The sequence below is a fragment of the Thermosynechococcus sp. PKX95 genome (genome assembly GCF_031583295.1).
GTDB lineage: Bacteria > Cyanobacteriota > Cyanobacteriia > Thermosynechococcales > Thermosynechococcaceae > Thermosynechococcus.
In genome coordinates, this window is the sequence record NZ_CP134171.1 from 806492 (window position 1) to 919878 (window position 113387).

At 51.6% G+C, this 113387-nt stretch carries 122 protein-coding genes, 2 tRNA genes, 1 pseudogene and 1 riboswitch (2 of these 126 running past the window's edge); of the genes and pseudogenes, 62 read left to right on the forward strand and 63 right to left on the reverse strand.

From position 1 onward, the window contains the following. Positions 1–143: the beginning of a DUF4359 domain-containing protein gene (locus RHH81_RS03675; protein ID WP_302676776.1), read on the reverse strand. 241 nt of this gene lie to the left of the window's left edge; 143 of the gene's 384 nt are visible here — the first part of the coding sequence; its start codon is at positions 141–143; its stop codon lies beyond the left edge, outside the window. A 46-nt stretch (positions 144–189) separates the two neighbouring features. Here RHH81_RS03675 and RHH81_RS03680 point away from each other — a divergent pair. From RHH81_RS03680 to RHH81_RS03720, 9 genes are all read left to right on the forward strand, one after another. After that, positions 190–262, forward strand: a tRNA-His gene (locus tag RHH81_RS03680). 14 nt (positions 263–276) lie between these two features. Continuing rightward, positions 277–1899 (forward strand): ABC transporter substrate-binding protein, encoded by a 1623-nt coding sequence (locus tag RHH81_RS03685; protein ID WP_399378905.1) that lies wholly within the window; start codon positions 277–279, stop codon positions 1897–1899. Then, complete coding sequence (locus tag RHH81_RS03690) at positions 1896–2690, forward strand: TlyA family RNA methyltransferase (RefSeq protein ID WP_310743404.1); 795 nt, start codon at positions 1896–1898, stop codon at positions 2688–2690. Before RHH81_RS03685 ends, RHH81_RS03690 begins: the two co-directional genes overlap by 4 nt. Positions 2691–2758: 68 nt before the next feature. Next, positions 2759–3460, forward strand: coding sequence for an amino acid ABC transporter permease (locus RHH81_RS03695; protein WP_310743405.1), 702 nt, complete (start codon positions 2759–2761; stop codon positions 3458–3460). Positions 3461–3555: 95 nt separating this feature from the next. Continuing rightward, positions 3556–4149, forward strand: a complete 594-nt coding sequence (locus RHH81_RS03700) for a peroxiredoxin (RefSeq protein WP_149820771.1) — start codon at positions 3556–3558, stop codon at positions 4147–4149. A 131-nt stretch (positions 4150–4280) separates the two neighbouring features. Beyond that, positions 4281–5579, forward strand: coding sequence for a hypothetical protein (locus RHH81_RS03705; protein ID WP_206201120.1), 1299 nt, complete (start codon positions 4281–4283; stop codon positions 5577–5579). Between the two features lie 3 nt (positions 5580–5582). Next, positions 5583–6707 carry a hypothetical protein gene (locus RHH81_RS03710; RefSeq protein WP_310743406.1) on the forward strand — a complete coding sequence of 375 codons (1125 nt, stop codon included), beginning with the start codon at positions 5583–5585 and terminating at the stop codon, positions 6705–6707. A gap of 80 nt (positions 6708–6787) precedes the next feature. Continuing rightward, on the forward strand, positions 6788–7258 hold the full coding sequence (bcp, locus tag RHH81_RS03715) for a thioredoxin-dependent thiol peroxidase (protein WP_206201122.1): 471 nt from the start codon (positions 6788–6790) through the stop codon (positions 7256–7258). Beyond that, positions 7255–7710: an NUDIX domain-containing protein gene (locus tag RHH81_RS03720; RefSeq protein ID WP_206201123.1), complete on the forward strand. Its 456-nt coding sequence runs from the start codon at positions 7255–7257 to the stop codon at positions 7708–7710. The genes bcp and RHH81_RS03720 overlap by 4 nt, the downstream gene beginning before the upstream one ends. Before the next feature lie 162 nt (positions 7711–7872). On the opposite strand, the gene RHH81_RS03725 is transcribed toward RHH81_RS03720, so the two are convergent. From RHH81_RS03725 to RHH81_RS03775, 11 genes are all read right to left on the reverse strand, one after another. Beyond that, positions 7873–8643, reverse strand: coding sequence for a precorrin-2 C(20)-methyltransferase (locus tag RHH81_RS03725; RefSeq protein WP_206201601.1), 771 nt, complete (start codon positions 8641–8643; stop codon positions 7873–7875). Next, complete coding sequence (gene feoB / locus RHH81_RS03730) at positions 8634–10424, reverse strand: ferrous iron transport protein B (RefSeq protein WP_206201124.1); 1791 nt, start codon at positions 10422–10424, stop codon at positions 8634–8636. Before feoB ends, RHH81_RS03725 begins: the two co-directional genes overlap by 10 nt. Further along, positions 10421–13300 (reverse strand): GAF domain-containing protein, encoded by a 2880-nt coding sequence (locus tag RHH81_RS03735; protein WP_206201125.1) that lies wholly within the window; start codon positions 13298–13300, stop codon positions 10421–10423. Before RHH81_RS03735 ends, feoB begins: the two co-directional genes overlap by 4 nt. Positions 13301–13330: 30 nt before the next feature. Further along, positions 13331–13711 carry a DUF1818 family protein gene (locus tag RHH81_RS03740; protein ID WP_206201126.1) on the reverse strand — a complete coding sequence of 127 codons (381 nt, stop codon included), beginning with the start codon at positions 13709–13711 and terminating at the stop codon, positions 13331–13333. Positions 13712–13722: 11 nt separating this feature from the next. Next, the gene (locus RHH81_RS03745; protein ID WP_206201127.1) at positions 13723–14526 is read right to left on the reverse strand and encodes an MlaE family lipid ABC transporter permease subunit; all 804 of its coding nucleotides are present in this window, start codon (positions 14524–14526) and stop codon (positions 13723–13725) included. A gap of 9 nt (positions 14527–14535) precedes the next feature. Beyond that, on the reverse strand, positions 14536–15087 hold the full coding sequence (locus tag RHH81_RS03750; RefSeq protein WP_206201128.1) for a DUF3172 domain-containing protein: 552 nt from the start codon (positions 15085–15087) through the stop codon (positions 14536–14538). Positions 15088–15126: 39 nt separating this feature from the next. Then, a complete protein-coding gene (locus RHH81_RS03755; RefSeq protein WP_149820749.1) occupies positions 15127–15399 on the reverse strand; it encodes an RNA-binding protein in 273 nt (90 codons plus the stop codon). Positions 15400–15913: 514 nt separating this feature from the next. Next, a complete protein-coding gene (locus tag RHH81_RS03760; protein ID WP_206201129.1) occupies positions 15914–16111 on the reverse strand; it encodes a hypothetical protein in 198 nt (65 codons plus the stop codon). Beyond that, positions 16111–16386, reverse strand: coding sequence for a helix-turn-helix domain-containing protein (locus RHH81_RS03765; RefSeq protein WP_206201130.1), 276 nt, complete (start codon positions 16384–16386; stop codon positions 16111–16113). The genes RHH81_RS03760 and RHH81_RS03765 overlap by 1 nt, the downstream gene beginning before the upstream one ends. Positions 16387–16612: 226 nt before the next feature. Continuing rightward, positions 16613–17986 carry a D-alanyl-D-alanine carboxypeptidase/D-alanyl-D-alanine-endopeptidase gene (gene dacB / locus RHH81_RS03770; protein WP_310743408.1) on the reverse strand — a complete coding sequence of 458 codons (1374 nt, stop codon included), beginning with the start codon at positions 17984–17986 and terminating at the stop codon, positions 16613–16615. Beyond that, on the reverse strand, positions 17952–18407 hold the full coding sequence (locus RHH81_RS03775; protein ID WP_399378985.1) for a GNAT family N-acetyltransferase: 456 nt from the start codon (positions 18405–18407) through the stop codon (positions 17952–17954). The genes dacB and RHH81_RS03775 overlap by 35 nt, the downstream gene beginning before the upstream one ends. 299 nt (positions 18408–18706) lie before the next feature. On the opposite strand from RHH81_RS03775, the gene RHH81_RS03780 reads away from it, so the two are divergent. From RHH81_RS03780 to RHH81_RS03790, 3 genes are read left to right on the forward strand one after another with little or no spacing between them, the layout of a single operon-like run. Continuing rightward, on the forward strand, positions 18707–20434 hold the full coding sequence (locus RHH81_RS03780) for a succinate dehydrogenase/fumarate reductase flavoprotein subunit (protein WP_310743542.1): 1728 nt from the start codon (positions 18707–18709) through the stop codon (positions 20432–20434). Positions 20435–20438: 4 nt separating this feature from the next. After that, positions 20439–21488 (forward strand): TrkA family potassium uptake protein, encoded by a 1050-nt coding sequence (locus RHH81_RS03785; RefSeq protein ID WP_302676762.1) that lies wholly within the window; start codon positions 20439–20441, stop codon positions 21486–21488. Continuing rightward, a complete protein-coding gene (locus RHH81_RS03790) occupies positions 21485–22252 on the forward strand; it encodes an NAD-binding protein (RefSeq protein WP_310743410.1) in 768 nt (255 codons plus the stop codon). Before RHH81_RS03785 ends, RHH81_RS03790 begins: the two co-directional genes overlap by 4 nt. Here RHH81_RS03790 and RHH81_RS03795 read toward each other — a convergent pair. The 5 genes from RHH81_RS03795 to psbH form a co-directional block, all read right to left on the reverse strand. Continuing rightward, entirely contained in the window at positions 22249–23067 is an 819-nt protein-coding gene (locus RHH81_RS03795) for a carbohydrate ABC transporter permease (RefSeq protein ID WP_310743411.1), read from the reverse strand. The genes RHH81_RS03790 and RHH81_RS03795 overlap by 4 nt on opposite strands. Before the next feature lie 120 nt (positions 23068–23187). Continuing rightward, positions 23188–24405: an ABC transporter permease gene (locus tag RHH81_RS03800; RefSeq protein WP_206201135.1), complete on the reverse strand. Its 1218-nt coding sequence runs from the start codon at positions 24403–24405 to the stop codon at positions 23188–23190. A 73-nt stretch (positions 24406–24478) separates the two neighbouring features. Then, a complete protein-coding gene (gene pth, locus RHH81_RS03805; RefSeq protein WP_310453356.1) occupies positions 24479–25096 on the reverse strand; it encodes an aminoacyl-tRNA hydrolase in 618 nt (205 codons plus the stop codon). A gap of 5 nt (positions 25097–25101) precedes the next feature. Next, entirely contained in the window at positions 25102–25335 is a 234-nt protein-coding gene (locus RHH81_RS03810) for a TatA/E family twin arginine-targeting protein translocase (RefSeq protein WP_206201137.1), read from the reverse strand. A 3-nt stretch (positions 25336–25338) separates the two neighbouring features. Continuing rightward, on the reverse strand, positions 25339–25539 hold the full coding sequence (gene psbH / locus RHH81_RS03815; RefSeq protein WP_149820192.1) for a photosystem II reaction center phosphoprotein PsbH: 201 nt from the start codon (positions 25537–25539) through the stop codon (positions 25339–25341). A gap of 86 nt (positions 25540–25625) precedes the next feature. On the opposite strand from psbH, the gene psbN reads away from it, so the two are divergent. After that, a complete protein-coding gene (gene psbN, locus RHH81_RS03820; RefSeq protein WP_206201138.1) occupies positions 25626–25757 on the forward strand; it encodes a photosystem II reaction center protein PsbN in 132 nt (43 codons plus the stop codon). Between the two features lie 2 nt (positions 25758–25759). On the opposite strand, the gene RHH81_RS03825 is transcribed toward psbN, so the two are convergent. Next, a complete protein-coding gene (locus RHH81_RS03825; RefSeq protein ID WP_310743412.1) occupies positions 25760–26338 on the reverse strand; it encodes a photosystem I assembly protein Ycf4 in 579 nt (192 codons plus the stop codon). A gap of 227 nt (positions 26339–26565) precedes the next feature. Between RHH81_RS03825 and clpB the strand changes: the two genes are divergently transcribed. Further along, positions 26566–29181, forward strand: coding sequence for an ATP-dependent chaperone ClpB (gene clpB, locus RHH81_RS03830; protein WP_206201140.1), 2616 nt, complete (start codon positions 26566–26568; stop codon positions 29179–29181). 72 nt (positions 29182–29253) lie between these two features. On the opposite strand, the gene RHH81_RS03835 is transcribed toward clpB, so the two are convergent. Genes RHH81_RS03835 through RHH81_RS03850 form a run of 4 tightly spaced genes read right to left on the reverse strand, consistent with a single transcriptional unit; the run spans position 29254 to position 30802 of the window. Further along, positions 29254–29724, reverse strand: a complete 471-nt coding sequence (locus RHH81_RS03835; RefSeq protein WP_310743413.1) for a hypothetical protein — start codon at positions 29722–29724, stop codon at positions 29254–29256. 11 nt (positions 29725–29735) lie between these two features. Beyond that, complete coding sequence (locus tag RHH81_RS03840; protein ID WP_206201143.1) at positions 29736–30182, reverse strand: hypothetical protein; 447 nt, start codon at positions 30180–30182, stop codon at positions 29736–29738. Positions 30183–30193: 11 nt separating this feature from the next. Next, positions 30194–30586 (reverse strand): hypothetical protein, encoded by a 393-nt coding sequence (locus RHH81_RS03845; protein ID WP_206201144.1) that lies wholly within the window; start codon positions 30584–30586, stop codon positions 30194–30196. Positions 30587–30616: 30 nt separating this feature from the next. Next, positions 30617–30802 (reverse strand): hypothetical protein, encoded by a 186-nt coding sequence (locus tag RHH81_RS03850; RefSeq protein ID WP_206201145.1) that lies wholly within the window; start codon positions 30800–30802, stop codon positions 30617–30619. A 315-nt stretch (positions 30803–31117) separates the two neighbouring features. On the opposite strand from RHH81_RS03850, the gene RHH81_RS03855 reads away from it, so the two are divergent. The 20 genes from RHH81_RS03855 (at position 31118) to RHH81_RS03950 (ending at position 52717) form a co-directional block, all read left to right on the forward strand. Then, positions 31118–32368, forward strand: coding sequence for an MFS transporter (locus RHH81_RS03855; protein ID WP_206201146.1), 1251 nt, complete (start codon positions 31118–31120; stop codon positions 32366–32368). A 9-nt stretch (positions 32369–32377) separates the two neighbouring features. Beyond that, on the forward strand, positions 32378–33127 hold the full coding sequence (locus RHH81_RS03860; protein ID WP_310454400.1) for a creatininase family protein: 750 nt from the start codon (positions 32378–32380) through the stop codon (positions 33125–33127). Further along, positions 33128–34024: an alpha/beta fold hydrolase gene (locus RHH81_RS03865; RefSeq protein ID WP_310743414.1), complete on the forward strand. Its 897-nt coding sequence runs from the start codon at positions 33128–33130 to the stop codon at positions 34022–34024. Positions 34025–34050: 26 nt separating this feature from the next. Continuing rightward, positions 34051–34124, forward strand: a tRNA-Pro gene (locus RHH81_RS03870). Positions 34125–34212: 88 nt separating this feature from the next. After that, positions 34213–35190: an ATP-grasp domain-containing protein gene (locus RHH81_RS03875; RefSeq protein ID WP_310743415.1), complete on the forward strand. Its 978-nt coding sequence runs from the start codon at positions 34213–34215 to the stop codon at positions 35188–35190. 22 nt (positions 35191–35212) lie between these two features. Continuing rightward, the gene (locus RHH81_RS03880; protein WP_310743416.1) at positions 35213–35863 is read left to right on the forward strand and encodes an HAD hydrolase-like protein; all 651 of its coding nucleotides are present in this window, start codon (positions 35213–35215) and stop codon (positions 35861–35863) included. A 16-nt stretch (positions 35864–35879) separates the two neighbouring features. After that, positions 35880–36629: a bifunctional 2-polyprenyl-6-hydroxyphenol methylase/3-demethylubiquinol 3-O-methyltransferase UbiG gene (locus RHH81_RS03885; RefSeq protein WP_302678905.1), complete on the forward strand. Its 750-nt coding sequence runs from the start codon at positions 35880–35882 to the stop codon at positions 36627–36629. A gap of 6 nt (positions 36630–36635) precedes the next feature. Continuing rightward, positions 36636–37061, forward strand: coding sequence for an FdtA/QdtA family cupin domain-containing protein (locus tag RHH81_RS03890; RefSeq protein WP_302678906.1), 426 nt, complete (start codon positions 36636–36638; stop codon positions 37059–37061). Then, positions 37058–38167: a DegT/DnrJ/EryC1/StrS aminotransferase family protein gene (locus tag RHH81_RS03895; RefSeq protein ID WP_149820169.1), complete on the forward strand. Its 1110-nt coding sequence runs from the start codon at positions 37058–37060 to the stop codon at positions 38165–38167. Before RHH81_RS03890 ends, RHH81_RS03895 begins: the two co-directional genes overlap by 4 nt. Continuing rightward, the gene (locus RHH81_RS03900; RefSeq protein WP_302678907.1) at positions 38164–39219 is read left to right on the forward strand and encodes a glycosyltransferase; all 1056 of its coding nucleotides are present in this window, start codon (positions 38164–38166) and stop codon (positions 39217–39219) included. Before RHH81_RS03895 ends, RHH81_RS03900 begins: the two co-directional genes overlap by 4 nt. A gap of 167 nt (positions 39220–39386) precedes the next feature. Then, positions 39387–40364 (forward strand): glycosyltransferase family 2 protein, encoded by a 978-nt coding sequence (locus tag RHH81_RS03905; RefSeq protein ID WP_310743417.1) that lies wholly within the window; start codon positions 39387–39389, stop codon positions 40362–40364. Between the two features lie 2 nt (positions 40365–40366). Continuing rightward, a complete protein-coding gene (locus tag RHH81_RS03910; RefSeq protein ID WP_310743418.1) occupies positions 40367–41470 on the forward strand; it encodes a glycosyltransferase in 1104 nt (367 codons plus the stop codon). Further along, entirely contained in the window at positions 41460–42674 is a 1215-nt protein-coding gene (locus RHH81_RS03915) for a glycosyltransferase (protein WP_310743419.1), read from the forward strand. Before RHH81_RS03910 ends, RHH81_RS03915 begins: the two co-directional genes overlap by 11 nt. 4 nt (positions 42675–42678) lie before the next feature. After that, on the forward strand, positions 42679–43764 hold the full coding sequence (locus RHH81_RS03920) for a glycosyltransferase family 4 protein (RefSeq protein ID WP_310743420.1): 1086 nt from the start codon (positions 42679–42681) through the stop codon (positions 43762–43764). A gap of 5 nt (positions 43765–43769) precedes the next feature. Further along, the gene (asnB, locus tag RHH81_RS03925; protein ID WP_310743421.1) at positions 43770–45728 is read left to right on the forward strand and encodes an asparagine synthase (glutamine-hydrolyzing); all 1959 of its coding nucleotides are present in this window, start codon (positions 43770–43772) and stop codon (positions 45726–45728) included. Positions 45729–45799: 71 nt separating this feature from the next. Next, a complete protein-coding gene (locus RHH81_RS03930) occupies positions 45800–46804 on the forward strand; it encodes an EpsG family protein (protein ID WP_310743422.1) in 1005 nt (334 codons plus the stop codon). A gap of 1 nt (position 46805) precedes the next feature. Further along, positions 46806–47960 carry a glycosyltransferase family 4 protein gene (locus RHH81_RS03935; RefSeq protein WP_302678915.1) on the forward strand — a complete coding sequence of 385 codons (1155 nt, stop codon included), beginning with the start codon at positions 46806–46808 and terminating at the stop codon, positions 47958–47960. A 69-nt stretch (positions 47961–48029) separates the two neighbouring features. Beyond that, positions 48030–49307 carry a Vi polysaccharide biosynthesis UDP-N-acetylglucosamine C-6 dehydrogenase TviB gene (gene tviB, locus RHH81_RS03940; protein ID WP_206201605.1) on the forward strand — a complete coding sequence of 426 codons (1278 nt, stop codon included), beginning with the start codon at positions 48030–48032 and terminating at the stop codon, positions 49305–49307. Positions 49308–49334: 27 nt separating this feature from the next. Further along, positions 49335–50351 (forward strand): NAD-dependent epimerase, encoded by a 1017-nt coding sequence (locus RHH81_RS03945; RefSeq protein ID WP_310743423.1) that lies wholly within the window; start codon positions 49335–49337, stop codon positions 50349–50351. Positions 50352–50368: 17 nt separating this feature from the next. Further along, positions 50369–52717 (forward strand): AAA family ATPase, encoded by a 2349-nt coding sequence (locus tag RHH81_RS03950; RefSeq protein WP_310743424.1) that lies wholly within the window; start codon positions 50369–50371, stop codon positions 52715–52717. Positions 52718–52721: 4 nt separating this feature from the next. On the opposite strand, the gene RHH81_RS03955 is transcribed toward RHH81_RS03950, so the two are convergent. From RHH81_RS03955 to egtC, 6 genes are all read right to left on the reverse strand, one after another. After that, on the reverse strand, positions 52722–53165 hold the full coding sequence (locus RHH81_RS03955) for a hypothetical protein (RefSeq protein ID WP_302676738.1): 444 nt from the start codon (positions 53163–53165) through the stop codon (positions 52722–52724). Next, positions 53146–54780 carry a 2-isopropylmalate synthase gene (locus RHH81_RS03960; protein WP_310454388.1) on the reverse strand — a complete coding sequence of 545 codons (1635 nt, stop codon included), beginning with the start codon at positions 54778–54780 and terminating at the stop codon, positions 53146–53148. Before RHH81_RS03960 ends, RHH81_RS03955 begins: the two co-directional genes overlap by 20 nt. A gap of 74 nt (positions 54781–54854) precedes the next feature. Next, on the reverse strand, positions 54855–55886 hold the full coding sequence (locus RHH81_RS03965; protein WP_206201169.1) for a sirohydrochlorin chelatase: 1032 nt from the start codon (positions 55884–55886) through the stop codon (positions 54855–54857). Between the two features lie 32 nt (positions 55887–55918). Beyond that, positions 55919–56060, reverse strand: a riboswitch (cobalamin riboswitch). Between the two features lie 35 nt (positions 56061–56095). Beyond that, the gene (locus RHH81_RS03970; protein WP_206201170.1) at positions 56096–57622 is read right to left on the reverse strand and encodes a peptide ligase PGM1-related protein; all 1527 of its coding nucleotides are present in this window, start codon (positions 57620–57622) and stop codon (positions 56096–56098) included. A 250-nt stretch (positions 57623–57872) separates the two neighbouring features. After that, a complete protein-coding gene (locus tag RHH81_RS03975) occupies positions 57873–59006 on the reverse strand; it encodes an SUMF1/EgtB/PvdO family nonheme iron enzyme (protein ID WP_206201171.1) in 1134 nt (377 codons plus the stop codon). Continuing rightward, positions 58981–59763, reverse strand: coding sequence for an ergothioneine biosynthesis protein EgtC (egtC, locus tag RHH81_RS03980; protein ID WP_310743425.1), 783 nt, complete (start codon positions 59761–59763; stop codon positions 58981–58983). The genes RHH81_RS03975 and egtC overlap by 26 nt, the downstream gene beginning before the upstream one ends. A 140-nt stretch (positions 59764–59903) precedes the next feature. Here egtC and RHH81_RS03985 point away from each other — a divergent pair, with 140 nt between their 5' ends. Beyond that, the gene (locus tag RHH81_RS03985) at positions 59904–60614 is read left to right on the forward strand and encodes a DUF2232 domain-containing protein (protein WP_206201173.1); all 711 of its coding nucleotides are present in this window, start codon (positions 59904–59906) and stop codon (positions 60612–60614) included. Here the strand turns inward: RHH81_RS03985 and fni are convergent. The 9 genes from fni to RHH81_RS04030 form a co-directional block, all read right to left on the reverse strand. Beyond that, complete coding sequence (gene fni / locus RHH81_RS03990) at positions 60611–61639, reverse strand: type 2 isopentenyl-diphosphate Delta-isomerase (protein WP_206201174.1); 1029 nt, start codon at positions 61637–61639, stop codon at positions 60611–60613. The genes RHH81_RS03985 and fni overlap by 4 nt on opposite strands. Before the next feature lie 69 nt (positions 61640–61708). Next, on the reverse strand, positions 61709–62845 hold the full coding sequence (locus RHH81_RS03995) for a geranylgeranyl reductase family protein (RefSeq protein ID WP_315863405.1): 1137 nt from the start codon (positions 62843–62845) through the stop codon (positions 61709–61711). A 56-nt stretch (positions 62846–62901) separates the two neighbouring features. Beyond that, on the reverse strand, positions 62902–63792 hold the full coding sequence (locus RHH81_RS04000) for a cation diffusion facilitator family transporter (RefSeq protein ID WP_310743427.1): 891 nt from the start codon (positions 63790–63792) through the stop codon (positions 62902–62904). Between the two features lie 23 nt (positions 63793–63815). Then, positions 63816–65117 (reverse strand): carboxyl-terminal processing protease CtpC, encoded by a 1302-nt coding sequence (gene ctpC / locus RHH81_RS04005; RefSeq protein ID WP_206201176.1) that lies wholly within the window; start codon positions 65115–65117, stop codon positions 63816–63818. A gap of 117 nt (positions 65118–65234) precedes the next feature. Beyond that, complete coding sequence (locus RHH81_RS04010) at positions 65235–65525, reverse strand: hypothetical protein (RefSeq protein WP_206201177.1); 291 nt, start codon at positions 65523–65525, stop codon at positions 65235–65237. A gap of 116 nt (positions 65526–65641) precedes the next feature. Continuing rightward, positions 65642–66529: an acetylglutamate kinase gene (gene argB, locus RHH81_RS04015; RefSeq protein ID WP_310453304.1), complete on the reverse strand. Its 888-nt coding sequence runs from the start codon at positions 66527–66529 to the stop codon at positions 65642–65644. Positions 66530–66548: 19 nt separating this feature from the next. Next, on the reverse strand, positions 66549–67019 hold the full coding sequence (locus RHH81_RS04020) for an SRPBCC family protein (protein ID WP_225901696.1): 471 nt from the start codon (positions 67017–67019) through the stop codon (positions 66549–66551). A 179-nt stretch (positions 67020–67198) separates the two neighbouring features. Further along, positions 67199–67444, reverse strand: coding sequence for a chlororespiratory reduction protein 7 (locus RHH81_RS04025; protein WP_206201180.1), 246 nt, complete (start codon positions 67442–67444; stop codon positions 67199–67201). A gap of 63 nt (positions 67445–67507) precedes the next feature. Further along, the gene (locus tag RHH81_RS04030) at positions 67508–68107 is read right to left on the reverse strand and encodes a CAP domain-containing protein (RefSeq protein ID WP_206201181.1); all 600 of its coding nucleotides are present in this window, start codon (positions 68105–68107) and stop codon (positions 67508–67510) included. A gap of 184 nt (positions 68108–68291) precedes the next feature. On the opposite strand from RHH81_RS04030, the gene groL reads away from it, so the two are divergent. Further along, a complete protein-coding gene (gene groL / locus RHH81_RS04035; RefSeq protein WP_310453303.1) occupies positions 68292–69923 on the forward strand; it encodes a chaperonin GroEL in 1632 nt (543 codons plus the stop codon). 67 nt (positions 69924–69990) lie between these two features. On the opposite strand, the gene bchD is transcribed toward groL, so the two are convergent. Beyond that, positions 69991–72003, reverse strand: coding sequence for a magnesium chelatase ATPase subunit D (gene bchD / locus RHH81_RS04040; RefSeq protein ID WP_310438476.1), 2013 nt, complete (start codon positions 72001–72003; stop codon positions 69991–69993). Between the two features lie 110 nt (positions 72004–72113). Between bchD and RHH81_RS04045 the strand changes: the two genes are divergently transcribed. Then, positions 72114–72476, forward strand: coding sequence for a hypothetical protein (locus tag RHH81_RS04045; RefSeq protein WP_302676726.1), 363 nt, complete (start codon positions 72114–72116; stop codon positions 72474–72476). Positions 72477–72527: 51 nt separating this feature from the next. Continuing rightward, positions 72528–72629: a cytochrome b6-f complex subunit PetM gene (gene petM / locus RHH81_RS04050; RefSeq protein WP_011057256.1), complete on the forward strand. Its 102-nt coding sequence runs from the start codon at positions 72528–72530 to the stop codon at positions 72627–72629. 13 nt (positions 72630–72642) lie between these two features. Here the strand turns inward: petM and RHH81_RS04055 are convergent, their stop codons facing one another. The 4 genes from RHH81_RS04055 to RHH81_RS04070 are packed head-to-tail and all read right to left on the reverse strand — an operon-like array spanning position 72643 to position 75464. Next, positions 72643–73572 (reverse strand): AEC family transporter, encoded by a 930-nt coding sequence (locus RHH81_RS04055; protein ID WP_310438475.1) that lies wholly within the window; start codon positions 73570–73572, stop codon positions 72643–72645. Next, positions 73535–74266 carry a cobalt transporter CbiM gene (cbiM, locus tag RHH81_RS04060; protein ID WP_310743428.1) on the reverse strand — a complete coding sequence of 244 codons (732 nt, stop codon included), beginning with the start codon at positions 74264–74266 and terminating at the stop codon, positions 73535–73537. The genes RHH81_RS04055 and cbiM overlap by 38 nt, the downstream gene beginning before the upstream one ends. After that, positions 74224–74706 carry a carboxypeptidase regulatory-like domain-containing protein gene (locus RHH81_RS04065; RefSeq protein ID WP_206201186.1) on the reverse strand — a complete coding sequence of 161 codons (483 nt, stop codon included), beginning with the start codon at positions 74704–74706 and terminating at the stop codon, positions 74224–74226. The genes cbiM and RHH81_RS04065 overlap by 43 nt, the downstream gene beginning before the upstream one ends. Beyond that, positions 74703–75464 (reverse strand): DUF4382 domain-containing protein, encoded by a 762-nt coding sequence (locus RHH81_RS04070; RefSeq protein WP_310453301.1) that lies wholly within the window; start codon positions 75462–75464, stop codon positions 74703–74705. Before RHH81_RS04070 ends, RHH81_RS04065 begins: the two co-directional genes overlap by 4 nt. A gap of 178 nt (positions 75465–75642) precedes the next feature. Here RHH81_RS04070 and RHH81_RS04075 point away from each other — a divergent pair, with 178 nt between their 5' ends. The 7 genes from RHH81_RS04075 (at position 75643) to RHH81_RS04105 (ending at position 80171) form a co-directional block, all read left to right on the forward strand. Continuing rightward, on the forward strand, positions 75643–76227 hold the full coding sequence (locus RHH81_RS04075) for a thylakoid membrane photosystem I accumulation factor (RefSeq protein ID WP_225901648.1): 585 nt from the start codon (positions 75643–75645) through the stop codon (positions 76225–76227). A gap of 26 nt (positions 76228–76253) precedes the next feature. Next, positions 76254–76439, forward strand: a complete 186-nt coding sequence (locus RHH81_RS04080; RefSeq protein ID WP_149820101.1) for a hypothetical protein — start codon at positions 76254–76256, stop codon at positions 76437–76439. 10 nt (positions 76440–76449) lie between these two features. Next, positions 76450–77193, forward strand: coding sequence for a dienelactone hydrolase family protein (locus RHH81_RS04085; RefSeq protein WP_302678929.1), 744 nt, complete (start codon positions 76450–76452; stop codon positions 77191–77193). 173 nt (positions 77194–77366) lie between these two features. Next, positions 77367–78041 (forward strand): hypothetical protein, encoded by a 675-nt coding sequence (locus RHH81_RS04090; RefSeq protein ID WP_302678930.1) that lies wholly within the window; start codon positions 77367–77369, stop codon positions 78039–78041. A gap of 11 nt (positions 78042–78052) precedes the next feature. Further along, positions 78053–78421, forward strand: a complete 369-nt coding sequence (locus RHH81_RS04095) for an Npun_F0494 family protein (protein ID WP_302678931.1) — start codon at positions 78053–78055, stop codon at positions 78419–78421. Positions 78422–78507: 86 nt separating this feature from the next. Beyond that, complete coding sequence (gene acsF / locus RHH81_RS04100) at positions 78508–79650, forward strand: magnesium-protoporphyrin IX monomethyl ester (oxidative) cyclase (RefSeq protein ID WP_149820092.1); 1143 nt, start codon at positions 78508–78510, stop codon at positions 79648–79650. Positions 79651–79922: 272 nt separating this feature from the next. Beyond that, on the forward strand, positions 79923–80171 hold the full coding sequence (locus RHH81_RS04105; RefSeq protein ID WP_190278043.1) for a hypothetical protein: 249 nt from the start codon (positions 79923–79925) through the stop codon (positions 80169–80171). On the opposite strand, the gene RHH81_RS04110 is transcribed toward RHH81_RS04105, so the two are convergent. Continuing rightward, positions 80113–81102: a carbohydrate kinase gene (locus tag RHH81_RS04110; protein ID WP_310743429.1), complete on the reverse strand. Its 990-nt coding sequence runs from the start codon at positions 81100–81102 to the stop codon at positions 80113–80115. The two genes, RHH81_RS04105 and RHH81_RS04110, sit on opposite strands and share 59 nt — an antisense overlap. Before the next feature lie 114 nt (positions 81103–81216). Between RHH81_RS04110 and ndhC the strand changes: the two genes are divergently transcribed. The 5 genes and pseudogenes from ndhC (at position 81217) to RHH81_RS04135 (ending at position 83564) form a co-directional block, all read left to right on the forward strand. Next, positions 81217–81579, forward strand: coding sequence for a photosynthetic/respiratory NAD(P)H-quinone oxidoreductase subunit C (gene ndhC, locus RHH81_RS04115; protein ID WP_149820086.1), 363 nt, complete (start codon positions 81217–81219; stop codon positions 81577–81579). Between the two features lie 34 nt (positions 81580–81613). Next, complete coding sequence (locus tag RHH81_RS04120; protein WP_302678933.1) at positions 81614–82120, forward strand: NAD(P)H-quinone oxidoreductase subunit J; 507 nt, start codon at positions 81614–81616, stop codon at positions 82118–82120. 252 nt (positions 82121–82372) lie between these two features. Next, a pseudogene (dprA, locus tag RHH81_RS04125) lies at positions 82373–82914 on the forward strand (DNA-processing protein DprA); the annotation flags it as partial. Between the two features lie 36 nt (positions 82915–82950). Next, a complete protein-coding gene (locus RHH81_RS04130) occupies positions 82951–83250 on the forward strand; it encodes a hypothetical protein (protein ID WP_310743543.1) in 300 nt (99 codons plus the stop codon). A gap of 29 nt (positions 83251–83279) precedes the next feature. Further along, on the forward strand, positions 83280–83564 hold the full coding sequence (locus tag RHH81_RS04135) for a DUF3288 family protein (RefSeq protein WP_206201194.1): 285 nt from the start codon (positions 83280–83282) through the stop codon (positions 83562–83564). Here RHH81_RS04135 and RHH81_RS04140 read toward each other — a convergent pair. After that, positions 83561–84127, reverse strand: a complete 567-nt coding sequence (locus RHH81_RS04140; RefSeq protein ID WP_225901650.1) for a J domain-containing protein — start codon at positions 84125–84127, stop codon at positions 83561–83563. The genes RHH81_RS04135 and RHH81_RS04140 overlap by 4 nt on opposite strands. Positions 84128–84235: 108 nt before the next feature. Here RHH81_RS04140 and RHH81_RS04145 point away from each other — a divergent pair, with 108 nt between their 5' ends. Continuing rightward, positions 84236–85009 carry a WecB/TagA/CpsF family glycosyltransferase gene (locus tag RHH81_RS04145; RefSeq protein WP_302678936.1) on the forward strand — a complete coding sequence of 258 codons (774 nt, stop codon included), beginning with the start codon at positions 84236–84238 and terminating at the stop codon, positions 85007–85009. Here the strand turns inward: RHH81_RS04145 and RHH81_RS04150 are convergent. Then, positions 84977–86224, reverse strand: a complete 1248-nt coding sequence (locus RHH81_RS04150) for a YcjF family protein (protein ID WP_206201197.1) — start codon at positions 86222–86224, stop codon at positions 84977–84979. The two genes, RHH81_RS04145 and RHH81_RS04150, sit on opposite strands and share 33 nt — an antisense overlap. A 360-nt stretch (positions 86225–86584) precedes the next feature. Between RHH81_RS04150 and hisA the strand changes: the two genes are divergently transcribed. Beyond that, positions 86585–87358, forward strand: a complete 774-nt coding sequence (gene hisA / locus RHH81_RS04155) for a 1-(5-phosphoribosyl)-5-[(5-phosphoribosylamino)methylideneamino]imidazole-4-carboxamide isomerase (RefSeq protein ID WP_206201198.1) — start codon at positions 86585–86587, stop codon at positions 87356–87358. A gap of 38 nt (positions 87359–87396) precedes the next feature. Continuing rightward, positions 87397–89211, forward strand: a complete 1815-nt coding sequence (locus RHH81_RS04160; RefSeq protein ID WP_206201199.1) for an ABC transporter ATP-binding protein — start codon at positions 87397–87399, stop codon at positions 89209–89211. Here RHH81_RS04160 and ppk1 read toward each other — a convergent pair. Then, positions 89208–91406, reverse strand: a complete 2199-nt coding sequence (gene ppk1, locus RHH81_RS04165) for a polyphosphate kinase 1 (RefSeq protein WP_310743430.1) — start codon at positions 91404–91406, stop codon at positions 89208–89210. The genes RHH81_RS04160 and ppk1 overlap by 4 nt on opposite strands. A gap of 132 nt (positions 91407–91538) precedes the next feature. Here ppk1 and lysS point away from each other — a divergent pair, with 132 nt between their 5' ends. The 3 genes from lysS to RHH81_RS04180 all read left to right on the forward strand — a co-directional run bounded on the left by lysS (position 91539) and on the right by RHH81_RS04180 (position 94252). Beyond that, positions 91539–93059, forward strand: coding sequence for a lysine--tRNA ligase (gene lysS / locus RHH81_RS04170; protein WP_206201201.1), 1521 nt, complete (start codon positions 91539–91541; stop codon positions 93057–93059). A gap of 76 nt (positions 93060–93135) precedes the next feature. After that, positions 93136–93417, forward strand: coding sequence for an ATP-dependent Clp protease adapter ClpS (gene clpS / locus RHH81_RS04175; RefSeq protein ID WP_024123996.1), 282 nt, complete (start codon positions 93136–93138; stop codon positions 93415–93417). Between the two features lie 28 nt (positions 93418–93445). Then, complete coding sequence (locus tag RHH81_RS04180) at positions 93446–94252, forward strand: CPBP family intramembrane glutamic endopeptidase (protein WP_206201202.1); 807 nt, start codon at positions 93446–93448, stop codon at positions 94250–94252. Here the strand turns inward: RHH81_RS04180 and RHH81_RS04185 are convergent. From RHH81_RS04185 to RHH81_RS04205, 5 genes are all read right to left on the reverse strand, one after another. Continuing rightward, positions 94224–95552, reverse strand: coding sequence for a 16S rRNA (cytosine(967)-C(5))-methyltransferase (locus tag RHH81_RS04185; RefSeq protein ID WP_310743431.1), 1329 nt, complete (start codon positions 95550–95552; stop codon positions 94224–94226). The two genes, RHH81_RS04180 and RHH81_RS04185, sit on opposite strands and share 29 nt — an antisense overlap. Beyond that, positions 95543–96001, reverse strand: coding sequence for a DUF3531 family protein (locus tag RHH81_RS04190; RefSeq protein ID WP_149820062.1), 459 nt, complete (start codon positions 95999–96001; stop codon positions 95543–95545). The genes RHH81_RS04185 and RHH81_RS04190 overlap by 10 nt, the downstream gene beginning before the upstream one ends. Continuing rightward, positions 95998–96558 (reverse strand): glutathione S-transferase family protein, encoded by a 561-nt coding sequence (locus RHH81_RS04195; RefSeq protein ID WP_206201204.1) that lies wholly within the window; start codon positions 96556–96558, stop codon positions 95998–96000. Before RHH81_RS04195 ends, RHH81_RS04190 begins: the two co-directional genes overlap by 4 nt. Before the next feature lie 93 nt (positions 96559–96651). Continuing rightward, complete coding sequence (gene bioD / locus RHH81_RS04200) at positions 96652–97311, reverse strand: dethiobiotin synthase (protein WP_255521500.1); 660 nt, start codon at positions 97309–97311, stop codon at positions 96652–96654. A gap of 76 nt (positions 97312–97387) precedes the next feature. Then, positions 97388–98029, reverse strand: a complete 642-nt coding sequence (locus tag RHH81_RS04205; RefSeq protein WP_206201205.1) for an L-threonylcarbamoyladenylate synthase — start codon at positions 98027–98029, stop codon at positions 97388–97390. Between the two features lie 183 nt (positions 98030–98212). Here RHH81_RS04205 and RHH81_RS04210 point away from each other — a divergent pair, with 183 nt between their 5' ends. Genes RHH81_RS04210 through RHH81_RS04235 form a run of 6 tightly spaced genes read left to right on the forward strand, consistent with a single transcriptional unit; the run spans position 98213 to position 103852 of the window. Then, positions 98213–99196 (forward strand): alpha-ketoacid dehydrogenase subunit beta, encoded by a 984-nt coding sequence (locus RHH81_RS04210; RefSeq protein WP_206201610.1) that lies wholly within the window; start codon positions 98213–98215, stop codon positions 99194–99196. Positions 99197–99198: 2 nt separating this feature from the next. Continuing rightward, positions 99199–100629 carry a protein translocase subunit SecD gene (gene secD, locus RHH81_RS04215; RefSeq protein ID WP_206201206.1) on the forward strand — a complete coding sequence of 477 codons (1431 nt, stop codon included), beginning with the start codon at positions 99199–99201 and terminating at the stop codon, positions 100627–100629. Further along, the gene (gene secF, locus RHH81_RS04220) at positions 100626–101579 is read left to right on the forward strand and encodes a protein translocase subunit SecF (RefSeq protein ID WP_206201207.1); all 954 of its coding nucleotides are present in this window, start codon (positions 100626–100628) and stop codon (positions 101577–101579) included. Before secD ends, secF begins: the two co-directional genes overlap by 4 nt. Before the next feature lie 6 nt (positions 101580–101585). Then, on the forward strand, positions 101586–102272 hold the full coding sequence (locus tag RHH81_RS04225; RefSeq protein ID WP_206201208.1) for a phosphate ABC transporter permease: 687 nt from the start codon (positions 101586–101588) through the stop codon (positions 102270–102272). 45 nt (positions 102273–102317) lie between these two features. Beyond that, entirely contained in the window at positions 102318–103040 is a 723-nt protein-coding gene (locus RHH81_RS04230; protein WP_225901652.1) for a DUF3120 domain-containing protein, read from the forward strand. Between the two features lie 44 nt (positions 103041–103084). Continuing rightward, on the forward strand, positions 103085–103852 hold the full coding sequence (locus tag RHH81_RS04235; RefSeq protein ID WP_206201209.1) for an E3 ubiquitin ligase family protein: 768 nt from the start codon (positions 103085–103087) through the stop codon (positions 103850–103852). 7 nt (positions 103853–103859) lie between these two features. Here RHH81_RS04235 and RHH81_RS04240 read toward each other — a convergent pair whose 3' ends face one another. The 12 genes from RHH81_RS04240 to RHH81_RS04290 all read right to left on the reverse strand — a co-directional run. Next, a complete protein-coding gene (locus RHH81_RS04240) occupies positions 103860–104186 on the reverse strand; it encodes a hypothetical protein (protein WP_149820046.1) in 327 nt (108 codons plus the stop codon). A gap of 144 nt (positions 104187–104330) precedes the next feature. Then, entirely contained in the window at positions 104331–104426 is a 96-nt protein-coding gene (gene psaM, locus RHH81_RS04245) for a photosystem I reaction center subunit XII (RefSeq protein ID WP_011056052.1), read from the reverse strand. 105 nt (positions 104427–104531) lie between these two features. Further along, positions 104532–105122: a PepSY domain-containing protein gene (locus tag RHH81_RS04250; RefSeq protein WP_206201210.1), complete on the reverse strand. Its 591-nt coding sequence runs from the start codon at positions 105120–105122 to the stop codon at positions 104532–104534. Then, entirely contained in the window at positions 105119–106276 is a 1158-nt protein-coding gene (locus RHH81_RS04255; protein WP_206201211.1) for a HAMP domain-containing sensor histidine kinase, read from the reverse strand. The genes RHH81_RS04250 and RHH81_RS04255 overlap by 4 nt, the downstream gene beginning before the upstream one ends. Next, on the reverse strand, positions 106277–106726 hold the full coding sequence (locus RHH81_RS04260; protein WP_206201212.1) for a hypothetical protein: 450 nt from the start codon (positions 106724–106726) through the stop codon (positions 106277–106279). Between the two features lie 209 nt (positions 106727–106935). Further along, positions 106936–107151: a hypothetical protein gene (locus RHH81_RS04265; protein ID WP_206201213.1), complete on the reverse strand. Its 216-nt coding sequence runs from the start codon at positions 107149–107151 to the stop codon at positions 106936–106938. Between the two features lie 972 nt (positions 107152–108123). Further along, positions 108124–108450, reverse strand: a complete 327-nt coding sequence (locus tag RHH81_RS12995; RefSeq protein WP_206201612.1) for a glycosyltransferase family 2 protein — start codon at positions 108448–108450, stop codon at positions 108124–108126. Positions 108451–108616: 166 nt separating this feature from the next. Beyond that, positions 108617–109333 carry a DUF3782 domain-containing protein gene (locus tag RHH81_RS04270; protein ID WP_310743432.1) on the reverse strand — a complete coding sequence of 239 codons (717 nt, stop codon included), beginning with the start codon at positions 109331–109333 and terminating at the stop codon, positions 108617–108619. Between the two features lie 187 nt (positions 109334–109520). Beyond that, positions 109521–110162: an L-threonylcarbamoyladenylate synthase gene (locus RHH81_RS04275; protein WP_206201215.1), complete on the reverse strand. Its 642-nt coding sequence runs from the start codon at positions 110160–110162 to the stop codon at positions 109521–109523. A gap of 181 nt (positions 110163–110343) precedes the next feature. Further along, complete coding sequence (locus tag RHH81_RS04280) at positions 110344–112701, reverse strand: GH116 family glycosyl hydrolase (RefSeq protein ID WP_225901653.1); 2358 nt, start codon at positions 112699–112701, stop codon at positions 110344–110346. A gap of 37 nt (positions 112702–112738) precedes the next feature. Then, entirely contained in the window at positions 112739–113131 is a 393-nt protein-coding gene (locus RHH81_RS04285) for a Fur family transcriptional regulator (protein ID WP_206201216.1), read from the reverse strand. A gap of 174 nt (positions 113132–113305) precedes the next feature. Next, positions 113306–113387, reverse strand: partial view of a hypothetical protein gene (locus RHH81_RS04290; RefSeq protein WP_302676693.1) — the 3' portion only. Its footprint extends 101 nt past the window's final position; the window shows 82 of its 183 coding nt (coding positions 102–183); the start codon falls outside the window, past its right edge; the stop codon is at positions 113306–113308.

Below are 113387 nucleotides of genomic sequence, written 5' to 3' on the forward strand. Positions count from 1 at the left end.
TTGATTTCCGCTGCGGCGCGGCGTTGATAGTCGGCAGGGGTGGGATTCGTCAGAACCGCCGCAATGATCCCCAAGAGCAAGAAGGCGCCACCGCCCCACCAAAGAGGGCGTGCCATGACTTGGGAAAGGAGAGGCACTTTCATAAGAGAGTTCTCTATGCTATGCTAGAGGACTAGCTCAGGAAGCATGGCGAGCGTAGCCAAGCGGTTAAGGCAGTGGATTGTGGTTCCACCATTCGTGGGTTCGAGTCCCATCGCTCGCCCTTTATTCTAGTGGATGATGTACCGAGCGGGTGTATCCGTGACACGACGGCTACTGTGGGGATGTCTGGTACTGTTGTTGAGCCTGCTGCTGGTTGCCTGTGGCGGTGATGAGCCTCGCCAAGGGGATGACAGTATTGTCATTGGTACCACGGCTCGCCTGCGCACCCTAGACCCCGCTGATGCCTACGAAAATTTGGCGGGACTGCTGCTGTTGAATTTGGGCGATCGCCTCTATACCTACGAAGGCAAAGACCTCATTCCCCAACTGGCCACAGCGCTACCTGAAGTGAGCGAGGATGGCCTGACTTACCGCATTCCCCTGCGGCGGGGGGTTCGCTTCCACGATGGCACACCGTTTAATGCAGCCGCCATGGCCTTTTCCCTTGAGCGATTTATGAATAGTGGTGGCCAACCCGCCTCCCTCTTGGCCGGGCGCGTTAAAGAAATTCAGGCGATCGCGGAGGACTTACTGGAAATTCGCCTCAAGGAACCCTTTGTGGCTTTTCCCCATTTACTGGCCTTTAGTGGCTTGTGTGCCGTTTCGCCGACAGCCTATGGTGCAGCGGGCGATCGCTTTTTGCCGACGCAATTTGTGGGCACAGGCCCTTACCGTTTAGCGGCCTACGGTACCGATGGGGTACGCCTTGAACCCTTTGCCGACTATTGGGGAACCAAGCCCCAAAATACGGGGATTCGCCTGCAAATCTTTTCCAGTAGCGCTAATCTCTACAATGCCTTTCGCACGGGGGCAGTGGATGTGGCGATCGGTGCGCTCGATCCCAATCAAATTCGTGCCCTCAAGACTCAAGCGGCAACAAAGCACTGGCAGGTCATTACCGGGGCAGGTAACGCTGTCACTGTCCTAAGCATTAATTTGCGCCAACCCCCTTGGGATCAATTGGCAGCGCGGCAGGTTTTGGCGGCCAGTGTCAATCGTCAACGCCTCGCGGAACGGGTCTTTTTGGGGGAAGCAAAACCCCTGTACTCGCTGGTGCCGAGTTTATTTCCTGAGAGTGAGCCGATTTTTCGCGATCGCTATGGAGATGGAGACGCCGCTCAAATAGCTCACTGGCTAGCCAAGACCTCTATTTCAGCGCAGCAACCCCTCGTCGTCAATCTCTGGTACCGTGCCAATGTTCCCAGTAATGTGCTGGCGGCAACGGTTCTTAAAGCTTCACTAGAGCGGGATTTGGGCGATCGCGTGCAGGTGCAATTGGACAGCGCTGACTCGGCTACGATCTACCGCAATTTAGACAGTGGGGCTTACCCCTTGGTCTTGCTCGATTGGTATGGTGATTTTTACGATGCTGACAATTACCTTGAACCTTTCCTGAGTTGCGAGCATGGTTCTGTGGAAACAGGCTGTGAAAGTGGTGCCAGTGCGGCGTGGGGGTCGTTTTTCTATAGCCCTGAGGTCAATGATCTCATTGTTGCCAGTCGCCGTGAGGCTAATCCCCAACGCCGTGGGGTACTATTGCGTCAGCTTCAGGAACTCAATGCCGAGGCCGTGGCCTTTTTGCCCCTGTGGCAGAGTGAAACCACCCTCTTTGCCCAACCCCAGTTGCGCGGGTTAATCCTTGATGTCAACCAGCTCTTTGCCTTTGCCCCCCTGCAGAAAGCACCAAAAGATCAATGAGTCCCCGAAAGCAACGCTTGGATAGTCTTCTGGTGGAGCGGCACCTGTGTGAGAGCCGCCAACAGGCACAACGTTGGATTCGCGCTGGGGAAGTGCAGGTAAACCATGTCCCCATTGATAAGCCGGGCACGCTGGTGGCAGTGGATGCCACGATTCAAGTGAAGGCAAAAGCCGCCTATGTTTCGCGGGGGGGTGAAAAACTTGCCCATGCCCTAGGGGTCTTTCCTGTGGTGGTGCGCGATCGCGTGTGTTTAGATGGCGGTATTTCCACGGGCGGCTTTACGGATTGTCTGTTGCAAGCGGGCGCCAAACGGGTCTATGGCATTGATGTCGGCTATGGCCAAGTGGATTGGAAACTGCGCCAAGACCCGCGCGTTATCCTCAGGGAACGCACCAACCTGCGCTATTTAACCCCCACTGATCTCTACACTGACGATGCGCCCCGCCCCGATCTCGGCGTGGTGGATGTCTCTTTTATTTCCCTGACTAAAGTTTTACCCGCCCTATGGGAATTACTGCTGCCGCCGCGAGACTTGATTGCGCTAATTAAGCCACAGTTTGAGGTGGGGCGCGATCGCCTCGGCAAACATGGTGTGGTGCGCGATGCCAAGGCGCGTCAAGAAGCCGTGGATCAGGTGATTGCCGCCGCCGAAGCGTTGGGGTGGCAGTGCCACGGTGTGACTCCCTCGCCGATTTTAGGGCCTGCGGGCAATCAAGAATTCCTTGCTTATTTTTTTTGTCATGCTGTGGGGAATGCTTCCCTAGAGAACGAGATGGTATCATCATCCTGACAAAAATGATGGCTTTTCGAGAATGCAGCAAGTGGCACCGTTTATTCCTCCTTGGGCAAAATGGCTCAATGGCATCTTTTTGGTGTGCCTATTTGATCTCAGTCTTTAGTTTGCTCTTGGCGGTCATCTTGGGGGCGATCGCCACCTGGGCGAGGTTGCATCCTGTCCCGCCATTGCGCTGGCTGAGTACGGTTTACATTGAATTTGTGCGCGGTACCCCAACCTTGGTGCAACTGCTGGTGTGGGGCTTTGGCATTGGTGGGCTCTTGAGTCAATGGGGTTTTGATCCTCGGCAAATTGCCTTTGATGTCATGACCGTGCTGCAAAGCAACCGCTTGGTGTCGCCGCTTTTTAACTACATTTTCTACGGCATTCTTGGCTTGGGCTTTAACTATGGTGCCTATTTGAGTGAGGTCTTTCGCAGTGGCCTAGAGGGGGTTCCCAAGGGACAAACGGAAGCCAGCCTCAGCCTTGGCCTCTCGGGTCGGCAAACCCTATGGCGGATTATCCTGCCCCAAGCCATTTTGATTATCCTGCCTCCCTTTACCAATAACTTCATTACGCTGATGCAGGACTGCGCCCTCCTGGTGGTGATTGGCGTGCCCGAACTGCAAAATATGACGAGCACCTTTGCCAATCCCATTACCGATCCGCAGCGGAAGCTCTTTATCTATGTCTTGGGTGCGATGTTCTACTTTGCCCTCTGTTTTCCTCTGTCACGGCTCTCCCGCTTCCTTGAGCAACGGTGGCAGCGATTGGCTATTTCATAATCAAAACCGTTATGAGTATGATATAGTAAGCATAGCTGTTAAAAAATGTGAACAGCTCTATTCAACCTGTCGTAGTTAGGAGTACGAGGTTTTCTATGTCTGACTGTCTGCGTGTTGGTCAGCCCGCCCCGGATTTTGAAGCGGTTGCTGTTTATGACCAAGAGTTCAAAACCGTCAAGCTCTCGGACTATCGCGGTAAGTACGTTGTTTTGTTCTTCTATCCTTTGGATTTCACGTTTGTTTGCCCCACAGAAATTGTCGCTTTTAGCGATCGCTACGATGAATTCGCCAAACTGAACACCGAAATCCTTGGCGTGTCTGTGGATAGCCAGTTCTCCCACTTGGCGTGGACGCAAACCGATCGCAAAGCTGGTGGTGTGGGCGATCTCAAATATCCCCTCGTGTCTGACCTGAAAAAAGAAATCAGCACCGCCTACAACGTGCTGACCGAGGAAGGGGTGGCACTGCGCGGTCTCTTCATCATTGACAAAGAAGGGATTATCCAACACGCAACGATCAATAACTTGGCCTTTGGCCGCAGCGTTGATGAGACTCTGCGGGTGCTACAAGCGATTCAATACGTCCAAGCTCACCCCGACGAAGTCTGCCCCGCTGGCTGGCAACCCGGCGACAAAACGATGAACCCTGACCCTGTCAAATCCAAAGTGTATTTTGAAGCGGTGGGCTAATTGCCCCTCTGTCTCAGACTGATCCGTGCTGTGAACCTGCCCTTGGGGTGGGTTCTTTTTTTGTCTCGCCAAGACCCGTAGGAAAACGTTAGGGTGGAACAGGAGGCCTTTTGCCGAAGAGGGAGGCAAACATGACGGTCGATCGCCGCCTAATGCAAGCTGTAGAAACACTGGGGTACCGAGTGACCGCAGGGGATGTGGCGGGTACGGTGGGATTACCACTGCAAACGGCTGAAAAAGGATTAATGGCCTTGGCTGCCGATGTTGGCGGCACGCTACAAGTGGCCGAAAGTGGCGATATTGCCTACGTCTTCCCAAGAAATTTTCGCAGTATCCTGCAAGCAAAATACTGGCAACTGCGACTGCGGGCGGTGGCGCAGCGGGTTTGGGGTGTTGTTTTCTATCTGATTCGCATTTCCTTTGGCATTTTTCTCATTGTTTCGATAGTTCTGATTTTTCTGGCGATCGCCATCATTTTGATTGCCCTTTCTAGTCAAGGGCGAGACGGTGAGGATCGCGGCCAAGGTGGCTCTTGGGGGGGCGGTGGCATCAGTTTTTGGGTCTTTCCCGACTTTTGGTATTTCTTTGGCGATCCTTCTCCCCAGCGATCGCGCCCCCGGTCACAGGACAATGACGAGGAAATGAACTTCTTTGAGGGGGTCTATTCTTTCCTCTTTGGCGATGGCAATCCCAATGCCGACCTCGAAGAACGCCGCTGGCAACTCATTGGCCAAGTGATCCGCAACAATGGCGGGGCAGTCACGGCAGAGCAAATTGCCCCCTATCTCGATTTAGAAACAGATCCGGGGGATGATGAGTGGTATATGCTGCCGGTGCTCACCCACTTTAACGGTCGCCCCGAAGTCACAGAGACAGGGCAGATTATCTATCGCTTTCCTGAGTTACAAACGACGGCTCAAACTCGCAAAGGTCAACGGCAGACGCTTCCCCCCATCTTGGAAGAACAGCTCTGGCGCTTTAGTCGGGCACCCGCTTGGCAAATTATGGTGGCCATTGGCTTGGGCTGTGTCAATCTGATCGGGGCGCTGATGCTGTGGTACCTCTTGGGAGATGGGGCAATCGCCCAAGAACTGGGGGGGCTGGTGGCCTTTGTGGCCTCCATCTTTTGGATTTTGCTGGGCTATGGTATTGGCTTTTTGGGTATTCCCTTGGGGCGGTACTACTGGTTACTGTGGCAAAATCAACGCATTCGCGATCGCAATGCCCGCCGCTACCACTACGCCAATATTCTGGCCAATCCCACACCGCAGTTGCGTGCCAAAGTACGGGCAGCTCAAGCCTATGCCCAGCAGCGGCAAATCCGTGAACAGGATGTCATCTATCGCTCCGATCAAGATTTAGTGGAGCAGGAACTCGCCCAATCGGAAGCCATCGATCGCGAATGGTTACGCCGACTGGAATCGGAGTAGATCATGACCCACTCCTCCCTGCGCCCAGCGGCTGCCACAGGAGATCTCGAGGCCATTCAAGCCCTCCTAGAAGCGGCACTTGCCCCCAAGGGGATAGGGGTCACAGCGAGCCAGCGGCGCGAATGTCTCTTGTTGCACCTCCAGTGTCCAACGAGTGTCCCGGCTGCAATTGTGCTCACACTACTCGCTCGCGAACTGATCCACTGGCCAAGCTATGCCCACAGCAGCATCCTGATCACGGCTTGCCAAGACAGCCATGAACTCTGGGAAGCGGTGCTTGATCTCACCAGTCGCCATGAGTTACAACGCCTTGCCAAGGGGGAGCATCTACGTCAGACTCTCTCCCTCCCTTCTCCTCCTCGCAAGGAAGAGTTTGGCATTCCTGTCCAACCCCTCAGCACTAAAGATTGGCAAGTGATCGCGGCGGGGTTGGGTCTATCACTCCTTCTTCTTACGTCAGAGCAGGTGACGTTTTTGCTCAGTCCGCTGATTACCCTTGTCCACGAAATGGGTCATGCAGTAATGGCGTGGCTCTTTGGCTATCCAGCGGTTCCCGCCTTTGATTTTCGCTACGGTGGTGGCGTCACTCTCCATGGCGATCGCGCGGGCGGCATCGTCCTGCTCATTTATACGGGATTGCTGGCTCTAGCCTATTTCTACCGTCACAATCGGCTGACCCTTATTTGCCTTGGGGTCTTTACGCTGCTTTATACCCTTGTGGCCTTTAGTCCAGTCCATGAAATGCTCTTTGTAGCGATGGGGCATGGCTTTGAACTCATTTTTGCCGTCATTTTTCTCTACCGTGCCCTCAGTGGTTGGGGCTGCCGCTATCCCATTGAACGTCCCCTCTACGGTATGGTGGGGTTTTTCATTGTGTTTTTTAATATGCGCTTTGCTTGGCAGTTGCAGTTTAATCCTGTGTTTCGAGAGATGTACCTGATGGGCAAAGGGGGCATTGATCACGATTTTGTTCGCTTGGCTCGCGATTTTCTGCACACTGATTTAGCAACGGTGGTTGGCCTCTACGGCTTTTTTGTGGTTCTGACACCGGCGATCGCCTTCCTGCTCTATCGTTATCGCCAGCTCATGCTGTACCTGTTCATTCGCCTCTTTATCTCTGAGGGCTAAAGGCTACACCCCTTGGCCACCACAGCAGGCGCCAAACTGGGGGAAGATAGATATGGCCAACCATTGGAAATTGCTCAGAAATGTCCCTGACCGTTGGGGCGATCGCCCCTTCCTTTGAACTGGCGGATGCTACGGGTAAGCGGGTGCGTTTGGCTGACTTTCAAGGTCAGTGGGTGATTCTCTACTTTTATCCCCGTGACAATACCCCCGGCTGCACCAAAGAAGCCTGTGCTTACCGCGATGTCAGTGCCACCTTGGGCGATCGCAACGTCGTTATCCTAGGCATTAGCCCCGATAGTGTCGCCTCCCACGCCAAATTTCAGCAAAAGCTTAACTTGCCCTTTCGCCTGCTGGCCGATGTGGACACCAGCGTTGCCCAAGCCTACGGTAGCTATGGCCCGAAAAAGTTCATGGGCAAGGAATATCTCGGTGTTTATCGGGATACATTTCTCATCGATCCCACGGGCAAAATTGCGGCTATTTATCGGCGGGTGAAGCCCGATGCCCATGTGGCGCAAGTGCTGGCGGATCTGGAGCAGCTACAAGCGTGAATTGGTTCTGGCGAGTTGTCCGTTTTTTCCTAAAGCGATTTTGGCGGCATCCCTTTGTGGCGGTGTCGGTGATTGCCTTGACAGCGGGCGATCGCCTGATTTTGATCCAACGCCGCGATACGGGTCAATGGTCGCTGCCGGGGGGCATGATGGATTGGGGAGAAACGATTCTCGATACCGGCGCTCGCGAACTCGCGGAAGAAACAGGATTGCGCCTCAAGAGCTTTGAAGGCTTAGTGGGGGTTTACTCTGACCCAAAGCGAGATCCCCGTGTTCATGCCGTGTGTATCGCGATCGCTGCCCGCGTTGTCGGTGAGCCGCAGGTTTTGGATGTCAAGGAAGTGCGTGCAGTACAAGCCTTTCCCCTCAGTGACCTCCCCTTAGCCGATCTCGCCCACGACCATGCCCAACAGTTACAGGACTATTTGAGTGGACATCTAGGATTGACATGAACACCAAAGCTAGATTGTTAAGTCTTATTTAACGATATCGCACTTTCGTTTAGTGGAACAAACGGCTACTAATGCAAATGAAGGTACAGAGACACGCTAAGAGAATTCACACCACTTGATCTATCGTGAGGAGACGCCCACCCCCGTAGCACCGATAAAGAATCATTGGGTACTGTTGTACATAGGATTGACTTCAGCACTCGCGAAATTCTGCAAGATGGGGCGCCGCTGCCAAACAATGAGCAGCGAAAAGTAGGGCAGGGTTAACTCTGGATAGTTCGTCAGGGGGGTGTAGATTTGCTGTTGAGGGGTTGTTGCCCAGCTCACCACTGCCGCCTGTTCCAAGAGGTGGTGTTCCTTGAGCCAATGCCAGACGTGGCCATAGACCGATCGCACCTTCATTAAAACCACCACCTCCGCCCATGCCCACACCCGCTCGAGGTCATCCCCGTGGTACATTGCTGGCAAAATCGCTAGGCGATCGCTCCCCAAGGTCAGGGGCACCCCTAAGCTAGCCGCTGCGGCCAAAGGCGAGCAAATTCCCGGAATCACTTCAATCGCAATATGGGGGTCAAGGCTCTGGACGGCTGCCGCCAGATAGGAAAACGTACTGTAGAAACTGACATCCCCCTCAGAGACAAAGACCACATCAATGCCTTGAGCGAGATAGGCATAGACTTGCTCTGCCGCCTTTTGCCATGCTTGTTCTAAGACATCTTCTGCAAGAACATAGGGGAATTCGAGGGGCAGATACATTTGCTGGGGGTCTTTGTAGGGGGAAATGATCTCCTCGGCAATGCCGCGCCGTCCCTGTAGTCCCGCCGGAAAGGCAATCACCCTTGCGTGCTGTAGGCGTCGCCAACCCTTGAGGGTAATGAGTTCAGGATCCCCCGGCCCTACGCCAATGCCGCAAAGGGTGGCCATTAGCCCCATCCCCACCAGTGCCCCAGTTGATAGACACTGCCACTCACCACCCACGCCATCACCAAGGCATAGAGGGTCGCAAAAATCGTAAACTGCCCGCGTTTCGATTCACTCCAGAGGGTGGCAAGGGTGCTCAAGCAGGGGGTGTACAGGAGAGTAAAAAGCATAAAGCTGTAGGCCTGTAGGGGCGTTAAATCTTGGGCGATCGCCTGCTGTAACGAGGTACCGGAAAGGTGATAGATCACCGCCAACGCGCCAATCACAATCTCCTTGGCCACAAAGCCGACAATCAGGGCGATCGTTAGGGCAGGTGTAATGCCCACCGGTGCCAAAAGCGGCTGTAGCGCTATCCCCAGTTGACCCGCCCACGTTTCTGGACTTGAGGGCGTTGCATTCAGGGGTAAATGGGTCAATGCCCACACCACCAAGACACCTATCATAATGAAGCCCGTGGCTCGCGAGAGAAAATGCCGCACCTCGCCCCAGGCCCGCAGAATCACCTGTCGCCCCGTCGGCCAGCGATAGGGGGGCAACTCCAGCAAAAAGGGATCCGTATTCGGGAAATAGCCCTGAAAACAGAGGGCAGTAAGCAAGGCCGCCAGAAGACTCCAGCCATAGAGAGACAGCAGGACGACTGCCCCCCACTGCGGGGGAAACAAACAGGCAATGAGAAAGACAAACACCTGTAGCCGCGCTGAGCAGAGGGAAAAGGGAATGATCAGCATCGTCAGTAGCCGCAGCCCCGGCGAGCGAATAATGCGGGTGGCCATCAGGGCGGGGACATTGCAGCCAAAGCCCATCAAGCTGAGGACGAAACTGCGTCCATCTAAACCCAAGCGTGCCATCAGGCCATCCATCAGGTAGGCGGCACGGGCAAGGTAGCCACTATCCTCAACGATCGCCATCACAATAAAGAAGATGGTGACTAAGGGCACAAACGCTGCCACCGTGGTCATACCGCCATAGATGCCCTCAATGAGCAAACTGCTGAGCAAGGGGGGCAGCCGCGCCAGGAATGGCGCCAGCACCTGTCCCTGAAAGGTCTCAAACGCATCACTGAGCCAGCCTTGAACCCCCAGCCCTAGCACCCATACCACTTGAAAGACAAGGTATAGCCCCGCAAAAAAGAGGGGCAGTCCCCACAAAGGGTGTAGCAACCAGTGATCCAACTGTTCTGTTAGTCTGCGAACGGTGCGACTGGGGAAAGTAACGGTGCCCGCCAATAGGGGCGCGATCGCCCCCGGTTCAATTTCTGGCAACGTTGGCTTGAAGAGCGGGGCTTGGGGAACGGGTGCCTCTTTGAGGGCATGGCAAATTGTTTCATAGGCCTCCCAATAGCCGCCACCATATTTGGCACTGAGGGCCACCACCGGCACCCCAAGGCGATCGCTCAATTTCTCGGTATCAATCTGAATCCCCAGTTGCCGCGCTTCATCGGCCATATTCAGGAGCACCACCATTGGTAGTCCCCAAGACTTCACCTGCAGGGCTAAGCGCAATTGATGCTGAATCTGACTGGCATTGAGAATCACCAACACCAGCCGCACCGGCACCCGTTGGAAAAACTCACGCACAAGGGTTTCATCGGCAGCCGTCCCCGCCAGATCGTAGATGCCCGGCAAATCCACCAGTTTAACCATTTCACCATTGAGGGAAATCTCGGCTTCTGCTAAGTCCACCGTCATCCCCGGCCAGTTGCCTACATGGGCACGGGCAGCGGCAATGCGATTGAAAAATGTGGATTTACCCGTGTTCGGGAGGCCAAGAAGGGCGATCGTGCTTGGGGTCATTGGCGCGGCTGTGAGGATTGCAATTCAAAGGTACCCGTGTCGCCACTATTCAGGGGAATGAGCAGACGACTCAGGAAGCGGCCATCCTCTAATTTATACATATCGAGGTTATAGCCTAGGCGTTGACACAGGTTAAAGCAGACTTTGAGGTGTCGTCCGGGGGGCTGATCAAGGCTGGAGGGAGCAAGCCAGTCGAGATGTTCGAGTTGGTGCAGTTTAATGAGTAACTGTGGCTCTATTTCCCCATTGTCGGTGATTGACAGTTCCAGCCAAGACTGCATTTTGCCCCCCTGACCCATGCCTTCAATTTGTTGGCACCAGATGTCAATGCGGCCTTGGGAGGGCGATCGCTGGCAGGCAAAAAGCAACAACTCATAAAGGATTAACTCCAGCTTGCTAATGTCACCATTGAGGGTGAGGACAGGTTGATTGTGAACTTGAATCCACAGTTGTTTGCGCTGCTTCCAATTTTCGATGCGATCCATCACTCGCTTGAGGAGCACCGCTAGGCCTGCTGTGTCAGTCGTTTTGTCCAGTTGCCATACCTCATGGCTCAAGAGGGGATGGAGGGATTCCAACTGGGTTTGCAGGAGCGTGCCCAACCGCCGCAGCAGGGGAGCTGCCTCAGGGTGTTGCTGAACCGATTGCATCAGCTGATGGCAGAGACTCGCAAGTTGACCATAGACCTGTTCAAGGCGACGGTGCTTGTACCAGTTGAGGGTTTCAAGGGTTTGCCAGCCTTGGGTGAGCATTTGAATGAGGGAAGTACTGCGGTGTGCCCAAGCCAAATGGTTGACAAGGGTAATGAAGGCCTCTAGGTGCAAGGTTGACCACTGGCGATCGCGACGATCAGCGACAATGAGAACCCCTGAAGGTTCGTATTCGGGATCAGTGCGTAGGGCGATCGCCAAAATTTGACCAATGTCTGGCCCTGAGAGCCATTCCCGCGTACGCGGATCTAGTTCTGCTGCTGTGGTTTGAATCAACCAAGTGTAGGGATTACTGGTGACATCGGCTTGGGAGGCCATCAGGGCACTGTGGATCAGCGGATCCTCATAGATGGCAATTTCCGCGTCGTTGCGAATCGCAAATTTGGGATGGCTAGGGGGCGGCGCGACAATCGAGCCAACTGTCTGACCGGGTCGCCAGGTGACTAAGGCCACAAGGGGTACCTGCATTAAGTTCATGAGCTGCTGTAAGCCCGTCAGTTCAATGCGCTCCAAGTTTTGGGTGCGTTGCAGTGCCGTTAACCCCGCCAGCATCGCCGATCGCACTTGCTCCTGCTGCGTATTGGTGTTTTGCAGTTGCCACTGATGGCTAATGAGGCCAAGGGTACGCGCCACCTCCTGTACAAGGGTTTGCTGACTTTTGCCCCAAGCCGTTGGTTCAGTGCGCCCCACTAACAGCAGTGCTTCCAAAGAATGGCCGGGGGTGGTGGTTGCTACCACAAGGGACTGGATATGCAGCTTGTCGAGAACCTCTTTCCAAGAGTAGAGGCGCAGTTCATGGCTACAGTCCTCAAGGGCAATGGCTGTGGTTGCCGTTTCCAGAAGTTGCCAATCCATTTTTTGTAAGGGCGGGAAGGGCGGATGGCGATCGCGCCCCCGGGGCGCCGGATACTGAAACAGGACATCAAAGACTTGGGTCAGGGAGTTGTAGCTTAACAAAAAGACCCACTGCACCCCTAAATCTGCCGCTAACCTTTCGCCCGCATGCTGGAGCACCCGCTTCCAGTCCTGCTCATCACAAATCGCTTGCGCCAACTCACTCACCAAGCTTTGGGCCTGCTGGGTCTGTGCTAGGAGGTGCTCGAGGCGTTCAGTGGGGGCTGCCAAGGCCAATAGCTCTGCGGTGACTTGGAGAAGTTTCTTTTCATTGTCATTCCAAGGGTAAGGCTCACTGCGCTCGAATGTGAGAAAGCCCACGACATCCGTGCCCACCAGAATCGGGGTTGCCACAAGGGCACGGCAATTCAGCATTTGCATTAACCGTAAGGGTGCGGTAGCACTGACCACACTTTGACTATCGCTGACACTCACGGTTTGGCCGCTGGCAAGGGCAGTATAACAACCTGCTAACTCCTGCTGTGTAATCGCTAAGGGTTGCCGCTGGCTCTCGCGGCTCTGGGGTTTACCAACGGTGTAACTGCGCCGCCGATAGAGGGGTTGCTCCAAATCTCGCCAAAAGAGGCTGGTACGTTGAGGTTGACAGAATTGGTGCACTGCCAGCAACAGGGCTTCAATGCGTTGACCCAAGCTAGGGGCACGGCTGGCCTCTTGGAGGAGATGGCGCACTGGATCATTACTCGTCATTGTGGGCGCCGCCGCTTGCTTGGTTTCAGGGGCTGGTTTTGCCGCGGTCAAGCGTTCCAATTCCGCCCCAAGGGCACTCACCAGTAAGCTCATGTGCGCTAAATCATCGCCCCGCAGGGTATCGCCCCAAGTGGTAGAACCGATCATGAGAATGCCGAGGGGTTGACGATGGCGGACAATGGGATAGATGGCCGTGCCTTGAATGCCCAAACGGGTGGCGGCTTCTCGTAACTCGCCTAGGCGGGGTTCCTCCTTGAGACTGGGCAAACTAATCGGCTTGCGGTTGATCAACACCTGATCGAGAAGACTACCGGCGGCAAGGGTCAGTTTCTGCTTCAGAAAAGGATGATCGCCAACGGGCGTGGTTCCCCCTTGGCCAATGAGTTGTTTGGCGGCTTCATTGTATAGTCCCAACCAAGCAAAGGACATGCCGAGGATTTCTTGGACAAAACTGACCAAGGGAGCAATGAGTCCGCCAATTTGCTCTTGCTGTTGCAGTTGCTTAATGGTGTTAACCAGTGCCGCCAAAGCGGGGCTGACCTTCGAGGATTTGACAGAGGTCATAGGGGCGATCGCAACCGAGAAGGATGTCTTCTATTCTAAACTTTGCCTCTCCGCAATCCTGTGCTGCAACTCACAGCAGGCAAGGAGAAAGTCTGGGGGCACAGGGGCAGGCCATGTCCCCTCAACCCGGCGATCGCCCAACACAATCAGATGCAGGCTATAGGCATGGGGATAGCCCTCCAATTCCAAATGCACAGCATCGTTGCCGCCACTGAGGGTAATCATTTCCTCTGCCATCAATTCGGGGGCGATCGCCAAAAGCTGCCCGTGGAGTTGGCGAAATAAATCCACAAATGCCTTGAATTCTACTGCAGTAAGTTCCGTGGCCCAATCCTCAGCGCCCACCAGAGCGGCATAGAATTGATCATTGCGCCAGCCCACCCGCCAACCTTCCCCCACCCGCAGTTCCACAGACTAGCCCTCTAAAACGTGGGTACGAGGCTACTGCTGCCGCCAAAGAGGGCCCAAGACAGGAAAAAGTTGAGAATAAAGATCGCCAATAGCGAGATCACCACAGCCGCCGTAGTGGATTGACCGACCCCCTTGGCGCCCCCTGTAGTTGTAATGCCCCAATTGCAGCCAATGATGGCCACCACACCGCCAAAAATGCCTGACTTGATAATTGAACTCCACAGATCCCAAGTTTGCAGAAAGTTCTGAATGGACTCAATATAGACCCCACGGGGAATGCCGTAGAGATAATCGGCAATCACTAGCCCACCCCACAGCCCTGTTACCAATGCCAAGATATTGAGAATCGGCAACATCAACACACAGGCAATAAACCGTGGCACCACCAGATAATCCACCGGATCCGTGCCCAGCATATAGAGGGCGTCAATTTGCTCAGTGACTTTCATGGTGCCAATTTCAGCCGCAAAGGCAGAGCCAACTCGCCCGGCGAGTACCACCGCTGTCAGCACCGGCCCCAGTTCCCGCGCTAGGGCGATCGCCAGCACCCCACCCACCGCAGAGGTGGCACCAAAGGTAATAAATTCACGGGCGACCTGAATCGTAAACACCATGCCCACAAAGGCCGCTGTAATTAGGGCAACACTGAGGGAGGCAGGCCCCACCAAGGCCATTTGCTCGATCGAGTTGCGCAGCGGAATCCGCCCCCGCAGCAAATGATAGGTGACTTGACCCGCCAAGAGAAAGGCTGTGCCCAAGCGTTGTATGCCCTGACTTGCACGCCAGCGCAGCCGTGGCCACTTCCTCGCCTTCATTGTTGCGCCCTAGAAATTACCGGTTTCACCCGCAGCACCATTACCCAAGCCTGAGAGTTTGAGGAAGAGGTTTTTATCTGTTGTGCTCTGATAAACACAGCTGATTTCAGGATTGGCTTCAAGGTTGCCCACATAGCCAAAGGTATTCAGCCGCTGCCGACAACTGCGCAATTGCTCACCGGTAATGAGTTGTCGCTGTTCTAGCAGGGCAACGTTATTGGCACGCAGCACACAGCCCGGTTGCATCACCGGTTGGGAAACAAAGACCGAAAAGGGGTTAAAAGTGACAAAAATCCGCGTATCCACCGCGATCGCGCTCGCACCAAATTGCACGCAAATATCAGGATTGGGCGCCGCCTGATCAATAAACTGCGTTGAGGCCACGTTATCAGGATTGAGGGTGGTGGTTTTGCTAAAGGTGACACCCACACCAACGCCAATAATAAAAACCCCTCCCAACACCGCCAGAGTGCGGGTATTCACTGGTGACTTCGATTCTGGCTGGGGAGGCCGACGAGTTTGGGGACGCGGACGCGGTGGGGATGGCGAACGTCGAGGCATAGCAGGAAGAGTGAACAGCACTTCCCTACCAGTATGCCCTTAGAAGGCAGGGTTTGACTGCCCCCCTGCTTGTTTTGGCTTCGCCTTGTTGACCTTGAGCACCCGTCCTAGCCATGTTGCACCGTCGAGATCATCAATGGCAGCGGCCTCCTGAGTTTCATCCACCAGTTCGACAAAAGCAAAGCCACGCCGTTTGCCTGTTTCTCGATCCACCGGCAACACAATCCGGCGAATAGCACCATATTTTTCAAAAACTTCGCGAAGATCGTTTTCTGTCGCCTCATAGGAGAGGTTGCCGATGTACAGTGTCATAACCCGAACTCAGAAGCAATTTGACAATCATCATAGCCTCTCGCTTTCCCTTACCCATGCGATCCAGACTACAGAACCCAACACCTTGCAAAGAAAATTAACGTTTTCTATCAGCCCCAAAATATATCAAGGTTAAAAAGAAATTAATTCCTCCCTTAATGTCACCTACAGCCCTTTGCACAGGGTTTGAGCCGCGTCCGACAGATTCAGCAAATTGCCGCAAGCCCATTCTCTCGTGGAATCCACCGGAGTCTCTCTAGGAGAGGATTTGAGTATTTTCAGTGGTCTTGTAGAAAATAATTTCACCCCCCTCGCAAGGGATCCCTCGGAACAGGGGGTTGCAATCCGCTCTGGGAGAGGCTATATTCAAGGTACTCTTGCTTCTCTTCGGGGAAGTAGATTAAATGAGAATGAACCAGCCCGTCAAAGAACGAATCACTGCCGCCATCAGTTGTAACAATACAGCTTGCAGGTTTTGACGCACGGCTTCTAGGGTCTCGAAGGACTGCCATGCTCATGCTGCTCGCAGATGTTGCCACAACCGCTCCATGGGATTGACCTCGGGGGCAAACACAGGCACAACATTGCGCACAATGCGATGCACCGTCGGGTAGGCGACCTCAAGCTGATGCTCCTGTCGCAGCAACTGCACAATAGCCTTGTAACTGTCAAACCCGCTGGGGTCTTGTAGGCGTTTCTGCAACTGTGGCATCACTGTTGGGGGGATGATGCGGGCGGCTTCGGGGGCGTCTTGACTGCCAATAACCGCTGAAGTCCTCCTTGGCGATAGGCGTTCAGCCAGCGAGTAATGCTGGACTCGTTGCAATGGAGCAATTGGGCAATTTGTGGGCAGCTGTGGACAAGTCCTTGCTTCAGCCAGTAGAGCATCTGCAAGCGTTCCTGCTGTCGGGCATTGGTTTCATGTTGTAGGCGCCGCTGCAGTTCTTCAGAGCTTTCTGTAATTGTGAGGACGAGCGGGCGAGCCATGAAGGTCTCCTACTGGGATGACTTCAGTTTTAGGATAGACAATTGCCTCGTTTAAGACCTATTTATTAAGCTCAATGTTACAAAGAGCTGGTATTAGCAGAATCAATAAATACAACCCTTTTTTAGAATATGAGACACGTGACGGGTACGCGATCCTCTCCCGCTCTTGCAGTTTTGAACCTGTCTCGGGCTGTAGTTCGAGCTACTGAATGGATGTGGGGTTTTTCTATGGGCGGTGAGGACAGTTCTGCGATTGCGCCAGCAAAACAACTATGCGATCCAAACCAGCACGGAGTTGAGCCGTGGCCTCCCCCCCTTGATTGACCACAAGACTAAAGACGAAAGGGCGATCCTGCAACGGTTCCACGTAGCCCGCTAGGGCAACCACCCCCCGCAATGTGCCGGTTTTCGCCCAGACACGATCCTGAGCCGCTGTATCACGAAAGCGCTGTCGCAGGGTGCCGGATCGTCCGGCAAGGGGGAGCGATCGCCGCCACAGCGAGGCATCCTTTGTTTGCGTTATATGTTGCAGCAGTGTGACTAAACCATTGGGCGTCAGCCAATTTTGCCGCGAGAGTCCCGAACCATCTACTAAAACCGCTGCTTGGACACCGATGCGCTCTAGATAGCGTTGGCGATAGCCGGGTTGTGCTGCCTCCAGAGCCGCAAGGAGCATTTCTGCATAGAAATTGTCACTCTCTTGGAGAACCGGCAAAATTAACGCTTCTAGGGGGGGTGAGGCATGGCGCACCAACACATTGGGTAACGGCTCTGCTGTTTCCACAAGGCGAATTTGCTGCACTTGAATACCGGCTTGGGCAAAGGCCCGCTGCACCTGTTGTTGAAGATAGGGGATCGGCTCACTGAGGGGAATGCGCAGTTTTGCTGGTTCACTGCCAATGTGGAGTTGACCCCGCACAATGATCTGCTGGCCGCGCACCTCACTTTCCAGAAATTCTGGCTCAGAGGGGGTCACGGTGCGGGTCTCATTGACCACTCGAAAATGAGTCTGCGGCTGCCGTAGTGCTAAGGGTTGCCCCAACTGTTGTGGTATGACCTCTAGGTTCAGGGCATTTTGATTGAGACTAAAGCGCGTCACTACCGCTGCATAGCCCATCGTCAGGTCTTCGATCGCCCATGTGGGTTCCATCCTCACAGGAGTTACACCGCCGATTTCCAAGATTGGAATCTGGCGAATGCCCTGTTGGCTAAGGCGGAGTGCCATTTGTTGCAGGTCTTGGCTGCTGAAACTAGGGTCAAAACTGCCCTGAAGACGCAGGGTTGTCCTGTCGGGCGATCGCGCGCTGAGGGTGGTCTCAAAGAAATGATTAGCTCCCCAATAGTCTAAGGCGGCAGCCACTGTCGTTAGCTTGACATTCGAGGCCACCAGAAAGAGCTTTTCCCCTTGGTAGTCGTAGAGAAGATCCCCCGTGGTTAAATCCCGCACCACCATGCCCCATTGACCCCGTTGCCATTGGGGATTTTGAATTTCCTGTTGCAGGGCACGAGCCAAGTCTTGGCGGCAGAGACCGAAGGCGGCAGGTGAAACCACCAGGACAATCAAACTAGCAGGGGGCAGAAGCCATCGAAGCCATGCCATGGGGCACTAGATCCTTGACATAGACGCGATCGCAACGCTGCGTTTCCACACCCGTCGCCGGCTGATAGCCCGCCTTTTCGTACAAATGGACGGCTGTAGTCATAATCGAGGCCGTTTCAATCCAGATTTTGCGGTAGCCGGCCGCTGCAATGGCTGCCTCCAGATGGTGCAGGAGAAATGTCCCTAGGCCTTGGCCGCGTACGCGGGGATGGAGATACATTTTGCGAATTTCGACAGCTGCTTCGCCCCGCTGAATGGGGTAGAAGGCGATCGTGCCCACAACTTCCGAGGCTCGCTCCACCACCCAAAATTGTCCGCCCCGGCGGTGGTAGTAATCTTCAACGTGAACCACATCGGCATCGGCGCCTTCGGGTTGCCAAGAAAGGCCAAACTCACTGAGGACATTAGCAATGAGGTGCATGACCGCTGCGCGATCGCGATCGCACCAATGGCGCACCCCACAATCCCCATAGTGAAGAAAAAATGCACTCAAGGACAGCTGCCTCCCATAAAATTACAGTCCTTTTCACAGAGAGAGAACACGCACAAAAGCATCGAAACCGCTGTGCCCCCAAAAGAACTGTACTGCCACTCTAACGATTCAGCGTGAGGCTCGCAAGATCATTTTGCTACTGTTTTTATCTTTGTTTCATCTTTGCTGCCGCCGCCGCTCTCTTAAGCGCCAACTTAGTATAGGAAAAGATGCTGGACAAACGGACGATGCAAGACTTTGGCGTTGTGATTGTCGGTGGTGGCTTAGCAGGCTGTCGTGCTGCTTTGGAAATTTGCCGCCTGGCCCCAGAGACCCCGATTGCCCTTGTGTCCAAAACCCATCCCATTCGTTCCCATTCCGTTGCTGCCCAAGGGGGCATTGCCGCTACGCTGAAAAATGTCGACAGCGAAGACTCTTGGGAAAGCCATGCCTTTGATACCGTCAAGGGGTCAGACTTTCTTGCGGATCAGGATGCCGTCGCCATTCTTGCCCAAGAAGCGCCCGATGTGGTGATTGACCTTGAGCATTTGGGGGTGCTCTTCTCTCGCCTGCCCGATGGCCGCATTGCCCAACGTCCCTTTGGTGGTCACACGCACCAGCGCACTTGCTATGCAGCCGACAAAACCGGTCATGCCATTCTCCACGAACTCTACTGCAATCTCCTGAAATACAACATCACCTTTTTTAGTGAGTGGTATGTGCTGCGGCTGATTGTCGAGGATCAGCAGGCCAAGGGGGTCGTTGCCTACCACATTGAAACGGGTCAACTGGACATTCTGCGGGCACCTGCCATTCTTTTTGCCACAGGGGGCTATGGTCGCGTCTTTAATACCACCTCTAATGATTTTGCCTCCACGGGGGATGGCTTAGCGATGACGGCACGGGCAGGCTTGCCCCTTGAGGATATGGAGTTTGTCCAATTTCACCCCACGGGGTTGTATCCAGCAGGGGTTTTGATTTCTGAGGCGGTGCGCGGTGAAGGGGCTTATTTGGTCAATGCCGAGGGGGAACGCTTTATGGCACGCTATGCCCCCAGTCGCATGGAACTGGCTCCCCGTGATATTACCTCGCGGGCGATCGCCATCGAAATTCGCGAAGGGCGCGGCAGCCACAGTGATGGCTCAGCCGGCGGGCCTTTTGTTTATCTCGATGTCCGCCACTTGGGTCGCGAAACAATCATGAGTCGCATTCCCTTCTGTTGGGAGGAAGCCCATCGCTTGGCGGGGGTAGATGCCGTGATGGAGCCGATTCCTGTACGTCCGACGGTGCACTATTCAATGGGGGGGATTCCGGTCAATGTCAATGGTCAGGTGCGTGCCAATGCCACGGAACTGGTAACCGGGTTTTATGCCGCTGGTGAATGTGCCTGTGTCTCGGTGCATGGTGCCAATCGCTTGGGGAGTAATTCCCTCCTAGAATGTGTGGTCTATGGCCGCCGTACCGGTGGGGCGATCGCCCAAGATTTACCGAGCTTGCCCCAACCCCAATTTGACCCCCAGCCCTATCTACAGGCAGCGGAGCAACAGATTCAGCACCTCTTTAGTCAAGCGGGGGATTTACGCATTGCCCAACTACGGCAGCAGGTTCAAGATTGTATGACCCAATACTGTGGCGTATTTCGCACCGCGGCTCTGATGCAGAGGGGTTTGGAAGAATTGCAGCGGCTGAAAGCAGCCTATGCGCGGATTCGTCTCGACGATCGCCAGCGCTACTGGAACACAGAGCTGTTAGAGGCGTTTGAGTTAGCAAATATCCTCGTGGTTGCGGAAGTGATTTTGAGCAGCGCCCTTGCTCGCCAAGAGAGTCGTGGTGCCCACTTCCGTGAAGACTATCCGCAGCGGGATGATGTCAACTTCCTACGCCACACCCTAGCCACCTACCACAGCGACGGCATGAGGATTGACTATCTGCCCGTCACCATCACCATGTTTCCCCCCCAAGAGCGCAAGTATTAAAGCCATGCGACGGTTACCTGCGACCCCTGCCCTCAACCGTTTTATTATTGGCATCACCCTCTTTGTTCTGATCATGTTGGTGGCGGTGGTGGGCTACACCAGTTTTGGCTGGAACTGGCTCGATGCCCTTTACATGTACGTGATCACCGTCTTTGGCATTGGCTACAGTGAAGTGCGACCCCTGATTACGCCGGCGCAACGCTTCTTTAACATGCTGATCATTGTGGCCGGCAGTGCAGCAACGGTTTATACCATCGGTGCGGTGGTGCAACTGTTTACCGAAGGGGAGATCAAACGCCTACTGGATATTCAGCGGGCGAGCCGCGACATCAACAAACTCAACCGCCATGTCATTGTCTGTGGCTTTGGCCGCATTGGTCAGGTAATGGCTCAGGAATTATCGGCATTAAAAACCCCCTTTGTGATTTTGGATGTCAATGAACAGCGCATTGATCTAGCGATACAGTTGGGCTATTTGGCCTATTTGGGGAGTGCGGCGGAGGAAGAAACGCTGCGCGTGGTGGGGATCGAGCGGGCGATCGCCCTAGCGACGGTGCTGCCCAATGACACGATCAATGTCTTTATTACGCTGACAGCGCGCTCCCTGAATCCGAGCCTGCTGATTGTGGCGCGGGCGAATTTGGCAAGCACAGAAGCAAAGCTACGTATGGCAGGAGCGGATCACGTAGTCTTGCCGACAAAAATTGGTGCCATTCAAATGACTAACCTGATTCGGCGGCCACGCATTGACTTTCTTGAGCAAACGGGCGATCGCGAGACCCTCAACGACCTCTTGAGCCACATTGATGCTCACCTTGAGGAACTGGAGATTACTGCCGATTACCCCTACGTGGGTACGCGCTTGACAGGACTTGAGGTACGCGGCCAAGGGGCATTTATTATTGTTGGCCTGCGCAAAAGTGATGGCCAATTATTCCCGACCCGCGCCAATCCCCTTGTGGAAGTCGGCGATACATTGATTCTATTGGGGCATGCTCAAGATACCCCCAAGCTCATTCGCAAATATACTGCCCGCTCCCGCCACTCCCAATGACAACCCCCGCTCATCTCGCTGACCTTAAGGATCACGTCATCATTTGCGGCTATGGTCCCCTTGGTCGCACCTTAGCGATGAACTTGGCTGCTGCCCAAATCCCCTTTGTCGTGATTGACAACCAGCGGCAGCGACTACGGCTTGCCCAGCAGTCAGGGCACCTTTTCTATCGCGGTGACGATCTCATGGATGAAAATGAGCTGTTGGCGGTGGGGGTGGATCGCGCTCGCACTGTAGTGGCGGTTTTGGCCGATGATGCCAGTAATGTCTTTATCACCCTGATTGCCCGTCGCCTCAATCCCAACTTACAAATTTTGGCCTATGGTGAATTGCCAGCCACAGAGTCCAAACTGCGTTTTGCCGGTGCCGATCATGTGGTCTTGCCCTCGAGTATCAGTGCCCAACGCATGGTGCAGCTCATTACTCGCCCGACAGTCTTGGATTTTCTTGAGGAAAAGGATGAGCGCAGTCACTTGATTGAGCTACTCAGCCAGCTCGATCTTCAGATTGAGGAGTTTACCCTGCCCTTGGAGTCCTCGCTGGTGGGGCTCGCGATCGCCGATGTGGAAGCGAAAGGCCGAGGCCGCTTTATTATTGTTGCTGTCCGCCATCAGAACGGTGCCTTGGTGACCCATCCCCCCTTAACCTTGCCCCTAGGGCCGGGGGATACCTTGATTGCCCTTGGCCGAGCAGCGGAAATTAAAACCTTCTTTCACCAATATGCCCACCGCCAGCCAATTCGCTATCGCGGCCTAGGAAGCTAGCCCTTCAGGCCAGCAGTGGTTTGGGAGGGAATGATATATCGCTGCAAGAAAATAAACACAATGAACACAGGCACAATTGAAATCACCGAGCCAGCGGCAATGAGTCGCCAATCCAAAGAAAACGTCCCCGCTAAAGTCACCACGCCAATGGGTAGGGTATAAAGTTCTGGCTGATCCAAGACCAACAGGGGCCAGAGAAAATCACTCCAAGCACCAATAAACACAAAAATGCCAAGGGTAACAAGGGCAGGGCGAATGGCCGGCAGCATCACAAACCACCACAGCCCCAATTCTGAGCAGCCATCGAGGCGAGCCGCTTCCTCTAGTTCCTTGGGCACCGCCATAAAGGCCTGTCGCAACAGAAAAATGCCAAAGGCAGAGGCCAAACTCGGCAGAATCATTCCCAGATAGGTATTCCGCAGCCCCAACTGCACCGCCAAAATAAACAGGGGAATCATGGTGATTTGAAAGGGAATCATGATCGTGGCCAAAATGGCCGTAAAGATCACCTCACGTCCGCGAAAGGACAGCCGTGCCAAGGGATAGGCGGCTAAGGCCGAGGTCAGGAGATTGCAGGCCACCGTTAAGACTGCCACCAGTGTGCTGTTGAACAGGTACTGGCCAAAGGGATTCGTTTGCCAAACCGTGACAAAATTCGCCCAGGTTGGTTCGGCCGGCAGCCAGCGGGGCGGAAAGGCAAAAATATCTTCATTGGCAGACTTGAAGGCGGTACTGGTGAGCCACACCAAAGGCAGCAGCATGACGATCGCGATCGCCACCAACAGCAGGTAGGTCAAGCCTCGCCGCAAGGTCATCGCCGTGTCCAAAGATTGGTAAACATCATCAACAGGCCACCAATGACAATGGCGATCGCAAGGCCGCCAGCAATCCAGTCTAGAGTTGTCGTTTCCATCGGTAATTTCCCAAGGGTACTTTTAGACACTGCGCAAGGCAACAATCGGATCCAGCCGCGCCGCCCGTTGAGCGGGAACCACCCCAAAGAAGAGGCCAATACTGCCCGAAACGCCCACAGCAAGAGCCACAGCAACGGGAGCAACCCCAGCCTCCAAGGGGGTCAACATCACCACTAGCATCACACCACCTACGCCCACTCCCGTGCCAATGAGGCCACCGAGAGCCGAGAGGATCATCGCCTCAATCATAAACTGTGCCAGTATATCCCGCTGTGTGGCACCAATGGCCTTGCGCAGGCCAATTTCTTGGGTGCGTTCGGTTACCGAGACCAGCATAATGTTCATAATGCCAATCCCCCCCACCAGCAGGGAAATGCCGGCGATCGCCGCCAACATCAAGGTCAAGGCATTGCTGATATTGCCAATGATTTGCAGAGCTTCCTTTTGGGTTTGAATTGTAAAATCGTCCTCATCAACAATTTGATGGCGCAGCCGCAGGAGGTTGGTAATCTGAAACTTAGCCGCATCAATGCTCTGTTCATCACGGGCAGATACCGAGATAAAGGTTAGGGAAATCCCATAGGGGGAGCGCTGCCCCACAATACGGGAAGACATCGTCGTAATGGGAATATAGGCGGCCTCATCCTGATTGTTGCCAAGGAAAGCACCCTTTTCGGCCATGACGCCAATCACTTCAAAGGAAAGATTCTTGATCCGTACCTGCTGACCCACAGGATTTTCGTTAATAAAGAGCTTCCTCGCCAAATCCGAGCCTAAAATGACGACGCGGCGATGCCGTTCCACATCCTTATCGGAGATAAAGCGCCCCTGCGCCACTGTAAAACTGCGCACTGAAGGAAAGGTGGGGGTGGTCCCCACAATCAGCACATTCGTGTTGCGTCCTCGATAGGTAACCCGTTGTTGCACTTGAATTTGGGGTGCCACTTCCTTAACGGTGGGCACTTGGGTGGCGATCGCCTTAGCATCCTCAAGGACAAGGGTTTGCGGCACATTAAACGTGCGGTTGCGGGCTTGGGGCGTCCCCGGCACAATAAAAAGCGTATTCGGACCAAGGGATTCAAACTGACTGGCGGCATAGCGCTGTGCCCCCTGACCCACGCCGACCATGGCAATCACCGCTGCGTTGCCAATAATTATCCCCAGCATCGTCAGGCCACTACGCAGTCGATTGGCCTTGAGGGTGGCGATCGCCATGCGCACACTTTCAGCAATGTCCATGATTCTGCGCCGAAAACACCTGTTTTTAATCTAACTTGAGATCTTCTTTTTCCTCAGACTTCTAGTGGGGGGTTCAGGATTGCGGTAGGGGAATGCTTTTGCCGTTGAAGTGGTTCATCGCTGCCTCCACCCCAGACTGAATACTTAATTCAATCGCATCCACGGCAAGGTCAAGCACAGCAGGTAAAATGGCGAGTTCAGCAGCCGAAAAATGTCCCAAAACAAAGGGCACAGCATTGCGCGGCCCGGTTTGTTGCTGCAGGCGATCGCCAAAGGCAATGCCCACCTTGAGGCGGGGAAACTGCTGCGAATGACAGTGTTGAATAATTGACTTAATGCCGTTGTGTCCGCCCGTCGAGCCACTCAAGCGCAAGCGCAGCCGCCCCAAGGGCAAATCGGCATCATCATAGACGACAAGGGTTCGCTCAAGGGGCAGCTTATAAAAATTCAGCAGGGCATGGAGAGACTGCCCCGAACTATTCATATAGGTAGTGGGTTTGAGGAGGCGTACCTTTTGACCATGAATCAGAACCTCTGCCACCTCTCCCAAGAAGCGCCGCTGCGGGGTCAACTGCACCTTATACCGATCGGCAAGGGCGTCAAGGACACGAAAGCCAATATTGTGGCGCGTCGTCGCATACTCTGCCCCCGGATTCCCAAGGCCGACAATCACACAGGGTTGGAGAACCATGCCACCTAAGCAGAGGGTTCCCGCGATGATTCCGATTCTGCCTTGGCCTGCTGTTCCTGTTCGAGGGCAGCGGTCTGCCGTTTCATTTCATCTTGGAATTCACGGGAGGCTTCCTCAAAGGCACGCTTGGTTTTGCCAAGGCTGCGACCAATTTCCGGCAGCTTTTTAGGGCCAAAGATTAAAAGCGCCACCACCAGAATCACAATCAGTTCCGGCAGACCGATACCAAAAACGTTCATGGGTTATCCTAGTGCTTTCCAACTCACGTTAACACCATCGAGGATGAGTGTCGAGTTGTAGATTTGCAAAATAATCAGCAAAAAGACAAGGAACAGCCCCATAAAGACCGCCATCAAGGGAGTGGTACCCCAGCCGGGGGCAACTTTACCGTATTCAGAGTTCAAGGGGCGCAGGAGATCCCCTAGCCAAGTCCGTCGTGCCATAAATCCCTTTTTTGAACGAGATGAACAGAGTTTTAATGTTTCGTAATATTATAGAAGCACATCTTGCTCCCATTGAGAACGCTTCTATGGAACCTGCAACAGTTCTTAGCATTGCTCTCGCTGCCATCTGCATTGGCGTGACCGGCTACTCTATCTACCTCTCCTTTGGCCCTCCTTCCAAGGAGTTAGCGGATCCTTTTGACGATCACGAAGACTAAAGCTAGAGTCCCTCAACGGGGACACCCAAAAAGCTGGCGATTGTGGCGCCTTGGGTTTCGAGTTCTGCCAACGGCAAGGGCGCACCTACGCGCGTTAGGGGGACTTCGCCGCGACCTTTGATTTTAAGGTAGAGGGCGCGTTTCGGGTTTAGCCCTTCTTTAATCACAATTCTCACGGATTGGACATCGCTGATGGGGCAGCTGACCTCAATGCGGCGATTCTTCCCCGGAAAACCCCAGCGGAAAATGCGCACAACGCCCGTTTCTTTGTTGAACTCGTTAAAGCCACCGCCAATATCCCAAGCGATCGCCAGCCACAGATACGTTGCCAACAGCAGCGCCGCCACCCCATAAAAGCCAATGGCAATGCCTTGGGGAATAAAGACCAAATCAATTGGGTTCCCAATGGGCAGTAGGTTGCGGTGCAAATAGCTAGAAAGACCAGCCAAAAAGAAGCCCAAGCCACCAATGGAGACCGCTGTTGCCCAAAAGTAGTTACTAGGGCGACGGGAACCCAGCACCGTATAGCGCAGAATCGACTCTTGACGCGGGGATGGCTCAGTTACAGGGGAGTTCGTCATAGCTTCCGTTGCCAAAGTTAAAGCACTTTACATATTAAGAGAAATTGGGGGTATTCCTAAAGGAAGAATTTCTGTGCCTCCACAATCCTCTGCATAAAAGCTAGGCTAGAACTACTCTTGGGTGGCTAATTCTACCTGTAGAGTAGGGAAGTCCGAAAAAGCGTTTTTCTTGCAATTCATACAATATAAATAGTTAAAAACTGGAAAAAGGGGTCAAAGGGTCAGCTATGCAACCATCCAATCCAAATCAATTTACCGAAAAAGCATGGGCCGCGATCGCCCGCACACCAGATCTAGCCAAGCAGGCACAGCACCAGAATCTCGAAAGTGAACACCTGATGAAATCGCTGCTCGAGCAAGAGGGTCTAGCGACACAAATTTTCCAAAAAGCTGGCTGTTCGGTGCAGCGCATTCGCGATCTCACCGATGAATTCATTAACCGTCAGCCGAAAATCAGTAATCCCAGTGGCGTCTATCTAGGACAGAGCCTTGACAAGCTCCTCGATCGCGCCGAAGAGGCACGCAAACAGTTTGGCGATGAGTTTATCTCGATTGAGCACTTGGTATTGGCCTTTGCCCAAGACGATCGCTTTGGCAAAAAACTTCTTCAGGAGGTCGGCCTGAGCGAAAAAGCCCTACGGGAAGCGATTCAGCAAATTCGCGGCTCCCAAAAAGTGACGGATCAAAACCCAGAGGGCAAATATGCGGCGCTGGAAAAATATGGCCGTGATCTGACGCTCTTGGCTCGTCAAGGGAAACTGGATCCCGTCATTGGCCGTGATGATGAAATTCGCCGTGTGATTCAGATTCTTTCCCGCCGTACCAAAAATAACCCAGTGCTCATTGGTGAACCCGGCGTTGGTAAAACCGCCATTGCTGAAGGCTTGGCACAGCGGATTGTGGCGGGGGATGTGCCTGATTCCCTGCGCGATCGCCAGTTGATTGCTCTCGACATGGGTGCCTTGATTGCCGGTGCCAAGTATCGCGGTGAATTTGAAGAGCGCCTCAAAGCAGTTCTCAAGGAGGTCACCGACTCCAACGGCCAAATCATCCTCTTTATTGATGAAATCCACACTGTCGTTGGTGCCGGGGCAACCCAAGGGGCGATGGATGCCGGCAACCTGCTCAAACCGATGTTGGCGCGGGGGGAACTGCGCTGTATTGGTGCCACCACCCTTGATGAGTACCGCAAGTACATTGAAAAGGATGCAGCCTTAGAGCGGCGCTTCCAGCAGGTCTATGTGGATCAGCCCAGCGTTGAGGACACGATCTCGATTTTGCGGGGTCTCAAGGAACGCTATGAGATCCACCATGGCGTGAAAATTTCCGATACCGCCTTGGTGGCAGCAGCTACGCTCTCAACCCGCTACATTAGCGATCGCTTCTTGCCCGATAAAGCCATTGACTTGGTCGATGAAGCCGCCGCGAAACTGAAAATGGAGATTACCTCCAAGCCGGAGGAACTGGATGAGATTGACCGCAAAATCCTGCAGCTGGAAATGGAGCGGCTCTCCTTGCAAAAAGAAACCTCGGCAGCTTCGCGCGATCGCCTTGAGAAACTGGAAAAAGAGCTAGCGGATCTCAAGGAGGAGCAAAGCCGCCTCAATGCCCAGTGGCAAGCAGAAAAAGAGGTCATTGACCGTCTCCAAGCCATCAAAGAAGAAATCGAAAAAGTCAACATCGAGATCCAGCAAGCGGAGCGCAACTACGACCTCAACCGTGCCGCTGAACTGAAGTACGGCAAACTCACAGAACTCCACAAACAACTGGCGGCAGCCGAAGCCAAACTGCGGGAGATTCAAGTGGGGGGTCGCTCTCTGCTGCGGGATGAAGTGACCGAGGCCGACATTGCTGAAATCATCTCCAAGTGGACGGGCATCCCTGTCAGCAAACTGGTGGAGTCGGAAGCCCAAAAACTGCTGCACCTCGAAGAAGAGCTGCACAAGCGGGTTGTCGGTCAAGATGAGGCCGTCACCGCAGTGGCAGAAGCCATTCAGCGCTCCCGTGCCGGACTAGCGGATCCCAACCGTCCCATTGCCAGCTTCATCTTCCTTGGGCCAACGGGTGTCGGTAAAACGGAATTGGCCAAAGCCTTGGCGGCCTTCATGTTCGACACCGAAGAGGCGATGGTGCGGATTGACATGTCGGAGTACATGGAGAAACACGCCGTATCGCGGTTAATTGGGGCGCCCCCCGGTTATGTGGGCTATGACGAAGGCGGTCAACTCACAGAAGCCATTCGCCGCCGTCCCTATGCCGTGGTTCTCTTCGATGAGATCGAGAAAGCCCATCCCGATGTCTTCAACGTGTTCCTGCAAATTCTCGATGATGGCCGCGTCACTGATGCCCAAGGGCGGACGGTGGACTTCAAGAACACCATCATCATCATGACCAGCAACATTGGTTCTCAGTACATCCTTGATGTGGCCGGCGATGACAGCCGCTACGGGGAAATGTACAATCGCGTCATGGAGGCAATGCGCGCCCACTTCCGCCCTGAATTCCTCAACCGCGTGGATGAATTTATCATCTTCCACAGCCTGCGCAAGGATCAATTGCGGCAAATTGTTCAATTGCAGGTGCAGCGGTTGCAGCAACGCTTGAGCGATCGCCACATTACCTTGTCCCTCACAGAGAAGGCGATCGACTTTTTGGCCGAAGTGGGTTACGACCCCGTCTATGGTGCCCGTCCGCTGAAACGTGCCATCCAGAAACAACTGGAAACCCCGATTGCCAAAGCTATCCTGCGGGGCGAGTTCTTCGATGGCGACACGATTCTGGTGGATGTGGGCGAAAACGAACGCCTCAACTTCCGGCGTCAAGCGGAACTGGCAACTGTTTAGGTGCAACTAAAACTGATTCAAGAGGGTTGGGTTGGGACTTTCCCCTCAGCCCTCTTTTTTTGACCAAGCGTTTTAGTAGCCTCGGTCAAACAGGGTAATCTTGGCCAATAGTCCCGCCACCATCAAAAAGAGCGCCACCAGTAGTGCCCAAAGGCGGTTTTCCGTTGAACCTTGACGCTTCCCTAAGTCCACTAACTGCTCGCGATTGGTTTGCACTTCCAAGCGCACTGCCTCGATTTTGGCTTCTATAGTGTTGAATTTCTCGTCAATCGTGTTAAACTTCTCGTCAAATTTTGCTTCTAGCGTGTTCAGCTTCTCTTCAAACTTGGCTTCTAGTGTGTTGAACTTTTCTTCAAATCTGACTTCTATAGCATTCAATTTCTCATCTACTATCTGGAACTTTTGATCAATCGTATTGAATTTCTCACGGATTTCCGCGTGACCGACTTTCACCTCAAGGGTAAGTTCCGCCAGTTGCGACTGCATGGCTTTCATGGTCTCGAGGACTTCTGTCAGTTGCGATTGGGTGACGGGTTCACTCATGCTGCTCATCCTTAGACTTGGTCAAACAGGGTAATCTTGGCCAATAGTCCCGCCACCATCAAAAAGAGCGCCACTAGCAGTGCCCAAAGGCGGTTTTCCGTTGAACCTTGACGCTTCCCTAAGTCCACTAACTGCTCGCGATTGGTTTGCACTTCCAAGCGCACTGCCTCGATTTTGGCTTCTATGGTGTTGAATTTCTCGTCAATCGTGTTAAACTTCTCGTCAAATTTTGCTTCTAGCGTGTTCAGCTTCTCTTCAAACTTGGCTTCCAGCGTGTTCAGTTTCTCTTCAAACTTGGCCTCCAGAGTCTGGAATTTTTGATCAATCGTATTGAATTTCTCACGGATTTCCGCTTGACCCACTTTCACCTCAAGGGTGAGTTCTGCGAGTTGCGACTGCATGGCCTTCATGGTCTCGAGGACTTCTGCGAATTGAGACTGGGTGACGGGTTCACTCATGCTGCTCATCCTTAGACTTGGTCAAACAGGGTAATCTTGGCCAATAGTCCCGCCACCATCAAAAAGAGCGCCACTAGTAGTGCCCAAAGGCGGTTTTCCGTTGAACCTTGACGCTTCCCTAAGTCCACTAACTGCTCGCGATTGGTTTGTACTTCCAAGCGTACTGCCTCGATTTTGGCTTCTATGGTGTTGAATTTCTCATCAAATTTTGCTTCCAGCGTGTTCAGTTTCTCTTCAAACTTGGCCTCCAGAGTCTGGAATTTTTGATCAATCGTGTTAAATTTCTCACGGATTTCCGCTTGACCGACTTTCACCTCAAGGGTAAGTTCCGCCAGTTGCGACTGCATGGCCTTCATGGTCTCGAGGACTTCTGTCAGTTGCGATTGGGTGACGGGTTCACTCATGGGTGGAGTTCAAGGGGACTTAAGTTTATTCTAGAGTGACCCAGCAATTTCCGTTTTTAACGTCTCCATAAATGCCGAATAATTTTGGTGGTTGGCTGGGAAGCCGAGTTCTAGCCAAGTCTGGGGTAATGTGTCTGCAATAAACTGACGTGCTTCAGTACCATCGTTAGGCTGGCGATCGCCCCCTTGGTATTTCCCAATTGCTCCTCCAGCCAAGCCAGATTGGGACGATGATTTAGTTCTGCTTCTAAAACGATAATTTCTTATTGGCAGAAAATTAAATGGTTATTAACTCTCAGATGGTAGGGTGTTATATGCTACACAGGCAAGGGTAATTTTTGGTATTTTTACTTCCTCCTATCTGGTGATTTTTGCGACCTGTACTCCTCAGAATGCCCAAAACGAACCTCAAGGGATACAGAGACAGGGCAAACGCCGGCAAGGGTCTGACGGTATATTGGATTCAGACTGCCAGCCCCAATCTTTGGTAACGGTGAGGAAACTTGTGTTCATGGTCAGTGAGCAACAGCAATGGTAAGTTCTGGTCCCAAGCCCCGTCCAGAAGGGTTTGCTGCTCTGATGCGGAACAAGAATTTCCTCAAGTTATGGGGCGGTCAAATCATCTCCCAACTGGCGGACAAAATTTTTCTCGTCCTCCTAATTACACTGGCGGTTTCCTACGACGCCAGCTATGAACTGCCCGGCTCTAAGGCCTCAGCCGTAATGATTGCCAATACCCTACCAGCGGTCTTCTTTGGTTCAACGGCGGGCACCTTTGTGGATCGCTACCCCAAGCGGGAGCTAATGAGTATTACCAATATTTTGCGCGGGCTACTGGTTTTTGCTCTGATCTTTATTCCGAAGCGGTTTACGCTGCTGCTCCTGATTGCCTTTTCTGAGTCCATTCTTACGCAATTCTTTGCCCCGGCAGAACAGGCGGCGATTCCCCTGCTAGTGAAGGAGGAAAATCTGCTCTCGGCGAATGCCCTCTTTATCACAACAATGATGGGGTCACTCGTAGTGGGGTTTGCCATCGGTGAGCCATTGCTGAGTGGTGCTGTGGCCATAGGGGGTGTCTATGCCCGTGAAGTCGTTGTCGGTGTGCTGTACGTTATGGCGGGATTGGTTTTAGCCTCGATTCGCTACCGAGAAGCAGTTCATGAGCGCGATCGCCACCTCAATGTATGGCAGGACTTGCAGGAGGGGTTTCACTACGTGCGCAAAAATCGCCTCTTGGGGAATGCCATGCTCCAGTTAACGATCCTCTATTGTGTCTTTGCCGCCTTGACGGTGTTGGCCGTCAGTTTAGCCCAAGAAATTGGCCTGCGTCCCAATCAGTTTGGCTTTCTCTTGGCCGCCGCAGGGTTGGGGTTAATTTTAGGGGCGGGGGTTTTGGGCCAATGGGGGGAAAAATTGCATCATCGACCCCTGCCTTTGATTGGCTTTTTGGTGATGGCAGCTGTCCTACTGGTCTTTGCTTTTGTGCATCATCTGTGGGTGGGTCTGGGCTTAAGTATTTTGCTGGGAATGGGGGCATCTTTAATTGGTATTCCCATGCAGACCCTCATTCAAGTTCGGACGCCGGCGACGATGCGGGGTAAGGTCTTTGGCTTCCAAAATAACATTGTCAATATTGCCCTCAGTGTGCCCTTGGCGATCGCCGGGATTCTTTCGGACTTCCTTGGCCTCACAGTGGTCATGGTGGGGATGGGGGGCGTGGTGGCGATCGCGGGCATTTGGGCATGGCGGAATACACGAGCCGTTCTTGAGGATGCGATTTAGGAGACAGGAATGCCCCTACTACACTTGAGTACTTGGCCAGAGGTCGAAGCCTATCTCAACACTTCCAAGGGGATGATTATTCCCATTGGCTCCACGGAGCAGCATGGCCCTATGGGTCTCATTGGTACTGATGCCCTCTGTGCCGAGGCGATCGCCAAAGGGGTAGGAGAAGCAACTCATGCCCTTGTTGCCCCGACAATTTCCGTGGGCATGGCCTTACACCATACGGCTTTCCCCGGCACGATTAGTTTGCGTCCTAGTACCTTGATTTTCGTCATTCGCGACTATTTGGTGAGCTTGGTACGGGCAGGCTTTCAACGCTTCTTTTTCATTAATGGTCATGGCGGCAATATCGCGACAGTGAAGGCGGCCTTTGCGGAAACCTATGCAGTCTTAGCCGATTTGCACATTCCCGAGGCGGATCAGGTGCGCTGTGAGTTGGCCAACTGGTTTATGTGTTCCTCAGTGATGCAGCTGGCGCGGGAATTGTATGGCGATCGCGAGGGTTCCCATGCCACCCCCAGTGAAGTGGCGGTGACCCAATTTCTCTATCCAGAGGCCATTAAACGCGTTCCCCTCAATCCCGAAGTCAACACCAGTCATGCCATCTACGGTGCCGCAGATTTTCGCCGCCGCTATCCCGATGGTCGTATGGGGGCAGATTCCAGTTTGGCCACCCCTGAGCATGGACAGCAATTCTATGAGCGGGCTGTTCAGGAGTTGAGCGATCGCTACCGTCAATTTCTGCAAGCCGACTAAATGACTTTCTCTCTCCCAGCTCAAACGTGGCATTGGCACGGTTACCCGATTCTCTATCGGCATCAAGGGACTCAGGGCATCCCCCTACTCCTGATTCACGGCTTTGGTGCCTCTAGCTTGCATTGGCGCAAAAACATCCCTGCCCTCGCAGCTCACCATCAAGTCTATGCCATTGATTTACTGGGCTTTGGTGGCTCCGCCAAACCCGCTCCCTCGGTCATCCCCTATACATTTGAGACGTGGGCAACCTTGGTTCTAGACTTTTGCCGCGAGGTCATTGGTCAGCCCACGGTTTTAATCGGCAACTCCATTGGCTGCGTCGTTGCTTTACAGGCCGCTGTTTTCCAGCCTGCATGGGTCAGTCAACTGATCCTGCTGAACTGCTCTTTGCGTCAGCTCCACGATCGCAAGCGATCGCAACTCCCTTGGTACCGCCGTTGGGGAACCAGCCTACTCCAGCAACTTTTAGGCAATCGCACCCTTGGCACCTACTTTTTCCGCCAAATTGCCCAACCCCGTACTGTGCGCCGTATTCTCCACCAAGCCTATGCCAACACTGCCGCCGTCACCGATGAACTGGTAGAGATATTACTCACCCCTGCCCAAGACGTGGGGGCTGCCGAGGTCTTCTTAGCCTTTGTTCGCTATTCCCAAGGTCCCTTACCCGAAGACCTGCTACCCCAGATTACCTGCCCCACCTATTTTCTGTGGGGTGCCGCCGACCCTTGGGAACCCATTGATGAAGGGCAGAAGCTAGCTCAATTTCCCTGTGTGCAGGAATTTGTCGCCTTACCAGAGGTGGGCCATTGCCCTCAAGATGAAGCACCTGAGCAGGTGAATGCCCACAGTCTGAAATGGTTGCGCAAAATTTCCGTCAGCAGCTACGATGTTCTCTGAACTCGTGTTATACTGGTAAAGCTTAACGGGGCGTAGCGCAGCTTGGTAGCGCACCACTTTGGGGTAGTGGGGGTCGTGGGTTCAAATCCCGCCGCTCCGATTATTCAGTAAGAAAAATCCAGCTTGGCGATGTTAGTGTATGATAACCGTGTGCTAGTGGTCTGCTTTGATTCTATCTCGGGAATTAAATGGTGACTCAAGGAACTATTACTATAGCTGTTGGCTCCAGTGGCTCAGCGACTGGATATACGGTCGTCCAATCTCTGAAACAAACTTGGGGTCAAAGAGGATGCAAGATTATCGCTTGTGATATAAATCCGAGGTACTTAGTTGCAGCCGCATCAATTTCTGATTCCTACATACAGCTACCTTCAGCTTTTGAGGATAAGTTTGCAATTCAAACAGTTGAACTGCTCAAATCTAATAATGTTAATTATTTTTATCCAATTCATGATCAGGAAATATGTGCGACTGCTTCTGCAAAAAAGCTTTTTGAAGAGTTTGGGATAACTATACTTTGTGCATCACCACAAGCTGTAAAATCATGTACTGACAAGTTGGAATCAAGTAAAATATTATCTTCAGTTAATCTAAATAGTCCCACAACTTATTTACTATCAGAAAATACGAGTTTTTTTGGAAAATCAATCGTCAAAGAAAGGTATGGAAATGGTAGCCAATTCATAGAAATTATTAATGATAAAGATCAGCTAGAGCATGTGATCAAAAAAATACTTCCAAGTCATCGTCAGTATATTATTCAAGAGTGGATAGATGAGCCAGAAATTACTATTGATGCCTTTGTTATCCCAGACCAGTATTTTGTAAAAACACTTTGTCGAAAACGTGTTGAAATTAAGAGTGGCATAACTACGAAGGGATATATTTTCTATGATGAAAATTATTCAAAAATTGCTCTAAGTATTGCAGAAGCTTTTCAGTTATTTGGTTCCTTTTGTTTTCAAGTTAGGGGTCATGATAACTATGTTATAGATGTCAACCCAAGAATTGGAGGAGCTACAGCGATGTCTATTGCTCTTGGTTTAGACTTTCCATCTGCTCATGTTGCCTATTTTTTAGGTGAAGACCCAGCTTATTATTTTACTGACATAAAAAAAACTTGCTTTGTAACACGTTCTTATCGTGAACATATTTCGTATCTCTGAGATAGAATACAATAAGTAAGTTATGAATGGTTCAAAAATAATTGCAATTGACTTAGATGGAACAATAATCAATTGTTATCCTCGCCAAGCTGCTGTCACAGAATATATTTTTAATGAACTAGGAATAAATAATATTGACTTTCAGGTTATTTGGGAGCATAAAAGATCTGGTCTTTCTACAGTTGAAGTCTTAAAGTCTTACTTCCCTGAAATCAATCCAAAAATTATTAAATCTTTTACTCTTAGATGGCTAGAATTAATAGAAGAACCTTATTGGATAACTTTTGATCAACTTTTCCCATGGTCTCAATCTATCCTAGAAAATCTAAACTCAATAGGCTTTAATTTAGTACTCTTGACTGCACGGCAGCGACCTGAAAATGTCTTTAATTTTCTAACAAATCATGGAATTCATAATTTATTTTCCCAAGTACATATCGTTTCACCCCAAAAAGCAACTGAGCAAAAAGCAGACTTATTGCTTCAAGTAAACCCACTATGTCACTGTGGAGATACTGAGACAGATGCCTTAGCTGCTGAGAAAGCAAATGTAAGATTTATAGGGGTTTCTTGTGGACAAAGATCAAAATATTTCTTAGAACGCTATACTAGCGTAGTAATCCTAGATAATATCAGTGAATTGCCAAAATTTATAATTAACTTTAGTCGTTAACTTGAGGAGATTAATGATGAGTCACGAAGAAATCAACCAACCACCTATTACAGAAATTGATCGCCTTGACAATGTCGCATCTGATAGCTGGTACACTCTTCCGACTGCTATAGCAACGATTGAGTACTCTTACCAAGTTTTTCGGAGGTATTTTCCTCAACCTTTGAATCGTATTTTGGAGATAGGCCCTGCGGAAGGAATAATGACGCAGTTACTAATCAATGATGGAGTAAAACCTGATATATTAGAGGGCTCTACGATTTTTGCTGAAAATTTGCGTCAGCAGTTTCCTGACTTACAGATATACAACTCACTCATTGAAAACTTTCAGCCTGCCTGCTTTTATGATGTGATTATCTTGGGGCACGTCTTGGAACATGTCGATGATCCAGTTCTAATCTTAAGTACGATCCGAAACTGGCTAGTTCCCAAGACAGGTGTTATTCTGGCTGCTGTTCCCAATGCTCGCTCAATTCATCGTCAGGCAGCAGTTGTGATGGGATTGATTCCACACGAGGAAACTATGAGTGAAAAGGACATTCATCATGGCCATCGTCGGATTTATACACCAGAAACCTTTCGGCGTGATTTTACTCTTGCTGGGTTGAGTATCGAATTTTTTGGTGGCTACTGGCTCAAGCCTCTCTCTGATCGACAACTAGAAGAAAGTTGGACGCCAGAGATGTTACGTGCCTTTATGAAGCTAGGTGAGAGGTATCCCGATATTGCCGCTGAATTGGTAATTGTTGCTAAAAAAGAGCAGTAGCTGATTATGCTTGGCCACATAGATAACTGTCGGATTATTCAACTCCCCAAAATTACGGATCCAAGGGGTAATCTGACCTTTATTGAGGGAGAGCGTCATATTCCCTTCAAAATCGAGCGGGTGTACTACCTCTATGATGTTCCCGGCGGTGCCGATCGCGGTGCCCATGCCCACAAGGCGCTGCATCAATTTGTGGTGGCCATGTCTGGTAGTTTTGATGTTGTCCTCGATGATGGCGATCGCAAGCAGCGTTATCACCTGAACCGCTCCTACTTTGGCCTGTATATTTGCCCAATGATGTGGCGATACCTCGATAACTTCTCCTCGGGTGCCGTGTGTATGGTTTTAGCCTCTGCCCCCTATGATGAAAGCGATTACATCCGCAACTACGACGAATTCCTAGCCCTTGCTCAGAAGCGCTCAATGCCATGACAACGATTCCCTTTCTTGACTTGAGGGCGGCCTACCGCGAACTCAAAGCGGAAATTGATGCTGCCGTTGCCCGTGTGCTTGACTCCGGCTGGTACATCCTTGGTGCAGAGGTAGAAGCCTTTGAAGCTGAATGGGCTGCTTACTGCGGTGCCAATTATGCCATTGGTGTTGGTAATGGTTTAGATGCTCTTGTGCTTGCTTTGCGGGCAATGGGGGTGACCCATGGAGACGAAGTCATTGTTCCCAGCAACACCTATATCGCCACTTGGCTAGCCGTCAGTCAGTGCGGAGCTATTCCTGTGCCAGTGGAGCCTGATCTCCATACCTACAATATTGATCCCCTCAAGATTGAAGCGGCGATCACTGCCAACACCAAAGTGATTCTACCCGTCCATCTCTATGGTCAACCGGCTGATCTTGACCCAATCCTAGAGATTGCTCGCCATTATCAGCTCTGGGTACTCGAAGACGCTGCTCAGGCTCATGGTGCACGCTACAAAGGGAAGCGAATTGGTGCCCACGGGGATGCTGTCGCATGGAGCTTTTACCCCGGCAAGAACTTGGGTGCCCTTGGGGATGCGGGGGCTATAACGACCAATAACCCCGAGTTGAGCGATCGCATTCGTATGTTGCGGAACTATGGCTCACGGGTTAAGTATGTAAATGAAGTGCAAGGGGTCAACAGTCGCCTCGATCCTTTACAGGCCGCGATCCTACGGGTGAAATTGCAGTACCTCGATGAATGGAACCAGCGCCGCCAAAAACTAGCCCAACTCTACCTCACAGAACTGCAAGGGACTTCCGTAATACTCCCCTTTGTTCCCCCTTGGGCAGAGCCAGTGTGGCATCTCTTTGTGATTCGCACTCCCCAGCGCCAGACTCTTCAGGAAAACCTGCACGCCGCAGGCATTGGTACCCTAATTCACTACCCCATTCCCCCTCACCGTCAGGCCGCCTATGCCAATCTCGATGTCAGCCAAAAATCCTTCGCGATCGCGGAACGATTTGCCCAAGAAGTGCTAAGCTTACCGATAAGTCCTCACCACTCGATTGAGCAACTCCAAACTATTAGCCAGTTCATAGCTAGCCTTGAGTCCCCCCTATGAGTAGCCAAGATAAGCCACTGGTCACTTTCGCCGTATTTGCTTATAACCAAGAGCAATTTATTCGCGAAGCGATTGAAGGCGCCTTTAGTCAGACCTATGAGCCATTAGAAATTATTCTTTCCGATGACTGCTCTAGCGATCGCACCTTTGAAATTATGCAGGAAATGGCAGCCAACTATCGTGGCAAACATCAAGTCAGAGCGCGGCGAAACCCCCATAACACTGGCACATTAGATCACTTATTGATAGTAGCAAAAGAAGCCAAAGGTCAACTATTAGTTGTTGCTGCTGGCGATGATGTTTCTTTACCTCACCGCACAGAAACTTTAGTTAATCACTGGATTAAAAACCTATGCCATGCCTTATGCTCTGGCTACAATGAAATTGATGATGAAGGTAACTTGATTGCTGAAAATAAAAGAATTCAATATATAGAACACATACAATCTTATTATCGAAATTGCTTAAAGCCTAAGAGATTTGAAAATCAAAAGGTTAGAACAATACGTGGAGCTTCAGCAGCTTATGATATACGAATAATTCAAAAATTACCACTAAGTAACCAGAATATCCTATATGAAGATTTATTTATGTCACATATTATTAATCTTGAAGGAGGAAGTATTGAATGGATACAAATACCATTAATTAACTATAGAGCTAGCTCATTATCTATTTGTAACTTCAGAGGGACGAAGGAAATAAATTATAAATATAAATTTGTAAGTTATAGAGAACTCATCTATATGGAGAAAAAAATTATGTTTTCTAATCAAGCTCTTCTAAAAATCTACGATTACCTATTTGATTTCATTAATTACTATGGGTATCCAGATTCTAGTCAATTTATAGAGAATGTCAAAGCGGATCCACATTTTCGCTTAATGTCTTTTCAAGTCAGATATGGAACACTCAATTTTTTTCAAAGAATCGGACAACTATTTAAGATTTCCCGATTCATTGAATTCAAGTTCTCTATAGCTAGGTTATTTGGTATCTACCCTTTATGTTTTCTTAAAAGCCTAGCTTCATTGATCCACAAATTTAGTTAAAAACCTAAAGCTAGGCTTTAGCTTATACATCCTTATGCCAGCTCTTTGTAACATAGAGATATGACTCTAACAATTTCAAAATCAATCAGAACAATTTTGGGCAATGATCATCCCATAGTAAGATTCTTGAGATTCATTAAGAGCATCTATAAAACTCTAGATTAATTATGACAATGCGTATCTCAATTGCAATGGCCACCTATAATGGCGAGAAGTATCTTCAGGAGCAGCTAGATAGTTTCTTGAGTCAGACTCGCTTACCTGATGAACTAGTTATTTCAGATGATTGCTCAACAGATAGTACAATGCAAATTCTACACGATTTTGCTAAGAATGCACCATTTGAAGTAAAAATATATCAAAATGAGCACAATCTAGGTTATTCACGTAACTTTGAAAATGCGCTAAAACTAACTTCTGGGGATATTATATTTCTCAGTGATCAGGATGATATATGGTTTTCTGAAAAGATAGAATTCATTATCAACTTTGCTCAGCAAAATACTGAATATCTACTCTACATGAATGATGCTGAAATCTGTTTGGCAGATGGAAATTCTACAAAATTAACTCAGCTAGGGCAAATACTATCACTAGGTTTTTCAGAAAAAGAATTTCCAACTGGTTGCTGTATGGCTATTAGAAGGCATTTAAAATATCTTGCCTTGCCAATACCGAAATTTCACGCCCATGATACTTGGCTGAATAGATTATCTAATATATTAGAAGTTAAAAAAGTAATCCCCTCTGTTTTACAACTTTACAGACGGCATGGAGAAAATACCTCTAATTGGATAGCCAGTCGGATAAAAAAACAGACACCTTTTGACTTAATTATTCATAAACTGAAATATAATGGCGACCCAAGCTTAGAGCTTGATCAACTCAATAGTGAGCTAGATGCCTTAGCTGCAATCATAGACTCCCCATTAATTACTGACTCCATGAGGGAGAAAATTAATCGAGAAATATCTAGAGTTAAAGTCAAGAAGTTAATAAGAAGGAAAAGGTTGAAAATTCAAGCAATGCCCCATATTTATAGGATAAGATATGTTATAAAATTACTAGCATCAGGACATTACAAGTATTATTCAGGTTGGCAAAGTGCTATAAAAGATTTGTTTTTTTTAAAATTAATTAGTTAAACATGGTTAAGAAGGTATCAATACTTTTACCCGATTTACGATGTGGTGGAGTAGAGAATGTCCGTCTCCGGCTAGCTAGACAATTTATAAGACGAGGTTATCAAGTTGAGTTCCTACTTCTTGTAAAACAAGGTGAGCTACTTCAGGAAGTTCAGTCTCTATGTGTAGTTCAATCCTTAAATAAACATAAAATATCTGAATCTGTCTTTAAGCTTGTTGAGTACTTAAAAGCTAAAAATCCATCTGTTCTCTTAAGCGCTATGTGGCCATTAACAGTAATTGCTCCCTTTTCTAAAAAATTAGCTCAGTCTAATGTAAGAGTGGTGATTTCTGAACACGTTACTCTAACCAATCAGTACAAAGATAAGGGCATAGTAACCAACTCACAGCTTCGTCTTTCAACAATGATTGGCTACCGTTTAGCAGATGCTTGTATTGCAGTGTCACAAGGTGTAGCTCAAGATATGTCTCAAATTGCAAAGATTCCACTTAATAAAATTAATGTTATCAACAATCCCGGACGCTTACTGATTGAGCCTAGTAAAGATGAGCTAAATGTAGTTGATCAGATGTGGGGAGTTCCTAAAAAATACAGAGTCCTAAGCGTAGGCAATCTAAAACAACAAAAAAATCACGCACTCCTCTTGAAAGCATTTGCCCAATTACCCTTTACAGATAGTCGCTTAATGCTAGTTGGCAAAGGTCATTTGGAAGAGAGTCTAAGAGCGTTAGCACATCAACTAGGCATTAGCGATCGCGTCATTTTTGCGGGTTTTCATCCGAATCCCGCTGTATTTTATAAAACGGCTGATCTATTTGTTCTCTCCTCTAACTATGAGGGATTTGTTAATGTCATCGTAGAAGCACTATCCTGTGGGCTACCTGTTGTCTCTACCGATTGTCCGAGTAGTCCGCGTGAGATTCTAGCTGATGGCAAATATGGTACACTGGTTCCTGTCGGCGATGTCAATGCCTTAGCCAAAGCCATGACTGAAGCCCTAATGAGTGCACCAGAACCTGAATTCCTAAAGCAACGAGCGGCTGACTTCTCGGTTGAAAAGATTGCCCAGCAGTATCTTAATGTAATGTTTCCCCATGAGCAGTAATGTACTCTACATTACCTATGATGGTTTGCTAGAGCCACTTGGCCAATCCCAAGTATTGCGCTACCTTGAAAAGCTAAGCGATAGTTACACTATCTACCTCATTAGTTTTGAGAAGGCTAAAGATTGGCAGAATGTTCTTGAGCGCCAGAGAATTCAGAAGAAAGTTCACTCCCATCAAATTCATTGGATTCATTTAAAGTACCATAAATCTCCCTCTGCTCTGGCGACAACCTATGACTTGTTTCAAGGAATTACAGTAGCTTTATTTATTGCTGTTACAAGAAGGATTAAAATTGTCCATGCTCGCAGCTATGTTCCTTCTGTAATTGCCTTAGTCCTCAAAAAGTTACTACGCACTAAATTTATTTTTGACATGCGTGGCTTTTGGGCAGATGAGCGAGTTGATGGGGGTATTTGGCCTGCAAACAGTCAACTTTATCACTTGGCAAAATGGTTTGAAAAGCAATTTTTGCTCAATGCAGATCATACTGTATCACTCACAGAAGCAGCCATTTCTGAAATCAGCAAGTTTGAATATTTGCAAAACAAAAAGCTAAATTTTTCCTGCATTAGAACCTGCACAGATTTAGATATTTTCTCACCTGAAAATGAATCAGTAAATAATCATAAGCAAACGAATAATCTAGTAATTGGCTATATTGGCTCTATAAGTAATTGGTATTTATTCTCTGACGTACTTAAATTTATCTATTTTCTATATTCTATTGATAAAGACTTGGTCTCTAAATTTATCATTGTGACACGAACTGATCATCAAATAGTTCGTGAAATTATTAATCAAAGTAAAGTAAATTTGTTATCTATTGAAATTACTAGCTCTGACTATCAGAGTATTTCAGATATAATCAGGCAAATGAACTTAGGAATTTTTTTTAGGAAGCCAGCTTACTCTAATCTTGCTTGCGCCCCTACCAGATTGGGTGAATTTCTCGCCTGTGGCATCCCATGTGTAACCAATGATGGAGTTGGGGATATGACTCAGATCATTGAGCAAGAAAAAGTTGGGGTTATCTTAAGAAGTTTTGATGAATCCGCTATGCGTAAAGCCGCTGAAGAGATTTTAGAATTACTACAAGACGAACACTTGAGCCAACGATGTCGTGCAGCAGCCATTAAGTATTTCTCTCTTGAAGAAGGCGTAAAGGACTATCAAAATATTTATCAACAACTAGTAAATGAATAAAATAATGAATGTTTTGTTTTTGACTAGATACGATCGCGATGGTGCTAGTAGCCGCTATCGTTTCTTTCAATACATTAATTACTTAAAAGAAAGAGGGTTTAATTGTGAAATACTGCCCTTACTGAATCAGCAATATCTTCACCACCTTTATACTGGAGATTATAGAAAATATATTCACGCTCTAAAAGGTATATTTAACCGCTTAATTAAGCTATTGAGACTTAATCACTACAACTTAGTTATTCTTGAAAAGGAAATATTTCCTTATATGCCTTTCTTTATCGAGAATTATTTCATTCCGAACGTCCCGATTGTTGTTGATTATGATGATGCCATTTTCCATCAATATGACCAGCACAAAAACAAAATTATCAAATCCTTACTCTCTAGTAAGATTGCCTCCATCATGAATTCAGCGACTTTAGTGACTGCTGGCAATAACTATATTGCTGAGTATGCCCGCAATACAGGTGCGAGATGGGTTGAGGTCTTACCTACTGTTGTTGATCTTTCTAAATATACCTTTGTTCAAAATAAAATTAACACAGAGCTGTCTCGCCTCAAAATTGTCTGGATTGGTACACCTAAAACCCAAAAGTATTTACTTCATATTGCTTCAGTACTGACTCGTTTATCTCAAATTTATAAAATTCAGTTAATCGCGATCGGTACCCATAATCTTCACTTGCCAAAAACTGAAGTTATCTCTGTTCCATGGTCAGAAGAAACAGAAGCTCAAGACATTGCCCAGTGCGATATTGGCATTATGCCCCTTCCTGATGAGCTTTGGGAGCGCGGTAAGTGTGGCCTCAAATTAATTCAGTATATGGCTTGCGGGTTACCTGTTGTTGCTTCTCCTGTCGGAGCCAATCTTGATATTGTTCAGCATGGCGTCCATGGCTTTTTAGCTTCTACAAATGAAGAATGGGCAACTGCCCTTGAAACCTTAATTCAAAATGCTGACTTGCGCACTAGGATGGGTCTTGCAGGCCGTCGCCGAGTTGAGCAGCACTACGCTCTTCAAGTGACAGCACCCAAATTGGCGCATCTGCTAGAGTCTGTAGTAGCCAAAGCTCAAGGAGTCCTCTAAGGCTTATGTGTGGCCTAGTTGGTTTTCTCAACGCTGCCTTTTTAGGTGACTGGGCAGCAACTATCCGCAAGATGAATGGCACCCTTTCCCATCGCGGCCCTGATGATGAGGGAGTCTGGATAGATGAGGCGGCAGGTATCGCCCTAGGCCACCGTCGTCTAGCAATTCTTGATCTTTCCCCCGCAGGACATCAGCCGATGGCTTCTGCGTGTGGCCGTTATGTCCTCGTCTTTAATGGTGAAATTTACAACCACCTTGAACTGCGTCAGGAGTTAACAGCGCTTGGTGCAGCCCCCCCTTGGCGCGGACATTCCGATACCGAGACGCTACTGGCGGCTTTTAGCCATTGGGGCGTGACCACAGCCCTAGAAAAGCTAGTTGGCATGTTTGCCCTTGCCCTCTGGGATCGCAAGACTCGTACATTAACCCTAGCTAGGGATCGCATTGGTGAAAAGCCCCTCTACTACGGTTGGGTCAATGGAGCCTTGGTTTTTGCCTCAGAACTCAAAGCGATTCGGGCTTACCCAGCCTTTGCTAACTTGATTAATCGCGATGCCTTAGCGCTGTATTTCCGCTACAGTTGGATTCCGGCTCCCTACAGCATCTATGAACATATCTGGAAGTTACCAGCAGGTACCTATCTCCAGTGGTCTGCTGAATCTCTCAGACCCAACATTCAAGGGACACCTCAAGCTTACTGGTCACTGCAAACCGTTATTGAAAAAGGGCTGACTCACACCTTTCAGGGGACAGAAGCAGATGCCGCTACTGAATTAGAGTATCTCCTGCGGCAGAGTTTGCAAGGGCAACTGTTGGCAGATGTTCCCTTAGGGGCTTTTCTATCGGGGGGAGTAGATTCTTCAACCGTTGTAGCCTTAATGCAAAGCCTTTCTTCCCAGCCCGTTAAAACATTTAGCATTGGCTTCTATGAAGACGCCTATAACGAAGCCCAATATGCTAAAGCAGTTGCCCAACACTTGGGTACCGATCACACTGAATATTACCTTACAGGTCAAGAGGCGCGGGATGTCATTCCCAAACTTACCCACCTTTACGACGAACCCTTTGCTGATTCCTCTCAAATCCCTACCCATCTTGTGTCAATGATTGCGCGCCAAGAGGTGACAGTTGCCTTGTCCGGTGATGGGGGGGATGAACTATTTGGCGGATACGTGCGGTACCTTTTGACCCCTGCGATTTTGGGAAAAATAGAACGCTTGCCGAAACCAGTGCGCCGCACCCTTGCATCTTTGCTGAAAAAACTATCCCCTAGACAATGGGATCAGCTTTTTGGGGGACTTAGTATCTTTCTGCCTCAGAATTTAAGATATACAACCATAGGGGATAAAATCGCTAAGCTGGCTAAGCTCTGTGAAATGACCTCTGACAAAGAAGTCTATCTTTCTTTTCTATCACTGATTGATTTACCTTCCCAGTTCGTCCTTAATAGTCAAGAACCATTATTAATCCAAGAAAAGCTTGACCAACTGAGCCATCAACTGCCTTTTGAATCCTATATGATGGCACTTGATCTTTTGACATATCTTCCCGATGATATCCTTGTCAAGGTCGATCGCGCCGCCATGGGAGTGAGTCTTGAGACCCGTATTCCTTTTCTAGATCATCGAATTGTTGAGTTTGCTTGGACACTCCCCCTTGACATGAAAATCAGACAGCGGCAGGGCAAGCAGGTACTCCGTAAACTTTTGTATCGCTATGTCCCGCCGCCTTTGATTGAACGCCCTAAAATGGGGTTTGGTATTCCCCTAGCTCAGTGGTTGCGTTCTGAACTGCGAGACTGGGGAGCAACTTTGTTGAACCCAAACCGTCTTCAGCAGGAGGGCTACCTACACCCTGACCTTGTTTGGCAATACTGGCAGGAGCATCAAACAGGAAAACGCAACTGGGCAGGACAACTATGGGAAGTATTAATGTTTCAGTCATGGTTAGAGCGCTGTTTCTGAATATCTAGCCCTAGCATATGTTTCCCTATTTCTTTGTTTTCTTACTCACGCTAACACCATCGGTTATAGAAATGCCGAAGTGGTATTGGGTATTTCTTTTTAGTATTTATGTCGCTTTTATTGGTCTGAGATTTGAAGTTGGTGGAGACTGGTTGACGTATATAGATATATTAGAAGCTTCTAGATATCAGCCATGGGTAGGCTTTGAAGCCCTACTTGGTGACCCTGCCTATCACTGGATTAATAAGATTGCTGCTGCCCTTAATCAGGAAATTTATTTTGTAAACTTATGTGTTGCAGTGATTTACACAAGCTGTTTATTTGCTTTTTGTCAAAAACTGAAAAATCCTTACTTGGGTTTAACAGTTGCTTTCCCATACTTAACGACTGTTGTAGCAATGGGCTATACTCGCCAAGCAGGAGCGATCGCTTTAGAGCTACTAGCGTTAATGGCATTAGAATCCAATAAAAAAATAAATTCAATTCTGTTTTTTATTTTGGCATTACTGTTTCATAAGACAGCAATATTTCTGATATTAGTGCCGATATTAATGTTTTTATTTGACTCACTAAAAACAGGAAAAATAATTAATATTCTACTTGTGTCAGCATTATTATTGATAGCTCTATCTGGTGCAATTGCGATTACTAGCATCAGCGATAAATTTTTAGTTCACTATATCGGAGCAGGAATGTCATCTTCAGGTGCTTTAATTCGACTATCCATGAATCTCTTACCTGCAACTATTTTTTTAATCGAATACTATACAGGGCATAATTTCTTTAGAACTTCTTCAAAAGTTTATCTTGCTTTATCTTGGCTAGTTATTTTTTCTTTTGCACTCTTGCTAACAGGTTCTTCAACTGCTGCCGATCGCCTTGCGCTGTACCTAATACCTATTCAGATCTATGTTCTAGGAAATCTGCCCTACCTCTTTCTCATTCAAAGCCGAGAAATATTTTATCGATGGATGCTTCTAGTACTTGGTTACAGTTTTTTAGTATTATGGGTATGGCTGCAATTTGCTGATCATGCTTTCGCGTGGTTACCCTATCGCATGTATCCTTTTATTTAAGATGGCAATCAAAGATCACTATGGAATACCCAAGCTAGATGGGTTGTCATTGATATTGCTTTGCAACAATGCTCAGATGTTAATTAATTTCAGAAGAGATTTGATTTTAGAGTTAATTCATACAGGTGCTGAGGTTCATTGTTTAGCTCCAGATTATACAGAAGCAGAAATTTCAAAACTAAGTGAAATAGGTGCCATATGTCATCATTTTTACCTTGTTCGTAATGGCATGAATCCTTGTCAAGAAATTAAATCTCTCTTCTCTATTATTAAAACAATAAAAAAAATTAATGCTGATAGTCTCTTGGCTATTAGCTCGAAGCCAATTATTTGGGGATTACTAGCCTCGAGATTTGTTGGTATAAAATTCCGCTCTGCATTATTCACGGGCTTAGGTTATGCATTTACTCCTGACCATCAATTAAAATCAAAAAAATTGAAGATCATTCTCATTTTTTTATACAGGATATGCTTACCTATTGCGGATAAAATTATCTTTCAAAATAAAGATGACTGTCATGAAATTACTCAAGCATGTGGCCTAAATCCTTGTAAAACTTTAATCATTAAAGGGACAGGCGTTAATCTTCAAGAATGGTCGTATTGCGAGCCTTTTTCTCGTCCATTAACATTTACTTTAGTTGCAAGATTACTCATTGAAAAAGGAGTATTAGAGTTTTTAGAGGCATCTAAATACTTAAAAGCTCTGTATCCTCAAGTTCGATTTTGGTTAATTGGTGGACTAGATAGCAATCCGGGGAGCTTATCTGAAGCACAAATTAAGGAATTTACAGAGCTTGGTATAGTTGAGTGGTTTGGCTTTGTTAATATCAAAGAGTATCTACCCAGTACTAGTGTGTTTGTCTTACCTTCCTACCGTGAGGGTGTTCCCCGCAGTACGCAAGAAGCAATGGCTATGGGTCGACCAGTGATTACTACGGACGTGCCAGGCTGCCGTGAAACGGTTATTGACGGCTATAATGGTTACCTTATTCCGCCTCGGGATGTGAATGCCTTGATAACTGCAATGCGGAAATTTATTGAACAACCTAGTTTGATTCCTTCAATGGGGTATCATAGCTATCAAATGGCTTTGGACTTATTTGATGTCAAAAAGATTAATGCTCAATACCTCAAATTGCTCAGTTCATGTTAGTTTTATTAGGATATTGCAACTCTTTTCAAAAAAGTGAAAGATGCCGAAATTAGCGAAGGTGAGTGCATGATGCTTAATTTTTCTGATACTTTTAAGATTGCTGTGATTGGCTTAGGTTATGTTGGTCTTCCTTTGGCCGTTGAATTTGGCAAGAAGTACTATACTATTGGTTATGATGTTAATAGCCAACGTATCGCTGAACTTAAGCAGGGATATGACAGAACAGGAGAAGTCAGTGACACTGATTTGCAAGCGTGTTCCTTGCTAATGTACACAACCTATCTCGAAGATTTAAGAAAATGTAATATTTTTATTATTTCTGTTCCCACTCCAATAGATTATTACAAAGTTCCAGATCTTGAACCTTTAAGAAAAGCTTCCAAGAGTGTTGGTCAGATTTTATCACCTCAGTCTATAGTTATCTACGAATCTACTGTTTATCCGGGTGTAACAGAAGAAGTTTGTGTTCCCATCCTTGAGCAGGAATCCAAACTAAAATTTAATCAAGATTTTTTTGTTGGTTATAGCCCTGAACGAATAAATCCGGGGGATCATAATCATCGTCTAACCACAATTAAAAAAGTTACCTCTGGTTCAACACCTGAAGTTGCTGATTTAGTTGATCGCCTATATGCATCAATTATTCCAGCGGGAACACACAAGGCAAGCTCGATTAGAGTGGCCGAAGCGGCAAAAGTAATTGAAAATATTCAACGAGACATTAATATTGCTTTTGTGAATGAGCTATCTATTATTTTTCACCTATTGGGCATTGATACAGAAGAAGTGTTAGCTGCTGCAAGCACAAAATGGAATTTCTTGCCCTTTCGTCCGGGATTGGTCGGTGGCCACTGTATTGGTGTTGATCCCTACTATCTAACTTACAAAGCAGCAGCTTGCAATTATCACCCTGAACTGATTCTGGCTGGTCGCCGTATCAACGATAACATGGGCTTTTATGTAGCAGCGCAATTTCTGAAGTTACTCGTCAAAAAGGGAATTGACTTACCTAATGCTCGTGTACTTGTTATGGGACTAACCTTTAAGGAAAATTGCCCCGATTTACGCAACACACGTGTCGTTGACATTATCAAAGAACTGCAAAGTTATGGCCTAGGGGTTGATATTTACGATCCTTGGGTAGATCCCCAACAGGCCAAGAGAGAATATGGAATTTCCCTTATTGAAGAGTTATCTCATCAGTGGGACGGAATCATTATTGCTGTTGCCCACCAGCAGTTTCATGAAATGGGTAGTACTGGCATTCGTGCTCTCTTGAAAACACCGGGAGTTCTTTATGATGTGAAGTGGGTATTATCGAAGGAAGATGTGGACGGCCGCCTTTAGCTACTTTTTGTCATTTGAGGAATCAAGATGGATATTTTGGTGACGGGTGTTGCTGGGTTTATTGGCAATGCAGTAGCACTGGAACTACTTAAGCGGGGCGATCGCGTGATTGGTCTCGATAATCTGAACAACTACTACGATGTCAACCTTAAGAAAGCTCGCCTTGAGCGACTCAGCCCTTTTACGGCAGGTGAGCAATTTGTATTCAGAAAAATTGACCTCGTAGATTGTACAGGGGTGAACCAACTCTTTAGAGACTTTACCCCCCAACGGGTCATCCACTTAGCAGCGCAAGCGGGTGTACGCTACTCGATTGAGAATCCCTTGGCCTATATTGACAGTAATATTGTAGGTTTTATCCACATTTTGGAAGCCTGTCGCTACCATCAGGTAGAGCATCTCGTCTATGCCAGCACCTCAAGCGTCTATGGTGCCAATAAAAAACTGCCTTTTTCGGTTCACGATAATGTTGATCACCCCTTGAGTCTCTATGCGGCCACCAAGAAAGCCAATGAACTGATGGCACATACCTACAGCCACCTCTATGACCTGCCCACTACTGGACTGCGCTTTTTTACCGTCTATGGCCCATGGGGGCGCCCCGACATGGCACTCTTTAAGTTTACGAAAGCCATTTTGAATAATGAACCGTTGCCTGTCTTTAACTATGGTAAGCATCGCCGCGACTTTACTTACATTGATGACATTGTCGAGGGGATTCTACGGGTGCTGGATCGACCTGCCACACCCAACCCTTCATGGAGTGGCGAAAATCCTGATCCGGCCACTAGTCTCGCACCTTGGCGTGTTTACAACATTGGTGCCCACCGCCCCGTCGAACTCCTACGGTATATTGAACTCTTAGAAACCTATCTTGGGAAGAAAGCGCAGTTAAATCTTCTGCCTCTGCAACCGGGCGATGTCCCCGATACCTACGCGGATGTGCTCGAACTTAGGGCAGACACAGGCTACGAACCCACAACTCCTGTTGAGATAGGCGTACAGCGATTTGTCCACTGGTATCGTGAGTACTATGGTATCTAACGAGTTGAGTTTGCCCTATGTCAAGTGAAAATAACCATCTGTCTTTGCCCTCTGAAGCCGCTCGGGCAAGTTTGTGGCAGCCGCAGCCAATTGATAAAGTGACCATTGATCAAGTACTTCGCGGGCTGAAGCGGCGCTCAGCAGTTGGCATATTGGCAGGTGCACTAGTCTCAATTGGCTTTTTGGGATACTCTTACCTCTTTTTGAGAAGCTATCGACACTCTGTGTTGGTGCAGGTTGAACCTATCCAATCCTCAGGCGCTCGGCCAGGAACATCTTTAGAGTCACTCCGTCAGCTTGCTCCAATATCCCTGCCCCTTTTGTCAGCTGAAACAAAAGGTGATGTGGGAACTTTGGTTCAGGTACTCAATAGCGACATTGTTTTGCGTCCAATTTATGAGAAATTTTTAGTAGAAAATCCTGATCTAGATCCAAAACAATATTCGTATCAATCTTTTATTGGATCCTTGAAAATCCAGCCAGCGAAACTAACCTCAGGTAATAGACTACTAGATCAGTCAAGTCAAAAGATTATAGAAATCCAATTTTCTGCAAGAGAAAAAGAAAAGATAGAATCACTCCTAGGAATCCTTGTTGAAGAATTAAAAAGATTTAGTGAAAAGGAAAAGCAGGATCAAATAGCGGATAATCTGCGCTATGTTAACCAAGAAATTCAGAAGACCCTGAGTCAAATTGATGATCTGGAGGATCAACTTAACCAATTTCGCTTTCAGAATCGGGTAGTACGACCTGACCTAGTTGCTTCCCAGTTTAACTCTGCGGCCTCTGGCAGCAGCGATCTTGAAACTTATCTTAGCCTTTTGGATAATTTGATCTCTGCAAGAAATGAAAATAGAGTAAAACTGGAGTCAGCTCAGGCAACGTTTAACTCCCTCGAAGCACAGTTAAGGTTGTCTCCTACTGAAGCACTTGCTGCCGCCAATCTAGCTGCTTCTCAAAGCTATCAGGAGTTGCTCTTAAAATTAACAGAAACGGAAACCAAGCTAGCTGGGGAGCAGGCCAAGGTAAATGAAAACTCACCGACGGTGCAAGCGCTACAGGAAGAAAAGCGACTACTGCTAGAGCAGGCTAGGCAGCAAGCGCGACAGATTACGATTAGAAATCAGGATCAAGTTCGTCAACCCGAAACGCTGATTGGTTATCAAAGTGCCGTTTCTGAATCTCTAATCGAGAAGTACATAGAGACCAGAATTGAGCTTGAAGCGCTGCGGAGGGCGGATGCTGAATTAAGCAACCAAATTCAGGCCACCGAGGCAGAGATATCGCGAGTAATACGCCTTGCCAATCCTTACCGCAAGATTGAGCAACGTTTTGCAGCAGCACAGGAATCTCTGAGGTTATTACTGCAAACTCGACAGTCCCTCCAACTGCAGATTGCGCAACGAGACTTCACATGGCGAGTCCTCTCAGATATTGACAACAAGGAAGAATATCAGGTAACCCAGCGTTTATTACGGGCACTGGTGATAGCTTTGATGCTGGGGGGAGTGTCGGGGCTATTTCTAGCTCTAGTGCTCGATTGGTTGGATGATCGTTTCCTAGAAGTGGAGCAAATTCGCCAACAAACTCCCTTGCCGATTCTTGGCGAGATTCCTTTGACGAAGACATTTGATCAATTGGCCTTTAGTCGCCTAGAAACACCGTTGACGCTCTGGGGATTGCAGCACCGTTTGCCGAGTGCCACACCTGCTTTTAGGGAAAGTTTTTACTTCCTGTTGACGCAGCTAGAGTCGTTGGGATTGCCGCGCTCTTTGGCAATAACGGGTACAGCGGGCAAAGAAGGACAAACGACCCTTGCGATTTACCTTGCGGTTGCAGCAGCGGCGATGGGAAAACGGGTCTTACTGGTGGATGCCAATTTGCGTCAGCCCAGCATGCATCAAGGACTTGGCATTCCCAATGTCGCAGGCCTAGGGGAGTTGTTGCAAGGGGAAATGCCTTTTCCCCACTGGTTCAGTCTTTTGGCAAATCGTGCGGAAAGACTCTGGGTACTGACGGCGGGTCAGGTTCAGCAAGAGCCGATGATACTGCTGAGTTCTGCGCGGTGGTTTGATTTCTTGGAGGGCGCTAAGGATACCTTTGACTGCGTGATTCTGGATGTGCCGCCGATCTTGGCTGCTGCCGAGGCGCATCGGGTTCTGGCAGCGGTGGAGCGGGCGCTCTTGGTTGTGCGGTTAAAGAAAACGCGACGCGAAGCTTTTGCTCAGGCACTGCAGGCTTGTGATCTGAGCTTACAGCAAAAGCTGCTTGGGATTGTCGTCAATGGTGTAGCTGTCAACCACCGAGATTTCAGAGGTTATCAGAACAGTGCTGCTGAGTCAGCGGTGGCACCCCTCGCTGTCTAAGGTCTCACATCTCCCTTTCGGGGGACAAAATAGCCATTAAAACAGGCCCAAAGAGTAGGGCATGGGCAGCTAAGGTGAGGCCGGTCCAAAGAAGGGGAAGCCAGCGCCAAACTCCTGCTTCTAGGGGCGGAAACAGGGCATAGGCTAGCCAGATGAGGGTTGGCGGTAAAATGATGAGCAAAATAGCTAACACAAGGCCAACAACGGTGACCTGAGAAGAGGGGCGGTGGAGCGATCGCCAGCCTGTACCTGTCCACTGCCAGCGAAAAGCGATCGCCCCATCTTCAAGGCGAGCCGTTTGGCGCTCAGGATTAAGGGTAAAAATGTGGCGGCAAAAGTTACAGGCATGGGTTTCCATGAGCACCATTGGGGCAATTTGGCCATGGCGGCAAATGGGGCAGGGGTAGATGCCGTGGTGCTCAAGGGGCTTAGGGAGTGGTTCCACCATGAACCTCAGCGGTCTGGGGGTGGAGGCGTTGCTGCTGGAGCCCGCGATAGAGACGATTGAGGGCATTCATATAGGCATGAGCCGAAGCAACAATAATATCTGTATTGGCGGCATGGCCCGAGTAAATGCGATCCCCGTGTTGCAGGCGAATGGTCACCTCACCGATAGCATCAATTCCCGCGGTCACTGACTGCACGGAATACTCAATGAGGCGATTGGGAATTTGCACCACGCGGTTAATGGCACGATAGACGGCATCCACAGGGCCTGTGCCAATAGCGGCATCTGTCAGCTCCTCACCACTGGGCAGACGGACGGTTACGGTGGCGGTGGGGCGGGCGCGATCGCCACAGGAGACCTGCACAAATTCCAGCTGGTAGCCTTGAACATCAATGGCTTGGGTTTCATCTTTAACAATAGCTTCTAGATCCCAGTCAGTGATTTCTTTTTTCTTGTCGGCCAGTTCCTTAAAGCGCAAAAACGCCTTATTGAGTTCCGTTTCACTGAGTTCAAAGCCCAGCTCGCGCAGGCGGGTGGCAAAGGCATTGCGACCAGAGAGTTTACCCAAAACAATTTGATTGTCGGCTAGGCCAATGAGTTGGGCATCCATGATTTCATAGGTTTGCTTGTGCTTGAGGACGCCATCTTGGTGAATGCCTGATTGGTGGGCAAAGGCGTTGGCACCGACGATCGCTTTATTGGGCTGAATCAGCATGCCCGTTAGATTGGAGACCAAGCGGGAGGTTTTGTAAATTTCGCGGGTGTTGATATTGGTCAGGGGTGCTTCCGATTCGGGGGGACGGCCTAGGAAGGGATTGAAGTACTGCCGCCGCACATAGAGAGCCATCACCAATTCCTCAAGGGCAGCATTGCCGGCGCGCTCCCCAATGCCGTTAACCGTACACTCCAGTTGCCGTGCCCCATTTTTGACTGCTTCGAGGAAGTTGGCAACGGCCAAGCCCAAGTCGTTGTGACCATGGACTGAAATGACGGCACGATCAATATTCGGCACGTTTTCCTTGATGCCTTTGATCAGGGCGCCAAACTCGGCGGGGGTGGTGTAACCCACCGTGTCGGGAATGTTAATTGTTGTGGCACCGGCGTCAATCACCCGTTCCAAAACTTGATAGAGAAACTCAGGATCCGAACGCCCGGCATCCTCAGGGGAAAACTCAACATCATCCACAAAGGACTTGGCATAGGCCACCATTTCGGGGGCAATTTCCAGTACCTCAGCGCGGGTTTTCTTCAGTTTGTACTCTAGGTGAATGTCCGAGGTGGCAATAAAGGTGTGAATGCGGGGATAGTAGGCGGGTTTGAGGGCTTTTGCTGCTGCTTCAATATCTTGGCGGGTGGCACGAGCCAAGCCACAGATCACCGGCCCCGTTTCGGTGCCCACGGTTTCAGCAATCCGCTGCACCGCCTCAAAGTCACCGGGACTGGCAAAGGGAAAGCCTGCTTCAATAATATCCACCCCCAGTCGCGCCAGTTGACGGGCGATCGCCAGTTTTTCATCCACATTCAGCGAGGCACCCGGCGACTGTTCACCGTCCCGCAGGGTGGTATCAAAAATTAACACCCGGTCAACCGTCTGGGGAGGATATTTAATACGCATAGACAAGCCCTATCTAAGCTTGAGAAAGAGTAGCAGTCATCATTTACTCTAACATTTTCGCTGGGGAGCGATGCTTAGGGAACTTGCCAAATGCGTTGGTGGTAACTGGGCAAGTGATCCAAGTCCACGGTTGATCCATGGTGATGGTGGTGAGGGTGATGACCCCCGTGATCATGGCTGTGGGAGGGGTGCTCATGATCCTGATGATGGTGGTGATGATGGCTATGGCCTGCCACCAAGCGGAATTTGCAGGCTTCACAGTTCATGGCCACCTGCCCCGTATGGGTTTCAATTTCCCGCTGCCGCGTGAGATAAAATAGTTGCGGATGCAGGCCAATTTCCGGTAGGTTCACGTATTCAACACTGGGATAGGCGGCTTGGGCTTCTGCGGTAAGGGTATAGATTTTCTTGAGTAGTGCCCCTGTAAACATGAAGTGGGGCAGGACAATGACGCGGCGGGGCTGGTAAAGATTCGCCCGCCCAAATCCTTCGGGTAGGCGGGGATGGGTAATGCCAATAAAGCAGACCTCAACGGTTTTGTAGCCACTGCCTTCCCAGAGCATGCGGGCTAGCTTAAAAACATCGCCATTGGCATCGGGATCACTGGAGCCGCGTCCCACCACTAGGAGAACGGTTTCTTCGCGGCCAATGCCTTGGGGATTAAATTCTGGTGAGTCCAAGAGTTCAAGGCGCGATCGCCACAGGGTTAAAATTTCGGGGGCAATGCCATAGTGGCGGCCATAGTGATAGCGCAATTGCGGAAACGCCCGCCGTGCCCGATCCAACTCATTGGTAACGTCAAACTTATTGTGGCGAGCAGCAAAGAGTAAAACTGGCAGCACTGACAAGTCTGTATGGCCTGCGGCAGCACACTGGCTGAGCACCTCAAAAATCGAGGGTTCCGTTAACTCCAGAAAACAGGGAAAAACAGGCCGGCAGGGATCCAGTTGATAATAGGCTTGGGCAAAGTCCAAAAATGCTTGGCGACCTTCCGGATCGCGCGTCCCATGACCGACGAGTAAAAGCGGTCGAGATTGGGGGAGAGGGGGTAAATCGAGGCTAAAACCGAGGGGATTGAGAATGGAATCGTTGAGCGTAACAACCACGTTGAAACTCCATGCCCGTGCGACGCAGGCAAACAGAGTGAACCACAGCAAGTAGGCATTCTGGCTGAGGGGGGTTCCCCATCACAGCTGCGGCACAGCACCAGACTTGCACTGGATTTTCCCTACAGGCTGCTCTTCACAGTGAACGTTGCCAATTGTAGCGAGATTCTCAGACCCCTGTCTATGCAGGGGGTGGGCACATGAGAGACCTATAGCGCCGCAGCATCGAGAACGCCAATGGTCTGGTCGTAGATGGCTTGGGCTTCTTCGGGGGTGTTACCAATGCTGACGAGTCCCAGCTTACCAAATTCCGAGAGTGCCCCCATGAGGTGAAAGACAGTGCCCGTTTCGGTGCTGGAGTCAAAGTGGAGTTGATAGCGGGCAATCATATCCAAGAGATCATTGGGCAGGAGGCCGCGATAGTGGGGTTGGCAGAGGTTATCGGAGGCAATGTAATACTTGGGACGGCGGTGCTTGCTGTAAAACAGTCCAGAGGCTAGCTCATAGTGGCCATCGGTGAGGAATTTTAAGGTCATGAAGGGGTGCGTAGTACCACCCTTGCGCAAGTTAATTTCAATGGCGTAAAGCTCCCACCCTGCTGTTGTTTGGGTTGCAACAACGTCCACACCAAAACAGCCGATCACCCCCTGCTGTGCCAAGTACGTCCCTACCTTTTGCCCCAATTCTTGGAGTTGTTGGCGATAGTCGGCATGGGCGGGAAATTCACAGCCAATGAAAATTTGACCTGTGGGGGCATTGAGTAACTGTTCATGGGTGGAGACGATTTCAACACTGCCTTTGGGGGTAATACAGCCTTGGACACTGGGCGATCGCTTGACTGTCCCTTCCACAAAGGCTTCGACAATGCCACCCAGATCCATAAATCGCTGCCGATAGGAGAGCCAAGTTTCATTAGGCGCCTGAAAGACCATCTCCTCTAGGCTATTTTCAATCCGTTGTAGATGATCGGGGGTGTGTGGGCTGCCAAGGGGGCGCAGTGGGCGCAGATCAAGAAGAGCATTGCCTTCTCCGGAAAAAGCCTCATTGAGTTTCACCACCACCCGTTGCAGTTCAGGAGATTTCTGTTGGAGGTGAGCGATCGCCCGCACCAGTTCCGGTACCCCCTGCAAAAAACCGCTGCCCATCGGATGGGGAATGCCTGCGGCCGCAAAAAGTTCCCGACTGCCCGCCTTGGTTCCCCAGTAGAGGAGGTCGGGATCCGTCGAGTAGAGAGGAATGCCTAAGCGTACCGCCAGTTCCCGCTCCAGAGGGGTGGAGTTAAAACACACCATGTAGGCTTGGTTGGGACGCAGGGCTTGACGAATACGCTCCAAAAGGCGAGGCCGCTCTAAAATTTTCGCAGTCAAGGGTTTATCGGAGCGATCGTAGGTGGCCAGCAGCAGCAGGCGATCGCGGGCATGGGAACTGGGTACGCCGGGGAGTAAATCCAGATAATAGTCAATAATGCTGGGGTGCAGTGGCTGGGACGTCACGTAGATCATGCGGGTACGCGGATTCCGCAACTGGATCAGCGTATAGAGTTGCCGCTCCTCGTAGTGGGTATAGCCGGTGATCTTGGCCAGCTCCGGTTGGGGAAAGCTCAGGGAAGGCACCACCACAATATCGCGCTCAATGCCGCCGGGACCCTTGGGTAGTTCAGGAATAAACGTTTCTGTCCCGTCCCAGCACTCCAAGAGTCGCGTTTGCAGTTGGCGGAATTCCTCAGCAATTGACATCAAAACGCCCCTATGCCCTTGTCCCTAGTTTAGGGAGTTTGAGTCGGACTCATTGCTTGGGGGGCATCTTGTTCAAACTTTCTTTACTGAGGAACGGTGCTTCGTTTGCTCAGCTTCAATGTTTCTCATAAGATGCCTCGCAAGAGGATAGTTGATAGTCTGATTCTGGCGAAGCCTAAGGAGAGTGCCCGTGAAAAGGATCACAGGATCACGGGGAACTTGGGCACAAAATTAACCCACTTCACCCAGTCTAGGCCTCAGACTCAATCGGGAGTGCTTCTAGTTGAACATAGCGGGCGCCGGCAAACACCTCACGGGTGGTGCGGCTATACCAATTGCGAAATGAGGGTCGCTTGAGAATGGGGCGCGTCCAGTGACTACCGCCTTTTAGAACAAAATGCTTGCCATCAAAGTAGGGCGCAGAATACCCCCGGTAGGGATAGCTCTGGAACTCCGGATAGGGGGCAAAGGGACTTTGCGTCCACTCCCAAACGTAGCCCTGATTCAAGAGTCCCTGCTGAGCAGCAATCTCCCATTCCCGTTCACTGGGGAGACGTTTGCCTTGGAAATGGCCATAGGCTTCAGCCTCATAGAAACTGAGTCCCCACATAGGTAAGTCCAAATCCTCAGGAACGGGGTAAAAGGGTGCTGTGATCCCCTCTGCTTCGCGCCATTCCCAACCACTGCTGGACCACCATTCCCGCCGCTGATAACCACCCGCTTCCACAAAGGTGAGAAATTCCCGCCAGGTCAGCGGTGCCGCATCAATCGTAAAAGGAAGTAGTTCGACACTCTGGACTGGCTGCTCGTTATCAAGGGCTAAGAGGTCTTCACTGCCAATGACATAACTGCCAGCGGCAATCCGTTGCCAAGACTGAGGCGAGGATAGGAGAGGGGGCAAGGTGGTGAAAATCCCCTGCATCGCCAGCACCATTTGCATTGTTTCACTGTGTTGGGCTTCATGCTGCAAAATCCACCACCAGAGACGGACTTCCCGTTGCCACTGCTCGTCGCTAAGACTGTAGAGGCGATCGCCCGTCTTTTGGCGAATCTCTGCTAAGTAGTCAAGTAGCTGGCCACGCGGCGGTAGATGCTGTCGTTCGGCCTTGGGGCGGCCATCGGCGGCATACCAATAGCGATCGCGATCGCTCACCCCTGAGGATTCCGGCAAGAGCCAAAAAGCTTCTGTGTAGCCAATGTGTCCCAAATGCCACCCCACGGGACTATAGAGGGGATGGGGCTGCGCACAAAGGACGGCCTCGCTCAACTCAGCCACAAGTTGGCGTGTAAATTGCCGCTGGTTCTGAAAGGCTTGCCAAAGGGCTTCGCGATCCCAAGGATTAAACGGGGTTGAGGTCTCAGAAGGTATAAATCTCTGGTTCACTCTGCAAACTCATCAACAGCAGTTTATTTTCGGGTAAAGGATACCACTCCGTTTGCTGATCTACCGGCTCTGAGGTGAGTTGAATTTTCTCGGCATCCTGACTCCAGTACAGGGTGGGGGGTGGTGTGCCCCGCGCACAGCGGGTGGCGAGAATATAGACGCCATCAGTCAGAATCATGGCGGCACTGACACTGGTACGCGCTGCCTGCGCTAGGGAAAAAACAATTTGCAGTGTTTGCCGCAGTACCATCAACGGTGACAGTTGCGGATTCAACACCAATTCATTGCAAAACAGGGCAAAGAGGTGCTCAGAGTCTGTAGAGCCTTCAACAATGTTGTAACAAATATCCGACAGGCGATCGCGCATAGGGCGGTAGAGGGTTTGGCGAAAGTTCTCGATAAAGCCATTGTGCACCCCCAGCCAGCGTCCCCAGCGAAAGGGCTGCGTATTCGTCATCTGCACGGGTTGACCCGGTGTGGCACTGCGGACATTGGCCAAAAAACAGGCAGATTGAATGTAGCGGCTTAAATGCTCAGTAAAGTTAATATCATGCCACATGGGCAGCGTTTGCCGATAAAGAAAGGGGGGCACATCTTGGCGGGCAGCATACCAGCCCACCCCAAAGCCATCGGCATTTAAGCGTCCCGCCGTCATTTCGCGGGGTTGATAACTTTGCACCAACAGGGAATGGGGAGCATCCACCAAGGCATGGGCAAGGGACGTTCTGCGCCCCATATAGGCATAAAGACGGCACATAAATTAACATGTAAGCTTGATAGGAATACCTTACCCCCGATTCTAACTTTCAGCAAAGGATTTTTCAGGGCGCTATATCCAGTTTGAGAGCTGGCAGTAAAGCTTGCTAGAGTGTAGAGAAAAAAGGTTATCTGCAATCAATGAACCCAACGGATTCCCTAGAGGATGATTTTCCCGACGTCGAAGCCATTGTGCCCCCTGAGCAGTCCCAAGCCTTGGGGCGATCGCAAATTCAGCGCACCTTGGTGATCACAGAAACAGCCTTCCTTGCCAGTACCGCTGCCCTGCTGTGGGTGATTAACTTTTATTTGCCCATTGGTCCAGTCTTGCGCCTATTTTTTCCAATTCCCATTGCCTTGGTGTATTTACGCTGGAACCGCCGAGCGGCTTGGATGGCGGCGATTGTCAGTGCCTTGCTCCTTTCTGTGTTGATGGGGCCACCCCGCAGTCTGCAATTTCTCTTGCCCCACGGCATGATGGGGGTGATTTTTGGCGGCTGTTGGGCAAAAAAAGAGAGCTGGGGACGCTCAATTCTCAGTGGCGCTGTGATTGGCACCGCAGGATTTTTCTTTCAGATTAGTCTTGTGTCCATTCTGCTCGGGGAAAACCTCTGGATTTACTTCAATCAGCAGGTCACGAATTTCATTGATTGGGTGCTGGTCAACCTCAACCTGCTGCTGGAGCCAACGGTGACCCTGATCCAAGTCGTGGCACTGCTACTTGTCTTTTTCCAGTCCACGGTGTATGCCTTAGTGGTGCATATTTTGGCATGGACACTGTTGGAGCGATTGGGCAATCCGATTCCGGATCCGCCCCCGTGGCTGCGCACGATCCTTGAAGACCCCCGCTAGATCCTTTCGAGACAGCGACGCTGATAGAGGGCTTGGGGAGTGGCACTGCCGGTACAAAACAGCACGGTTTTCAATTCCTCAAGGATAAAATCAATGCGTTGCGCAAGTGTCTCCTCTGATTGATGGGCGGCCTGCAAAAAGGGGCGCGCTAAACCGGCAAGACCAGCACCGAGGGCAAGGGCCTTGGCCACATCAATGCCATTTTGAAGTCCGCCGGAGGCAATTAGGGGCGTATCTGGTAGGGCAGGATGAATTTGCTCCAGACACTGCGCCGTAGGCATGCCCCATTCGGCAAAGGCCTCTCCGAGGTACTGCTGACGCCCATCCTGAGCACGCGCTGCTTCCACCTTAGCCCAAGAGGTTCCCCCTGCCCCCGCCACGTCAATAGCGGCTACTCCCACCTCCACGAGTTGCTTGGCCACGTCGGCACTGATACCATTGCCCACTTCCTTCACAATTACAGGCACCGGTAGGGCACGGCAGAGAACACCAATTTTCGTCAACAGTCCCTTGAAGTTGCGATCGCCCCCCGTTTGGACGGCCTCTTGTAGGGGATTGAGGTGCAAAATCAAGGCATTCGCCTCTAGGAGATCAATAATCTTTTGGCATTCATTGACGCCACAGCCATAGTTCAACTGCACCGCGCCAAGATTGGCTAAGAGGGGGATAGTGGGTGCCTCTTGACGAATGGCAAACGTGGTCGCCACCTCTGGATGCTCCAGCAGCACTCGCTGGGAACCGACCCCCATGGCAATTCCCTTTTGTTGCGCCACCCGTGCCAAGCGGCGATTGATGTCTCCCGCTTCAGGCGTTCCACCAGTCATGGAGGAAATCAGCAGCGGAGCTGCAAGCCGCCAGCCCAAAAACTCGACGCTCAGATCAATCTCGGCAAAGTCCAGTTCGGGCAGGGCACAATGGCGAAAGCGATACTTCTCGAAACCGGTGGTGACTTCTTGATGACTGACATCACCTTGAATACAAAGCTCGAGGTGCTCGGCCTTGCGCTGCTCAATGGGACTGCTCACCACTCGTGTTCCTAAAGTTAGGCTGCACCAACATTATAGAAGGCAGCTCAGGGAGCATCCCTATCGGCATTAACGGAAAACCGTCGGCACTCTCAACCCCGCTGCCAACAATTTCAGGCCATTGGCTGCTGCATCGCGGTAACGCAACTGACCGCAGAGAATTTGCCCCATCCGTTGCAGGGCGCTAGGACGTTTGATGGCCACTTCATAGGCCATGTGGGGCATCCGATAAAAAAGAGTCGCTAGACGTTTTGCCCAGACCATATCCGCTCCCCACGCCTGTTGGACTTGACGGGAATAGTCTGCGAGAGCCTCTGGATCACCATTGAGGGCGCGATCAATGGCTTGGGCGGCCAACATGCCAGTCAACAGCGAGGGACGAATGCCTTCGGCAGTAAACGGATCAACGATACAGGCCGCTTCCCCGGCAAGGAGGGCATTTTGGGTGTGCAGGCGCTGGTGCCGCTGCCAACAGTAGAGGGGGTGGCCATAGACCTTGACTTGACTGAAATCAACGCCAAAGGTTTCAGCATATGCTGCCCCGATCGCCCTCAGATTTTGCTTGCGTTTTAGGGAAAACGTGCCCACACCAATCGAGTAGCCCTCCCGTTTAGGAAAGTTCCAAATGTAGCCATTGTGAACGCGACCAAAGTCAAAGTGGGCTGTCCTCAGGGAATGATTGGGCATGGCTGCTTCAACCTCAATGGCTGCTCCTATACGCTGCTGACGATGTTGGAAGCCCAACCACTTGGCCATTGAACCTTTGGCACCATCACAGCCAATCAAATACTGCGCTGTGAAATCCCCCTTGGGCGTATGCACCTGCCAGCGATCGCCCCCCCACGTTAGACCTGTAACGGGAGTTTGAGCCGCTACCTGCGCCCCCTGTTGCTGCGCCTGTTGAATCAGAAAATGATCAAACACATCGCGGCGCACCATCCACACCGCTTGCTCTGGGGGCAGTTCCAGCACTTGCGCTTCCCCACCCTGCCACGTACAGACCATTTGCGTCAGCTTCAGCGAGATAGCAGGAGTAAAGTCAAAGTCAAACCAAGCTTGCACTTGGGGCGACACACCTCCCCCACAGGGCTTGTAGCGGGGCAGAGCTTCCTTTTCCAGAACCAACACCCGCCAGCCTTGCCTAGCCAAGTGATAGGCAGCCGCACCGCCCGCAGGGCCTGAACCAACAACAATGCAGTCGTACACCACAGGGTCACTCCTCAGTTGCTTTGCGCAGATGCTCAAAAAATAGCAAAAATCACTTAAGAGAAGCTGATCTGACTGGATTCGTAGTCGGGGGGTTCGACGTGGATGACAATGCGAGCCGGCCCATAGCGGTCTTGCAGCAGGGCTTCAATTTGCTCAGTAATGTCATGGGCCGTGGGAATATCTTGCGCCTCGACAATTAAGTGCATCTCAATAAACACTTGCCGTCCCACCATTCCCCGCGAGCTAATGTCATGGCAATTAACCACACCGGGCACGGTCATCACTAGCTCATGGATAGCTTCGGGGGCGATCGCCATCTCATCCACCAGCCAAGGAATGTTGCTTTTGAGAACTTCCCACGCACTCCAAAACACAAGGGCCGCGACGGGAAATGCCAACACCACATCCAGCCAATCCCAATTGAACGTCCACACCCCAATCAACCCCAAAAGGACAATAATCGTTGTCCAGACATCGCTCAGGGTATGCTTGGCATCAGCAATGAGCACGGAATTATTCAGCTTGCGCCCCATGTGGTGTTCATAGAGAGTAAGGCCGATATTCATGCCAAGGACAAGGATCACAATCCACAGTTCTGCCCCTGTGATCGTCACGGCACTGCTTTTATGCAGCAGGCGCTCAACCGCACTTTGTAAAATCTCAAAGCACACCATGCCCAGAAAGGCGGCAATCCCCAATGCACCGAGGGCTTCAAACTTTTGGTGACCGTAGGGATGGTCGCGATCGGGATGGGGGTTAGCCCACTGCATGGCCACTAAGCCCAGTATGCTACTCCCGGCATCGGTCAAGCTATGCAGGGCATCGGCCTGTAAACTCAATGAGCGACTGAGAACACCAACAATGGCTTTAATGGCCGTCAGGGCAACATTGACCCCTAGCGCCAAGAACAATACCCGCTGGGCTTGTCGGCGGTGGTCGGCCACGGTGCTCACCTAACTGAGTGAACTTAAGGATTGGCTGTCTGGGGAGGACGCGCTGATTGGGTATTGCGTCGCTCTGCTAGGATGCGTTCATTGAGAACGGCTAGCGCCCGTGTAAATTGAGGATCACGATCGGTGGCAATGTCATCGCGCGTCAGTTGTTCCCGCTGCTGCTCCGTGAGTGTGACTTCAATATCGGGTTCAATGCCTTTCTTGTTAATATCACGACCACTGGGGGTAAAGTATTTGGCGATCGTCACTGCAATCCCTGCCCCGTCGCCCACCGGCTGGACGGACTGCACCAAGCCTTTCCCAAAGGTGCGTGTTCCCACCAACACGGCACGGCCATTATCCTGTAGAGCACCTGCGAGGATTTCGCTGGCACTGGCCGAGCCGCCATCAATGAGCACCACAAGGGGCTTATTGGTCAAGAAGCCGCGACCGGCACGTAAGCGTTCTGCTTCCCCTTGGCGATTGACCGTAGAGACAATATCGCCCTGCGGTAGAAACATGCGGGCAATTTCAGCACTAGCAAAGAGTAGGCCGCCCGGATTGGAGCGTAAATCCAAAACATAGCCTTCAACGCCTTGCTTTTCTAACTCCCGAATGGCGGCGCGCATTTCTGCTGCTGCATTGGAGCTAAAGGTGACAAGGCGAATATAGCCGACAGGGCCTTGGGGAGTTTGGCGTAGGCTGTGGCGAACGGGATGAATTTCAATGCGGGCACGGGTGATCTCATAGTTCAAGATTTGATCGCCCCGCTGGATCGTCAGGCGCACTTTTGTATTCACCGGGCCACGGATCATGCTGACGGCTTGGTTGAGATCCATGCCCTTAGTGGATTTGCCATCAATTTTCAGGATCACATCCTTGGCCATTAAACCCATCTCAGCGGCGGGACTCCCTTCAATGGGGGAAACCACGGTGATTTCTTTGGTCTTTTCGTCCTGGGTAATGGTGATACCTACCCCTGTGAGTTCACCAGAGGTTTCAATTTGCATGGAGCGAAACTGCTCCGGATCCATAAAGCGGGTGTAGGGATCATTGAGCTTCTCGAGCATTTCCCGTGCCGCTTTGTAAGCATCCTCGGGTTTGGTGTAGTTCCGAGAGAGAAACTCCCGCCGCACGGCACGCCAGTCATTGCCATTGAAGGTGGCATCAACGTATTCACGGTCAATGACCTGCCATACTTCATCCACCAGTTCCTTAGGACTTTGGCGAAAACCTGCTAGGCTACGGGACCAGTGCAGACCCGCACCCGTGACAGCAACCAATGCCGTCATGACCACTGTCGTACTGACAACGAGCGTGCGGTGTGTGATTCCCATATGATTCGTCCTAAATTTTCGATCCTTTAGCCTACGCCCAATCTAGCACAAAGACTTGCCTTGGCCGTTGGCGATCGCCAGCTAAGTTTTCCGACGCGCAGCAGGGTCAAAAAGTGCCTAGACCCCCAGTTGTTGGCGAATGCAGTAGTTCACACTTTCATCGAGAACCCGCTGTGCCCGCTGTTGGCTAGGAGATTGCGGTTGACTGCCATTGGGATCAAGGGTTTGAAAATCAGTGTAGCTCAATCGCTCTTGAATGTAGTTGATGGAGCACTGACAAATGTTATTCATCACTGAACGGGGCACAATGGGCGCTGATCGCCGGCCACGCTCGATGCAGGTATTCATAAAACTATTCACCGCCACTGGGGGGTAGGGTTGGGGAATGGCGCGTGCTGGCAGTTTCAAGCTAGTGGCTAAGCTGCTACTAATTAAGATTAAAGAGAATAATTTCATAAGTAATAGGCGCTTACGCTAAAACATCCTCGTCATACCCTAGGACGCCCTTTTTCATGCAAAAAGTTTCAATCAGTAAAGGCGCGATCGTAGGCTGCATTGGAACCCACGAGCATTGAGCCAATCCCCGAATCGGTAAAAATTTCCAGTAATAGGGCGTGGGGCACCCGGCCATCAATAATGTGCGCTGCTTTCACCCCTTGAGCGAGCGATCGCACGCAACAGGTGACTTTAGGAATCATCCCGCCAGAGACAACCCCCTCTTTAATGAGTTGCCGCGCTTCGGCAATATCAAGGCGATAAATGAGAGTACTCGGATCACGATAATCCCGTAAAATGCCTGCGGTATCCGTCAGTAAAATCAGCTTCTCAGCCCCCAAAGCCGCCGCAATCTCGCCAGCAACAGTATCAGCATTGATGTTGTAGGCTTGCCCAGTATCATCGGCAGCCACACTGGAGATGACGGGAATATACCCCTTCTCCACTAGTGCCGTAATCACGCGGGTATCCACGCCTTGGACTTCACCCACAAAGCCGATGCTCTCTTCTCCTTGGGCACGGGCACGAATCAGGTTGCCATCTTTGCCGCACAGCCCCACCGCTTTACCGCCCGCCTGATTAATCAGGGTGACAATTTCCTTGTTGACCCGACCCACCAAGACCATCTCCACCACATCCATCGTTGCGGCATCGGTGACGCGCAGCCCATTTTTGAATTGGGGTTCGATGTTGAGCTTAGTTAACCACGCATTGATTTCAGGGCCACCCCCATGAACCACCACCGGCCGAATCCCCACATAGGAAAGAAAGACAATATCGCGAATCACCGAGTCTTTGAGGTGCTCCTCCTTCATGGCGGCACCGCCGTATTTAACGACAAAGGTGCGTCCGGCAAAGGCTTGGAGATAGGGCAGGGCTTCACTGAGAACACGAACGCGATCGCTATCGCTGAGCATAGAGTTTTCTTTTGTCCGTCTAAAAACCTAAGCAGGGATCAATGGGGGGCTGAGCAGAGGGGGGATCTTCCTCAGCCGCAACTGCTAAGCGGGCAGCCAACCCTGCCGCAGAATCGCGAATCAGTGACCAAATCAGCGGCGCCAGCCACCCCCGCAACATCACTGAGCAGGAAATCTGACTCCCCCAGACCGTTGATTCTAAACGATAGGTTACCCGTTCCTCTACCCCCGGCAAGACCAAAATGCGAATACTCAACAGTTTTCCCGGTGATACCCGTTCGACAAAAATCTGAATCGGCCACGGAATCCAACGCGTCATGGCTTGGAAAATAAACCCCGGCTTGGGTACGAGTCCGTAGGGCACATTGGTGCGCAAAATCAAGGGATGCCACGACACATCGGCCAAATTCACCACTTTGCGCCAGATCAAATCCACCGATGCCGAGCTAAGGGCTTGGTAGGTGCCCGCCAACGGCCAACTGTAGGTCATTTGCGGTTTTTTCTTTTGTTGACGACGGCGATCGGCCACAGTCTCGTTACCCTGCTATTCCTGACGATTTGGACACCACGAAAGAATAAATAATCGTCTGAACCCTTGATTGATCCAAGAGCCTTATCTATATTAGAACGGAATTTTCCGAGCAGGAGTTTCGTAACTCTGTGTAACGATTATTTTTCTAAACGCACGGCATACCACTGAAGGTAGCCACCATTGGGTAATTGCAGTTCACAACCCGTTGTCATGAGGTGGTGGGCACGACTTTCCACATCGGGCAAAGCAAGTAGATCCGGCGTTAGGGAAACATCGGTTCCTGTTAAATACTCCACCAGCTTGGCCTGTAGCTCCATCGGTGTGAGAAAGGTCTCATCGCTGACAGTAGATTCAAGGACAACATACATCTCTTCAGTGAACATAGCGAATGCGGTTAAGTTGACATTGATTACATTGGAAATGATCCGCGCAGCAACGCTCTGCCTTTACTGGGCTGGCAGTGCAAACATCTGTACAGCATAGACTTCTCCGTGAGCTGAGTTCAAAGCAATGCCAAAGCCAAAGCGGGTAAATTCAGGCCGCAGGATATTTTGGCGGTGCCCCTCACTATACATCCAGCCTTTTTGGAACCGCTCAATCAGCTTATAGTTGAGCACCAATCCGGGGGTGCCCTTCTGCTCCATGATATTTTCACCGACGCCACCGCGTCCCCCCAAGGCGATAAAGCGATCCATTGGGGATTGCCCATCGGGATTGGTATGGCTAAAGTATTGGCGTTTGAGCATATCTTCGGCATGGCGTTGTGCGGCCTCTGTGAGTAATTCATCGGCAACAAGGGGCGGCAGTCCATTGAGCTGGCGATCGCGATTCACCAATTGCAGGGCAAAGGCTCGTATTTCCGCAAGGGAGCGTTTTGGCTGAGCAGCAATGACATCCACCTGTGGAGCACCAATTTGCCAATCTTGCCCCCCTTGGCCATTGTTCAAGTAAAAATACTCCTTGGCCGCTGCAAGGGCAATGCCGAGCATTAAGGTGACGTACAAGAAGACCTGTAGGCGTTGTTGATTGAGGTGGCGGCCAGCCATGGCTGCGAAGCTTGTTAATCTATTGTCAGTCTATTGTCAGTGTACGCGAGCAAGTGCGGAATCCCCTACATTTTCTGCCATTGCCCTCAACTGGTTTTCCACAGTACTGTAAACAATGGCTTGAAGCCTGCTAAGTTTGCAGTCCCTCAATCATGACCTCCAAGTTACTAAAGGATAGCCACCCATGGCAAAATTAGTCGCATTTCATGAAGAGTCCCGGCGATCGCTCGAACGCGGAATTAATGCCCTTGCCGATGCCGTGAAAATTACCCTTGGCCCCAAAGGGCGCAACGTGGTGCTTGAGAAAAAGTATGGCGCACCGCAAATTGTTAACGATGGCGTGACGATCGCCAAGGAAATCGAACTGGAAGATGCCTACGAAAATACTGGTGCCCAACTGATTCGGGAAGTGGCCGCCAAAACCAATGATGTCGTCGGCGATGGCACAACCACTGCCACCCTCCTTGCCCAAGCCCTGATCCGTGAAGGCCTGAAAAACGTGGCTGCCGGTGCTAACCCCATTGCCCTCAAGCGCGGTATGGAAAAAGCGATCAAAACCATTGTCGAGGGCATTGCCGAAGTGGCCAAACCCGTTGAAGGGGATATGATTGCCCAAGTGGCCACCGTCTCTGCCGGTAATGATCCCGAAGTGGGAGCCATGATTGGTGAAGCCATGGCCAAAGTCGGCAAAGATGGCGTGATCACCATTGAAGAATCGAAATCCCTGAATACAGAAATGGAAATTGTTGAGGGGATGCAGTTTGATCGCGGCTACATTTCCCCCTACTTTGTCACCGATCCAGAGCGGATGATTGTTCAACTCAACAATGCCTATCTGCTGTTGACGGACAAAAAAATTACCAGTATCCAAGATCTGATTCCCACCCTAGAAAGAGTGGCTCGCAGTGGTCGTCCCCTCGTGATCATTGCTGAAGATGTAGAAGGCGAAGCCCTCGCCACATTGGTGGTGAATAAACTGCGGGGTGTCCTCAATGTGGTTGCCGTGAAAGCCCCAGCCTTTGGCGAACGGCGTAAAGCAATGCTCCAAGACATTGCCATTCTCACGGGCGGTCAAGTCATTTCTGAGGAAGTGGGACTGACCCTAGATGATGTGGAAATCACCATGCTGGGAGAAGCCGCCTCCGTCACCGTGACCAAAGACACCACCACCCTTGTGTCCGAGAAAGGCAATAAAGCCGATATTCAAAAGCGGGTCGAACAGCTCAAGAAGCAGTTGGCCGAGACCGACTCCGAATACGACAAAGAAAAGCTGCAAGAGCGCATTGCCAAGCTCGTGGGCGGCGTAGCGGTGATCAAAGTGGGGGCTGCCACCGAAACGGAATTGAAGGATCGCAAACTCCGCCTCGAAGATGCCCTCAATGCCACCAAAGCGGCAGTGGCTGAAGGGATTGTGCCCGGCGGTGGTGTGACCTTGCTTCACTTGGCCAGTCGCATTGATGCCCTGCTGCCTAGCCTCAGTCCCGAGGAACAAACGGGGGCACGCATTGTTGCCAGTGCCTTGGCAGCCCCGGTGGCTCAAATTGCTGACAATGCTGGTGTTGAAGGAGCCGTAGTCGTCGAGAATGTCCGTGCCGGTGACTTTAACTATGGCTTTAATGCTGCAACGGGCACCTATGACGATCTCGTTAGTGCCGGTATTATTGACCCTGCCAAAGTCGTACGCTCTGCCCTGCAAAATGCTGGTTCGATCGCCGGCATGGTACTGACGACAGAAGCCCTTGTGGTCGAAAAACCGGAACCGAAACCGGCAGCTCCTGCGGATGGCGGTATGGGGGGCATGGGCGGCATGATGTAGGCTTACTGCCCCAATAGTTTGCTAGGTTCTCTCCTCTCTAACTGGGGGGAGGGTTTTTTATTGGTGGCTAAAATTGCAGGGCATTCTGCGTCACTTGGGCGATCGCCTGATCGGTGGCCTTGGGCAGATGGTAATACTTACCCCCTGCTTGCTGGGCCAATTCCTTGCCCATCCCCGTGGAGACAAACTTATTCTCGGTATCAATCACCAAGAGCTTCAGACCCAAGGCTTGAATTTTAGCGGCAATTTCCAGTACTTCCGCTTTGACATCGGGCTTGGTCTCCGGCGGAATAGTTTCGCCAAGGGAACGGCTCAGGGGGATATTGCCCCGACCATCGGTAATGGCCACAATCATCACTTGACCAATCTCACCGCTTTGCTTGGCATTCAAACCCACTCGCACCGCTTGGGTCAGGCCGTGGGCAAGGGGAGAGCCACCCCCACAGGGCAGGGTTTCAAGGCGTCGCCGTGCCGCTTCAATGGATCGGGTGGGGGGTAGGAGCACCTCTGCCTGCTCGCCACGAAAGGGAATCAGCGCCACCATATCGCGGTTTTGATAAGCTTGGGTCAATAGGCGTAAAACAGCGCCCTTGGCAGAATTCATGCGGTTCAGTGCCATGGAGCCAGAGGCATCCACGACAAAAATAATCAAGGCACCCGCTTTGCGTACCAAACGTTTAATTCGCAGATCACTGTTTTCAACAATGACGCGGCGTTGGGGTTGGCGTAGGCGACGGGATTTTTGGTAGGGAGCGGCGCTGCGCAGGGTGGCATCCACAGCAATTCGACCCCCTCGGCCACGGGGCAAAATGGGGCGGATATAGCGACCGCGATCTTGGGAGTAAATCAGGCTGCGACTCCCCGATTTCCCTTGGCGTTGGGTCAGTTGGGCAAAGTAGAGCACCGACTCATCCAAGACCGTGCCATCGGCCTCAAAGACAAATTCCTCAGGAATGGGTGGCGTTTCCTGCTGCTCTTCCGGTGGCGTCTCTGGCTCATCGGGTTCTTCTTCGGGGTTAGACTGCTGATTCTCCGGCGGGGGCGGTGGTGGAGGTGGGGGCGGTGGTTGCTCCGGCGGCGGTTCCAGTTGCGTGGCTCGCGGCACAATCACTAGTTCAACAGCGCGGCGTAGATCTTCGGCATTCACTTCACTGCGGCCATTCAGGGCAGCATGGGCTTTGGCCACCCGCACCGCAAAGAGTTCTGCTCGATGGCCTTGAACACCGCCCCGTAGGGCTTCGGTGACCAGATAGGCAATTTGCTGCCGTTGAATTTTTACCTCCTTGAGCCATTCCCGCGCCAGAATAATTTGGGTGCGCAGATCCTCTAGCTCAGCATCGTACTGCTGCAAAAAGGCTTGGGGCGAATCAGCAAATTGGGTGGCATGATCCACCGCTGCAACCCGCTCATCTAAGCCCAGAACCGTATCCGCCGATAGGGCGATCGCAAACCGGTCCAGCAGATGGGGCGGCACTTCTCCCTCATCGGGATTAAAGGTGGCAATCAACAGGGGACGACAGGGGTGATCCAGACTAATCCCCTCCCGTTCAATTGGGTTGCGCCCAGCACTCAGCACGGCCATCAGCACATTGGCCAATTGTTCATCCAAGAGATTGATTTCATCCACATAGAGCACGCCGCGGTGGGCTGCCGCCAAGAGGCCGGGCTGAAAGACCGCTTCACCCCGCTGCACCGATTGACTCACATCCACAGCTCCCAAGAGGCGATCTTCGGTGACCCCTAGGGGAATTTGCACAAAGGGGGCTGGAATCACTTTGGTGGTCAAAGCAACATCGGGATGACTTTGGCGCCAAGCCTGCAAGCGGCTATCCCAGTCTTGGGGACGTTGGGGATCGGGGTTGGCAATGATCGGTACTGGGATCTCCCCTTGATCAATGACTTCAATGGGGGGCAATAGGGCATGAATACCCCGCGCAAGAACAGATTTGGCAGTCCCCCGCCGCCCGGCAATGATCACCCCCCCCAAACCGGGATCAACCGCGGCCAACAGCAGGGCAAGTTTAATGGCTTCTTGACCAACAATGGCGGTAATCGGAAAGGGGGCGATCGCGAGCGTCATTGCATCCCTGTTGAAGGTAAACAGCAGTCGTCATCATCTATCTTACCGAGGGTGAAACCCTTTCCCGCCTCTTTGGCTAGACTGGAGTGAGAAATTGCTGCGAGATGACCATGAGGTTTGTTGGCTCCACCCTAGCGGCTGTTGCCCTATTGACGATGACACCACTGGCGGCACTGGCACGCCCCCTTTCCTGTCGCTCCTATGAAAGTACCTTTGTGGCCACGGAGACTCGTAGCTATTGGGTGAATATCTGTGGGGGCGATCGCCCCGCCTACTATATGGCACGACACAAGCAGGATCCGCGCCTATCAATTCGGCTGCCCCTGCGGGATTGGAGTCCTCAAGGGTACTATTTTGAAGCCGTCAATGGTGAGTACACGTATCTATTGACCAAAACACCCCGCGGGATCTTCTTGACCGTGAATCGTGGTACCCATGAGCTACTGCGGGAACCTGTTTTGGAGCCGTGGTAAGCAAAGGAGCCAAATTGGTTACAATGAGTTCTTGTTAGCTGAGGCCGCCCTATGGCAGAAGAGATTTTCAATACTGCGGTAATTACGTTTACCTTGGTTCTGGTTGGTTTAGGCGCAGGCTACCTGCTGTTGCGCTTGACTCCCGACGATTAGCCACCAAATGCCCCTACCCGGCAAAGAGCACCAGCCACAGGGGCAATAGAAGAATTAAGGCAAAGAGGCTGGTTAAAATCACACTGGCAGCGAAAGCCCGGTCCAAGTGATATACATCCGCCAGAATTAGGGTCATAAAGGCGGGGGGCATGCCAGCTTGGAGTACCATCCCTAGACGGGGCCGGCCGCTGATGCCTACGAGGGTTAATCCGAGACCCAACAGGAGCGGTACCAGTAGCATCTTAATCGTCAGACAGGGAATGATGCGTTCCCAGCGGAGCTTGAGGGGAGCCTCACCGAGGCAGATGCCCATATAGATCAATCCAGCAATCACCATTAACCACCCCAAGGTTAAAAGTCCCTGTTGGGCGATCGCGGGTAGGGGATGTTGTCGTAGCAGCAGTCCGATGCCGACACACCAAAGGGTTGGATTCCGGCCAATGTGCCACAGCAGTTTTGCGATGGAAATGGCGCGATCGCCAAAACTCGCCGCCACACCAATGCCAGCACTATAGGAAATGAGGAGCGTCCCCATCAGATCAAAAAACAACGCCCAACTGAAGTGCTCTTGCCCCAGCAGTCGCCAAGTAATTGGAAAGCCAATAAAACCCGTGTTGCCCACCATGGTCGCCAAGAGAAAACTGCCCTGCTCCTGCCGCGTGTGAGCGGGATATTGCTGCAACCACAGCCACGCCAAGCTGACGCCGATCCCCATTCCTAGCCACGCCAATAGCGGAGCCAACGTACTGTGACCCGTAATCGGGGTGGTGACAATAAAACTAAATGCCGTTAGGGGCGTCCCCACCCAGAACAACCCTTGCGCCAGCCAAGCCCCCGTCGTTGATGGCAAAAAACGGCTACTGCCATAGCCAATGCCCATGCACAGAAAGATTAATCCGTAGAGTTCAGCGAGGGTCGGCAGTAGGGTAAGGAGAATTTTCACGGGAAAAGCATACGCCTTGGGACAGGAATTCTGGCTTGACTTTGGCCAAAAAGACCAGCAGTGAAGCCGTGACCACTCCCTCCAACATAGCAAGGGGCAAATGGCCAATCCCAATCGCAGCGATCGCTAGCCATTCCCGCTGTTGATCCAAGGGTGCTGGCAGGCTCAGGAGAATCACTGCGCCAAATAAGAGAACAGCCAACAGCACAGCCCCCGCCCCAAGGATAAACCCGAGGAGCGATCGCCCCCTTGGCGGACAGCGATGCCACAGCCCCCGAAAAACAGCAGCGGCAAGGAGCGCTGGAATCCCCATGATCAGCGCATTGAGGCCCAAAGTCGTCAGACCGCCATGACCAAACATCACCGCCTGTAGAAATAATCCCGCCACCACGGCTATCATTGCCCCTTCCCCCAAAAGAATCCCCAGACTGCCAAGGAACATGAGGTGCACACTGGCGGGAGGCAGCGGGATATAAACCGCAGAGGCGGTAAAAAAGGCAGCGGTTAATAGAGCTAATCGCGGCACGATCGCCAGCGGATCCACCGTTGCCCGCTGCAAACGGCGGCAAGACCACCACAGGAGACCACCGCTACCGGCATAACCCAGTCCACACCACAGGGGCGGCACTAAACCATCGGGGATGTGCATGACTACGACTCCACTGGCAGCCGCCGCCGCGACCAAGCAAAGCAAGCTGTGCCAATGGCACCCCAGAGCACTGCCAAGACCATGACCGTGATTTGTGCGGGAGTGTATTGACTCAGGGAAACCGTCCTTGGCGGTTCTGGGACGGCGGTAAGAGCAACCTCAGCCGTTGCTTGGGCATCGGTCGCTATCGGAATCGTGAGTAGGCCGCCATGTCCCCCTTGACGTACCTGCACCTGCCACTGACCGCGGCGATCGGGCACAAATTGAAACTCCCCTTGGGTATTGGTGGTTCCTGTTATTGCTGCTTCTTGGGGGCGATCGGGGGCAAAGACCTGTACCCTAGCATTTGCCATCGGTTCGCCACTGTCATAGCGCGCTGTAATGTGAATCACCTGTTGCGGTTTGTAGCGCAACTCAACCCCATGGGCAAGGGCTTGGGGAACTATCAGTCCTAAGGTAGCCACACTCGCTAAAACTGTTTTCATGAGGAAACCTCCCGACAGTGACCTTCGCCGACATGCCCCAGACCGCTAAGGGCTTTGCGCAGTGTTTCAAAATCTTTGGGGCTGAGTTTTTGCTGTAATCCTGTCCAGTCAACCGTGACTCCCTCAGGAGTGCCTAGGGCAGCAAAGGGGTCAAAGCCTACCGCGTCGCGATTGATCTCCGCCGTTGCTGGTTCAGCGCCATCACCAAAAAGATGATCAAAGTGGAGTGTAATCTCTAGCTCAGCGGAACTGTTCGCTGTGACTATTCCCTTGCGTTCATCGCCAATGTAGTCGCCACAAACAAAGGCCAAGGGCTGATCCAACGTAATGTCAAAGGGGAGAGTGACATTGCCCCGCTGCGCTGTTCCCACCAGTTGTAAACTGGGTGCGAGGGTCTGCCACTGCAGGGCATTGAAGTGACCCACCGCCGCCGCAGCACTGCCTACAAGGGGACGCTGATCACTCACCAAATCCACCGTCATAGGATCGCTAAACACAACCGTCACTTCACTGTCGGGGCGATCGCCCGCCTCAGGATCAAAGGGGGGATGGGTTTGGTAGGCAGTCACCGTACCCAACGTCAAATAGACATGGTCAAACTCGAGCTTCCAGCCATCTTTGCTTGTCCATCCCGTTTGCAAGCGCTCTTCACCATTGGCATAGAGCTGGAGAGTGCCCTTTTGCGAGGCGGGCGCACAACTGGCCAGTAGCACTGTACTGAAAATCGTGACTATCCCTAAACGTTGGTATAGATTCATTCCTTTGATCACGCCTGATCACGCCGAAAAAAGCCCCAGAAAGAGCACCCCTGTAGCTATTGGCAAAAGCAATAAAGACACTCTTCCTACCTTAGAAGGGGTGGCATTGGTTCTACAATGCACGGGAGGGGGATGGCGTGGCGGTATAGTGTCTTTACAGAGCGTGATGGAGCGAAAAATGAAACGGGTTTGGGGCTGGTTAGGACTTGTCCTCCTGCTGTGGGGACTGTGGACAGCGCCGAGTTGGGCGGGGTTACAAGACGATCGCTACGATGGGAATATCTTTGCTCTTTACGCTGGCAATGGCTCCTTAGTGCCACCAAAGGTCACCCTAGAGAAATCGCGTCAGAGCGATCGCGCCACATTGCTGCTGTTTTATGTGAACGATAGCCGCGACTGCAAGCAGTTTGCCTCAACCATCTCCCAATTGCAGGGGTACTATGGTCGCGTCACCGATTTCATCGCTATTGATGTCGATGCCTTACCCTTTGGGGCGCAGTTCTCCGCCAATGAAGCGGGCTACTACTACAAAGGCCGGGTGCCGCAAACCCTGATTTTCGATCGCCAAGGCCAATTGCGGCAGGAATTTATCGGTGTGGTGCCCTTTGAAACCCTCGATGACACGTTTCGGGAAGTGTTTGATTTGCTGCCGCGATCGCAATCTCTGGAACTGCGGCCGCGCCCTGTGAATGAAATCAATGTGGAACTGGTGCCCCCGCCACCTGTCAAAGGGAAGAAGCTGGCCAACGAAACGGTAGAGTAATAGTGAGCTTTGCAGCGAGGTACAAGATGGAGTTACCCACCCTACAGGAACGTCTAGCAGTTGTTTTGGCGAAACGGGAGAGCCTCAAAAAGCTCTTGGAACTCCCCGGTCATGGCACCCTCACCATTGACATTGAATCCGCCCTCGCCGAACTCGATGAATTGATTAGCGACTTCAAGCGCACGTTTCCAGACCTCGACATTCCTGCCTAGGAGGTTCACGATGGTGGAGATTACCAGTCGTTGGGTCAAGGTGGTCAATGGCGATCTGCTGATTGATGCCTACTTAGCCGAGCCTGTTGCCCCCGGCCGCTATCCGGCAGTGATTGTCTTTCAGGAAATTTTTGGCGTCAATGCCCATATCCGCGATGTGACCGAACGTATTGCCCGCGAAGGCTATGTGGCGATCGCCCCCGCCCTTTACCAACGCTTTGCCCCCGGCTTTGAAACGGGCTACACCGCCGCTGATATTGATTTGGGGCGGCAGTACAAAAACCAAACCAAAGCCGAGGAACTCCTTAGTGACACCCAAGCGACCATTGCCTATCTGCGCGGCCTTGAAAATGTGGATGGGGATGCCATTGGTACGATTGGCTTTTGCTTTGGCGGTCATGTGGCCTATCTGGTGGCTCAGTTACCGGACATTAAAGCCACGGCCTCATTCTATGGCGCCGGGATGACAACCATGACCCCCGGCGGTGGCCTACCCACCATTGAAATCACACCGAAAATTCGCGGCACGCTCTATGCCTTCTTTGGCGATCGCGACCAAAGTATTCCCATGGAACAGGTGAAGCAAATTGAAACGGCGCTGCGCCATCACGGCATTCGCCACCACATCTTCATCTATCCAGCGGATCATGGCTTCTTCTGCGATCAACGGGATAGCTACGATGCAGCAGCAGCACGGGATGCGTGGGAACAAGTCAAAGAACTCTTCAACACCGTCCTACGGCAGCAACAGTGACCCTATCTTTACAGAACCTTTACATTTGACGCAGTTGCAGCGGAATGGGTTCAATACAAAGGGCTATAGTAAAAGTAGATTGCGTGTTCCCCATCGCCTAAACAATGCCAAAGGCAGTTGCCAAGCTTTAATATTCTTTTAAGTCATGTTCTTTATCCCCGCTGTTGCTGTCTATGACTACTCCTACCCACAAAGTTCTGCTGAAGCAGGGATCCCTTGTTCTCAAGCAGTGCAAAAAAGCCCTTCTTGAACGAGATATGGCTGTCCTTCAGCAGCAGGCACGCATTTTACAAGTTGCAGCAGTGGCATCCCGGCAAACGCTGATTGAGGCAGAAGCACGGCTCTTGGAGCAGGCAGCCCAGCAAAATCAACCCCGGCGAGCAGCGGAAATTCTGATGAAAATCAAAGAATGCTTGGTTGCCCTAGCGGGGGATCAACGTGACTTTGACAGCCTGCCAGGCGTGGCAGCAGAGACTGAGGCACCTGCGAAAAAGCCCCCCTTTATCCAGCGTCCCCATGATGACAGCTACACGAAACGCTTGGGGAACTATCTGGTTGAAGCAGAATTGGTGACACCCGCACAAATTGAAGTTGCCTTAGCCGATCAGCGAGCCACAGGGGCAAGACTCGGCGATATTTTGGTAGCACGGGGATGGCTGCGCAAGGGCACGATTGAGTTCATCATGGAGCGCGTGGTCTTACCCGATCGCCGTCGTCAGGAGGCAGAAACTCCCTCTTCGCCATCAACCTCTCCCGCAACTCAATCGCCCCGCACACCCCCCGCCCCTGGTACGTCAGTGAATGACCGGGCAACCTTCATTGATACCAGCCACTTAAATTCTCTGTAGGTTTGGCGGCAGTGGCGATCGCGTATTCTCCGAAGGTTTTGGAACGGGGCGATCGCGCCCTGCGCTGTAGTCCCTTTTTGCCCCTCTTGTTTCAGACAATGCAGCAGCGGAGTGTGGCACTCCTAGAAATTGTGGGCGAAGCGGGTCTTCAATCGGGATTCACGCGATCGCCCTTGCCTGTGCTCCTAGCAGAAGCAGAGTTGGACTGGTTGATCCGCGTCGGTTTACTGCGCCGCGAAGTGGATGGCCAAGGCCTCACCGATCGCTATCGCCTCACTCCCTTGGGGCAACAGTTGATTCAACGTTATCGCCAACCCACATGGGCGGCCTCTTGGGGCGATCGCTGGCGCAATCAACTCAGCCGCTGGTGGGGAATGTAACGGTTCTGTAATGACCTGTAATGCATTGGGGATTTTCGCTACCATGCTTTATGAGTGCCGTTAGCAAGAGCGAGACGCAGCTTTTTATGGTTAATACCGTCGCCAAACCAGAGTTTGAAGAACTGCGGCCGGGCATTAAAGCCCCCGCCAAGGAAACCATCCTCACGCCCCGCTTCTATACCACTGACTTTGAAGCGATGGCCAATATGGACATTACTGAAAACAAAGCAGAACTTCAGGCCATCCTTGAGGAATTCCGCTGCGACTACAACCGCCACCACTTTGTGCGGGATGCAGAATTTGAACAGTCTTGGGATCACATTGATGGCGAAACCCGCCAGTTATTTATTGAATTTTTGGAGCGCTCCTGCACAGCGGAATTTTCTGGCTTTCTCCTCTACAAAGAACTCAGCCGCAAGCTCAAGGATCGCAACCCCCTATTGGCAGAATGCTTTGCCCTGATGTCTCGCGATGAAGCCCGCCACGCTGGCTTCTTGAATAAAGCGATGGCCGACTTTAACCTATCGCTGGATCTTGGCTTTTTGACGCAGCACCGCAGTTACACCTACTTTGAACCGGAATTCATCTTCTACGCCACCTACCTCTCCGAGAAAATTGGTTACTGGCGCTACATTACGATCTATCGCCATCTGGAGAAGCACCCCGAACATCGCATCTACCCCATCTTCCGCTTCTTTGAGAACTGGTGCCAAGACGAAAACCGCCACGGTGACTTCTTTGATGCCGTGATGCGTGCCCAGCCGCAAATGCTCGATCGGCCGCGCACCTTCTGGCAAAAGATTAAGGAAATTCCCCTGTCCCTCTCTGGTAAGAAATGGGCACGCTACTTCATGGTCTGCTGGCTGCCACCAAAACTGTGGTGCCGCTTCTTCCTGCTCTCGGTCTTTGCCACAATGTACCTCAACGATTTGCAACGGGCGAAGTTCTATGCTGCGATTGGCTTGGATGCCCGCGAGTATGATCGTGAGGTGATTGCCAAAACCAATGAAACCGCAGGCCGTGTTTTTCCGGTGATTCTCGATGTCGATCATCCAGAATTTTATCAGCGGTTAGAGCGGTGTGTCGAAAACAATGCCAAGCTGACAGAAATTAGCAAGCAAAATGGCGGTTTTCTGAAGAAACTTCCCCTCTATCTCTCGAATGTGTGGCAAATGATCAAGTTGTTCTTGATCCCCGCCAAGGCACCCACGACGGCGGCAGTACGTTAATTTCCTCTGCGGCTTAAAAATATACTGATCTCCATGGGTTGCGTCTGCGGGCGTAACCTTTTTTTCACTTTTCCTACAATTGATGTCCGTATTATTACGGAGTGTTGCGGGAGTATGAAAAGAATCTAAAAGCACTTTTGACCACTGGGGATCGCTAAAACCTGCTTCCTAGGCCTCTTTGACCCTGTGATCGCTGCAAAAGTCGCTGAGGACAATTTCATAGGATGGAAGGTAGAGAGCCTAAAGATTTTACTTCGGAGTTGATCCCCGCGATGGACAGCCCAATTCTCACTCCCACAACTTGCCGCTTTTGCCGCTTCTATTATTCCGAAGGGCGGCGTGGTGGTACCTGTGAAAAACTGAATGTGCCGGTGCGGGGGTTTTGGCGGGCCTGTCCCTTGGCGGCAGCCATCCCTAGCCGTGAACATCAGCCAGCGATCGCGACAAGCCCATCAACCACTGCTAGGGCGGTGAGTGCGTCCGTATTTTTCTTTGAGGATGATCCCGAAGCCATTGAGTGACCTCAGCAAGGGTGGGTTGACCAGCGATCGCCCCCCGTTTTGTCGTCACGAGCGCCCCCACCACTGTGGCAAATTCTAAACAAGCAGCCTGCCATTGGGGGTCACGGTAGGTTTCCGGGCTGCCCTGTAATAATTGGGCAATCCAACCCGCAACAAAGCCATCGCCGGCACCAGTGGTATCCACAACGGGCATGGCGGGTGGTTGTAATTCCCCTTGATTTTCGTGCCAGCAGTAGTGAATAGTTTGATCCCCGTCAGTAATAACCACGGCATGGTCAGGTGCCGTCCCCCAAAGGGCACGATAGACAACTTGGGGATCACTGTCAGAGAAAAATAATTCCGCCTCTTCCTTGGCCAGTTTCAGGAAATGCGCCTGTGCTAAAAAAGGACGAATGCGTTCAGGAGCAGCACTCGCATCCCGCCAGAAGATTGGTCGCCAGTTGGCATCAATGAGAATAAAGGCACCGTTTTGCCGCAGTTGCTGGACTAGATGTTCAATGGTGGTGGCGGTGGCTTCACTGGCTAGTCCGAGCGTGCCGGTGACGAAAAATTGTGCCCCAGCTAGGAACGATGGCGAGACTTGCTGGCCAGAGAACTGCATATCGGCAAAGACAGAAGTTCCCGCTGGCGCAAATCCCACAAACTGGCGATCGCCCCCCACCAATTGAACGCGCACTTGCCGCGTCGGCACCCCAGCGACCCGCTCGACTGCTTCGATATTGACGCCCAAAGCGGCTAATTCGGCACAGGCTTGCTCCCCTAAGGCATCGTCCCCCACAGCCCCCAAAAAGGCCGCACTCACCCCCAACTTCACCAAACCACAGGCCACATTGGCCGGGGCACCCCCCAGAAAACACTGCGGGGGATCAGGGGGCACTTCTAAACAGTCAAAGAGGACTTCGCCAGCACAGAGGACAGTGGGTTGGGACATCGCTAATGATTCGCTATAGGGCAATTTAGTTTTTTCTATTGATCCCTAGCCTAGCGATCGCTAGGGGAGTGTGTCAAAATGGTAGCAATTCCAAGATCGAGGGACACTGCAACCGTGTTTGTTCTCAGTGGTTACGAGTATTTTCTTGGCTTTTTGATTATCTGTGGTCTGGTACCCGTACTGGCTTTAGCTGCCTCTGCGCTATTGCGTCCCAAATCCGGGCGGATGATCCGCTTGACGACCTACGAATCGGGGATGGAACCCATTGGTGGCGCGTGGATTCAGTTCAATGTGCGCTACTACATGTTTGCCCTCGTCTTTGTCATTTTTGATGTGGAAACGGTCTTTTTATATCCTTGGGCGGTGGCCTTCCATCAGTTGGGCTTACTGGCCTTTATTGAAGCCTTGATTTTCATTGCCATTCTGGTCGTGGCTCTAGTTTATGCGTGGCGCAAACGTGCCCTCGAATGGTCTTGAGTGAGTTGATTGCCTTTAGGTTGGAGCAGCGAACATGAGTGACACCCCCGAAGCCCCCATTGTTGAAGCTGGCCCTGTATACCGCCTTCTCCAGTCTCAAAACCTGAGTGTGGAATCCCTCGGTACCGATGCCTCTGGCGTAGAAATCATCAAAGTGGATCGCGATCGCCTGCTGGCGGTGTGCCAAGCCCTCTATGCCGACGGCTTTAACTATTTGCAGTGCCAAGCCGCCTATGATTCGGGTCCCGGCCAAGACTTGGTGAGCACATACCACCTGATCAAGCTCAGTGATAATGCCGATCGCCCCCCAGAGGTGCGGATTAAAGTCTTTGTCCCTCGGGATGATGCCCGTGTGCCTTCCGTCTATTGGATTTGGAAAACCGCCGACTGGCAAGAGCGGGAATCCTACGATATGTTTGGCATTGTCTATGAGGGGCACCCAAATTTGAAGCGCATCCTTATGCCCGAGGATTGGGTGGGCTGGCCGCTGCGCAAAGACTACATCACCCCTGACTTCTACGAGTTGCAGGAAGCCTACTAAGCTCCCTTGGTTCCCGCTGATGCTGCCTATTGGTACAGTTGGTCACAGGTACCCGGCCTTGGCTCGGTGTTACTCAAACGCCTCTGGCAGCACTTTGGCGATTTGCAAAAGGCTTGGGAAGCCCCCCTAGCTGCCTTGGCAGAGGTGGAAGGAATTGGCCCAAAGCTCCAAGGGGCGATCGCCCACTATCGTCAGCAGTGCCAACCCCTAGCTCTCTACGAGCACCACTGCCAGCAAAATCCCCACCATTGGGTGCTGAGTGACCCTCGCTATCCACCACTGCTGCGCGAAATTCCCGATCCGCCGCCCTTGCTCTACTATGGCGGGACTCGCATTTTAGAAATTCTCAGTCAATCCACACCAACTGTTGCCATTGTCGGCACCCGTGATCCTTCAGAATATGCGCAGCGTTGGGCGCACAAGCTGGGGTATGCCCTTGCCCAAGCTGGGTTTATTGTTGTTTCCGGCATGGCCGCAGGCATTGATGGCGCGGCGCATCGCGGCTCTTTAGAAGCTGGAGGTGCCACACTGGCCGTCTTAGCCACGGGTGTGGATATGATCTACCCACCGGAAAATCGTTCGCTTTATTACCAGATTCGTGAACGCGGGGGATTCTTGAGCGAGTATCTAGGGGCGTGGGTGCCGATCGCCCCCAATTTCCCCGTCGCAACCGCATCATTGCTGGTCTGTGCCGTGCGGTGATTATTGCAGAGGCTCCCTACAAATCCGGTGCCCTGATCACTGCTCGCTATGCTGCCGAGTATGGTCGTGATGTCTATGTGCTGCCGGGGCATCTCGATAACCACCGTGCCAAGGGTGCCCTGAGTCTGGTGAATCAAGGGGCACAGATTATCTTGGGAGAAGAAGCTCTCCTCGAACAATTGGGGCATACACCCCCCCTCGATCCAACACCCTTCTCAGCCCCACCGCCAACGCTATCGCCCCCCCAGCAACAGATTCTCGAGGCGATTCAACAACTGAGCCAAGGCAGCAATAGTGTTGCCTTTGATGACATTGTGCAGCGCGTACCCTTGGAAACAGGGGTGGTGATGGCAGAACTAATGCACTTGGAGCTAACGGGTTGGGTCGAGCAGCAGCCGGGGAATCGCTATCGCAAAACTAGCCGTTAAAGTTTCATCAATAAATCTTGGAGGGTAAAATGACAAACTCCCAGAACCTACAACATCCCCGTGAAGCCCAAGATCGGTTAGTCCTCGAGCGCTTGGGACAAGAGGGCATCAGTGATTACAACTTGGCGGAATTGGGGCGATTGCTGATTCGCTATGATGGCTTCCCCGGTGCCGAAACCAATAAGAAGTTAATGGCAGAGCTGCTAGAAAAATGGCAACTCACGGAGGAAGAACTGTTTGAGCGTACCCGTGCCATTCACGCTCGCGGCGGTGTTTACAAGCTGGGCAGCAATAAACGGGAGGATTGGACTTAGATTTCTTTGCCGTAGAGGCGATCAAGGGTACGAAAGTCCTTTTCTGCTTCTTGCCAAAGGAGTCGGTTATCCGGATCGGCTTTCAGCGCGCGATGCAGGTATTCCCGTGCCGCTTGGGGTTGGCGATCGCGAATGAGTTGCCTCGCCCAGCACTGATAGGTGACGGCTTGCCACTGGCGTACTTCGGCATCTTGAGGCAGCCGACTGGCCAACCCTTCCACAAGGGATATGGCACGTTGATAGCAGCGATATTTGAGAAATTCCTGAAGTTGGCGATAGCTAGCGTGCTTCAGTTCAATCTCAAAGGCAGAGAGAGGCGGCGGTGGCTGCGGTGGGCGAGATTGGGGTTCTGATTTAACAGGGGTAGGCCGAAAGGTGGGCAGTCCTCGTACTAATTTTTCATAGGCCTGTTGGAGGAGAATAAACTTCTCATGGGCAGTGCGATCGCCGGGGTTGACATCGGGATGATAGCGTCGTGCTAGCCGTCGGTAGGCGGATTTCACTTGAGCTAAGGACGCCCCTTGTGGCAACTCCAGAATGCGATAGCACTCTTCTAAATTCATTCCGCAGGGCACAACATGACATCTGCTTTGCATTGTCGGATGTTCACTTCGGTTCTGCAACCAATGTCCTACGCTGGAATCAAGTGAAACATGCGGAGTAGCCCCAGCGTGGAGTCGGCGCACATTTTAGGGACACGGATTGATGTCACCACCTACAACCAAGCCTGTGATCTAATCGCTGAGTGGATTGCTCAAGGCAAGGGGGGCTATGTGGTTGCCGCGAATGTTCATGTGGTGATGACGGGGGTGTGGCGATCGCCCTTTCAACGGGTGGTGAATGGTGCCCAACTGGTGACCTCTGACGGCATGCCCTTGGTGTGGGGCTTACGGCTCTTGGACTTTCCGCAAGCAGAGCGGGTCTATGGACCGGATTTGATGCTGGCGTTGTGCGATCGCGCCCAAGAGGAAGGCTGGCGTATTTTCCTCTATGGCAGTGCACCCCTCGTGTTAGAGCGGCTGCAACGAAATCTGCGAGAGCGCTTTCCCAAAATGCAGTTTGTGGGTGCCTACGCGCCTCCCTTTCGTCCCTTGACCCCTGAGGAGGAGGCCAGCGATCGCCAGCGCATTCTTGATAGCGGTGCTGATCTGGTTTTTGTCAGCCTTGGCTGTCCCAAGCAGGAGGAGTGGATGGCTCGCCAAAGCCCTTTTCTGCCGATTGTCTTGGTGGGTGTGGGAGCGGCCTTTAATTTTCACAGTGGCGTTGTGGCGCAAGCGCCTCGCTGGATGATGGCGATCGGTCTGGAGTGGCTCTTTCGACTCCTGCAAGAACCCCGCCGCCTCTGGCAACGCTATCTGCTGAACAATCCCGCATTTGTTGTGCTTTTTGCCGCTCAACTCCTGCGTTACTGGCTAGGCCGACGGCAAGGCAAGAGACTGTCCTAGGGTTTGCAAGGGAGAGCGTCCCACCTGTTGCTGTGCCCACTGAAGGCTTTGCTGCAATCGAGTCACCAAGGGCAGAGATTTTGCTTGGGGAGCAGTCTCAAAGTAATGGATCAAACTCAAGCCACTCAAGCGCAACACATAGGCTGCCGTTGCCCCCTGTAAACAGCTCCCTGCCAAATAGGTGAGGGAATTGCCCTTGAGCCACTGTCCTAGGGATTGGGTGCCCAGTTCCACAGCCCCCAACTGCACCATTAGCCGCAATAGCTCCTTGGCAAGGGGTTCAGCATCCGCCAAGCGAAAGGAGCGTTGGTAGATTTGACCGAGATCCCACGTGAGGCGCACCAATAGCCCCCCGGCCATGACGAGATCCAGAAGCGGAAGAGGATTCACTGCCGTTGCCGCCGCTGCCAGCCATTGGTAGCGTTCAATGATCGGGGTGGCTCGTTCTTGGCGATACTGGTTGAGGGCGGATTGCGCCTGTTGATGGAGTTGTTGGGCACGGCGATAGGTGCCGGCTAAGACCAGATTCGCTCGCTGTTGGGTGAGACAGTGCAGCACTGCGGAGGTGAGTTCTTGGGGATTGTGGGGTGTAAAGGGAATGAGTTGATCTTGTCCAATCTGGAGTTGTTGCAGTTGCTGCTGTAAATGCACTGCCACGCGATCGCAAAGCGCGCCCTTCGGGCGATCGCGCTCCTGCACCATTTCTGGATACCACACCACAAGAACGTGATAATGGCTTGCTTGCAATACCCGCAGCATCTCAAACTCACTGGCGGTAAGGGCACCCGTTACGGTCAAAAGCACTAAGTCTGCCTGGGGCACCGTTGCCAATGTTTGCTGCTGAAACGTACAGCTATCGAGGGGTAGGGTAGCGACGGCATCGTACACCCGATTGAGAGCATAGGCCGATTGCCCGAGAACACACACCTCAACCGTTGGGCTATCTAACCGCTGTTGGAGTTGGCTGTGGGCTGATTGTAGGGAGGCTTGGCGCTCTATGGGAAGTTCCTGCAAAAGGCTCCGCGTGTCTGCCAGTTGCTTTTCCAGTAATTGAGGATGCAGAGAAGGTTGAGGGGGAGCCGGGTTTGGCGCAGCGGGCGATCGCCGCCAGTACCAATAGCCCAACCCTAGACCAAGAATCAGCAGCCATCCCCACGGATGGTCATTCACCCAGCCACTCAACAACAAGAGAATAATGGCGGCAGCAACAGCCATGTCCTTGTACCCCAAGCAAATCCTTTGTTTGTTAGCTTACCGTGACTGGTGAGCAGCACTCAAATTCCCAAGGCTCGAGGAAATGCAGCCTGAATTTTCTGTCCGCCTATGAAGGTTTCCCCACCTGCTGCGCGAGGATCTGGGGGACATGTTCAAACGGAATCCCATTAAATCTGTTGCATAATCACGCGATCGCCACAGGAATTTAGACAGGGCGCGGCCTTCAATGGGTGGCTCTTGTCAATTCAGGAACGAAGGGGACTATGTTAGCAATCCTCCGATGCGCTTCACCCCTTGTGACTGCTAGGATGGGAGTTACGCTCAAATTTTCAATTTTTCAATTAAGGATTTCTGACGCCAATGGATGTTATCCCCGCCATTGATTTACTTGACGGCAAATGTGTGCGCCTAGTGCAAGGGGACTATGGTAAGGTCAAGGTTTTTCATGATGATCCTCTAAAAGTTGCCCTCTACTGGCAGCGGTTGGGTGCTCCCCGCTTGCATGTCGTTGACCTAGATGCAGCCAAAACGGGCGAACCGCGAAATTATGATCTGATTGCCAAGATCGTCGCCTCCCTTGAAATTCCTGTGCAGGTGGGGGGTGGCTTGCGATCGCGCCAAGCAGTGGCTGATCTCTTTCTCCAAGGTGTCAATCGTGCCATTTTGGGTACCGTGGCTCTTGAGGATCCAGAGCTAGTGGCCAGTTTGGCCGCAGAATACCCCGGACGCATTTGGGTAGGGCTGGATGCTCGCGATGGCTATGTGGCAACGCGGGGTTGGCTAGACACCTCAACGATCTTGGCCACCGATCTTGCCCAAAAAATGGCAACAATGGGGGTAGCAGGGTTGGTTTACACCGATATTCAGCGGGATGGCACTCTCCAAGGGCCGAATATTCCAGCACTGCGGCAGTTATTGGCGGCAACCGATCGCCCGGTCATTGCATCGGGTGGCGTGGGTTCCCTCACAGATATTCTCAGTCTCTTTGCCCTCAGTCCCCAAGGGTTATCGGGGGTGATCGTCGGTAAGGCACTTTATACCAAAGCAGTGGATTTGCGGGAAGCGGTTCGGGCTGTCGGTCAAGGTCGCTGGCAAGATATTCCGCCAGATTTGGGAAGCACGACTTGGGCATAAGTAGCCTAAGATCAAGGCGTTGTTACCCCTAAAACGGAATGTTAAAGCACCCTGCACTGCGCTCCCTTGGCAAAATTTGGCGACTACTGGATCGGGGCGATCGCTGGCAACTGGCAGGCATTGGTGTCTTGATGCTCATTGGCAGTATTTGGGAAGCCTTGGGGGTAGGCTTGGTGCTACCCTTTATTGCCGTTATTGAAAAGCCCAGTCGCCTCAATGATCTTCTGTTTTGGCGTCACAGTGCAGCCCCCTTAACCCCACAGGAAGAGTATCAATGGCTGCTCATTCTCAGCATTAGCTTCGCTATCCTCTTTATTTGTAAAAACCTATTTATTGCAGGGAGCAACTATCTTCAGTTTAAGTTTTTGAATGAAAAGCAGCGCAAATTTTCAGTGATGCTCTTGCGCAGCTATCTCTTTAAGCCCTATACTTTTCACTTGCAAAATAATACAGCAAAACTCATTCAAAATGCCAACAATGAAACCACTAATATTTTTAATGGCTACTTACTACCTTTGCTAATTATTATTTCAGAATCTTTGATTGTTTTTGCTATTTTTACAGTAATTATATTGAGTAATCCATTTATTTCCTTAGTTGTCATTGCAATTCTAGCGATTCTATCTTATCTCTTCTTTAGGTTCTTCCGTAAAAAACTGAAAAAAATCGGTGCTCAACGGGTTCACTACGCCCAAAAAGTGGTGCAAAGTATTAATCAAGGCTTAGGGGGTATTAAGGAAGTCAAGGTTTTGGGTCGTGAGCAGATCTTTCTCGATGTCTATGAAGAAAATCTGATTGAGGATCGCAAGGCCAACTTCTTCTTGAATTTTATTAACCAACTGCCCCGCTCCTATTTTGAAACCCTTGCGGTCACAGTCATTATTCTGATTATCATTCTGACACTGATTCAGCAGGGGTCAATGGCTCAGGTCTTACCTTTGATTTCTCTATTTGCGGCTGCTGCGTTTCGACTTTTGCCCTCGGCCAGCCGATTGATGGTGAGTTTGAATAGTGTCATTTTTTACTCTGCTTCTGTAGATATTATTTACGATGACATTTTAGAGGCACGATCGCTAGAAATTCATCAGCCAGAACCTGTTACGATCAAGCCTTTTTGCGATCGCCTCGAACTAATTGATCTGCACTACACCTATCCCAATGCCCCTCGGCCAGCCCTCTGTGGGGTTTCTCTCACAATTAAACAGGGGGAAATGATTGGCTTTGTCGGATCTTCAGGGGCAGGGAAAACCACGATTGTCGATCTAATTTTGGGACTCCTAGAACCTTCTCAAGGGGATATTCGTGTGGATGGTGAGAGTATTTACCACAACCTTGCCCAATGGCAACGGCAGATTGGCTATATTCCCCAAACCATTTATCTTTCCGATGACACGCTGCGCCACAACATTGCCTTTGGCTTACCGGCAGAGGCCATTGATGAAACGGCTTTGTGGGCGGCGGTAGAAGCGGCTCAGTTATCCACGTTTGTCCGTACTCTGCCTGAGGGACTAGATACCGTTGTGGGTGAACGGGGGGTGCGCCTTTCGGGAGGACAGCGCCAGCGAATTGGCATTGCCCGCGCCCTTTACCACAACCCCTCAGTGCTCATTATGGATGAAGCAACAGCGGCTCTTGACAATCAAACGGAAGCGGGAGTGATGGATGCGATTCAAGCCCTTAGTGGTGCAAAAACCATTATTATGATTGCCCACCGCCTCAGCACTGTCATGGCGTGCGATCGCCTGTACCTAATGGCCAATGGCCAAGTGGCGGCTGTCGGGAGCTACCAAGAACTCCTGCAAAACAGTCCAGACTTTCGAGCCATGGCGCAAGGGTATGCAGGCGCTAGCTAGCGGCTCGCTTCTACTTCCTTGAGGGTACGTGCCATTAAAACACGGTGGGTACCGCGTTCGGGTTCGCCGGAGGCTGGCTGTCGTTGCTGGTAGGTGCCATCGGGTTGCAGCTCCCACGCTTGGCGATTGTCTGCCAACATAATTTCCAGCAGCTCTTTGAGTTCCAGTTGAATGGTTGGATCTTGAATGGGGGTAATGGCTTCAACGCGGCGGTCTAAGTTGCGCGATCGCCAGTCGGCACTGCCAATGTAGTACTCTGGCTCGCCATTGTTGCCAAAGTAAAAAATCCGTGAGTGCTCCAAAAAGCGGCCAATGATACTAATCACCCGAATGCGATCGCTCACCCCCGGTACCCCCGGCCGCAGACAGCACATGCCACGAATAATTAGATCAATTTCTACCCCTGCTTGGGACGCCTCATAGAGGGCACGAATCACCTGCGTATCTGTGATCGCATTCATCTTGGCAATAATTCGGCCGGGGTGACTATTGCGGGCGTGTTCAATCTCACGGTAAATCAATTGCAGCGTGCGATCGCGCATTGTGACCGGGGCAACGAGAAGCTGGCGATAATCCCGTTGGCGGGAATAGCCCGTGAGCACATTAAAGAGTTCCGAGAGATCCGCTCCTAACTCGTCACGGCAGGAAAACAGCCCTAGGTCCTCATAGAGGCCAGCAGTTTTGGGATTGTAATTGCCCGTGCCAATGTGGACATAGCGACGAATTTGCCCCGCCTCTTGGCGCACAACCAAAACCGTTTTTGTGTGGGTCTTGAGACCCGGTACGCCATAGACCACGTGGACGCCCACTTTTTCCAGCTTCCGTGCCCAGAGGATATTGTTCTCCTCGTCAAAGCGCGCCTTCAGTTCCACCAAGACCGCCACCTGTTTGCCATTCTCTGCGGCTTTAATCAGGGCACTGACAATCGGCGAGTCCCCTGAGGTGCGATAGAGGGTCATTTTAATCGCCAGCACCTGGGGATCGTGGGCCGCCAAGGTGATAAAGCGCTGCACCGTTGCCGCAAAGGAATGGTAGGGGTGGTGCACCAGAATATCTCCCTCCCGAATCAGGCTAAATAGTTCATTGGCCACGGCTTCCCAGTAGTCGGTGCCCAAAGTTGTAATCTCACTGGTGGTGTCAAACATTGACTCCCGCTCTTCCACCCGCTGAAAACGGGGAGGCACTTGGGGGTGCCATTCCGAATCCTTCAAGTGGGGCAGGGGCAAGCTCATAAAGGCAAACAAATCATTGAGGCACAACAGACCATCCAGTTCATAGACATCAATCTCCTCAAGATCCATCTCTTCCATCAGGGTTTGCCTCAGAAGCGGTGGAATGCCCCGCTGCACCTCTAGACGCACCACCGAGCCAAAGCGACGCTTGCGAATTTCCTGTTCAATGGCAATCAGTAAATCATCCGCCTTGTCCGTTTCCAGTTCAAGATCAGCACTACGGGTAATGCGAAAGGCAAAGTAGGCCTGAATCTCCATCCCCGGAAAGAGAGCCCCAAGGTTGTGGGCAATCATTTCTTCGAGGGGAACGCCTAGCCAATGGGCACCTTGAGGCGAGTGCAAATGTTGGGGCAGGGCAACAAAGCGCGGAAACCGATTCGGTACCTTCACCCGTGCCAGTCGCTCTTGGCCAAATTCGGGATCACGGATCAGAACCGCAAGGTTGAGGCTGAGGCTAGAGATATAGGGAAAGGGGTGCGCCGGATCGACTGCTAAGGGGGTGAGCACCGGAAAAACTTGCGCTTGGAAGTAGTCGTTGAGGTAGGCCTGCTGCTCAGGGGTCAACTCATTAAAGCGGGTGAGAAAAATGGCTTCCTTGGCCAAGAGAGCACGCAATTCTTGGTCGAAATAGCGGTGTTGCTCAGTAACGATTGGTAGCAGATATTGCCGCACTGCTTGTAATTGCTCCGCTGGGGGCATGCCATCGGCTCCCCCTTGAACAATGCCACTTTCCACTTGCTGCTTCAAACCCGCCACCCGCACCATGAAAAATTCATCTAAGTTGGAACTGAAAATGGCCATAAATTTCAGCCGCTCTAGGAGCGGTGTGCGGGGGTCATAGGCCTCGTGGAGTACCCGCTTATTAAATTCCAGCCAACTCAGGGAGCGGTTGAAGTAGTACTGCGGATTCTGGAGGTCAATGGGGTTAGACACTTTACGGCGAGGGGACTTCGCAGGGGTCATAGCCGTTTGTTCTACGTTGTCGGTTGCACTAGCATCCACTGTACTCGATTCCCCTTTAGCAGCGTTGGTACCGATTCCAGAGCGTACAATGAGAAGGTTAAGGTTTGCTAATCGTGGAGAGTTTCTACCAATATGGCCGACGTGGGGGCAACGGGAGCCGAAATTCGGGCAACACGGATTGAGAAAGCCAAAACACTGCAAGCACAGGGCATGAACCCCTATGCCTATCGTTGGGAGCGCACCCATACTGCAGCAGTTCTGCAAGAAAAATATGCTCACTTGGCCGCTGGTGAAGCGGTGGGCGATCGCGTCAGTGTCGCCGGTCGGATTATGGCGCGGCGCGTCTTTGGCAAGCTGGCCTTTTTTACACTTCAGGACGACAGCGGCACAATTCAGCTTTACCTCGATAAGCAAACCATTAGCCAAGGCATGGGGGAAGCCGCCTTTGCCGATTTGAAACACCTGACGGATGTCGGCGATATCCTTGGCGCTGTGGGCACCCTCAAGCGCACAGAAAAGGGTGAACTCTCGGTTGTGGTGGAATCCTACAGCATGCTCACGAAGTCATTGCTGCCTCTGCCGGACAAGTGGCACGGCCTCACGGATGTGGAAAAACGCTATCGTCAGCGCTATGTGGATCTCATTGTCAACCCCCACGTACGCGATACGTTCCGCAAGCGAGCACTGATCACCGCCGCCATTCGCCGCTACCTCAATGAACAAGGCTTTATTGAAATTGAAACGCCGGTGCTACAGGCGGAAGCCGGGGGAGCCGAGGCTCGTCCTTTCATTACCTATCACAACACGCTGGAGATGCAGCTTTATTTGCGCATTGCCACAGAACTGCACCTGAAGCGCCTGATTGTCGGTGGTTTTGAGAAGGTCTATGAACTGGGGCGCATCTTTCGCAATGAGGGCATCTCAACCAAGCACAACCCTGAATTTACGTCCATTGAGGTCTATCAGGCCTACGCCGACTACAACGATATGATGACGCTGACGGAGGCAATCATCACCACAGCAGCGATGGAGGTGTTGGGCACGCTCAAGATGACTTATCAAGGGGAAACGATTGATCTGACGCCGCCATGGCGACGGGTGACCATGCACGATGCAGTGTTGCAAGCCACTGGGATTGATTTTCGCCAATTGTGCGATCTAGCAGCGGCGAAGAAAGCAGCCCAAAAAGCAGGGGTAAAAGACTTAGACGCCTGTGACACGATTGGCCGAGTGCTTAACGAAGTGTTTGAGCAGACTGTTGAACCGACATTGATTCAACCCACCTTTGTTCTTGACTATCCTGTGGAGATTTCCCCCTTGGCCAAGCCCCACCGCAGCCAACCGGGACTGGTGGAGCGATTTGAATTATTTATCGTTGGTCGCGAACACGCCAATAGTTTTTCGGAGTTAACGGATCCATTGGATCAACGGCAACGCTTGGAGGAACAGGCACGGCGCAAAGCGGCTGGGGATTTGGAAGCCCACAGTGTTGATGAAGATTTCCTCACAGCTCTAGAGCATGGAATGCCACCCACAGGAGGCCTAGGGATTGGTATTGACCGCTTGGTGATGTTGCTGACGGATTCCCCCAGTATTCGCGATGTGATTGCTTTCCCACTGTTGCGTCCGGAATCGGCAAGTGGTCAAGTTTGATCCGTTTGCTAAAATCTTAAGCATATTTGCTGAATTCCTGATACTGAATGTCCACTGAATGGAGGCATGGCCAACAATGTCAGTGCAAACCATTGAAAAACCAGCAACCGTTCGCAAGTTGGCGCCCCGCTATCGTGTGCTCCTTCACAATGACAATGTCAATTCCATGGAGTATGTGGTGGAGGTATTGCTGAAGACGGTGCCGAGCCTCACCCAACCGCAAGCCGTGGATATCATGATGGAGGCGCACCTGACGGGGGTGGCCTTGGTGATCACCTGTGCCCTTGAGCATGCTGAATTTTATTGTGAAGGCCTGAAAATGGCAGGGCTGACGAGTACCATTGAACCGACTGAATAGGCCAATTTTCGCTCAATTTTGGCGGCAAATGATCCGCCGTCCCTTCTGGATTCGCATCGTTAGTTTTGCCCTAACGCTGGTGCTGCTGTGGCTGCCCATCGGTTTGAGCATCTATTTTCTCTGGGGAGAGGGCGGTGCTGCCAGCTTTGTCAATATGGGGCTGTTGTACCTCATCTTTATTCTCTTGCTGCGAGTCTGGGGACGGCGGGTACACCAACAGCGATCGCCCCTAGTGTTTTATGGCCTTAAGGGGGGGTGGAACTTTGGGCGGGATACCCTGCTGGGCTGGCTGGCGGGGATGTTTTTGGTTGCCCTGCTATTTCTCATCGAAGGACTCTTGGGCTGGATAACGTGGCAGGGGCTACCGGATCGCTTTGGGCTACTGCTGTTGGATGGCGTCCTCACCGGTGTTGCTGTGGGCTTTGCTGAGGAATTGCTGTTTCGCGGCTGGCTGTTGCAGGAGCTAGAGCTAGAGTACCAACCATGGTTTGCCTTGGTGCTCAATGGCCTGATCTTTGCCGCGTTGCACTATCTGCATCCCTTGGAGGTCATTTTGGCCACATGGCCGCAGTTTTTCGGCTTGGCACTGTTGGGCTGGATTCTTGGTTTGAGTAAATGGATCTTTGGCGGACGATTGGGCTTTCCCATGGGACTCCACGGTGGCTTGGTCTGGGCTTATTTTGGTGTCAACGTGGGCAAATTGGTGAGCTATACGGGGGTAGCGCCAGAGTGGCTAACCGGCATCAATGGCAACCCGATCGCTGGCCTGATGGGGGTAGGTCTTTTAATTTTGGTGGCTTTGGGGCTTAGCTACCGCGTCGCAACCGCACCATAAAAAAGCCATCCATATCGTGCCGTTGCGGCCACACGGTGATCCAGCCTTCGGGGGTAGCTTTGAGGGGAAAGGTTGGGGGTGGCGGCTCAATGTGCCACTGGGGATGGTGAGCTAAAAAGTGTTGAATCTGGGCTTCATTTTCGGCAGGTTCTAGGCTACAGGTGGCATAGACAAGCAAACCTTGGGGTTTCACCCACTGGCAAACATTGGCTAAGAGTTGAGCTTGCAGGGGCACTAGTTCAGCCAAGCGTGTTCTCAGGGGTTGCCAGCGGCTATCGGCATGGCGGTGGAGGGTACCTGTACCGGAGCAGGGCACATCTAAAAGAACGCGATCGCCCATCGCTGCAAAATCCCCTGCTGTTGAACTATCAAGGGTGTGAATTTCAATACTCTTCAGGCCGAGGCGATCGCGATTTTGCGCCAACTTCCGCAGGCGACTGGGGGTGCGATCGCAGGCAATGACGCGGCCTTGGTCAGCCATCAACTCAGCAATATGCGTGGTTTTACCCCCCGGGGCTGCACAGGCATCAATCACGACTTCACCGGGCTGCGGAGCCAGCAAATGACTGACCCACTGCGCTGCCCGATCCTGAACTGACCAGTGGCCTGCGGCATAACTAGGGAGTGACTGCATGGGTTGGCCACAGTGGGGCAGGACGAGTCCTTGGGGCAAGTCGGGAATCGGTTTCAGGCTATAACCTGCTGCCTCAAAGTCAGCCATCAGTTGGTTAGTCGTTGTCCGCAATGGATTGAGGCGCAGATCAAGGCGGGGGGGATGATTAAACCACTGACAGAGGGCAATACACTCCTGTTGTCCTAAACGCTCCAACCAAGATGCAATCAGCTCATCGGGAAAGCTATAGCGACATCCCAGTTGGGAGACCAAGGGCAGGGGAGCAATGAGAGCCTCAAGGGGATCGGTGGTGGAGCGGCTGTAACGGCGCAAGACCCCATTCACCAGTTTGGCAAAGCCGCCTAAACCCATCTCTTTGACCAGTTCAACACTGGTGTCCACGGCAGCATGGGGGGGAACGCGATCCAGATAGCGCAGTTGGTAGAGGCCAAGGCGCAACACTAACTGTACCTTCAAGGGCGGCAGTTGCTGACAAAACCCCTGAACAAGGGTATCTAGGGTGCGCTGTTGGCGGATAGTCCCATAGACCAGTTCAGTGATCAGGGCGCGATCGCCTTCCTTGAGAGACCGCTGCTGCAACACCTGATGAAGTGCCACATCGGCATAGGCTCCCTTGGCCACCCGTTCTAGGGCATCGAGGGCAAGACGCCGCGCACTTAGTTCCACGCCGATTGTTCAATCATTTCCCGCTGTTCACTGGTGGCGATCGGCCATTCGGGGTTGTCACCGCCAATGACAAGCGTTTTTAAGGGTACATAGTCCTCACTGAATTGATTGAGGGCATTAATCAGGACATCCAAGGCTAAAGCGTCACTGGTGCCCAAGTCAAACCAGCAGCGTGCCCAGCGATCGTTGTATTCAAACTCGCCCATATTGTGCATCACGGCCATCATCGAACTGTCGGCTTGGGCGCGATCGTACTCTAGGTAACTGAGGTCTAACCCCGTTTCCTGGACTTGGAGATTCTCAGCATTGAATCCCCCCAGCTTCCCGAGGAAAAACCACGAGTTAAACACTTCCTCAAGGTACTGCTGCTCAACGGATGAAGGCGGTGCGGCAAATTCCACCCAAATCCATAAATCAAAGGGATCGACCTCACGAAAGATCACATTCATACCCCAGCCCCCAGTAAGCCTTTCTGGAATGCAGGCCGTTGTTGCAAGCGAGCCACGTAGTCCGCCACTGCAGGATAGGGACTCAAATCCACCTGAAAGAGCATCTGTAGATAGGCCAGCACTGACCCGAGGGCGACATCGGCAACGGAAAAGTCATTGCCGAGAATGTAGGATTGCCCCATGAGGGCGGTCTCAATGCCTTTGAGTAGTCGCGGCAGCTGGCGATCGCGCGTTTCAGGCGGAAACATTGCCTGTGTCAAGGTGGAATTGGCAAACAGCACCCACTGATAAACTTGGGCAGCGGCAGCCGCATCCTTAGGTAATTCACCGTGAACTTGGGCAAGATAAAGCAAAATCGCCCCCGATTCCCAGAGCACGACATCCCCATCAACAATCACAGGCACTTTACCCATGGGGTTGAGTTTGAGAAAGTCGGGCTGATGTTGCTCCCCGGCTTGTAGATCCATCAGCACAAATTCATAGGGAATTCCCAATTCTTCTAAATACCAGCGAACAATACTGGCGCGGGATTTAGCACCACCATAGAGCTTTAGCATAGGTCAGTTCAGCGATCTGTTGTGTCAATTAATCTAAGTCACTTTTATTATGCGCTTTGATCGGCCGCAAAATAATTTCTTGCCTCGCCGTCCTCAACGCCAAAGCAGATGCAGCGGCCATTCGGCGACCATTTCCGCCAACTCCTCATTGGAGTGTTGACCACAGGGCAGCACCCCCAGCACGGGCACTTGGGTAAAACGGCTGAGAAATTCTGGTGGTGTCCACTGCGCAATATCCGTGTCGCTACAGGGGGTGACACAGTTGAGAATCAGACCGCGAATGTCCAGCTTGTACTGCCGTGCAAGGGCAATATTGGCCACAATTTGGGCGATCGCCCCCAAGCGCACCGTTGCCACCAAGACAATGGGCAACTTCCAAGCGGCTGCCAAGTCCGCCACCGTCCACTCCCAAGTCATGGGCGACCCTAGACCGCCAATCCCTTCCACTAAAAGGTAATCAAACTGCTCCTGAAGCTGCTGGTAGGTGTGCCACACAGGGGCTAAATCAATCGTGCGCTGTTCCAACTCGGCGGCAATGGGAGGCGCTAGGGGCGCTGCAAAACTGAGGGGACACACTTCACTGGCGGTTTGTTGTAGGGGCAGGGTTTGGCAGTAGTAGTCACCATCTCCAATTTCGACCGCAGTACCGCTCTGCATTGGTTTGAGAATGCCCCAGCGTTCTTGGGGACGATAGCGATGGGCGTAAGACCACAGTGCCCGCGTGATCATCGTTTTGCCCACACCGGTATCCACACCCGTAATCAGTAGGGACTGGCAATGCTGAGAAATAGTGACGCCCCCCTAACGCGAAAATGCTCAATCATTATATCTATTTCATTAAATGTGACGGCAAAATAATGTTGGGCAATATTGGTCGCAAGTCATCCACAGACACAGGGCCAAAGTTCATAATGGTTGGGTATTCAAGGGTGAAGTCCACGAGGGTTCCCCGCCGTCCATAGGCACAGCGCCCCCCATCCACAATCAGCGGCACTTGCTCGCCATAGTATTTTTGGGTGTCCTCAAAGCTGACAATGAGTTCCGTCCCCACTTTCACCGTTGCTGCCACCAAAAAGAAGGGCAAGGCACCCACGAGATCGTAGATAAAGCGATCGGGACAAGCGAGATAGACACAATCAAAACCCTGCGTAATTTGTGGGTCTAGGTGGGGCTTGCCCTTGACAATCATAGTGACGGGGTAGGGAAAGTGAGCCAGCAGGGTTTTTGCCTCTTGGGAGAGGTCTGCCACTTCAGCCGCGCGATCGCCCCGGGTGAGAATGGCTAAGGGCTGTTCCGTACTAAAGTGCTTGAGACGACGCAGCTTCGCGATCGCCCTTGGACTCGTGCCGTTGACGACAAAGCTATAGACCGTGGCCATGGGCAGAATAATGACATGATCCTGCTGCAAGTGGGTTTGAATGGTTTGAAAGCTGCGAGTATCAGCGGGGAGCGATCGCGCCAAGGTGGTCATGTTTGGTACTCCGAAAATCATTAGGCAGTAAATGCGCCCTTGATCTCTAGTCTATGCTCAATAGGTTTTAGGGGGAGTTGAGAATAGATTGCGTTTAATGATGAGTCTGATAAGCATGATCGCAAGCGGTGCAGTTTCAACTACCCTAGGAAATAGTCCTTAATGAGTGTATGCCGCGCAACCATGGCCGAGACCTTAATGTTTAATGCCCTTCGTGCTGCCATTGATGAAGAAATGGAGCGTGACCCCACAGTGTTTGTGCTGGGGGAAGATGTGGGACATTATGGCGGCTCCTACAAAGTCACCAAAGACCTCTACAAAAAGTATGGTGAACTGCGTCTATTGGATACCCCCATTGCTGAAAATAGCTTTACCGGCATGGCGATCGGGGCAGCAATGACCGGCTTGCGTCCCATTGTCGAGGGCATGAACATGGGCTTTTTGCTCTTGGCCTTCAATCAAATCGCCAACAATGCTGGCATGCTGCGCTACACCTCTGGCGGCAACTTTAAAATTCCGATTGTGATTCGCGGTCCCGGCGGTGTTGGCCGGCAATTGGGGGCAGAGCACTCGCAGCGTCTTGAAGCCTACTTTCAAGCAGTCCCCGGATTAAAAATTGTTGCCTGCTCAACCCCCTACAACGCCAAGGGCTTGCTCAAATCGGCGATTCGTGATCCCAACCCAGTGCTGTTCTTTGAGCATGTACTCCTGTACAACCTCAAGGAAGACCTTCCCGAAGAGGAATACCTGCTGCCCCTCAATAAAGCTGAGATTGTCCGCAGTGGCGAAGATGTTACCATTTTGACCTACTCGCGGATGCGCCACCATGTGCTGCAAGCGGTGAAAACCCTTGAAAAAGAGGGCTACGACCCCGAAGTGATTGACCTAATTTCCCTAAAGCCTTTGGACTTTGAGACAATTGGTGCCTCGGTTCGTAAAACGCATCGGGTGGTGATTGTCGAAGAGTGCATGAAAACCGGTGGCATTGGGGCTGAGCTTTCGGCCTCGATTATGGAACGCTACTTTGACGAACTGGATGCGCCTGTGGTCCGCCTTTCCTCCCAAGATATTCCCACCCCCTACAACGGTACCCTAGAGAATCTCACAATTGTGCAACCGCCCCAAATTGTAGCGGCCGTGCAGCAGCTGGTGCAGGGACAGGTCTAACCATGGGTAAATATCGCGGCTGGCTGATTGTCATTTTGGTCTTGCTGATGGCCGCCACGTGGGTCATTGTGCGCACACCGGCTCGACTGGGCTTAGATCTGCGGGGGGGTGCCCAACTGACGTTGCAGGTGCAAACAACGGATAAGGTGCCCCAAATTACGCCCCAAGTGCTGGCGGCAGTGCAAGGGGTGGTGCAACGGCGGATTGATGGCTTGGGTGTTGCCGAAGCTGTGGTGCAAACTGCTGGGGATGACAAGCTCTTGGTGCAATTGCCGGGGGTCACCGATCCTCAGCAGGCGGAACGGATTCTCAAGGGGACGGCACAACTGCTCTTTGCCGCCCAGAAGCCGGGCACAGAGACCCAATTGCAAATTGAGCGGCAACTTCAGTCGCAACTGCTCTTGGAACAGGCGCAACTCTTGGCGGAGCAGGCTCAAAATGCCAATCATCCTGATGCCCTGAAGGAGATTGAGGCAAAGCTGGCCAAAAACCGTGAATCCCTTGAAAAAAGCCAGCAGGCGATCGCCCGCCTCTTCACGCCCTCGGATTTGACAGGCGCAATGCTCAGGGAAGCCTTTGCCAGTCCCGTCGCCCCGGGATCCCCGAACTGGAGTGTGATTGTCCGTTTTGACAGCCAAGGGGCTGAACTTTTTGCCCAACTGACCAAGGAGATTGCTGGCACGGGGCGCAGCCTGGGGATTTTTCTTGACGATCGCCTGATTAGTGCGCCAACGGTAGCGGTGGAATATGCAGAAACAGGGATTGTTGGCGGCAGTGCAGAGATTTCCGGTGGCTTCACTGCCCAAACTGCCAATGATTTAGCCATTCAGTTACAAGGGGGGGCGCTGCCCGTTCCCCTCGAGGTGGTGGAAAACCGCACGGTGGGGGCTTCGCTGGGTCAAGATAGCATTCGCGATAGCCTCTATGCCGGTTTGGCGGGCTTGGTGCTGGTGCTGATCTTTATGGTGGCCTACTACCGCCTGCCGGGATTGATTGCCGATATTGCCCTGATTCTCTACGCCATCTTTACCTACGCGGCGTTTCTGCTGTTTGGGGTGACGCTGACACTGCCGGGGATTGCGGGCTTTATTCTCAGTATTGGTATGGCGGTGGATGCCAATGTGCTGATTTTTGAGCGCACCCGCGAGGAATTACGGGCAGGCAAAACCCTCTACCGTTCCGTTGAATCGGGGTTTGATCGCGCCTTTGCCAGTATTCTCGATAGCAATGTCACCACCTTGATTGCCTGTGCTGCCCTCTTTGCCTTGGGGACAGGGTTTGTGCGCGGTTTTGCCGTGACCCTTGCCATCGGGATCGGCATTAGTATGTTTACGGCGCTGACCTGTAGTCGCACGTTCTTGTTTTACGCCATTAGCATTCCCAGTCTGCGTCAGCCCAATTGGTTCTGTCCAAAACTGGAGAGCTTTCGATGAGCTTTAGTGTCAATCGCCAGCGATCGCTCTGGTGGGGGTTATCCTTAGTAGTCATTCTCAGTGGCCTTGTGGCAATGGCCATCTCTTGGGTGTCCCTAGGGAGTCCCCTGCGCTTGGGCTTGGATTTTATCGGTGGCACACGGCTGCAATTTGAACTGGCCTGTAGCGCTACGCAGACCTGTTCTCAGCCGATTGATATTGATGCGGTGCGTCAAGTGCTTAATCAGCAAGGCCTAGGCAACAGCAGCCTGCAAATTATTGATCAGTACGGGGTGAGTATTCGAACGGTACCCCTCGATGTGGATCAGCGCACTCGCCTCAGTGCTGCCCTCACGCAGAAAATTGGTGACTTTGACCCCCAGAAAACGCAGATTGAGACCGTTGGCCCTACCCTTGGCGAAGAAATCCTGCGATCGGGGTTGCTGGCGCTCTTGGTGTCGTTTATTGGCATTACGATCTATCTCACGCTGCGTTTTCAGTTTGACTATGCCTGTTTTGCCCTTGTCGCCCTTGTCCACGATGTGTTGGTGACCACGGGGGTGTTTGCCATTTTGGGACTCGTGGCAGGGGTGGAAATTGATAGCCTCTTTATTGTGGCGCTGCTCACGATCATTGGTTTTTCTGTGAACGATACGGTGGTGATCTACGATCGCGTGCGGGAAACCCTGAAGCTCAACCCTGACCTCGGCATTAAAGAGGTGGTGGATCAGGCGGTTGTGCAAACCCTTGGCCGCTCGATTAATACCACCCTAACGACCCTACTGCCCCTGATTACGATCTTCATCTTTGGCGGTGACACGCTGCGCTACTTTGCCCTAGCGCTGATCATTGGTTTCACGACGGGGGCTTATTCCAGTATTTTTATTGCCAGTACCCTCCTTGCTTGGTGGCGCGATCGCCAGCCGCCTCGTCCCGCCACGAATACACTGGAGACAACGCCTACGCCCTAACTGGTTGTGCTCATTCCCCTCACCCAAGAAAAAGTCCGTCAATTGGTGCCACTGGTGGCCACGGGTTCCCAGTATCGCTATGTTTGGGGCAAACTTCAGGACTTTCTACGACGCTTAACCTTCTCTGTGGTGGCGGTGGCCATTGTTGCTTTTGGTTTGAATTTTTTAGGGGATAGCACCCAACTGGTTTTGGGTCTGATTGCAGGTCTCTATTGGCTCTGGGCACCGGCAGTGTTGGCCTCATTTCGCAATCGTCGCCATCGGCGGTTTCCCTATGGGGGTTTTTGGCGCGGGCGCGTCTTGGATGTCTATGTCACCGAAGAATTGGTGGGCAAAGAGGAGACGGTGAACGACAAGGGGCAACTGGTGATTATCGAGAACCGTGAACGCTGCTTGAATCTGGAGATTGGTGATAAAACCGGCTTTGAAACCAGAGTGCAGGCCAAGTTACTGCGTCAACATCGAGGGATTCGCCCCGGCGATGCAGCGGAAATGCTGGTTCTCTCCCGTCGTCCTGATCTGGCAGAGATTGAACTGATTTCTGAAGTTTTCCTGCCCCGCCATCGCCTCTGGATTGGCACCTACCCCATTTTGCAGCGGGATGTCTTTATTGATCTATCAGAAACACTGCGGCGCAAAGCGCGTTCAAAAGCCCCTCGGCGATCGCCCCGACCACGACGTTCCAGCCTGTGATACCTTAAAGGAAAGAAATAAAAGTTAACAATTCCTGATATTCCCTTGACTGCTCTTACCTCCCCCTCGGTTTTTCCTGCGCTGCGCCTTGGCTCACGGCTGGCTTGGTTCCTTTTTGGCTTTGCTGCCTTCTTGGTGTCGGTTCCCGTGTTTATTGAAGCGCCCCTCGTGCGGACACAGCCTTGGCTGAGTTTGGCTCTGACGCCGCTGCTTCTAGGTCTTAGTTTCTATCTCCAACGCCAACCCCACTGCCGCTATTGGGGGGAGATGCTCTATGGATTTAGCTGGTGCTGGGGGGCAGGGTCGCTCTACTGGGGATGGTTGCGCTGGGAACCCCTGTGGCACTTGCCCATTGAGGCGCTCCCCATTCCGCTCATGCTCTGGCACCTACGGCAGCGGCAGCAACTGGTGGGGGTGTTCTTTTTTTTGGGTTCTTTTCTGGGCACCGCCATCACCGATGCCTACTTTTACCTGATTGATGTGATCCCCCATTGGCGAGCCATCATGTACCTTGAAGGGGATGTGATTTCCGTTCAGGAGATGCTGGCACAGGCGATCGCCCAAGCCCAGACCTTTAGTGGCCAAGTGTGGGGGGTTCTCTTGAGCCTGAGTTTGCTCCTCATTGGTTTGCTGCCCCTCTTTGAATCCCAGATTCGTCGTGGCTATCCCGCTGTTTTGCCTGTGTGGGGATTTATGGGCGCTGTCTTGAGTACGCTCGTTGTTGATGGTCTCTTTGGCCTCACCATTGGTTTATTATCCTTGAGTTAAGACAGTTCTCTCTAAAACCATCAGAGAGGGATTGAGCGCCAGTCATGGGGGTTATTGCTCACCTTTGCTTAACGGGGTCGGCCTTTCTCTTTGCCCTTGAGGGCTATTATCGGCTGAAGTTAAAGGCAATGAAGGTGGCCAACCCTAGCTCTATTCGTGAGTTACAGCAATGCCAGCAACAGGTGGCTCAGGAAATCGGTAGCGGCAGTTGGCGCGAGTACGTGCAGGTGGTTGGCCAAGTCACCACGTCTCAACCCTTGCTCTCGGAAGTGAAGCGTATTCCCTGTGTTTATTACAAAACAATCATCAGCCGCGAGTATGAAAAAGAGGGGAGCGATCGCCACAATCGTCGAGAACGCCAGTCGGAAATTATTGGCCGCCATGAGCAGTCAACCCTATTTTTTCTGCGAGATCATCAGGGGGAAATTGAGGTAAACCCCCTCGGTGCTGAGATTGAAGCAATGCAGGTCTTAGACGAACTGCGGCCTGCGGATAAACCCCATTCCTTTGCCTTTTCCTTGGGGTTCTTGTCATTGAATTGGCGCTTTGGTAGCACGACGACGCTGGGTTATCGCTATCAGGAGTGGGTGCTGCCCTTGGGGCAACCTGTTTCAGTGGTGGGCATGGCCTCGGATCAGGGGGGGGTACTCCGCCTGCAAAAGCCACAAAAGCGGGGACAAAAATTCATCATTTCCCTGAGTGTTGAGGATCAACTTAGCCAGCAGTACAAGCGGCAAAAACGGAAAATGACTTATGCGTCCCTCAGTGCTGCCCTCTGTGGTGTCTGTGGTTTAGTCTTGGCCTTGTTGTAGGCTGGGCTTAGTCCGGTTCTTGCTTGGGGTTTTTAGGTTGTACCCAGATGATCCGCCGCTGATTAGCAGCAATTAAATTGGCCTCCTCTTGGGCAATGCGCTGCCGTGCTTGGGGTTGGCGATCGCGCTCCTGTTCCAATTGCAACTCCTTAACTCGTGCCTCCAGCTGCGCCACTTCTGCTTCGAGGGCATGGAGCTTTTGCAGTTGACTGAGTTGATAGGGCACCAGCTTGGCGATCGCCCCTAGGGCAAAGGCGAGCAGGATCAGATTCACTGCAATTTTGGCACCCGCTTCCCAAGCGATCGCAGGAATTTTTCGAGGAGAGTGAACCATGACTAAACCATGAACGGCGAGTTGTCTATCAGTATAAAAAGAAAAAAGCAGCCCCTTTGTCTTACCGACAACATCGGGAACCGCCTGATAAATTTTAGTTTGGAGAAATGACGTTATGCAGCCAGTTAGCGATAACAGGTGCAACTACTTGTACAACTCAGTGGACAGCCGAAATGCCAACACCGCAGGCAGCAGCGCAATCACAAGGGCAACGTAAACTTGGGTATCGGTCAGCGCCATGAACAACTCCTTTGTGGAATAACAGTCGCGATCAAGTGCTGTATTTATTACTCCATAGGCGCTTACCTTTGGCAACGCTTGCTCATAGTTTGTAACATTTCGCAGCTAGGTTTCCGGGGTCACCCTAGGACGCCAGTGGGGCAGCCGTCGCAGGAGAGTCAGCATCGAGAGTCCCGTGGCCAGAAGTGTCAACAAACTCAGACCCACCAAAAGAACATAGAAGGGACGCCCCACCTCGCCCCAATAGGTTCCCTGATGCAGGCTCAGGAAAATCGCCGCTTGTTCTTTGGAGAGGCCAAACCAGTTGCGGCCAAGGCGATAGGCCATTCCTGTCGTGGCACTCACAAGCAAGGGCAATGCTGCAATGGCAGCCAAAAGATGATGCAGCCGCCGTGCTGACCACTGCGCCGGGAGCGATCGCCCCCACAGGAGAGCCAAACCCGTGGCAATGATTCCCAGCAACCCCAGACCAATGACCAACACATAGAGCGGCACGCCCCATTCCCCCAGATAGCGGCCTTCATGAAGGGTCATCATTGCTCGCCCAAAGTCTTTAGATAGCCCAAACCAACTGCGCCCAAGACGATGGGCGATTCCCGTTGTGGCGGAGATCAATAGGGGTAGGGCAAAGATCACCACAAGGAATTGATGCCCCTGACTGCTGATCTTGGCAAGACGCTGTTTCAGAGCACTCATCGTTCCACCTTCATTGGCAAGGGAATCGTCAGTGTAAAGGCCGTACCGCGATCGCCCTCGTAGGGACTCGTGACCCGCAGACTGAGGCCATAGGGACGCAGCAAATCCTGAGCGATCGCCAACCCCAGGCCACTGCCCTCAATCCCACTGTCGGCTTGAATCCCGCGGTAGCCCCGTTCAAAGAGCCGTGACTGCACCTCCAAAGGAATCCCACAGCCGGTATCCCAAACGGTTAATTCTAAGACTGCGGGCGTGAGGGTCAAGCGCAAACCAATGGTGCCGCCTTTGGGGGTGTACTTAAAGGCATTATCCAGCAGATTGCCCACAACCTCCTGAAGCACCCGTTCCTCTAGCCAGATGGGCGGCAGTTGGGGCGGTCTCTCCACGACAAAGGTTTTGCCCTCCATTTCCGCACGGGCTTGGGCGGCGGTGATCAGCGGTGAGAGGGTTTCAGCTAGATCGAGGGGTTTACCCGCAAGGGGTAGGGGCTGGCTGCCCGTGAGGGCGGGAATCTCGTTGCGCTGTTGGCGATAGTCCTCCAACAATGCCATGAGCCGCTCTGTTTCCTTGGCAATGCCTTCGGCGAGAGGGCGCCCCTGGTGATCAGGTTCCAACCGTTTGAGCAGAAGCTTGACAAAGGTGCGAATGGCGGCCACGGGATTGCGCAGTTGATGGAGCAGGTCATCAAAGCGCTGTTGCTGTTGATCCAGTGGGTTGGCAGGGGAGTGGCTGAGCCATTGTTGCCGTTGATCCAAGACGCAGGCGATCGCCAGTGTTTGCGCCACCTGTTGCAATTGTGCCTGCTCTGCCGCCAGCCAAGGACGGTGTTGCCGCTGCGCCACCAGTACCCCCAAGACCCAATTTTGGTACATCAGGGGCAGGATCAGTTGATTGGCCAAGGACGAAACGACCTGTTGAGGGCGATAGCTTAACGGGGTCTCTGCTGCTTGGGTTGGCGGTGGCAGTGTTGGGGGAATTGGTAAGCTCAGGGCTGCTGCTGCCTCTGGATAGACAGCAACGGGAGACCACGAGGGGGAGTCGTTGAGCGTTTCACTCAGATAGACCGCCAGCGAAGAGGCACCCAAGCTATTGACAACAAGTTCTAATTGGGCACGACAGAGGGCAGCAAATTCTTCACTGGCTGGCCAGAGCATCTAGGTAGTCCCCCCGGAGTGACTCAACGCTTGCGGGAGCAGCGCTTGAAAGTCACCACTCCCCCTTGTATATTCTTCCAGCAATTGCTTTTCAAGGGGAAGGAGGTTGGGGTCGGGGTCAGCGTCCTGTTCTTTGAGGGTTTCTTCAATGAGTCCCATCTGCTCCTCTGCTTCAGCAAGGGCACTGAACAGTTCTTCATTGATGGGGGCATTGCCATTTTGACTCACGAGCAACTGGTAGCGATCGCGCAAATCATTAAGTTCCCGCTGCATCGCCTCTTTTTCAGCCGTGAGCTGCTCTGTCATTTGTTTGTAATATTTGAACGCCATCAAAAAGGGGACGAGCTTCTCCCGCAGCGTCATGTGGTCAATATCAAGTTTGGTATAGCGTTCTGCCAGTTGGCTATAGGCTTGGCACAGACGTAGGTAACGTTGGCTGAGATTATCCATAGGTTATCTAAAGAAGTGGCTGTTGACGCGCTATCCCCTATCATAAACGGGCAGCCCATTGGTCACCATTGTCGCAGCTTCACAAATTGAAACAATGTAAAATAGGTTACAAAATTTCGAGTCTCAACTTACTAGTGATATAATTTCTTAGTTATTTCACATAAGAGTACTACGCAGAAGTGTTGAATTCTGCAACAAAACTTGACATTCTAAGTGACCAGTAGCTCTGGCGGCCAATCAAGGCTCCAATGCCCTATCGAGCAGCGACGACTGAGTTCCAGTTGCAAATATTGCAACTCGTCCAATAGCTTCTTCCCAAAGTATTCAGGATCACTCAGATGCTTTAGATTTGTCGCTATACGAAACACCGCTTGATTCTCGTCAAAAAATTGAACCACGCGATATTTCTCATGATTGAGCTTCATTCTCATGTTATTCTTGATACGTACAATCAATGAACACTTCCTCTCACTCAAAAGAGTTTACTGGTCAGGGTAATGATGGTTCAATCGATAGGAAACAGCGTCAGACTTGAAGCACAATTTCTCTTTTGAGCTTGAGACATCAGTTGAGTGTAAATCCCCTCAAATAAGCGGGTTGTCCGACTTTTATTGGCTTTGGAAAAAGTGAACATGTCCACCGTAATCCCATGAATGATTCAAGCGATAAAATAAGGCGCTCATGCTAGTTAACCCTTGGTCGAGAATGTCGGTCAACCAGATTTTGAAAAATAATTGAGAGTGCAGGACGGGGTAGTCACAAGGGCTGAGCCGATTGAGAATGTACTTGATAAGAGTTGCAAAAGATGACCTAGTAAGTTGATTATTTTTTCTTATTTTCAGGGGAGAATACGACATTTCTTCTTTTTTTCTTGCCTCTCAAACTATCTTTCAACACTTCTGCATCAGGTGCTGAGATCGCGGGATTCATTTTGCGAAAAATCGGCGATTATTCCTGATCTTCTCGCGTATGATGTATGTCAAATTCAACTTCTCACCTATAATGTATATCAAACTCAACGGGAACAAAGTAATTAGAATAGCTCGTTCAAAACCTGTGCTTAACGAGCTGTAATTTCTTAGTTCTTGAATTTTGAACCCCTCAGAGGATTGGCAAAAGAGCTCCCAAATTTTTGAGGCGAAGTTTTTATTCGTGGTAAGTGTCTGAACACCACTACTCGCGCAGTCTGAATGAATGCGCTTATACAATACTACCCCGTTGTTTCCCCTAATTTCAGCCCGTGCGAGCAACGCATAGATTAAACGCATGTCCGCTGCTGTTTTGGTTGATACAAGAATGTTAAATACATCTACTGAGAATAAAAGATGCCTCGGATGTATGCCGTAAATAGGGTTGGCCTTACCCAAGAAAGCCGGTTCCAGATAGTATTTCAATCTTCAACTGAGTATTGATCCTGTATAGCTGAAATTTCGTCTATTGGCAGGATGTGGCATTGGATTACTACTGCTATCGATGGTTTGTAATGTGCCAAAGGCAATACATTGAGTGCGAGCAGAGACAGGCAAAAGAATCTCTATCCATCTTGGATCCCACTTATCATCTGCCGCTGTCCCCATAAAATATTCTCCCCTTGCCTCATCCAGCACATACTTGAAATTCGCTGCCGCGCCCAAATTCTGGGCTTGTCGCACGTAGCGAATCCGTTTATCCTTAGCGGCATATTCCCGACAGATGGCTTCCGTTTCATCGGTTGAAGCATTGATTGTAGGTACCTAGAGAGCAACAGCCACTCAACTGACCCGAACTGCAAAAACTGATAAAGACGTGCTGCAGCCAAGTCGTGCTGTAGGGCTCGTAAATACAGGTGCGGGATTCCAATGCTCCAAGCTTGGCCTAGTGGTGGGGCATTTTCACCCGCATTATCGTTTATTACAAGCCCTCCACTGAGTCGGCATAACTATAGAGTTCAATCCCTAGCGCCTCAGCCACAGGTCGTGCACGCGGATCAACCATTGGCGAAATCACAATTTTGCGGTCAATTTGGCGCTGGTGATGCCGCGCATAGAAATTTACCTTACGGTCAAAAATATACATCCCTGCCTTATCAATAGAAGATTTGATTTCACAGGCAATGGTTAAGCCATTTTTGATAATCAATTCTAGCTCCACTTGATCAGGGCGGCCAAAGACTTCACCCTCATGGTCGTAGAGGGTTAAGTTCAAAACTTCAACCCCAAAGGATTCCGTCAAAATGCCAGCGAGGGCGTTGCGAAAGCTGGTTTCTGAAGCAATTCCCCAGCGAGCACCAAGGGCACCAATTGTACTGTCAAACCGCTTGTCAAGACGCCGAATCTCTGCAAGTTGCTCATGCCACTTGCGATCCTGTTCTTCCCAACGCTTGGCCTGCTCTTGCCAGCGGCGATCCTGTTCTTGCCACTTGCGGTTCTGTTCTTCCAAACGCTTGGCCTGTTCCTCGCGATCGCGCTGTAGTTCCGTGAGGATACGGTCAAACTTGATATCTGCCTCACGGCGAGGCAAAGAAACGTCCAAGACCGTGCGCAGGATGAAATCTCTCAAGCTGGGGTCTTGAGCCACAAGCTGCGGTAGCTCACGCTGAATGAGCGCAATAATTTCTTCTCGCTCCATTAAAACTGGCTATTATGAGATGACCTGTAACCCCATTCTAAAGATTTCCGCTTCAAAAGGATGACTACACCCTCCCTGCTATCTTTAAGTCTATTTCGGCTGATCTTTCATCATAGCTCCCGCTTCAGGTTCTGGTCGGTCGTACATAGTGGGGAGTCAAAGGGGCTACTTCTCAAATGAACTATATCTACTTCATTAAATGGGAGGGCAAAATAATATGGGGCAAGATGGGTCGTAAGTCATCCACCGATACAGGACCAAAGTTCATGATTGTTGGGTATGCCAGCGTAAAGTCCACGAGTGTGCCCCGCCGCCCATAGCGACAGCGGCCGCCATCCACAATCAGCGGTACCTGCTCGCCGTAGTATTTTTGGGCATCCTCAAAGTTGACAATCAGTTCCGTTCCCACCTTGACCGTTGCTGCCACTAAAAAGAAGGGCAAAGCCCCCACTAGATCGTAAATGAACTGGTCGGGACAGGCCAGATAAACACAGTTAAACCCCTGCATAATTTGTGGATCGAGGTGGGGTTTACCCTTGACAATCATGGTCACAGGATAGGGAAAGTGATCCACCATGGTTTTAGCATCTCGAGAGAGTTCTGCCACTTCAGCAGCGCGATCGCTCCGCGTGAGAATAGCCAGAGGTTGCTCTGTACTAAAGTGTTTGAGACGGCGTAGGTTCGCTATTGCCCTTGGGCTGGTGCCATTCACCACAAAGCTATAGACGGTAGCCATGGGCAAAATAATCACTTCTTCTTGCTGTAAATAGCGCTCAATAGTGGCAAAGCTAGTGGGATGGGCAGCTAGCGATCGCGCTAAGGGGGTCATGGTGCGTACTCCAGAACCAGTGAAAAGCTATTGTTTCTTGATCTTGAGCCTACACCCTATGGCCTTTAGAGGGAATTGAGGAAAGATAAGATGTGATGATGAGACGGATAAGGCGATCGCAGGGAGTGCAGTTTCAATTACCCTAGAAAACTGAAACAATGTAAAATAGGTTACAAAACTTTTAGGTGGCTCGTGATCCCCGGCTGACGAGAGCCAGTGCCCAAATGGCCATGGGTCGCAGATACATACAGGCACGGAACGTCCGATTGGCCGTAATCGCCTCCGGTGTACGAAATTGCAGACCATTCTCGTAGATTTGCCGTACCACCACCTCGGCTAAGCGCCATGCTTCGTGGGTCATTCCCCGCTGCCACAAAAAGGCGGCCAAGCCAAAGTTAATCCCTATCCAGACTTCAAGGGGATGGGTAGCGTGGGGGTTTTCGGGTTGACCATTGGGCAAAAGACCATTGGCGGCACCCAACTGGCCATTGTGAAATTCGAGAAAACAGGTGTCGTAAATTTTCCGCAGGGCGCGATCGCAACAGTCTGGGGGCACAATATCCGCCAAACCCAAGAGTTGGGCATAGAACTGACCACAGAGCTGATCCGCCATGATCACATCGGAACCACTGCCGGTATCAAGACGGTAGTACTCGCCATTCCACAGCAGTTGATGGTAGCGGGGGCGAGCTTGCTTGAGCCACTGGCGGTAGGTCTCCACCTGCGGTTGTTGGAGAATCGTGCCGAGGGCGATCGCTGCCTCGAGGGCTGCCAACCACAAGCCACCACAGTAGGCACTGACCCCCTGTAGCTTCCAGTCATCGTAGGTTTGATCCGGGGCACCGCCATTTTCTGGCAGGCCATCGCCATCGCGATCAAATTGTTTCAAATAGGCCAAGGCCGCCACCACTGCCGGCCAGCACTCGCGCGCAAACTCGAGATCCGTCTGCCCAGTAAACAAAAAGTCGCGATAGACCAAAAGGACAAAGTCAGAAGCTAAATCCTTCCAAAGATTGCAGTCCTGATAAGCAGTGTAGTTCGTCCTTTCCCAAGGATGCTCATTGGGCGCACCGAGATCGTGGGGTACAGCATTGGCCAGTTTGCGAGGGGCTTTGTAGGCGGTTTCGGGGTCACCGCGATAGAAGTAGCCAATGATTCTCCGGGTGGGATCAGCGGTGGGAATCGCCCGCGCAAAGGCACGCATTACGGATTTTTCCAGTTCTGGCCACAGTTGCAGCAGGGCAAAGGAGCCATAGAGCCGCACATCCAGACTTTCATACCAGCGGTAGTCAAGGCATTCTAGAACGGCGAACTGCCCCACGGGGTCGCGATCGCTGGCGGTACTCCAAAGCGTTCCACCACTACTGAGGACGTACAGCTCATTGCACAGAGCCATCTTGAACCAGTCGGGCCAATCGGGGTGGGTGAGAATTGGCGCTTGCCAAGTGCGAATCTGCTGTTGCCATTCCTTGTAATGCTCTAGGCCACGGGCGGCAAGGGTGATAGCATTGGTGCCACTGCGATCGCAAAAATCCGTGTAGCGACGGTAATAGATCACGCCCTTACCAAACTCAGTCACAGGAAAGTCCCACGCCAAGACCACGGGAATTTGTTTTGTTTCCCTAGGTGCCAAGGCAAAGCGCACCGCAAAGGCGGCGGCCACCTGTTCTCCCGCTGCCGCTGGGGTTGGATCATTGACAATTGGTAGGGAACCATCCCCCGAAAATGATTGCCACAGTTGTGCCCCATCCCCCTCTGGCTGCCAGCGACTACAGCCAAAAAACTCACCAAGGCCTGTGGGAACCAATGCTGCCCATTCACCATCGCCTTCTTGGGGTGGGTTCGGGTGGGGCGTACGGCGCAGTCGCCAACCTTGGTAGGACTCCGTTTGAATCAGTTCATTAAAATTGCCGTCACTTTGACCCAAAGGGGGCGTGTAGGTATAGACGGGGCTGCCATCATCGCGGATTTCAATGGCAGAGAAAGGGGTGGTATTGCGAAACCAACCGACGGTATTTTGCCACGAGAACATCAAGCTGAGGGTGAGGGGCTGATCCGTGGGATTGCTAAACGTCCACAGAAACACTGCCACGGGGTAACTGGTTTCTTGGTAGTTGTGGGGCAGAATCGGTGAAAACTGTTCGCAGGTGATCTCAGCCTTAAAGACCCCCTCATAGACAAACCAACTGCGGGGATAGCGGGCAGCGTAGATACCTTTGCCAGCCGGATACCATTGCCAAGTGCTGAGGCGGCCATCGTTGGGGGGAGTCCCTAGGGCATAGGCCTGTGTCTGCTCTCCCTGCTCAAAAAGACTAAATTGACAGGCCGCTAGGGTGCCAAAAATGTGCTCTCCGCCGTCAATATGCCAGAAATTAAAATCCCCAGCAGAAGAACGGCCAATGCAACCTGCGCCAAACCCCCCCAGCGGCATGCCATGCCAAGGGCCATCGTCTAAATTGCTGGCATAGCGAACGCGGTAGGGATTTTCCCAGCCTTGGGCGATCGCCCGTCTCCAAGTACAGTTGGCAAATTCAATCACACCCTTTCTGAAGACCTGTCTGATCCAGAATACCCTTTTAGCGCTGCACCGTCACTTGGCACTTGGCACAAAGACCGAAAAACTCAAGGGTATGGTAGAAAATCTCAAAATGGTAGGACTGTTGTAGCTCAGCTTCTAAGTGCTGGACTGGGCAGCAGTTAATCTGAATCGATGCCCCACAGTGCAAACAGGTGAGGTAGTGTTGATCCTGCTGCACGAGGCTATAGACCAATTCGCCACTGGGCAACGCCCGTGCTTGCACCTCACCATTGATGCGCAGACTATCGAGGGTGCGATAAACCGTTGCCAGTCCTAGGGGAGTTTGCCGCTGCCGTAGTTCCAAAAATAGTTCCTGTGCCGAGAGCGCTCGGCCACTGGCTCTAAGGGCATCGAGAATAATGACTTGGCTACGGGTGCGTCGCGGCGGCATAGCAATAGGACAACATTACCTTGATTTTACCGTTCCGCTCCGGTGGTAGATGGCAAAAAATAGCAATCATCCCATCTCACGCATTTTCACCAAGGTCAACATCCCGCAGATCGCAGTGATAGGTAGTAATGGCGACTCCCCGTTCTTGAGCAAGGCGCTGGGCTTTCGCCAGTCCTAGGCATTCACAGCCGTGACGGCATATCCCTGCTGAGCAAGATAGACGGCATTACGCCCTTCCCCTTCGACGAGGGAGAGA

Coding starts and splice junctions, on each gene's coding strand:
- RHH81_RS03685 (WP_399378905.1), top strand. CDS start 277: ATGATGTACCGAGCGGGTGTATCCGTGACACGACGGCTACTGTGGGGA.
- RHH81_RS03690 (WP_310743404.1), top strand. CDS start 1,896: ATGAGTCCCCGAAAGCAACGCTTGGATAGTCTTCTGGTGGAGCGGCAC.
- RHH81_RS03695 (WP_310743405.1), top strand. CDS start 2,759: ATGGCATCTTTTTGGTGTGCCTATTTGATCTCAGTCTTTAGTTTGCTC.
- RHH81_RS03700 (WP_149820771.1), top strand. CDS start 3,556: ATGTCTGACTGTCTGCGTGTTGGTCAGCCCGCCCCGGATTTTGAAGCG.
- RHH81_RS03705 (WP_206201120.1), top strand. CDS start 4,281: ATGACGGTCGATCGCCGCCTAATGCAAGCTGTAGAAACACTGGGGTAC.
- RHH81_RS03710 (WP_310743406.1), top strand. CDS start 5,583: ATGACCCACTCCTCCCTGCGCCCAGCGGCTGCCACAGGAGATCTCGAG.
- bcp (WP_206201122.1), top strand. CDS start 6,788: ATGTCCCTGACCGTTGGGGCGATCGCCCCTTCCTTTGAACTGGCGGAT.
- RHH81_RS03725 (WP_206201601.1), bottom strand. CDS start 8,643: ATGGGGCTAATGGCCACCCTTTGCGGCATTGGCGTAGGGCCGGGGGAT.
- feoB (WP_206201124.1), bottom strand. CDS start 10,424: ATGACCCCAAGCACGATCGCCCTTCTTGGCCTCCCGAACACGGGTAAA.
- RHH81_RS03735 (WP_206201125.1), bottom strand. CDS start 13,300: ATGACCTCTGTCAAATCCTCGAAGGTCAGCCCCGCTTTGGCGGCACTG.
- RHH81_RS03745 (WP_206201127.1), bottom strand. CDS start 14,526: ATGAAGGCGAGGAAGTGGCCACGGCTGCGCTGGCGTGCAAGTCAGGGC.
- RHH81_RS03750 (WP_206201128.1), bottom strand. CDS start 15,087: ATGCCTCGACGTTCGCCATCCCCACCGCGTCCGCGTCCCCAAACTCGT.
- RHH81_RS03755 (WP_149820749.1), bottom strand. CDS start 15,399: ATGACACTGTACATCGGCAACCTCTCCTATGAGGCGACAGAAAACGAT.
- RHH81_RS03760 (WP_206201129.1), bottom strand. CDS start 16,111: ATGCCACAGTTGCAGAAACGCCTACAAGACCCCAGCGGGTTTGACAGT.
- RHH81_RS03765 (WP_206201130.1), bottom strand. CDS start 16,386: ATGGCTCGCCCGCTCGTCCTCACAATTACAGAAAGCTCTGAAGAACTG.
- dacB (WP_310743408.1), bottom strand. CDS start 17,986: ATGGCATGGCTTCGATGGCTTCTGCCCCCTGCTAGTTTGATTGTCCTG.
- RHH81_RS03775 (WP_399378985.1), bottom strand. CDS start 18,407: ATGCACCTCATTGCTAATGTCCTCAGTGAGTTTGGCCTTTCTTGGCAA.
- RHH81_RS03780 (WP_310743542.1), top strand. CDS start 18,707: ATGCAAGACTTTGGCGTTGTGATTGTCGGTGGTGGCTTAGCAGGCTGT.
- RHH81_RS03785 (WP_302676762.1), top strand. CDS start 20,439: ATGCGACGGTTACCTGCGACCCCTGCCCTCAACCGTTTTATTATTGGC.
- RHH81_RS03790 (WP_310743410.1), top strand. CDS start 21,485: ATGACAACCCCCGCTCATCTCGCTGACCTTAAGGATCACGTCATCATT.
- RHH81_RS03795 (WP_310743411.1), bottom strand. CDS start 23,067: ATGACCTTGCGGCGAGGCTTGACCTACCTGCTGTTGGTGGCGATCGCG.
- RHH81_RS03800 (WP_206201135.1), bottom strand. CDS start 24,405: ATGGACATTGCTGAAAGTGTGCGCATGGCGATCGCCACCCTCAAGGCC.
- pth (WP_310453356.1), bottom strand. CDS start 25,096: ATGGTTCTCCAACCCTGTGTGATTGTCGGCCTTGGGAATCCGGGGGCA.
- RHH81_RS03810 (WP_206201137.1), bottom strand. CDS start 25,335: ATGAACGTTTTTGGTATCGGTCTGCCGGAACTGATTGTGATTCTGGTG.
- psbH (WP_149820192.1), bottom strand. CDS start 25,539: ATGGCACGACGGACTTGGCTAGGGGATCTCCTGCGCCCCTTGAACTCT.
- psbN (WP_206201138.1), top strand. CDS start 25,626: ATGGAACCTGCAACAGTTCTTAGCATTGCTCTCGCTGCCATCTGCATT.
- RHH81_RS03825 (WP_310743412.1), bottom strand. CDS start 26,338: ATGACGAACTCCCCTGTAACTGAGCCATCCCCGCGTCAAGAGTCGATT.
- clpB (WP_206201140.1), top strand. CDS start 26,566: ATGCAACCATCCAATCCAAATCAATTTACCGAAAAAGCATGGGCCGCG.
- RHH81_RS03835 (WP_310743413.1), bottom strand. CDS start 29,724: ATGAGTGAACCCGTCACCCAATCGCAACTGACAGAAGTCCTCGAGACC.
- RHH81_RS03840 (WP_206201143.1), bottom strand. CDS start 30,182: ATGAGTGAACCCGTCACCCAGTCTCAATTCGCAGAAGTCCTCGAGACC.
- RHH81_RS03845 (WP_206201144.1), bottom strand. CDS start 30,586: ATGAGTGAACCCGTCACCCAATCGCAACTGACAGAAGTCCTCGAGACC.
- RHH81_RS03855 (WP_206201146.1), top strand. CDS start 31,118: ATGGTAAGTTCTGGTCCCAAGCCCCGTCCAGAAGGGTTTGCTGCTCTG.
- RHH81_RS03860 (WP_310454400.1), top strand. CDS start 32,378: ATGCCCCTACTACACTTGAGTACTTGGCCAGAGGTCGAAGCCTATCTC.
- RHH81_RS03865 (WP_310743414.1), top strand. CDS start 33,128: ATGACTTTCTCTCTCCCAGCTCAAACGTGGCATTGGCACGGTTACCCG.
- RHH81_RS03875 (WP_310743415.1), top strand. CDS start 34,213: ATGGTGACTCAAGGAACTATTACTATAGCTGTTGGCTCCAGTGGCTCA.
- RHH81_RS03880 (WP_310743416.1), top strand. CDS start 35,213: ATGAATGGTTCAAAAATAATTGCAATTGACTTAGATGGAACAATAATC.
- RHH81_RS03885 (WP_302678905.1), top strand. CDS start 35,880: ATGAGTCACGAAGAAATCAACCAACCACCTATTACAGAAATTGATCGC.
- RHH81_RS03890 (WP_302678906.1), top strand. CDS start 36,636: ATGCTTGGCCACATAGATAACTGTCGGATTATTCAACTCCCCAAAATT.
- RHH81_RS03895 (WP_149820169.1), top strand. CDS start 37,058: ATGACAACGATTCCCTTTCTTGACTTGAGGGCGGCCTACCGCGAACTC.
- RHH81_RS03900 (WP_302678907.1), top strand. CDS start 38,164: ATGAGTAGCCAAGATAAGCCACTGGTCACTTTCGCCGTATTTGCTTAT.
- RHH81_RS03905 (WP_310743417.1), top strand. CDS start 39,387: ATGACAATGCGTATCTCAATTGCAATGGCCACCTATAATGGCGAGAAG.
- RHH81_RS03910 (WP_310743418.1), top strand. CDS start 40,367: ATGGTTAAGAAGGTATCAATACTTTTACCCGATTTACGATGTGGTGGA.
- RHH81_RS03915 (WP_310743419.1), top strand. CDS start 41,460: ATGAGCAGTAATGTACTCTACATTACCTATGATGGTTTGCTAGAGCCA.
- RHH81_RS03920 (WP_310743420.1), top strand. CDS start 42,679: ATGAATGTTTTGTTTTTGACTAGATACGATCGCGATGGTGCTAGTAGC.
- asnB (WP_310743421.1), top strand. CDS start 43,770: ATGTGTGGCCTAGTTGGTTTTCTCAACGCTGCCTTTTTAGGTGACTGG.
- RHH81_RS03930 (WP_310743422.1), top strand. CDS start 45,800: ATGCCGAAGTGGTATTGGGTATTTCTTTTTAGTATTTATGTCGCTTTT.
- RHH81_RS03935 (WP_302678915.1), top strand. CDS start 46,806: ATGGCAATCAAAGATCACTATGGAATACCCAAGCTAGATGGGTTGTCA.
- tviB (WP_206201605.1), top strand. CDS start 48,030: ATGCTTAATTTTTCTGATACTTTTAAGATTGCTGTGATTGGCTTAGGT.
- RHH81_RS03945 (WP_310743423.1), top strand. CDS start 49,335: ATGGATATTTTGGTGACGGGTGTTGCTGGGTTTATTGGCAATGCAGTA.
- RHH81_RS03950 (WP_310743424.1), top strand. CDS start 50,369: ATGTCAAGTGAAAATAACCATCTGTCTTTGCCCTCTGAAGCCGCTCGG.
- RHH81_RS03955 (WP_302676738.1), bottom strand. CDS start 53,165: ATGGTGGAACCACTCCCTAAGCCCCTTGAGCACCACGGCATCTACCCC.
- RHH81_RS03960 (WP_310454388.1), bottom strand. CDS start 54,780: ATGCGTATTAAATATCCTCCCCAGACGGTTGACCGGGTGTTAATTTTT.
- RHH81_RS03970 (WP_206201170.1), bottom strand. CDS start 57,622: ATGTCAATTGCTGAGGAATTCCGCCAACTGCAAACGCGACTCTTGGAG.
- egtC (WP_310743425.1), bottom strand. CDS start 59,763: ATGTGCCGTCTTTATGCCTATATGGGGCGCAGAACGTCCCTTGCCCAT.
- RHH81_RS03985 (WP_206201173.1), top strand. CDS start 59,904: ATGAACCCAACGGATTCCCTAGAGGATGATTTTCCCGACGTCGAAGCC.
- ctpC (WP_206201176.1), bottom strand. CDS start 65,117: ATGGGAATCACACACCGCACGCTCGTTGTCAGTACGACAGTGGTCATG.
- argB (WP_310453304.1), bottom strand. CDS start 66,529: ATGCTCAGCGATAGCGATCGCGTTCGTGTTCTCAGTGAAGCCCTGCCC.
- RHH81_RS04020 (WP_225901696.1), bottom strand. CDS start 67,019: ATGACCTACAGTTGGCCGTTGGCGGGCACCTACCAAGCCCTTAGCTCG.
- RHH81_RS04025 (WP_206201180.1), bottom strand. CDS start 67,444: ATGTTCACTGAAGAGATGTATGTTGTCCTTGAATCTACTGTCAGCGAT.
- RHH81_RS04030 (WP_206201181.1), bottom strand. CDS start 68,107: ATGGCTGGCCGCCACCTCAATCAACAACGCCTACAGGTCTTCTTGTAC.
- groL (WP_310453303.1), top strand. CDS start 68,292: ATGGCAAAATTAGTCGCATTTCATGAAGAGTCCCGGCGATCGCTCGAA.
- bchD (WP_310438476.1), bottom strand. CDS start 72,003: ATGACGCTCGCGATCGCCCCCTTTCCGATTACCGCCATTGTTGGTCAA.
- RHH81_RS04045 (WP_302676726.1), top strand. CDS start 72,114: ATGAGGTTTGTTGGCTCCACCCTAGCGGCTGTTGCCCTATTGACGATG.
- petM (WP_011057256.1), top strand. CDS start 72,528: ATGGCAGAAGAGATTTTCAATACTGCGGTAATTACGTTTACCTTGGTT.
- RHH81_RS04065 (WP_206201186.1), bottom strand. CDS start 74,706: ATGAAAACAGTTTTAGCGAGTGTGGCTACCTTAGGACTGATAGTTCCC.
- RHH81_RS04070 (WP_310453301.1), bottom strand. CDS start 75,464: ATGAATCTATACCAACGTTTAGGGATAGTCACGATTTTCAGTACAGTG.
- RHH81_RS04075 (WP_225901648.1), top strand. CDS start 75,643: ATGAAACGGGTTTGGGGCTGGTTAGGACTTGTCCTCCTGCTGTGGGGA.
- RHH81_RS04080 (WP_149820101.1), top strand. CDS start 76,254: ATGGAGTTACCCACCCTACAGGAACGTCTAGCAGTTGTTTTGGCGAAA.
- RHH81_RS04085 (WP_302678929.1), top strand. CDS start 76,450: ATGGTGGAGATTACCAGTCGTTGGGTCAAGGTGGTCAATGGCGATCTG.
- RHH81_RS04090 (WP_302678930.1), top strand. CDS start 77,367: ATGACTACTCCTACCCACAAAGTTCTGCTGAAGCAGGGATCCCTTGTT.
- acsF (WP_149820092.1), top strand. CDS start 78,508: ATGGTTAATACCGTCGCCAAACCAGAGTTTGAAGAACTGCGGCCGGGC.
- RHH81_RS04105 (WP_190278043.1), top strand. CDS start 79,923: ATGGACAGCCCAATTCTCACTCCCACAACTTGCCGCTTTTGCCGCTTC.
- RHH81_RS04110 (WP_310743429.1), bottom strand. CDS start 81,102: ATGTCCCAACCCACTGTCCTCTGTGCTGGCGAAGTCCTCTTTGACTGT.
- RHH81_RS04120 (WP_302678933.1), top strand. CDS start 81,614: ATGAGTGACACCCCCGAAGCCCCCATTGTTGAAGCTGGCCCTGTATAC.
- RHH81_RS04135 (WP_206201194.1), top strand. CDS start 83,280: ATGACAAACTCCCAGAACCTACAACATCCCCGTGAAGCCCAAGATCGG.
- RHH81_RS04140 (WP_225901650.1), bottom strand. CDS start 84,127: ATGAATTTAGAAGAGTGCTATCGCATTCTGGAGTTGCCACAAGGGGCG.
- RHH81_RS04150 (WP_206201197.1), bottom strand. CDS start 86,224: ATGGCTGTTGCTGCCGCCATTATTCTCTTGTTGTTGAGTGGCTGGGTG.
- hisA (WP_206201198.1), top strand. CDS start 86,585: ATGGATGTTATCCCCGCCATTGATTTACTTGACGGCAAATGTGTGCGC.
- RHH81_RS04160 (WP_206201199.1), top strand. CDS start 87,397: ATGTTAAAGCACCCTGCACTGCGCTCCCTTGGCAAAATTTGGCGACTA.
- ppk1 (WP_310743430.1), bottom strand. CDS start 91,406: ATGACCCCTGCGAAGTCCCCTCGCCGTAAAGTGTCTAACCCCATTGAC.
- lysS (WP_206201201.1), top strand. CDS start 91,539: ATGGCCGACGTGGGGGCAACGGGAGCCGAAATTCGGGCAACACGGATT.
- clpS (WP_024123996.1), top strand. CDS start 93,136: ATGTCAGTGCAAACCATTGAAAAACCAGCAACCGTTCGCAAGTTGGCG.
- RHH81_RS04180 (WP_206201202.1), top strand. CDS start 93,446: ATGATCCGCCGTCCCTTCTGGATTCGCATCGTTAGTTTTGCCCTAACG.
- RHH81_RS04190 (WP_149820062.1), bottom strand. CDS start 96,001: ATGAATGTGATCTTTCGTGAGGTCGATCCCTTTGATTTATGGATTTGG.
- RHH81_RS04195 (WP_206201204.1), bottom strand. CDS start 96,558: ATGCTAAAGCTCTATGGTGGTGCTAAATCCCGCGCCAGTATTGTTCGC.
- RHH81_RS04205 (WP_206201205.1), bottom strand. CDS start 98,029: ATGACCACCTTGGCGCGATCGCTCCCCGCTGATACTCGCAGCTTTCAA.
- RHH81_RS04210 (WP_206201610.1), top strand. CDS start 98,213: ATGGCCGAGACCTTAATGTTTAATGCCCTTCGTGCTGCCATTGATGAA.
- secD (WP_206201206.1), top strand. CDS start 99,199: ATGGGTAAATATCGCGGCTGGCTGATTGTCATTTTGGTCTTGCTGATG.
- secF (WP_206201207.1), top strand. CDS start 100,626: ATGAGCTTTAGTGTCAATCGCCAGCGATCGCTCTGGTGGGGGTTATCC.
- RHH81_RS04235 (WP_206201209.1), top strand. CDS start 103,085: ATGGGGGTTATTGCTCACCTTTGCTTAACGGGGTCGGCCTTTCTCTTT.
- RHH81_RS04240 (WP_149820046.1), bottom strand. CDS start 104,186: ATGGTTCACTCTCCTCGAAAAATTCCTGCGATCGCTTGGGAAGCGGGT.
- psaM (WP_011056052.1), bottom strand. CDS start 104,426: ATGGCGCTGACCGATACCCAAGTTTACGTTGCCCTTGTGATTGCGCTG.
- RHH81_RS04250 (WP_206201210.1), bottom strand. CDS start 105,122: ATGAGTGCTCTGAAACAGCGTCTTGCCAAGATCAGCAGTCAGGGGCAT.
- RHH81_RS04255 (WP_206201211.1), bottom strand. CDS start 106,276: ATGCTCTGGCCAGCCAGTGAAGAATTTGCTGCCCTCTGTCGTGCCCAA.
- RHH81_RS04260 (WP_206201212.1), bottom strand. CDS start 106,726: ATGGATAATCTCAGCCAACGTTACCTACGTCTGTGCCAAGCCTATAGC.
- RHH81_RS04265 (WP_206201213.1), bottom strand. CDS start 107,151: ATGAAGCTCAATCATGAGAAATATCGCGTGGTTCAATTTTTTGACGAG.
- RHH81_RS04270 (WP_310743432.1), bottom strand. CDS start 109,333: ATGGAGCGAGAAGAAATTATTGCGCTCATTCAGCGTGAGCTACCGCAG.
- RHH81_RS04275 (WP_206201215.1), bottom strand. CDS start 110,162: ATGACCCCCTTAGCGCGATCGCTAGCTGCCCATCCCACTAGCTTTGCC.
- RHH81_RS04285 (WP_206201216.1), bottom strand. CDS start 113,131: ATGCCGCCGCGACGCACCCGTAGCCAAGTCATTATTCTCGATGCCCTT.